The sequence below is a fragment of the Neisseria sp. 23W00296 genome (assembly GCF_044772855.1).
Classification (GTDB): domain Bacteria; phylum Pseudomonadota; class Gammaproteobacteria; order Burkholderiales; family Neisseriaceae; genus Neisseria.
Window position 1 is genome coordinate 1,456,402 of the sequence record NZ_CP173024.1, and the last position, 109,918, is coordinate 1,566,319.

General features: G+C 58.7%; 118 protein-coding genes and 4 tRNA genes (2 of these 122 running past the window's edge). 47 read left to right on the forward strand and 75 right to left on the reverse strand.

Features of this window, described 5'->3' with window-relative positions:
- The 3 genes from glyA to recR form a co-directional block, all read left to right on the forward strand.
- On the forward strand, positions 1-359 hold the 3' end of the coding sequence (glyA, locus tag ACG2K1_RS07210; protein ID WP_395428612.1) for a serine hydroxymethyltransferase. 892 nt of this gene lie to the left of the window's left edge; 359 of the gene's 1,251 nt are visible here — the last part of the coding sequence; the start codon falls outside the window, past its left edge; the stop codon is at positions 357-359.
- A 44-nt stretch (positions 360-403) separates the two neighbouring features.
- Positions 404-796, forward strand: coding sequence for a hypothetical protein (locus ACG2K1_RS07215; protein ID WP_395428613.1), 393 nt, complete (start codon positions 404-406; stop codon positions 794-796).
- 91 nt (positions 797-887) lie between these two features.
- Entirely contained in the window at positions 888-1,493 is a 606-nt protein-coding gene (gene recR, locus ACG2K1_RS07220; RefSeq protein ID WP_395428614.1) for a recombination mediator RecR, read from the forward strand.
- A gap of 99 nt (positions 1,494-1,592) precedes the next feature.
- Here recR and tpx read toward each other — a convergent pair whose 3' ends face one another.
- The 19 genes from tpx to gshB form a co-directional block, all read right to left on the reverse strand.
- On the reverse strand, positions 1,593-2,087 hold the full coding sequence (gene tpx / locus ACG2K1_RS07225) for a thiol peroxidase (RefSeq protein ID WP_395428615.1): 495 nt from the start codon (positions 2,085-2,087) through the stop codon (positions 1,593-1,595).
- 143 nt (positions 2,088-2,230) lie between these two features.
- On the reverse strand, positions 2,231-3,007 hold the full coding sequence (lpxA, locus tag ACG2K1_RS07230; RefSeq protein WP_009425627.1) for an acyl-ACP--UDP-N-acetylglucosamine O-acyltransferase: 777 nt from the start codon (positions 3,005-3,007) through the stop codon (positions 2,231-2,233).
- Between the two features lie 270 nt (positions 3,008-3,277).
- On the reverse strand, positions 3,278-3,742 hold the full coding sequence (fabZ, locus tag ACG2K1_RS07235; protein WP_009425629.1) for a 3-hydroxyacyl-ACP dehydratase FabZ: 465 nt from the start codon (positions 3,740-3,742) through the stop codon (positions 3,278-3,280).
- A gap of 92 nt (positions 3,743-3,834) precedes the next feature.
- Positions 3,835-4,878 carry a UDP-3-O-(3-hydroxymyristoyl)glucosamine N-acyltransferase gene (lpxD, locus tag ACG2K1_RS07240; RefSeq protein ID WP_009425630.1) on the reverse strand — a complete coding sequence of 348 codons (1,044 nt, stop codon included), beginning with the start codon at positions 4,876-4,878 and terminating at the stop codon, positions 3,835-3,837.
- A gap of 112 nt (positions 4,879-4,990) precedes the next feature.
- A complete protein-coding gene (locus ACG2K1_RS07245) occupies positions 4,991-5,113 on the reverse strand; it encodes a hypothetical protein (RefSeq protein WP_255351466.1) in 123 nt (40 codons plus the stop codon).
- Between the two features lie 159 nt (positions 5,114-5,272).
- Positions 5,273-5,398: a hypothetical protein gene (locus ACG2K1_RS07250; RefSeq protein ID WP_395428616.1), complete on the reverse strand. Its 126-nt coding sequence runs from the start codon at positions 5,396-5,398 to the stop codon at positions 5,273-5,275.
- 93 nt (positions 5,399-5,491) lie between these two features.
- Positions 5,492-5,977: an OmpH family outer membrane protein gene (locus ACG2K1_RS07255; protein ID WP_395428617.1), complete on the reverse strand. Its 486-nt coding sequence runs from the start codon at positions 5,975-5,977 to the stop codon at positions 5,492-5,494.
- A 19-nt stretch (positions 5,978-5,996) separates the two neighbouring features.
- On the reverse strand, positions 5,997-8,405 hold the full coding sequence (gene bamA, locus ACG2K1_RS07260; protein ID WP_395428618.1) for an outer membrane protein assembly factor BamA: 2,409 nt from the start codon (positions 8,403-8,405) through the stop codon (positions 5,997-5,999).
- Positions 8,406-8,408: 3 nt separating this feature from the next.
- A complete protein-coding gene (gene rseP, locus ACG2K1_RS07265; protein ID WP_094031049.1) occupies positions 8,409-9,746 on the reverse strand; it encodes an RIP metalloprotease RseP in 1,338 nt (445 codons plus the stop codon).
- Between the two features lie 47 nt (positions 9,747-9,793).
- On the reverse strand, positions 9,794-11,002 hold the full coding sequence (ispC, locus tag ACG2K1_RS07270; protein ID WP_395428619.1) for a 1-deoxy-D-xylulose-5-phosphate reductoisomerase: 1,209 nt from the start codon (positions 11,000-11,002) through the stop codon (positions 9,794-9,796).
- A 110-nt stretch (positions 11,003-11,112) separates the two neighbouring features.
- Positions 11,113-11,865, reverse strand: a complete 753-nt coding sequence (locus ACG2K1_RS07275; protein ID WP_395428620.1) for an SIMPL domain-containing protein — start codon at positions 11,863-11,865, stop codon at positions 11,113-11,115.
- A 36-nt stretch (positions 11,866-11,901) separates the two neighbouring features.
- A complete protein-coding gene (locus ACG2K1_RS07280) occupies positions 11,902-12,696 on the reverse strand; it encodes a phosphatidate cytidylyltransferase (protein WP_395428621.1) in 795 nt (264 codons plus the stop codon).
- 6 nt (positions 12,697-12,702) lie between these two features.
- On the reverse strand, positions 12,703-13,449 hold the full coding sequence (locus ACG2K1_RS07285; protein ID WP_094031048.1) for an isoprenyl transferase: 747 nt from the start codon (positions 13,447-13,449) through the stop codon (positions 12,703-12,705).
- A 45-nt stretch (positions 13,450-13,494) separates the two neighbouring features.
- Positions 13,495-14,052, reverse strand: a complete 558-nt coding sequence (gene frr / locus ACG2K1_RS07290) for a ribosome recycling factor (RefSeq protein ID WP_395428622.1) — start codon at positions 14,050-14,052, stop codon at positions 13,495-13,497.
- 154 nt (positions 14,053-14,206) lie between these two features.
- A complete protein-coding gene (locus ACG2K1_RS07295; RefSeq protein WP_009425640.1) occupies positions 14,207-14,707 on the reverse strand; it encodes a copper chaperone PCu(A)C in 501 nt (166 codons plus the stop codon).
- 121 nt (positions 14,708-14,828) lie between these two features.
- Entirely contained in the window at positions 14,829-15,239 is a 411-nt protein-coding gene (locus ACG2K1_RS07300; RefSeq protein WP_094031047.1) for a diacylglycerol kinase, read from the reverse strand.
- A gap of 95 nt (positions 15,240-15,334) precedes the next feature.
- Entirely contained in the window at positions 15,335-15,808 is a 474-nt protein-coding gene (locus ACG2K1_RS07305; protein ID WP_395428623.1) for an SMI1/KNR4 family protein, read from the reverse strand.
- 95 nt (positions 15,809-15,903) lie between these two features.
- Positions 15,904-16,251 (reverse strand): hypothetical protein, encoded by a 348-nt coding sequence (locus tag ACG2K1_RS07310; protein WP_395428624.1) that lies wholly within the window; start codon positions 16,249-16,251, stop codon positions 15,904-15,906.
- A 77-nt stretch (positions 16,252-16,328) separates the two neighbouring features.
- Positions 16,329-17,279, reverse strand: coding sequence for a glutathione synthase (gene gshB / locus ACG2K1_RS07315; protein ID WP_395428625.1), 951 nt, complete (start codon positions 17,277-17,279; stop codon positions 16,329-16,331).
- A gap of 105 nt (positions 17,280-17,384) precedes the next feature.
- On the opposite strand from gshB, the gene ACG2K1_RS07320 reads away from it, so the two are divergent.
- From ACG2K1_RS07320 to ACG2K1_RS07335, 4 genes are all read left to right on the forward strand, one after another.
- On the forward strand, positions 17,385-17,855 hold the full coding sequence (locus ACG2K1_RS07320; protein WP_395428626.1) for a YchJ family protein: 471 nt from the start codon (positions 17,385-17,387) through the stop codon (positions 17,853-17,855).
- A 70-nt stretch (positions 17,856-17,925) separates the two neighbouring features.
- Positions 17,926-18,600 (forward strand): DNA repair protein RadC, encoded by a 675-nt coding sequence (gene radC, locus ACG2K1_RS07325; RefSeq protein WP_395428627.1) that lies wholly within the window; start codon positions 17,926-17,928, stop codon positions 18,598-18,600.
- Positions 18,601-18,682: 82 nt separating this feature from the next.
- Positions 18,683-19,546 (forward strand): YgfZ/GcvT domain-containing protein, encoded by an 864-nt coding sequence (locus tag ACG2K1_RS07330; RefSeq protein ID WP_395428628.1) that lies wholly within the window; start codon positions 18,683-18,685, stop codon positions 19,544-19,546.
- Positions 19,547-19,788: 242 nt separating this feature from the next.
- Positions 19,789-21,204, forward strand: coding sequence for a sodium:proton antiporter (locus ACG2K1_RS07335; RefSeq protein ID WP_395428629.1), 1,416 nt, complete (start codon positions 19,789-19,791; stop codon positions 21,202-21,204).
- 121 nt (positions 21,205-21,325) lie between these two features.
- Here ACG2K1_RS07335 and serC read toward each other — a convergent pair whose 3' ends face one another.
- Entirely contained in the window at positions 21,326-22,426 is a 1,101-nt protein-coding gene (gene serC / locus ACG2K1_RS07340; protein ID WP_395428630.1) for a 3-phosphoserine/phosphohydroxythreonine transaminase, read from the reverse strand.
- A gap of 296 nt (positions 22,427-22,722) precedes the next feature.
- Here serC and rimP point away from each other — a divergent pair, with 296 nt between their 5' ends.
- The 3 genes from rimP to infB are packed head-to-tail and all read left to right on the forward strand — an operon-like array spanning position 22,723 to position 27,606.
- Positions 22,723-23,154, forward strand: coding sequence for a ribosome maturation factor RimP (gene rimP, locus ACG2K1_RS07345; protein WP_395428631.1), 432 nt, complete (start codon positions 22,723-22,725; stop codon positions 23,152-23,154).
- Between the two features lie 39 nt (positions 23,155-23,193).
- Positions 23,194-24,696, forward strand: a complete 1,503-nt coding sequence (gene nusA / locus ACG2K1_RS07350; RefSeq protein WP_395428632.1) for a transcription termination factor NusA — start codon at positions 23,194-23,196, stop codon at positions 24,694-24,696.
- A 12-nt stretch (positions 24,697-24,708) separates the two neighbouring features.
- Entirely contained in the window at positions 24,709-27,606 is a 2,898-nt protein-coding gene (infB, locus tag ACG2K1_RS07355; protein WP_395428633.1) for a translation initiation factor IF-2, read from the forward strand.
- A gap of 385 nt (positions 27,607-27,991) precedes the next feature.
- Here infB and ACG2K1_RS07360 read toward each other — a convergent pair whose 3' ends face one another.
- From ACG2K1_RS07360 to ACG2K1_RS07370, 3 genes are all read right to left on the reverse strand, one after another.
- The gene (locus ACG2K1_RS07360; protein ID WP_009425655.1) at positions 27,992-28,405 is read right to left on the reverse strand and encodes a DUF4124 domain-containing protein; all 414 of its coding nucleotides are present in this window, start codon (positions 28,403-28,405) and stop codon (positions 27,992-27,994) included.
- Between the two features lie 23 nt (positions 28,406-28,428).
- Positions 28,429-28,629, reverse strand: a complete 201-nt coding sequence (locus ACG2K1_RS07365; protein ID WP_009425656.1) for a hypothetical protein — start codon at positions 28,627-28,629, stop codon at positions 28,429-28,431.
- Between the two features lie 137 nt (positions 28,630-28,766).
- Positions 28,767-29,744, reverse strand: coding sequence for a malate dehydrogenase (locus ACG2K1_RS07370; RefSeq protein WP_009425657.1), 978 nt, complete (start codon positions 29,742-29,744; stop codon positions 28,767-28,769).
- Between the two features lie 575 nt (positions 29,745-30,319).
- Between ACG2K1_RS07370 and sdhC the strand changes: the two genes are divergently transcribed.
- The 9 genes from sdhC to lpdA all read left to right on the forward strand — a co-directional run bounded on the left by sdhC (position 30,320) and on the right by lpdA (position 40,941).
- The gene (gene sdhC / locus ACG2K1_RS07375) at positions 30,320-30,703 is read left to right on the forward strand and encodes a succinate dehydrogenase, cytochrome b556 subunit (protein ID WP_036495766.1); all 384 of its coding nucleotides are present in this window, start codon (positions 30,320-30,322) and stop codon (positions 30,701-30,703) included.
- Positions 30,697-31,041, forward strand: coding sequence for a succinate dehydrogenase, hydrophobic membrane anchor protein (gene sdhD, locus ACG2K1_RS07380; protein ID WP_395428634.1), 345 nt, complete (start codon positions 30,697-30,699; stop codon positions 31,039-31,041). The genes sdhC and sdhD overlap by 7 nt, the downstream gene beginning before the upstream one ends.
- A gap of 12 nt (positions 31,042-31,053) precedes the next feature.
- Positions 31,054-32,817 (forward strand): succinate dehydrogenase flavoprotein subunit, encoded by a 1,764-nt coding sequence (sdhA, locus tag ACG2K1_RS07385; protein ID WP_395428635.1) that lies wholly within the window; start codon positions 31,054-31,056, stop codon positions 32,815-32,817.
- Between the two features lie 13 nt (positions 32,818-32,830).
- Entirely contained in the window at positions 32,831-33,538 is a 708-nt protein-coding gene (locus ACG2K1_RS07390) for a succinate dehydrogenase iron-sulfur subunit (RefSeq protein ID WP_036495770.1), read from the forward strand.
- A 2-nt stretch (positions 33,539-33,540) separates the two neighbouring features.
- Positions 33,541-33,789 (forward strand): succinate dehydrogenase assembly factor 2, encoded by a 249-nt coding sequence (locus ACG2K1_RS07395; RefSeq protein WP_009425663.1) that lies wholly within the window; start codon positions 33,541-33,543, stop codon positions 33,787-33,789.
- A gap of 61 nt (positions 33,790-33,850) precedes the next feature.
- Positions 33,851-35,134 carry a citrate synthase gene (gene gltA / locus ACG2K1_RS07400; RefSeq protein ID WP_094031046.1) on the forward strand — a complete coding sequence of 428 codons (1,284 nt, stop codon included), beginning with the start codon at positions 33,851-33,853 and terminating at the stop codon, positions 35,132-35,134.
- Between the two features lie 182 nt (positions 35,135-35,316).
- Positions 35,317-38,145 (forward strand): 2-oxoglutarate dehydrogenase E1 component, encoded by a 2,829-nt coding sequence (locus tag ACG2K1_RS07405; RefSeq protein ID WP_395428636.1) that lies wholly within the window; start codon positions 35,317-35,319, stop codon positions 38,143-38,145.
- Between the two features lie 63 nt (positions 38,146-38,208).
- Positions 38,209-39,381, forward strand: coding sequence for a 2-oxoglutarate dehydrogenase complex dihydrolipoyllysine-residue succinyltransferase (gene odhB / locus ACG2K1_RS07410; protein ID WP_395428637.1), 1,173 nt, complete (start codon positions 38,209-38,211; stop codon positions 39,379-39,381).
- 120 nt (positions 39,382-39,501) lie between these two features.
- Entirely contained in the window at positions 39,502-40,941 is a 1,440-nt protein-coding gene (gene lpdA, locus ACG2K1_RS07415; protein ID WP_395428638.1) for a dihydrolipoyl dehydrogenase, read from the forward strand.
- 166 nt (positions 40,942-41,107) lie between these two features.
- Here lpdA and ACG2K1_RS07420 read toward each other — a convergent pair whose 3' ends face one another.
- A complete protein-coding gene (locus ACG2K1_RS07420; RefSeq protein ID WP_395428639.1) occupies positions 41,108-42,148 on the reverse strand; it encodes a sulfate ABC transporter substrate-binding protein in 1,041 nt (346 codons plus the stop codon).
- Positions 42,149-42,379: 231 nt separating this feature from the next.
- Here ACG2K1_RS07420 and ACG2K1_RS07425 point away from each other — a divergent pair, with 231 nt between their 5' ends.
- Positions 42,380-43,771 (forward strand): OmpP1/FadL family transporter, encoded by a 1,392-nt coding sequence (locus ACG2K1_RS07425; protein ID WP_395428640.1) that lies wholly within the window; start codon positions 42,380-42,382, stop codon positions 43,769-43,771.
- A 281-nt stretch (positions 43,772-44,052) separates the two neighbouring features.
- On the opposite strand, the gene ACG2K1_RS07430 is transcribed toward ACG2K1_RS07425, so the two are convergent.
- Positions 44,053-44,709 carry an RBBP9/YdeN family alpha/beta hydrolase gene (locus tag ACG2K1_RS07430; protein ID WP_395428641.1) on the reverse strand — a complete coding sequence of 219 codons (657 nt, stop codon included), beginning with the start codon at positions 44,707-44,709 and terminating at the stop codon, positions 44,053-44,055.
- Positions 44,710-44,798: 89 nt separating this feature from the next.
- On the opposite strand from ACG2K1_RS07430, the gene ACG2K1_RS07435 reads away from it, so the two are divergent.
- A complete protein-coding gene (locus tag ACG2K1_RS07435; RefSeq protein ID WP_395428642.1) occupies positions 44,799-45,164 on the forward strand; it encodes a MerR family DNA-binding transcriptional regulator in 366 nt (121 codons plus the stop codon).
- A gap of 126 nt (positions 45,165-45,290) precedes the next feature.
- Entirely contained in the window at positions 45,291-46,919 is a 1,629-nt protein-coding gene (pqiB, locus tag ACG2K1_RS07440; RefSeq protein ID WP_036495776.1) for an intermembrane transport protein PqiB, read from the forward strand.
- 284 nt (positions 46,920-47,203) lie between these two features.
- On the opposite strand, the gene metW is transcribed toward pqiB, so the two are convergent.
- Together metW and ACG2K1_RS07450 are read right to left on the reverse strand one after the other, a co-directional pair.
- Positions 47,204-47,788, reverse strand: coding sequence for a methionine biosynthesis protein MetW (gene metW, locus ACG2K1_RS07445; protein WP_009425677.1), 585 nt, complete (start codon positions 47,786-47,788; stop codon positions 47,204-47,206).
- Complete coding sequence (locus tag ACG2K1_RS07450) at positions 47,785-48,921, reverse strand: homoserine O-acetyltransferase (RefSeq protein ID WP_395428643.1); 1,137 nt, start codon at positions 48,919-48,921, stop codon at positions 47,785-47,787. Before ACG2K1_RS07450 ends, metW begins: the two co-directional genes overlap by 4 nt.
- 84 nt (positions 48,922-49,005) lie before the next feature.
- Here ACG2K1_RS07450 and ACG2K1_RS07455 point away from each other — a divergent pair, with 84 nt between their 5' ends.
- On the forward strand, positions 49,006-49,185 hold the full coding sequence (locus tag ACG2K1_RS07455) for a protein MIGRI (protein WP_036495780.1): 180 nt from the start codon (positions 49,006-49,008) through the stop codon (positions 49,183-49,185).
- Positions 49,186-49,274: 89 nt separating this feature from the next.
- Here ACG2K1_RS07455 and adk read toward each other — a convergent pair whose 3' ends face one another.
- Complete coding sequence (adk, locus tag ACG2K1_RS07460) at positions 49,275-49,922, reverse strand: adenylate kinase (RefSeq protein WP_009425679.1); 648 nt, start codon at positions 49,920-49,922, stop codon at positions 49,275-49,277.
- A 251-nt stretch (positions 49,923-50,173) separates the two neighbouring features.
- On the opposite strand from adk, the gene metF reads away from it, so the two are divergent.
- Positions 50,174-51,013 (forward strand): methylenetetrahydrofolate reductase [NAD(P)H], encoded by an 840-nt coding sequence (gene metF, locus ACG2K1_RS07465; RefSeq protein ID WP_009425681.1) that lies wholly within the window; start codon positions 50,174-50,176, stop codon positions 51,011-51,013.
- A 74-nt stretch (positions 51,014-51,087) separates the two neighbouring features.
- On the opposite strand, the gene ACG2K1_RS07470 is transcribed toward metF, so the two are convergent.
- From ACG2K1_RS07470 to ACG2K1_RS07495, 6 genes are all read right to left on the reverse strand, one after another.
- Positions 51,088-51,402, reverse strand: coding sequence for a type II toxin-antitoxin system RelE/ParE family toxin (locus tag ACG2K1_RS07470; protein WP_009425682.1), 315 nt, complete (start codon positions 51,400-51,402; stop codon positions 51,088-51,090).
- Positions 51,392-51,634, reverse strand: a complete 243-nt coding sequence (locus ACG2K1_RS07475; protein ID WP_009425683.1) for a type II toxin-antitoxin system Phd/YefM family antitoxin — start codon at positions 51,632-51,634, stop codon at positions 51,392-51,394. Before ACG2K1_RS07475 ends, ACG2K1_RS07470 begins: the two co-directional genes overlap by 11 nt.
- A gap of 161 nt (positions 51,635-51,795) precedes the next feature.
- Complete coding sequence (locus ACG2K1_RS07480) at positions 51,796-52,413, reverse strand: biliverdin-producing heme oxygenase (RefSeq protein ID WP_395428644.1); 618 nt, start codon at positions 52,411-52,413, stop codon at positions 51,796-51,798.
- 350 nt (positions 52,414-52,763) lie between these two features.
- Positions 52,764-55,079 carry a TonB-dependent hemoglobin/transferrin/lactoferrin family receptor gene (locus ACG2K1_RS07485; protein ID WP_395428645.1) on the reverse strand — a complete coding sequence of 772 codons (2,316 nt, stop codon included), beginning with the start codon at positions 55,077-55,079 and terminating at the stop codon, positions 52,764-52,766.
- A 355-nt stretch (positions 55,080-55,434) separates the two neighbouring features.
- Complete coding sequence (locus ACG2K1_RS07490) at positions 55,435-56,181, reverse strand: lysophospholipid acyltransferase family protein (protein ID WP_395428646.1); 747 nt, start codon at positions 56,179-56,181, stop codon at positions 55,435-55,437.
- Between the two features lie 78 nt (positions 56,182-56,259).
- Positions 56,260-57,009, reverse strand: a complete 750-nt coding sequence (locus ACG2K1_RS07495) for a GNAT family N-acetyltransferase (RefSeq protein ID WP_094031216.1) — start codon at positions 57,007-57,009, stop codon at positions 56,260-56,262.
- A 142-nt stretch (positions 57,010-57,151) separates the two neighbouring features.
- On the opposite strand from ACG2K1_RS07495, the gene pgeF reads away from it, so the two are divergent.
- The gene (pgeF, locus tag ACG2K1_RS07500; protein ID WP_395428647.1) at positions 57,152-57,943 is read left to right on the forward strand and encodes a peptidoglycan editing factor PgeF; all 792 of its coding nucleotides are present in this window, start codon (positions 57,152-57,154) and stop codon (positions 57,941-57,943) included.
- Positions 57,944-58,321: 378 nt separating this feature from the next.
- Here pgeF and ACG2K1_RS07505 read toward each other — a convergent pair whose 3' ends face one another.
- From ACG2K1_RS07505 to ACG2K1_RS07565, 13 genes are all read right to left on the reverse strand, one after another.
- The gene (locus ACG2K1_RS07505; RefSeq protein ID WP_395428648.1) at positions 58,322-59,533 is read right to left on the reverse strand and encodes a multidrug effflux MFS transporter; all 1,212 of its coding nucleotides are present in this window, start codon (positions 59,531-59,533) and stop codon (positions 58,322-58,324) included.
- A 517-nt stretch (positions 59,534-60,050) separates the two neighbouring features.
- Complete coding sequence (locus ACG2K1_RS07510; RefSeq protein WP_009425692.1) at positions 60,051-60,845, reverse strand: thymidylate synthase; 795 nt, start codon at positions 60,843-60,845, stop codon at positions 60,051-60,053.
- Between the two features lie 71 nt (positions 60,846-60,916).
- Positions 60,917-61,477 (reverse strand): nitroreductase family protein, encoded by a 561-nt coding sequence (locus ACG2K1_RS07515; protein WP_094031035.1) that lies wholly within the window; start codon positions 61,475-61,477, stop codon positions 60,917-60,919.
- 123 nt (positions 61,478-61,600) lie between these two features.
- Positions 61,601-62,635, reverse strand: a complete 1,035-nt coding sequence (dusA, locus tag ACG2K1_RS07520) for a tRNA dihydrouridine(20/20a) synthase DusA (protein ID WP_395428649.1) — start codon at positions 62,633-62,635, stop codon at positions 61,601-61,603.
- 81 nt (positions 62,636-62,716) lie between these two features.
- Positions 62,717-62,935 carry a (Na+)-NQR maturation NqrM gene (nqrM, locus tag ACG2K1_RS07525; protein ID WP_009425695.1) on the reverse strand — a complete coding sequence of 73 codons (219 nt, stop codon included), beginning with the start codon at positions 62,933-62,935 and terminating at the stop codon, positions 62,717-62,719.
- The gene (locus tag ACG2K1_RS07530; protein ID WP_395428650.1) at positions 62,932-63,993 is read right to left on the reverse strand and encodes an FAD:protein FMN transferase; all 1,062 of its coding nucleotides are present in this window, start codon (positions 63,991-63,993) and stop codon (positions 62,932-62,934) included. The genes nqrM and ACG2K1_RS07530 overlap by 4 nt, the downstream gene beginning before the upstream one ends.
- 73 nt (positions 63,994-64,066) lie before the next feature.
- A tRNA-Ser gene (locus ACG2K1_RS07535) sits at positions 64,067-64,159 on the reverse strand.
- A 179-nt stretch (positions 64,160-64,338) separates the two neighbouring features.
- Entirely contained in the window at positions 64,339-64,704 is a 366-nt protein-coding gene (locus ACG2K1_RS07540) for a hypothetical protein (RefSeq protein WP_036495789.1), read from the reverse strand.
- A gap of 98 nt (positions 64,705-64,802) precedes the next feature.
- On the reverse strand, positions 64,803-65,060 hold the full coding sequence (locus ACG2K1_RS07545; RefSeq protein WP_009425698.1) for a DUF1289 domain-containing protein: 258 nt from the start codon (positions 65,058-65,060) through the stop codon (positions 64,803-64,805).
- Positions 65,061-65,064: 4 nt separating this feature from the next.
- Positions 65,065-65,508, reverse strand: a complete 444-nt coding sequence (locus tag ACG2K1_RS07550) for a DNA polymerase III subunit chi (RefSeq protein WP_009425699.1) — start codon at positions 65,506-65,508, stop codon at positions 65,065-65,067.
- Between the two features lie 27 nt (positions 65,509-65,535).
- Complete coding sequence (locus tag ACG2K1_RS07555; RefSeq protein WP_395428651.1) at positions 65,536-65,934, reverse strand: immunity 22 family protein; 399 nt, start codon at positions 65,932-65,934, stop codon at positions 65,536-65,538.
- Positions 65,935-66,063: 129 nt separating this feature from the next.
- Positions 66,064-67,779: an exodeoxyribonuclease V subunit alpha gene (gene recD, locus ACG2K1_RS07560; RefSeq protein ID WP_395428652.1), complete on the reverse strand. Its 1,716-nt coding sequence runs from the start codon at positions 67,777-67,779 to the stop codon at positions 66,064-66,066.
- Between the two features lie 320 nt (positions 67,780-68,099).
- A complete protein-coding gene (locus ACG2K1_RS07565; protein WP_395428653.1) occupies positions 68,100-71,465 on the reverse strand; it encodes a DNA translocase FtsK in 3,366 nt (1,121 codons plus the stop codon).
- Positions 71,466-71,590: 125 nt separating this feature from the next.
- Here ACG2K1_RS07565 and ACG2K1_RS07570 point away from each other — a divergent pair, with 125 nt between their 5' ends.
- From ACG2K1_RS07570 to ACG2K1_RS07605, 8 genes are all read left to right on the forward strand, one after another.
- Positions 71,591-72,283 carry an energy-coupling factor ABC transporter permease gene (locus tag ACG2K1_RS07570; RefSeq protein WP_036495804.1) on the forward strand — a complete coding sequence of 231 codons (693 nt, stop codon included), beginning with the start codon at positions 71,591-71,593 and terminating at the stop codon, positions 72,281-72,283.
- Positions 72,280-72,672, forward strand: coding sequence for a fluoride efflux transporter CrcB (gene crcB, locus ACG2K1_RS07575; RefSeq protein ID WP_009425705.1), 393 nt, complete (start codon positions 72,280-72,282; stop codon positions 72,670-72,672). Before ACG2K1_RS07570 ends, crcB begins: the two co-directional genes overlap by 4 nt.
- A 292-nt stretch (positions 72,673-72,964) precedes the next feature.
- Positions 72,965-73,171, forward strand: coding sequence for a (2Fe-2S)-binding protein (locus ACG2K1_RS07580; protein WP_009425708.1), 207 nt, complete (start codon positions 72,965-72,967; stop codon positions 73,169-73,171).
- 114 nt (positions 73,172-73,285) lie between these two features.
- Positions 73,286-74,263, forward strand: a complete 978-nt coding sequence (gene holB, locus ACG2K1_RS07585) for a DNA polymerase III subunit delta' (RefSeq protein WP_395428654.1) — start codon at positions 73,286-73,288, stop codon at positions 74,261-74,263.
- A gap of 16 nt (positions 74,264-74,279) precedes the next feature.
- Positions 74,280-74,666 carry a PilZ domain-containing protein gene (locus ACG2K1_RS07590; protein WP_009425710.1) on the forward strand — a complete coding sequence of 129 codons (387 nt, stop codon included), beginning with the start codon at positions 74,280-74,282 and terminating at the stop codon, positions 74,664-74,666.
- A gap of 52 nt (positions 74,667-74,718) precedes the next feature.
- Positions 74,719-75,495, forward strand: a complete 777-nt coding sequence (locus ACG2K1_RS07595; protein ID WP_009425711.1) for a TatD family hydrolase — start codon at positions 74,719-74,721, stop codon at positions 75,493-75,495.
- A gap of 97 nt (positions 75,496-75,592) precedes the next feature.
- Positions 75,593-75,982, forward strand: coding sequence for a hypothetical protein (locus ACG2K1_RS07600; RefSeq protein ID WP_395428655.1), 390 nt, complete (start codon positions 75,593-75,595; stop codon positions 75,980-75,982).
- Positions 75,983-76,015: 33 nt separating this feature from the next.
- Entirely contained in the window at positions 76,016-76,345 is a 330-nt protein-coding gene (locus ACG2K1_RS07605) for a hypothetical protein (protein ID WP_395428656.1), read from the forward strand.
- Between the two features lie 452 nt (positions 76,346-76,797).
- Here ACG2K1_RS07605 and ACG2K1_RS07610 read toward each other — a convergent pair whose 3' ends face one another.
- From ACG2K1_RS07610 to miaA, 4 genes are all read right to left on the reverse strand, one after another.
- Complete coding sequence (locus ACG2K1_RS07610; RefSeq protein WP_094031032.1) at positions 76,798-77,250, reverse strand: DUF4149 domain-containing protein; 453 nt, start codon at positions 77,248-77,250, stop codon at positions 76,798-76,800.
- Between the two features lie 117 nt (positions 77,251-77,367).
- A complete protein-coding gene (locus ACG2K1_RS07615; protein ID WP_395428657.1) occupies positions 77,368-78,768 on the reverse strand; it encodes an MFS transporter in 1,401 nt (466 codons plus the stop codon).
- A gap of 80 nt (positions 78,769-78,848) precedes the next feature.
- Positions 78,849-79,367 carry an RDD family protein gene (locus ACG2K1_RS07620; RefSeq protein ID WP_036495517.1) on the reverse strand — a complete coding sequence of 173 codons (519 nt, stop codon included), beginning with the start codon at positions 79,365-79,367 and terminating at the stop codon, positions 78,849-78,851.
- A gap of 179 nt (positions 79,368-79,546) precedes the next feature.
- Positions 79,547-80,488 (reverse strand): tRNA (adenosine(37)-N6)-dimethylallyltransferase MiaA, encoded by a 942-nt coding sequence (gene miaA / locus ACG2K1_RS07625; RefSeq protein WP_395428658.1) that lies wholly within the window; start codon positions 80,486-80,488, stop codon positions 79,547-79,549.
- Positions 80,489-80,649: 161 nt separating this feature from the next.
- Here miaA and ACG2K1_RS07630 point away from each other — a divergent pair, with 161 nt between their 5' ends.
- Entirely contained in the window at positions 80,650-81,684 is a 1,035-nt protein-coding gene (locus tag ACG2K1_RS07630; RefSeq protein ID WP_395428659.1) for a nuclease-related domain-containing protein, read from the forward strand.
- A 75-nt stretch (positions 81,685-81,759) separates the two neighbouring features.
- Here the strand turns inward: ACG2K1_RS07630 and ACG2K1_RS07635 are convergent, their stop codons facing one another.
- Positions 81,760-82,077, reverse strand: coding sequence for a DUF2322 family protein (locus ACG2K1_RS07635; RefSeq protein WP_009425211.1), 318 nt, complete (start codon positions 82,075-82,077; stop codon positions 81,760-81,762).
- 40 nt (positions 82,078-82,117) lie between these two features.
- A complete protein-coding gene (gene upp, locus ACG2K1_RS07640) occupies positions 82,118-82,744 on the reverse strand; it encodes a uracil phosphoribosyltransferase (protein WP_009425011.1) in 627 nt (208 codons plus the stop codon).
- 101 nt (positions 82,745-82,845) lie between these two features.
- On the opposite strand from upp, the gene ACG2K1_RS07645 reads away from it, so the two are divergent.
- Together ACG2K1_RS07645 and mutL are read left to right on the forward strand one after the other, a co-directional pair.
- Positions 82,846-83,373 carry a GbsR/MarR family transcriptional regulator gene (locus tag ACG2K1_RS07645; RefSeq protein WP_036495442.1) on the forward strand — a complete coding sequence of 176 codons (528 nt, stop codon included), beginning with the start codon at positions 82,846-82,848 and terminating at the stop codon, positions 83,371-83,373.
- Positions 83,374-83,472: 99 nt separating this feature from the next.
- Positions 83,473-85,398, forward strand: coding sequence for a DNA mismatch repair endonuclease MutL (gene mutL / locus ACG2K1_RS07650; RefSeq protein WP_395428660.1), 1,926 nt, complete (start codon positions 83,473-83,475; stop codon positions 85,396-85,398).
- Between the two features lie 96 nt (positions 85,399-85,494).
- Here the strand turns inward: mutL and ACG2K1_RS07655 are convergent, their stop codons facing one another.
- Positions 85,495-85,725, reverse strand: coding sequence for a DUF2798 domain-containing protein (locus tag ACG2K1_RS07655; RefSeq protein WP_395428661.1), 231 nt, complete (start codon positions 85,723-85,725; stop codon positions 85,495-85,497).
- Between the two features lie 111 nt (positions 85,726-85,836).
- Here ACG2K1_RS07655 and ACG2K1_RS07660 point away from each other — a divergent pair, with 111 nt between their 5' ends.
- Positions 85,837-86,685 carry a LysR family transcriptional regulator gene (locus ACG2K1_RS07660; protein WP_395428662.1) on the forward strand — a complete coding sequence of 283 codons (849 nt, stop codon included), beginning with the start codon at positions 85,837-85,839 and terminating at the stop codon, positions 86,683-86,685.
- Positions 86,686-87,086: 401 nt separating this feature from the next.
- Here the strand turns inward: ACG2K1_RS07660 and ACG2K1_RS07665 are convergent, their stop codons facing one another.
- The 15 genes from ACG2K1_RS07665 to hda all read right to left on the reverse strand — a co-directional run bounded on the left by ACG2K1_RS07665 (position 87,087) and on the right by hda (position 96,649).
- Positions 87,087-87,503 carry a hypothetical protein gene (locus tag ACG2K1_RS07665; RefSeq protein WP_395428664.1) on the reverse strand — a complete coding sequence of 139 codons (417 nt, stop codon included), beginning with the start codon at positions 87,501-87,503 and terminating at the stop codon, positions 87,087-87,089.
- A gap of 73 nt (positions 87,504-87,576) precedes the next feature.
- Positions 87,577-88,473, reverse strand: coding sequence for an Hsp33 family molecular chaperone HslO (hslO, locus tag ACG2K1_RS07670; protein WP_395428665.1), 897 nt, complete (start codon positions 88,471-88,473; stop codon positions 87,577-87,579).
- 437 nt (positions 88,474-88,910) lie between these two features.
- Entirely contained in the window at positions 88,911-89,483 is a 573-nt protein-coding gene (locus ACG2K1_RS07675; protein WP_036496134.1) for a 50S ribosomal protein L25/general stress protein Ctc, read from the reverse strand.
- 70 nt (positions 89,484-89,553) lie between these two features.
- Positions 89,554-90,534, reverse strand: coding sequence for a ribose-phosphate pyrophosphokinase (locus tag ACG2K1_RS07680; RefSeq protein ID WP_094031220.1), 981 nt, complete (start codon positions 90,532-90,534; stop codon positions 89,554-89,556).
- A gap of 192 nt (positions 90,535-90,726) precedes the next feature.
- Positions 90,727-90,803 (reverse strand) — tRNA-Gln (locus ACG2K1_RS07685).
- A 22-nt stretch (positions 90,804-90,825) separates the two neighbouring features.
- Positions 90,826-90,902 (reverse strand) — tRNA-Gln (locus tag ACG2K1_RS07690).
- 17 nt (positions 90,903-90,919) lie between these two features.
- Positions 90,920-90,996 (reverse strand) — tRNA-Gln (locus ACG2K1_RS07695).
- 86 nt (positions 90,997-91,082) lie between these two features.
- Positions 91,083-91,934: a 4-(cytidine 5'-diphospho)-2-C-methyl-D-erythritol kinase gene (ispE, locus tag ACG2K1_RS07700; RefSeq protein WP_395428666.1), complete on the reverse strand. Its 852-nt coding sequence runs from the start codon at positions 91,932-91,934 to the stop codon at positions 91,083-91,085.
- Positions 91,934-92,521, reverse strand: coding sequence for an outer membrane lipoprotein LolB (locus tag ACG2K1_RS07705; protein ID WP_395428667.1), 588 nt, complete (start codon positions 92,519-92,521; stop codon positions 91,934-91,936). The genes ispE and ACG2K1_RS07705 overlap by 1 nt, the downstream gene beginning before the upstream one ends.
- Before the next feature lie 370 nt (positions 92,522-92,891).
- Entirely contained in the window at positions 92,892-93,404 is a 513-nt protein-coding gene (locus ACG2K1_RS07710) for a hypothetical protein (protein ID WP_009426165.1), read from the reverse strand.
- Positions 93,405-93,485: 81 nt separating this feature from the next.
- Complete coding sequence (gene trmB, locus ACG2K1_RS07715) at positions 93,486-94,181, reverse strand: tRNA (guanosine(46)-N7)-methyltransferase TrmB (protein ID WP_036496135.1); 696 nt, start codon at positions 94,179-94,181, stop codon at positions 93,486-93,488.
- 218 nt (positions 94,182-94,399) lie between these two features.
- Positions 94,400-94,783 carry an aspartate 1-decarboxylase gene (gene panD, locus ACG2K1_RS07720; RefSeq protein WP_009426167.1) on the reverse strand — a complete coding sequence of 128 codons (384 nt, stop codon included), beginning with the start codon at positions 94,781-94,783 and terminating at the stop codon, positions 94,400-94,402.
- A gap of 198 nt (positions 94,784-94,981) precedes the next feature.
- Positions 94,982-95,305, reverse strand: a complete 324-nt coding sequence (gene cutA / locus ACG2K1_RS07725) for a divalent-cation tolerance protein CutA (protein WP_395428668.1) — start codon at positions 95,303-95,305, stop codon at positions 94,982-94,984.
- Between the two features lies 1 nt (position 95,306).
- Positions 95,307-95,984: an HAD family phosphatase gene (locus ACG2K1_RS07730; RefSeq protein WP_094030982.1), complete on the reverse strand. Its 678-nt coding sequence runs from the start codon at positions 95,982-95,984 to the stop codon at positions 95,307-95,309.
- Positions 95,981-96,649 carry a DnaA regulatory inactivator Hda gene (hda, locus tag ACG2K1_RS07735; protein ID WP_009426170.1) on the reverse strand — a complete coding sequence of 223 codons (669 nt, stop codon included), beginning with the start codon at positions 96,647-96,649 and terminating at the stop codon, positions 95,981-95,983. The genes ACG2K1_RS07730 and hda overlap by 4 nt, the downstream gene beginning before the upstream one ends.
- A 172-nt stretch (positions 96,650-96,821) precedes the next feature.
- Here hda and ACG2K1_RS07740 point away from each other — a divergent pair, with 172 nt between their 5' ends.
- On the forward strand, positions 96,822-97,469 hold the full coding sequence (locus tag ACG2K1_RS07740) for a DedA family protein (protein WP_395428669.1): 648 nt from the start codon (positions 96,822-96,824) through the stop codon (positions 97,467-97,469).
- Positions 97,470-97,592: 123 nt separating this feature from the next.
- On the opposite strand, the gene ACG2K1_RS07745 is transcribed toward ACG2K1_RS07740, so the two are convergent.
- The 6 genes from ACG2K1_RS07745 to ACG2K1_RS07770 form a co-directional block, all read right to left on the reverse strand.
- Positions 97,593-97,736, reverse strand: a complete 144-nt coding sequence (locus ACG2K1_RS07745) for a hypothetical protein (protein ID WP_009426172.1) — start codon at positions 97,734-97,736, stop codon at positions 97,593-97,595.
- 147 nt (positions 97,737-97,883) lie between these two features.
- Entirely contained in the window at positions 97,884-99,830 is a 1,947-nt protein-coding gene (gene rpoD / locus ACG2K1_RS07750) for an RNA polymerase sigma factor RpoD (protein WP_009426173.1), read from the reverse strand.
- Positions 99,831-100,090: 260 nt separating this feature from the next.
- Positions 100,091-100,927, reverse strand: coding sequence for a phosphoserine phosphatase SerB (gene serB, locus ACG2K1_RS07755; RefSeq protein WP_009426175.1), 837 nt, complete (start codon positions 100,925-100,927; stop codon positions 100,091-100,093).
- A 137-nt stretch (positions 100,928-101,064) separates the two neighbouring features.
- Complete coding sequence (locus tag ACG2K1_RS07760) at positions 101,065-101,715, reverse strand: DUF4375 domain-containing protein (protein ID WP_395428670.1); 651 nt, start codon at positions 101,713-101,715, stop codon at positions 101,065-101,067.
- A 220-nt stretch (positions 101,716-101,935) separates the two neighbouring features.
- Positions 101,936-102,223 (reverse strand): ribosome assembly RNA-binding protein YhbY, encoded by a 288-nt coding sequence (gene yhbY / locus ACG2K1_RS07765; RefSeq protein WP_395428671.1) that lies wholly within the window; start codon positions 102,221-102,223, stop codon positions 101,936-101,938.
- A gap of 239 nt (positions 102,224-102,462) precedes the next feature.
- Positions 102,463-103,143, reverse strand: a complete 681-nt coding sequence (locus tag ACG2K1_RS07770; RefSeq protein WP_402838290.1) for an IS1595 family transposase — start codon at positions 103,141-103,143, stop codon at positions 102,463-102,465.
- Positions 103,144-103,164: 21 nt separating this feature from the next.
- On the opposite strand from ACG2K1_RS07770, the gene ACG2K1_RS07775 reads away from it, so the two are divergent.
- From ACG2K1_RS07775 to ACG2K1_RS07815, 9 genes are all read left to right on the forward strand, one after another.
- Complete coding sequence (locus tag ACG2K1_RS07775) at positions 103,165-103,911, forward strand: deaminase domain-containing protein (protein WP_395429427.1); 747 nt, start codon at positions 103,165-103,167, stop codon at positions 103,909-103,911.
- Positions 103,908-104,156 carry a hypothetical protein gene (locus tag ACG2K1_RS07780; protein ID WP_395429428.1) on the forward strand — a complete coding sequence of 83 codons (249 nt, stop codon included), beginning with the start codon at positions 103,908-103,910 and terminating at the stop codon, positions 104,154-104,156. Before ACG2K1_RS07775 ends, ACG2K1_RS07780 begins: the two co-directional genes overlap by 4 nt.
- A gap of 60 nt (positions 104,157-104,216) precedes the next feature.
- Positions 104,217-105,128 carry a hypothetical protein gene (locus tag ACG2K1_RS07785; RefSeq protein WP_395429429.1) on the forward strand — a complete coding sequence of 304 codons (912 nt, stop codon included), beginning with the start codon at positions 104,217-104,219 and terminating at the stop codon, positions 105,126-105,128.
- A gap of 20 nt (positions 105,129-105,148) precedes the next feature.
- On the forward strand, positions 105,149-105,412 hold the full coding sequence (locus tag ACG2K1_RS07790) for a hypothetical protein (RefSeq protein WP_395429430.1): 264 nt from the start codon (positions 105,149-105,151) through the stop codon (positions 105,410-105,412).
- Between the two features lie 6 nt (positions 105,413-105,418).
- On the forward strand, positions 105,419-106,375 hold the full coding sequence (locus ACG2K1_RS07795) for an Imm49 family immunity protein (protein WP_395429431.1): 957 nt from the start codon (positions 105,419-105,421) through the stop codon (positions 106,373-106,375).
- Between the two features lie 107 nt (positions 106,376-106,482).
- Positions 106,483-106,740: an ESPR domain-containing protein gene (locus ACG2K1_RS07800; protein ID WP_395429432.1), complete on the forward strand. Its 258-nt coding sequence runs from the start codon at positions 106,483-106,485 to the stop codon at positions 106,738-106,740.
- A 172-nt stretch (positions 106,741-106,912) separates the two neighbouring features.
- A complete protein-coding gene (locus ACG2K1_RS07805; RefSeq protein ID WP_009426027.1) occupies positions 106,913-107,533 on the forward strand; it encodes an RlmE family RNA methyltransferase in 621 nt (206 codons plus the stop codon).
- A gap of 139 nt (positions 107,534-107,672) precedes the next feature.
- On the forward strand, positions 107,673-109,577 hold the full coding sequence (gene ftsH / locus ACG2K1_RS07810; protein WP_395429452.1) for an ATP-dependent zinc metalloprotease FtsH: 1,905 nt from the start codon (positions 107,673-107,675) through the stop codon (positions 109,575-109,577).
- A 322-nt stretch (positions 109,578-109,899) separates the two neighbouring features.
- Positions 109,900-109,918, forward strand: partial view of a TerC family protein gene (locus tag ACG2K1_RS07815; RefSeq protein WP_395429433.1) — the 5' portion only. 1,544 nt of this gene lie beyond the right edge of the window; only the first 19 of its 1,563 coding nucleotides appear in the window; the start codon lies at positions 109,900-109,902; its stop codon lies off the right edge, out of view.

A 109,918-nucleotide genomic window follows, 5' to 3' on the forward strand; every position in this document is an offset into this window, starting at 1 on the left:
AAGAGCTGGTCAAACGCGGCCTGCGTATCGTTACCGGCCGCACCGAAAGCCATTTGTTCCTCGTTGATTTGCGCCCGAAAAACATCACCGGCAAAGCCGCCGAAGAAGCCTTGGGCAAAGCGCACATTACGATTAACAAAAACGCCATCCCCAACGACCCGGAAAAACCGTTTGTAACCAGCGGCATCCGCGTCGGCACATCAGCAATTACCACGCGCGGCTTCGATGAAGCCGATGCCCGCAAACTCGCCAATCTGGTGGCCGACGTGCTGGACAATCCCAACGACGAAGCCAATCTCGCGCACGTGGCCGAACAGGTCAAAGCGCTGTGCGATAAAAATCCGGTGTACGGCGCGTAAACCGCCGCGCATCTTCGGATTGTTATTCGGCTAAGGAAACAACAATGAGTTACGACTTGATGGTATTCGACCCCGCCGCCGCCCCGCGCGAACGCGAGGAGTTTATGCAATGGTATGACGCGCAAACAGAATGGGCGGAAGATCACGAGTACGACGATCCCGCCGTTACCACGCCCGCCTTGCGCGCCTGGTTTTTGGAAATGATCGAAACCTTCCCCGCCATGAACGGCCCTTATGGCGGCGACGAAGACGATGACGACTATTTCGACAATCCCCACGTCAGCGACTACTGTATCGGAAAATCGGTGATTTATACCGCCTTTGCCTGGTCGGTGGCCGACGAAGCCTATGAAACCGTGTGTACATTGGCCGCCAAACACGGCGTGGGCTTTTTCGATGTCAGCAGCGACGATGCAGAAATCCGTTTTCCCAACTAAACCTACCGCAGCGGATAAGCGCGAAAGGCCGTCTGAAACCCTTTTTCAGACGGCCTCAAACCTTGTCCCGCATCCCTATTGAAGAAAACCCATGGCCAAACAGCAAGACGCCTTTTCCCGCCTGATAAACGCCCTGAAAGTGCTGCCCAACGTCGGCCCAAAATCCGCCCAGCGCATCGCCTACCACCTCTTGCAACACGACCGCAAAGGCGCGGCGGAACTCGCCCGCACCCTCGACAACGCCCTGCTGCAAGTCCGCCACTGCGCCCGCTGCAACACCTTCTGCGAAGGCGAAACCTGCGACATCTGCGCCGACCCCGCGCGCGACGGGCGGCGGCTGATGATCGTCCACATGCCCGCCGACGTCTCCGGCATGGAAGCCGCCCGCTGCCACGACGGCCTCTATTTCGTGCTGATGGGACAGGTCAGCCCGGCGCAGGGCATGGATTTGAACCATATCGCCATCGACAAACTGGTGACGCGCCTGCAAGAAAGCGAGGTGGAGGAAATCATCATCGCCACCAACTTCACCGCCGAAGGCGACGCCACCGCCTACGTTCTGGCCGAGCTGCTGAAAAACCTGCCCTACAAAATCAGCCGCCTCTCGCGCGGCATGCCGCTGGGCGCGGAGCTGGAATACATCGACGCGGGCACGCTGGCGCAGGCCGTGTACGAGCGCAGGATGTTGAAAGAGTAAGCGCCCTGCCCTACCCGACACAAAGGCCGTCTGAAAACCCAAAACAGGTTTTCAGACGGCCTTTCGGTTTGAAAACTGCCAGCTGCCTAAACAAGCGCTTTACAGCACGGCCAGCGCAGCGTCGTAATCGGGTTCGTCGCCGATTTCGCCGACCAGTTGGACGTGCAGTACTTTGTCGGCTTCGTCAAGCACCACAACGGTGCGGGCAGTGAGGCCGCGCAGCGGGCTGTCGGCGAGGGCAACACCGTAGTCTTGCGCGAAGCTGCTGCGGAAGCTTGAGAGCGTAACAACTTTGTCCAAACCTTCCGCGCCGCAGAAGCGGGCTTGGGCAAAAGGCAAATCGGCGGAGATGCACAGCACGACGGCGTTATCCAGCGAGGAAGCGCGTTGGTTGAACTTGCGTACCGATTGGGCGCACACGCCGGTGTCGACGCTGGGAAAAATGTTCAGCACTTTGCGCTTGCCGGCAAAATCGGCGGGCGTTTTGTCGGACAAATCGGCGGCGGCCAATGAAAACGCGGGTGCGGTTTGGCCGACGGCGGGCAGCGTGCCGTTGACTTGTACGGGGTTGCCGTGGAAGGTGACTTGGGACATGGTAAATCCTTTCTTTCGGTTGCGTGGAAACGGGCGGCGGCTGCCGCCCGCGTGAAGGATAGGACGTTTGACCCGCCCTGCCAAGAGGCCGTCTGAAAAGCGCGCGGCGTTTTCAGACGGCCTCTTAAAACCTGTTCATAACATCAGCGGATGATGCCGCGTGTGGAGGCGGCGAAAAAGTCTTTGAATACGGCCAGTTCGGGCTGCGTTTCGGCGCGTTTGAGGATGTCGGCTTTGGCCTCTTCAAACGGGATGCCGCGGTGGTAGATGGTTTTGTACACGTCTTTGACGGTGGCAATCTGCTCGGCACTAAAGCCGTTGCGGCGCATTCCTTCGCTGTTGATGCCCGCCGGTTCGGCACGGTAGCCTGCGGCCATGAAGTAGGGCGGTACGTCTTTGTGCACGCCTGCGGCGAAGGCGGTCATGGCGTAGTCGCCGATGTGGCAGAACTGGAAAACCAGTGTGTAGCCGCCGAGGATGACGTAGTCGCCGATGGTAACGTGTCCGGCCAGGCTGGCGTTGTTGGCGAAGATGGTGTGGTTGCCGATGACGCAGTCGTGGGCGAGGTGGCAGTAGGCCATAATCCAGTTGTCGTCGCCGATGCGGGTTTCGCCGATGCCGGTGACGGTGCCGAGGTTGAAGGTAGTGAATTCGCGGATGGTGTTGCCGTTGCCGATAATCAGGCGGGTGGGCTCGCCGGCGTATTTTTTGTCCTGCGGGATTTCGCCGAGGCTGGCAAATTGGAAGATGCGGTTGTTTTCGCCGATGGTGGTGTGGCCGTTAATCACGGCGTGCGGGCCGATTTCGGTGTTGGCGCCGATTTGCACGTCGGGGCCGATAACGGTGTATGCACCGACTTTGACGCTGGAATCCAGTTCGGCTTTGGGGTCGATAACGGCGGTGGGGTGGATGAGGGTCATGGTTTTCCTTTCGTGCCCGTTTGTTCGCTGGCGGCCTGTCCGACGGTTTTCAGACGGCCTCCTAGGGCGTGTTGACAATCAACTTTTGAAGCGGATTTTGCGGCATAAAACGGCAGATGCAAGGCGAAAATGCGAGCCTATGCCGCCCATAGGCGAGTATTTTCAACGCGGCAGATGCCGCTTTAGGACGGAAAAGCCGCCAAAATGTTGATTGTCAACACGCCCTAGGGGCTGTTGGCAATCAGCCCCAGGCCGTCTGAAAACGCCGCATCAACCTTTTTCGACGACGCGCTGGGCGCACATGATGGTGGCCTCGCAGGCCAGTTCGCCGTTTACTTTGGCGGTGGCGTTGAATTTGCCGATGCCGCGGCGGTGGGCGAGCAGTTCGACTTCGAAGTCGAGGCGGTCGCCCGGGATGACCTGGCGTTTGAAGCGCACGTTGTCGAGTCCGGCAAACAGGGTGATTTCGTTTTCGCGGCGTTTGGTGCTGCCCTGGCTCAACACGGCCAGCACGCCGCAGGCCTGCGCCATGGCTTCGACGATCAGCACGCCCGGCATTACGGGCGATTCGGGGAAGTGGCCTTGGAAAAACTGCTCGTTGAAGGTGACGTTTTTAAACGCACTCAGGGTTTTGCCGGGCTCGGCGGCGGTAACGCGGTCGAGCAGCATGAAGGGGAAGCGGTGCGGTAGGATTTCCTGGATTTCGCGGGCTTCGATGGGGAATTTGATGTCCATTGCGTGATTGTCCTTGTGGTTGGGTCATGCCGTCTGAAAACGGTTTTTCACTTCCTTGAAACTTCGTTTTCAGACGGCCTTTTGTTATCTGCTTATCTGCCGTTTTTCAGTTCGGCCAGTTCTTTTTCAAGCTGTCTGATCCGTTTGTCCGTTTCGCTCAAACGGCGCACGTGCACGGCGTTGCGCGCCCATTCTTTATAAGAAGACATGGGGAAGATGCCCGCAACGTGGGTGCCGCTTTCGCTGATGCTGTGGGTAACCGACGTGCCGCCGCCGATGGTGGTTTTGTCGGCGATTTCGATGTGGCCGACCGTGCCGACACCGCCGCCGATGATGCAGAAATCGCCGACGGTTACACTGCCGGAAATACCGGTTTTGGCGGCGATAACGGTGTGGCTGCCGATGCGGCAGTTGTGGCCGATTTGCACTTGGTTGTCGATTTTGGAACCGCGTCCGACGGTAGTGTCGCTCATCGCGCCGCGGTCGATATTGGTGTTTGAGCCGATTTCGACATCGTCGCCGAGCGTAACCGCGCCGGTTTGCGGGATTTTGAACCACGAATCGCCTGCAAAGGCGAGGCCGAAGCCGTCTGCGCCAATGACTGCGCCGCTGTGGATTTCCACGCGCTTGCCTAACGTGCAGCCGTGGTAAACCACGGCGTTGGGGTGGATAACGGTTTCGTCGCCCAGCGTGCAACCTTGTTCGACTACCGCGCCGGCGAGAATGCGGCAGCCTTCGCCGAGTACGGTGTTTGCACCGATGTAGGCGTGCGCGCCGATTTCGCAGCTTGCGGGTACGGTGGCGGTCGGCTCAATCACGGCGGTGGGGTGCACGCCGCTCTGTGCTTTGACGATCGGCGAAAACAGCCGTGCCACTTTGGCGAAATAGAGATAGGGATCGGCGGCGACAATCAGGTTGCGGCCGGTAAATTCGTCGGCGGCTTTGGGCGAAACGATGACCGCGCCCGCGCCGCTGGCGTGTACGTCGGCCTTGTATTTGGGGTTGGCGAGAAAGCTGATGTGCGCCGCGCCTGCTTCGGCGAGCGGGCGCACGGCGGACACGGCGATGTCGCTGCCGCGCCATTCGCCGCCGAGTTCGGCGGCGATTTGGGAAAGGGTATAGGTTTTTTCTGTCATGGCCTTATCGGAACAGGTTGCACGGCAGGCCGTCTGAAACGGGAAACCGCAAACAATCGGATGCGTTTTCACTTCGTTGAAGTTTCGTTTTCAGACGGCCTTTTCATGGAATTTACCAAAACGGCGCGGGGCGTTTGGGTGTGCAGAAATGCACGTCTTGCGCGCGGAAACAGGTGTAGCGGGCGCGGCGGCCATCCTGCTTCAAGGGTTTGAAGGTGCGGCTGCGGTAATACACTTCGAGGCTGCCGCCTTCGTATGCGCTCTGCCAGCGCCCGTTTGCGGCATCATAATCGGCGGTGAAGGTGTATTGCCTGCCGCCAGTTTCGTAGCTGACGGAACGTGTGTCGGGCAGGTTCGGACGCGGCGCGGATGTGACCGCTTGTGCGCGGCAGGGCTACGCTTTGCCGATTTTGCCTGCGGCGCCGACGGGGAAGCAGCACGTGTCGGCCGTTTGTGGAATGTCGGCCTGCGCGGTAAAGGAAAAAAGGCAGGCCAATGCTGCCGATGCTTTTTTCATCATATTTGAATCCGGTTCGGGCACGGCGGGAAGACGTTTCAGACGGCCTCGATACGGCAGGCCGTCTGAAAAACCCGCAGCACGGGTTTGGCTGCTTTAACGGTTCATCTCGCGGATGACTTTGTCGGTGATGTCGAATTTGGCATCGATGAAGATAACGTCGTGCAGTATCAGGTCGTAACCTTCTTTTTTCGCCAAATCGATCATCACGCGGTCGGCATTGCGTTGCAGGGCGGCAAACTCTTCGTTGCGGCGCAGGTCGTAGTCTTCGGCCAGCTGCTGCTGCGCGGTACGCAGAGCGCGGCTGCGGCGCTCGTCTTCGGCGTTTTTGCCGGATGCGGCGTTTTTACGCAGCCATTCTGCAGTTTCCTGCTGCATTTTTTCCAACTGCTGCTGGCGCGGCGCAAATTCGGCTTCCAGTTTCTGCTGGATGTTTTGCGCCTGTTTCGACTCACGGTAGACGCGCTCGACGTCGATGAAACCAAGTTTCTGCACGCCACCTGCCGCAACTGGTGCGGCCAAAGCCGCTGCCGCGGCAAAGGCGGCCGCCCACATTCTGATCCGTGTTTTTCCGCTGGTCATGCTGTTTCCTGTACCGGCCTTAGAACGTGGTGCCCAGCTGGAATTGGAAGCGCTGGATTTCGTCGGTCGGTTTTTTCTTGATCGGGTAGGCATAGCTGAACTTCATCGGGCCGAGCGGCGAAATCCACGTTACTGCCGCACCGGCAGAGTAGCGCAGCTCTTCTTTGAAGCTGGATTTGTGGCTGCTGCCTATGCCGTAAACATTCTGCAGCTTTCTTCCGCCCAAAAGATCGCTGCTCGAATCGGTGTAGGTTTTGCCGTCCCACACGCTACCGGCGTCGGCAAACAGGCTCAGGCGGACGCTGCGGCTGTCTTTGATACCGGGGAAGGGGAACAGCAGCTCGGCCGTGCCCGAGAGCATTTTGTTGCCGCCGTAGCTGATTTTGTCGCCGTCTTCGTCGTAGACTTTCGGGCCGAGCGTGCCGCTTTCGTAGCCGCGCACCGAACCCAGGCCGCCGCCGTAGAAGTTTTGGAAGAACGGCAGTTCTTTGGTTTTGCCGTAGCCGTCGGCCGCACCCAGCGATCCGCCCAGCATCAGGGTGAAGTTTTTGCTTAGCGGGAAGAACCATTTTTGGTTGTGCGTTAAGCTGTAATACTGCAAATCGCCGCCCGGCAGGCCGCCTTCCAAATTGGCATCGATCATGTAGCCGCGTGTCGGCCACAGGGCGCTGTCGGTTTTGTTGCGTCCCCAACCGACGCTGCCTTTAACCGTCCAGCCTTTGTATTTGCCGATGCCGCCGGTTTGGCTTTTGGCGTATTTTTCGATGAATTCGCGGTAGCGTTTGGGTGCGCCTTCGAAGGTCTGAACCTGCATATGCTCGGCGCCGAGGCCGAAATTGACGCGGTCGTATTCTGTTACCGGCACGCCCATGCGGATGCCCGCACCGACGGTGGAGGTTTTGTAGCGGCTGTTGCTGGTGGTGCTGGAAGAGGATTTGCGCGGATCGTAGGTTTTGCCGTACAGGTCGTAGCCCAGACTCACGCCGTCGGGGGTGAAGTAGGGGTCGGTAAACGACAGGGAGGCGTTGTTGGTGGTTTTGCTGCGCGAAACGCGGGCGGAAACGGATTTGCCCGTGCCGAACAGGTTGTCCTGCGCCACGCCGAAGGCCATCACAAGACCGGTGTCCTGCACCCAGCCCGCGCTCAAATCGAGCGAGCCGGTGGCGCGTTCGTTGACGCTCATGTCCACATCCACCTGGTCGGGTGTGCCCTCCACGGGTTTGGCTTCGAATTTCACATCGTCGAAGTAGCCCAAAAGCTCGACGCGTTCTTTCGAGCGTTGCAGCTTGGAGACGTCATACGGAGCGGCTTCCATCTGGCGCAATTCGCGGCGCACCACTTCGTCGCGGGTTTTGTTGTTGCCCGAAATGTTGATTTTGTTCACATAGACTTTGCGGTTCGGCTCAACCTGCAACACAAAATCGACGACGCCTGTTTCGCGGTTCGGCTGCGGCACGACGTTGACTTCGCTGAACGCATAACCGGCCGTTCCCATTGACTGCTGGATTTTTTCCAGGCTTTCCAACATCTGCGAACGCTCGTACCAGCGGCCTTCCTTCATTTTCAGATGGCCGTACAGCTCTTCTTTCGGCACTTCGCGGGTGTCGCCTTCGATAGTCACTTTGCCCCAGCGGTAGCGCTGTCCTTCGGACACGGTGATTTTCATCGTTTGGTGTTTCTGGTCGGGCGACATCTGTACGTCGGTATCGACGATGCGGAAATCGAAATAGCCGTTGTTTTGATAGAAATCGGTAACGCGCTCCATGTCCTGCGAGAATTTGTCGGAATTGAAGCGGTTGCTTTTGGTCAGCCAGGTAAACAGACCGCCTTCGCTCAGGGACATCTGGCGGCGCAGGCGTCGGTCGGAATAGCGCTCGTTGCCTTCAAATTCAATGTCGCTGATGGTGGTGGTTTTGCCCTCGTCGATTTTCAGCTCCACCGCCACGCGGTTGCGTGCCAGGCGGGTAACCGTGGGGATGATTTCCACCGAATATTTGCCCTGTTTCTTATACTCATCTTTCAAACCGGCCACGGCTTCGTTCAGACGGCCTTGGTTAAACGGTTTGGACTGCCCCAAGCCGAAGGCGTCGAGGTTTTTCTTGATGGCGTCGTTTTGGATCAGCTTGCCGCCGCTGACTTCGAAGCTGCCGATAATCGGGCGCTCGACCACGGTCAGCAAAAGCTGGTTGCCCATGCTTTCCACGCGCACGTCGTCAAAGAGGCCGGTGGCATAGAGGCTGCTGATAATCTGCTCGCCCTGCCCGTCGCGGAAGGTGTCGCCCACTTTGACCGGCAGATAGGTGAACACGGTGGACGGCTCGGCGTGCTGCAGGCCCTCCACGCGGATGTCCTGAATGGTAAAGTCGGCCAGGGCAAACGGGGAAAGTCCCAGCATCATCAGGGTCAGGGTCAGTTTTTTCAGTTTCATACGTTATCCAAACAAACGGGTAATATCATTAAAAAAAGCCAAAATCATCAGCATCATCATCAGCGCCAGACCGACGCGCAGTCCGGCCGTCTGAATGCTTTCGGAAAGCGGTTTGCCGCGCAGCCATTCGATGCTGTAAAACACCAGATGCCCGCCGTCCAACACGGGAACGGGCAGCAGATTCATCACGCCGAGGCTGACGCTCACCAAGGCGAGAAATTCGACATAGGGCTGCCAGCCCATCGAGGCGGACTTGCCCGCCACATCGGCGATGGTCAGCGGGCCGGAAACGTGTTGCAGCGAAGCCTGCCCGCCCAAAAGGCGGCCGAAAAACTTCAAAGTCAGCGTAACGTAGCCCGTGGTTTTGCGCCAGGCCATGCCGAAGGCTTCGGCAACGGACGGATAATAGCGGAAGCGGACTGCTTTGTCCCATACTTTATCGGTGGCCGCACCCAATCCGACCCTGCCGGACAAGACGCCGCCCTGCATTTCCGAGTCGGGGCGGATGAAGGTTTGCAGCGTTTTTCCGTCGCGCAGATAGGTCAGTTGTAACTTCTGCCCCGCGCTGCGGCGCACCAGATCGACCCACTCCTGCCAGTCGCCCAGCGCCTTGCCGTCGGCCGCCAACAGCGTATCGCCCGCCTTCAAACCGGCCTTCTCCGCCGCACTACCCGGCACAACCACGCTGACGGTTTTCGTCAGTTTGTAAGGCATCAGACCGATATAGCCGCCGCGTTTGGCCACGTCGGCCGCTTCCTGCGTGCCTGCGGCATCGATGGTGCGCACGATGTTGCGCCCCTGCTCCGTCGTCACGGCCACATCGACTTTTCCCGCCTCCAAATCCAAAACAATGCCGGTTTGTGCGTCACCCCAGTTGGCAACGGGCACGCCGTTGACGGCGGTGATTTTATCGCCTGCGGCAAAACCCGCTTTGGCGGCGATGCTGTACGGTTCGACCGTGCCGACAAAAGGTTTCAGCTCGCTGATGCCGAAAGAAAAACTCAAACCGTAAAGCAGCACTGCCAAAGCCAGGTTGGTGAGCGGGCCGGCGGCCACGACGGCGATTTTCTTGGCGGGATGCTGTTTGTCGAAAGCATAGGGCAGATCGGCCTCGGCCACGTTGCCTTCGCGGGTGTCGACCATTTTCACATAGCCGCCCAGCGGTATCGGCGCGAAACACCATTCGATATTGCGCCAGCGTTTGGTAAAAAACGGTTTGCCGAAGCCGACGGAGAAACGCAGCACTTTGATGCCGCACCAGCGTGCCACCAGCAGATGGCCGAGTTCGTGCAGGCTGACCAATATCAGAATGGCAACGATGAATGAAACCAGGGTGAGCAATCTTTTTTCCTTTTAATATGTCCGTTGTACCGCCGTGTTTTTGTTTTTCAGTCGGCCATTGCGGTTTTGACGCCGCAGAGGCCGTCTGAAAAATCTTGGGCGCGGCGACGTGTTTCTCCGTCGAGCGCGAGCAGGTCTTCCACACTTGAAAGGCCGTCTGAAAAACCTTTGCCCAAACAATGCGCGACGGTGCGGGCGATGTCGGTGAAACGGATTTTGCCGTCTAAAAAGGCGGCGACGGCGGCTTCGTTGGCGGCGTTGAGTACGCACGGCGCACTGCCGCCCGCTTGCATGGCCTCGTAGGCGAGTTTCAGGCAGGGAAAGCGTTGGAAGTCAGGCCGTCTGAACGTGAGCGCGGACAGGCTGTCGAAATCGAGTGTGCCCACGCCCGATTCGATGCGTTCGGGCAGGCCGAGGCAGTAGGCAATCGGCGTCCGCATATCTGGATTGCCCAGCTGCGCCAGCACCGAGCCGTCGCGGTAGCGCACCATGCTGTGAATCACGGATTGCGGGTGGATGACGACTTCGAGTTTTTCGGGCGGGCAGGCAAACAGCCAGTGCGCCTCAATCAGCTCCAGGCCTTTGTTCATCATGGTGGCTGAATCGACGGAAATTTTGCGCCCCATGCTCCAATTGGGATGCTTCACGGCCTCTGCGGGCGTGATACGCTCGAGCGCGGCCAAATCAGTATCAAGAAAGGGGCCGCCCGAAGCGGTGAGCACGATGGAGGCGATGCCGTGTTCGTTCAGACGGCCTGTGTAGTCGCGCGGCAAAACTTGGAACACGGCGTTGTGTTCGCTGTCGACGGGCAGCACGGTTGCGCCGCCTGCTTTGGCGGTGTCCATAAACAATGCGCCGGCTACGACCAGCGTTTCTTTGTTGGCCAGATAAATGGTTTTACCCGCGCGGGCGGCGGCCAGCGCAGAAGGCAGGCCGGCCGCGCCGACGATGGCACACATCACGCCGTGTACTTGGTTGGCGGATGCAATGTCAATCAGGGCTTGCGTGCCGTGTAACACTTGGGTTTTGACACCGGCTTCGCGCAACAGGTTTGCCAGACGCGCAGCGTGTTCCGCATCGGCGGCAACGGCGTATTCGGGTTGGAAGCGGCGGCATTGCGCGGCCAGCTTTTCCACCTGCGTATGTCCGGCCAGCGCAAAAACGGAAAAACGATCGGGATGGCGCGCAACCACATCGAGCGTGCTCTCGCCGATGCTGCCGGTGCTGCCGAGAATGGTGAGATTTTGGATGGACATGGATTTGTGTGTTTCCAATTAGGCCGCGCGAAGCGGCATTGTCGTTTTATTGTTGCTGCGGAAATTTTCAGACGGCCTTTGCGGATAAAGGCCGTCTGAAAGGTTTGCCGTCAGTCGATTGCGTATTCGATGGTGACAACAAGGCGGACTTGTTTGCCGACGGTGGATTTGTCGTAAGTGCCGCCATAGTCGTCGTCGCTGCTGCTGCCGCTGTCGGAATAAATGTTGAACGAGCCCTGCGAAGCCGAGCGCATGGCACCGACTTTGCCGCCGCCGGTTTTGGCAAACTCTGCGGCACGTTTTTGCGCGTCTTCAGTGGCTTGGGTAATCAAGTCGCGTTTGATGGTTTCGAGGTTGCCGAGCAGGTATTGCGGGTTGTCGAATCCGATGAATTCGTTTTTCGCCCGCAGGTTGCGGATGGCGGTTTGCGCGGCTTGGATTTTGTCGAGTTTTTTGGTGTTGACGGTAATGGAGAGGCTGCCGTCGTAGCCGTTGGGTTTGCGCTCGACCACTTCACCGTCGCTGTTGCGGATTTCCTGATAGACGCGTTCGACCGAGGGCAGGCCGATTTGCATTTCGGATTCTTCAAAACCCTGTTCTCTCAAAAAATCTTCCAGCTTTTTGCGCTCCGATTCCAGTGCGTCCAACACGTCCTGATAGCTTTCGCCGTGCAGCGACGCGCCGCTGCGCCAGGTGGCGCTGTCGGATTGGAAGTTTTTTTCGGCCAGGCCTTTGACGGTAATCGTGCCGGGCTGGCGGAAGTTTTTAAACTGGATGCCGAGTATGAAGGCAGCGGCCATCAGGCCGGCGGCAAGCAGTGCGCCCAACAGGGGTAGCGAAGATTGGCGGTGGGTATCCGTCATAAAACACTCCTTTCAGACGGCCTTGTTCAGACGGCCTCAATACAGCGAAACAAAGGCGGCATATACGCTCAATACGGGAATCAGGCTGTCGGTGCGATCGAATACGCCGCCGTGGCCGGGCAGCAGATTGCTGCTGTCTTTAATGCCCGCCGCGCGTTTGAGCAGGCTTTCGAGCAGGTCGCCGCACACGCTGACGGCGGCCAGCACCGCACCTGCCGCCATGGTGGCAGGCCACGAGGCGTCAAAGCCGAGCCAGCCCGCCGCGCGGACGGCGCTCAGGTAAAGCAGCACCGCCAGCAGACCGCCAGCCACACCTTCCCAGCTTTTTCCAGGGCTGATGGCGGGCGCAAGCTTGCGTCTGCCGAAAGCCTTGCCGGAAAAATAAGCGCCGATGTCGGCCACCCACACCAAACCCATTACCGACAAAAGCGGCAGCACGTTTGCGCCGTCGGGGCGCAGGGTCACGAGTGCGAACCAAAACGGCATCATCAGCATCCAGCCTGCCGCATAGGCACGCCAGCCGCCCGCGAGTTTCCATTTGTGTTTCAGCCACAGCGGCATCACGGCCAGCCAGAACACCAGCACGGCAAACCAGCCCACGGCGGGCAGCGCCCAGCCGCCTGCAACCGCTAACAACATAAACACCGCGCTTGCCAGCAGATAGGGCGCGCGGTCTTTGCCGTTTATACCCGCCATGCGGGCGTATTCCCACAGGGCAAGCAGGGCGATCAGCGCGGAAAACGCCGCCCACAGGATATCCGAAGCCCAAAACAGCATGCCCAACATGATGGGCAGCAGAATCAGGGCGGTGATGATGCGTTGTTTCAACATATCGGGTTAATTTCTCTGCTGATCCTGCGGCAGCTGCTCGGACGTGCGTCCGAAGCGGCGCTCGCGGCTTTGGAAGGAGGCTATAGCCGTCTGAAAAGCCTGTTTGTCAAAATCGGGCCACAGCGTGTCGGTGAAATAAAGTTCGGCATAGGCCATCTGCCACAAAAGGAAATTGCTGATGCGCATTTCACCGCCGGTGCGGATGAACAGATCGGGCTCGGGCGCATCGCCCAGCATCAGCTCGGCATTGAGGTCGGCCTCCGCAATTTCCTGTTTGCCTGCGGCCAGCAGGCGGTTGGCGGCTTGGAGGATGTCCCAGCGGCCGCCGTAGTCGGCAGCGATGGTGAGCGTAAGGCCGGTATTGTCCTTTGTGAGGTTTTCGGCGGCCTCGATGCCGACGATGATTTCGGCATTAAAGCGGCTGCGGTCGCCGATCACTTTGAGGCGCATATTGTGTTCGTGCATACGCCGAACCTGCTTTTGCAGTGCCTGTAAAAACAGCCCCATCAGAAAGCCGACTTCCTCTTGCGGACGGCGCCAGTTTTCGGTGGAAAAGGCGAAAACGGTCAGGTATTCCACACCCGCCGTCGAGCATTCGGCACACAGATTTTCCAGGGCGTCCAAACCTTTTTTGTGCCCCATCACGCGGGGCAGGAAACGTTTCTTCGCCCAGCGGCCGTTGCCGTCCATAATCACGGCGATGTGGCGGGGAACGCTGCGGTGTTCCGGTATGGCCTGTGTGCTGCTTTTCACGGGAAATCCTTGTCGTACGCGGGATGGGCGGCTTTCAGACGGCCTTTACACGGCCATCAGGTCTTCTTCTTTGGCGGCAAGGATTTTGTCGGCCTCGGCGATGTATTTGTCGGTGAGCTTTTGCACCGCCTCTTCGCCGCGACGTGCTTCGTCTTCGGAGATTTCTTTGTCTTTCAGTAGCTTTTTGATGTGGTCGTTGGCATCGCGGCGCACGTTGCGGATGGAAACGCGGCCTTCTTCGGCTTCGCCGCGCACGACTTTAATCAAATCCTTGCGGCGCTCTTCGGTGAGCATGGGCATGGGCACGCGGATAAGGTCGCCCACAGAGGCGGGATTCAAGCCCAGATTGGAATCGCGGATGGCCTTTTCGATTTTGGCGGCCATATTGCTTTCAAAAGGCTTCACGCCGATGGTGCGCGCATCCAGAAGGGTGACGTTGCCGACCTGGCTCACGGGCACCATGCTGCCCCAGTATTCCACTTCCACTTGATCGAGCAGGCCGGTATGGGCGCGGCCGGTACGCACTTTGGCGAGGTTTTCCTTCAATACTTCCAGCGAGCGCTGCATTTTGCTTTCGGCTGTCTTCTGAATATCGCTAATCATCTTGTTCTCTTTAACTTTACGGCTGAAAAATGAAAGGCGGGATACTACCTTGCTTTTCCATGTCGGGCAAGTAAGGACAACCCGCTCCCGCCATCACAAAAGGCCGTCTGAAAACGGCGTTTCAGACGGCCTTTGCGGCTTTCAATGCGGATGTTTAGTGGGCATGGCCGTGGTCATGGTCGCCGTGCGCGCCGGGGCTGCCCGCGTTGGCGCGGACTTCAACCTGCACGGTCTGCTCTTTCGCGCCTTTGAATTTCAGCGTCAGCGGGAATTTGTCGCCCGGTTTCAACGGTTTTTTCAAACCCATCAGCATAACGTGGTAGCCGCCCGGTTTGAGCGAAGCGATTTCGCCTTTGGCGATTTTGATGCCGCCCTTCACTTCCTGCATACGCATACCCATGGCTTTCTGACCGGTTTTCGGGTCGGTGAGCATCGCGTGGATGTGCTCATGGATTTCCACGCTTTTCGCCACGGGGCTGCTGCCGCCGATCAGAGCGATTTCTTTGGGCGTGTCGTTTTCCATATCCATGAAAACGCCGCCGTTTTTCATGCCGCCCACGGTTTCGCGCGCCCAAGAGTTTTGGATAACCACGCCTTCTGCAAAGGCGGCCTGGCAGAACAGAGTTGCCGCTGCGGCTATAAGTAATTTTTTCATACTGCTTTCCTTTCAAAAAACGGTTGTCAAAAGAAGTCGCCGAAACCGAAAGCTCGTGCGGACGACAGGCAGACTATAAGTCTGTTATATGGTATCAATCAAGGGAAAAGTTTGACCCGCCTCAAAAAACATTGAAACCGTATTCGCGCCACAACGCAATAAACCACAGCAGCGCCAAAAGCAGCAGTGCGAGAAACTGCGCCGCCGAGCAGACGTCTTTCGCCCGCTTGGCCAGCGGGTGTTTTTCCAGCGAAGTATGGTCTACCGCCGCTTCCACACCCGTATTGAACAATTCGACAATCAGGCACAAAAAAGAAGCCGCCAGCAGCACCATCTGCGTCGTCGGCCCGAAGCGCAGTACGAAGGCCAGCACCACCAGCGGCACATTGAGCCACAAAAGCTGGCGGAAGCCCTGCTCTTCGCAGGCGGCTTTGAAACCGTCGAGCGAATAGCCCCAGGCGTTAATGATGCGGCGCAGGCCGGTTTTGCCTTTGATTTGTGCGGCGTAGCTGTCGTGGTTGTTTTTTTCCATAAATTCCCTTTTAAAACATGATGCAAAACGGGATTCAGGCCGTCTGAAAGCAAAGTTTCAACGGAGTTAAAACCGTTTTTTGCTTTTCAGGCGGCCTATTCGTCCTCTTCGTCGTCCCAATCTTCTTCCTCTTCCCCGATATATTCTCTAATCAGGTCGTCCAACGTGCCCGCTCCGCCGTATTCTTGCGCGAGGGGCAGGATTTCGCCGCTGTCGTGGGCAAAGAGGAACAATTCGTTGCTGTCCGCACCCAGCAGGATTTTGTCGCCACTGCCGTTGTCGGCGATGGCGATGAAGTGCTCATAACCGGTCAAACCCGCATCTTGCGCGGCTTGGCGGAACCATTGGGTTTGGGTGATGAGGCCGCCGTCCGGATTGCGGCGGTCGTAAAATTCCAAACCGAGATAGCACGAACCGAATTCGGAAATAATTTCTTGATACAGAGAGTTGAGACGCAGGTTCAGCGTCTGTTCGATTTCGGCGATGTCCTGCGGCGTGTTCGGCGTGCCTGCGGTTTCGCCCATATCGTTTTCGGCGAAAAAGCAGCGGATAAGTTCGATCAGCTCCATTTTGCTTCCTTAAATTAAATGAAAATAACAGGCCGTCTGAAAAACGGGAAACGGGATTCGGCTGTATCCAAGCCGTGCTTTCAGACGGCCTCCGTTTAACGGAAAAGCTGAAAATACAAAAATATGCCTATGATTACCGCACCGTGGGCGAAGTTGAGGTACAGCAGAAATACCGCCAGCCTGCACACCGCACGGTAATCGCCGTCGGAACAGGCAAGCTGCGGCGGCCTGGCGGGATGGCTCTTTAAAAAGAAAGCGTAGCGATAGCGCAACCGATAAATATCGAACACAAAATACATATCCGACAGCCTGCCCGCCGCTGCGTAAAGGGCGCCATCGGCGCACAAAGCATCCCAAACGGTTTGCGAGCGGCTGTTAACCCACAGGGAAAACACCGTCAGGACAATCAGATAAGCCGTTACCAGATAAGAAGCATCAGGCACGGCGTACCTCCGTTGGGCGGCGTCGGTTAATCATACGAAGGCCGTCTGAAAGGTTTCAGACGGCCTTAAAGCCTTTTTCAGACGGCCTCTTCCACCGCATCGACAAAGCGGGCGGGCACATCGTAGCCTTTTTGCTGCGTGATTTCCTGAAAGCCCGTCGGACTGGTGACGTTCACTTCGGTGAGGTTTTCGCCGATGATGTCCAAACCGGCCAGGAGGATGCCGCGCCGTTTGAGTTCGGGGGCGAGGGTTTCGGCGATTTCGCGGTCGCGTGCCGACAAGTCCTGCGCCACGCCGCGCCCGCCCGCCGCCAGATTGCCGCGTGTTTCGCCCTGCTGCGGGATGCGCGCCAGCGCGTAGGGGACGACTTCGCCGCCGATTACCAGCACGCGTTTGTCGCCCTTGACGATATCGGACAGGTAACGCTGCGCCATGATGGTGCGCGTTTCGAGCCGCATCAGGGTTTCCAGAATGCTGCCGATGTTGGGATCTTGTTTGGTGAGGCGGAAAATGCCCATACCGCCCATGCCGTCGAGCGGTTTGACGATGATGTCGCCATGTTCGGCGAGAAAGGCGCGCACGTCGGCGGCACGGGTGGTGACGATGGTGGTGGGGGCGAACTGCGGGAAGTTCAAAACCGCCAGTTTTTCGTTGAAATCGCGCATCGCCTGGCCGCTATTGAACACTTTCGCGCCCTGCCCTTCGGCCAGCGTCAGAAGCTGGGTGGCGTAGAGATACTGCATATCGAAGGGCGGGTCGGTGCGCATGATTACGGCGTCAAATTCGTTTAAGGCCGTCTGAACGGGGCTTGCGGCGCGGAACCAGGCATGGTCGCTGTTGTTTTTCGCGCCGAGAAATTCAAAGGGCGCGGCCTGCGCCAGCACGCGGCCGCCCTGCACGGAAAGTTCGCCCGCAAGCGTGTGAAACAGCGCATGGCCGCGCCGCGCCGCTTCGCGCATCATTGAATAAGTAGTGTCTTTATAGGTTTTGAAACCCGCCATCGGGTCGGCAATAAACAGGATTTTCATCGGCATTCCTCCGGTTGCAAACGGCCGCCATGATAGCAAGAAACGCCAGCATCCGTCAGCGCGGCTGCTATACTGCGGCCGTCTGAAACAAGGCCGTCTGAAAACATGGAAAACCAAGCCTGCCCCTGCTGCTCCGCCCTGCCCTACCGCGACTGCTGCCTGCCGCCGCACCTCGGCCGGCCCGCCGCCGACGCCCCCGCACTGATGCGCTCGCGCTACGCCGCCTATGTTTTGCAGCTGATCGATTACATCGTCGCCACCACCGTGCCCGCGCAGCAGCGGCTGCTCGATGCCGCCGCCATCGCCGCATGGAGCCGCGAATCACAGTGGCTCGGCCTCGAAGTTTTCGATTTCCAAACCCTGCCGGGCGGGAGGCACGCGCTGGTGGATTTCGCCGCCCGTTTCGCCGACGCCGGCGGAGAAGAGCAGACGCACCGCGAGCTGTCCTCCTTCGTACGCAGCGGCGGCCGCTGGTATTTCATCGACCCCACCGTTCCCCTGCCCGCACCGCAAACGCCGTGTTTCTGCGGCTCGGGCAGGAAATTCAAAAGCTGCTGCGGACGGTTTTTCCGCTGACAGAGGACGTCCCCGCGTAGGCGGGGACGGCCTCCAAATAATCCATACCTATCTATAAGGAGTAGCAGACATGAGCATCAAAGACTGGCCGGAAGGCGAGCGGCCGCGCGAGAAGCTGTCCGCCCTCGGCGCGGGTGCGCTGAGCGACGCGGAGCTGCTGGCCGTGCTGCTGCGCACCGGCATCAAAGGCATGAGCGCGGTGGATTTGGCGCGTTACCTGTTAAACGAGTTCGGCAGCCTCGGCCGCCTGATGAGCGCGCCCGAGCGCGAGCTGGTGCGGCACAAGGGCATGGGGCAGGCCAGCTTCACCCAGTTTGCCGTCGTGCGCGAAATCGGCCGCCGCGTGCTGGCCGAAGAGCTGCGCGAAGGCGACCTGATCGCCGACCCGCAGGCCGCCGCCGATTTCCTGCGCCTGCAACTGGGACACGAGCGCGTCGAAGTCAGCCTCGCCCTGCTGCTCAACAGCCGCAACCGCCTGATCGACTGCGTGGAACTCGCGCGCGGCACGCTGGCGGAAAACGCGGTATACGTGCGCGAAGTGGTCAAACTCGCCCTCGACCGCCACGCCGCCGCCGTCATCCTCGCCCACAACCACCCCGGCGGCTCGCCCGAACCCTCCGCCGCCGACATCGTCTTCACAGGCCGTCTGAAACAGGCTTTGGAACTGGTGGACGTGCGCCTGCTCGACCATTTCGTCATCACCGCACGCCAGGCCGTGTCCTTTGCCGGGCGCGGGCTGGTGTAGCCGTCCGCTTTCAGGCGGCCTGTCTTCCCTGCGGCGAAAGGGGTACAATGCCCGCCGTTTTGCCACCGCACAAGGAGTCATCATGCAAACCTCGCTTCTGCCCTTTTTCGGCGTTATCCGCGTCACAGGCGACGACCGCGCCGCCTTCCTCCACGGCCAGCTCTCCAACCACATCGAAGACCTCGCCGAAGGCCAAGCCTGCTACGCCACCTACAACACGCCCAAAGGCCGCGTCATCGCCAATATGATTGTTGCCAACCGCGGCGGCGACATCCTGCTGGTGTTGGCAAAAGACCTCGCTGAAGCCGTTGCCAAACGCCTGCGTATGTTTGTGCTGCGTGCCAAAGCCACGTTTGAAATTCTGGAAACCCACGGCGCGGCCTGCCGCCTCGCCGACGGCCTCGCGCCGCAACCTGCCGCCGAGCCGCATCTGGCCTTCGCTTTCACCGTTTCAGACGGCCTTATCGAGATTCCCCTGCCGCACGGCGGCGTGTTCCTCATCGGCGAAACCGCCGCTCTGCCCGCCTATGACGCAGCCGCCGAAAACGCCTGGAAGCTGCACGAAATCCGCAGCGGCTATCCGTGGATCAGCGCCGCCACCAAAGAAAGCTGCGTAGCGCAAATGCTCAACCAGCACACCATCGGCGGTGTGCATTTCCGCAAAGGCTGCTACCCCGGTCAGGAAATCATCGCCCGCGCCCAATACCGCGGCCAGGTCAAACGCGGCCTTGCCGTGCTCGCCTCGCCCGCGCCGCAGACCGAAGGCGCGGCCGTGTTGCAGGACGCAGCGGAAGCGGGCATCGTCATCAACAGCGCGGCCGGTGCCGAGGGCAGCCTCAGCCTCGCCGTTATCAAACACAGCGCGGCCGCCGCCCCGCTGGCCGATGCCGCAGGCAACCCCTTCGCGCAGCAGGCAATCTTCTTCGCCACCGAAACGGCGGAATAACGCCCAAAACGCCGACACGGCGCTTGCGAAGCCTTCCCCCGCCCCACGGCGTACAGCACAGCCCGCCTGTCTGTGCGCCGCTGCTTTTGTACCGCCCAGCGTTTCGCGCTTTTTGCTTTTTCCGTTACAATCAAACGGCGTTTTGCCGACGGACACCCTTTTCAGACGGCCTCAAAGGCCGTCTGAAAACGCCGGAACCGGCCGCAGAGCCTCCCACATCAGAATAAAACACAAGGAACACCATGCCGACCAAAATCCTGCTTCCCGCCCTCCTCTTCGCCCCCGCCGCCACCCTTGCCGCCACACCCGACGGCGCGCAACTGAGCCTCGCCTGGGGCATCCCCTTCGCCCTTATCCTCCTCTCCATCGCTACCGGCCCGCTCTTCTTTTCCCACACCTGGCACCATCATTTCGGCAAAATCACCGCCCTGTGGACGTTGCTCTTTCTCGTTCCCTTCGCCTTTGTTTACGGCATCGGCGCGGGCGTCGGCACGGTCGTCCACGCCTTGGTCGAAGAATACATCCCCTTCATCCTGCTGCTGCTCGCCCTCTACACCGTCTCCGGCGGCATACTCGTTTGGGGCAACCTGCACGGCTCGCCGAAAACCAACACCGCCATCCTCGCCATCGGCACGCTGCTGGCTTCCGTGATGGGCACAACGGGCGCGGCCATGCTCTTGATCCGCCCGCTGCTTAAAGCCAACAACAACCGCAAACACCGCGTCCACAGCGTCGTTTTCTTCATCTTCCTCGTCGCCAACATCGGCGGCGGCCTCACCCCGCTGGGCGACCCGCCCCTCTTCCTCGGCTTTTTAAAAGGCGTCGACTTTATGTGGACGGTCAAACACATGCTGCCGCCCGTCCTTATCAGCAGCGCGCTTCTGCTCACCCTTTATTACTTCCTCGACCGCCATTACTACGCCCGCGAAGACGAAATCGTCCCCTGCAACCACGGCTTCGACGACAAACTGAAAATCCACGGCAAACGCAACTTCTTCCTGCTTTTCGGCATCGTCGGCGCGGTGCTCCTCTCCGGCATCTGGAAACCCGGCGTGTCCCTCGACATCCTCGGCAGCTCTTACGAGCTGCAAAACCTTGTCCGCGACGGCCTGCTGCTCGCCTTTACCGTCATTTCCCTCATCATCACCCCCAAACCCGTACGCGCCGGTAACGAATTCAACTGGGAGCCCATCGCCGAAGTCGGCAAACTCTTCCTCGGCATCTTCATCACCATCGCCCCCGTCCTCGCCATCCTCAAAGCGGGTGAACACGGCGCGCTCGCGGGCGTCGTCGCCCTTGTCCACGACAGTGCGGGCAACCCCATCAACACCATGTATTTCTGGATGTCCGGCCTTTTGTCCGCCTTCCTCGACAACGCCCCCACCTACCTCGTCTTCTTCAACCTGGCAGGCGGCGACCCGCACACCCTGATGAACGGCCACCTCTTCCACACCCTGCTCGCCGTTTCCATGGGCTCGGTCTTCATGGGCGCGCTCAGTTACATCGGCAACGCCCCCAACTTCATGGTCAAATCCATCGCCGAACAGCGCAAAGTCCCCATGCCCGCCTTCTTCGGCTACATGGCCTGGTCGTTCGGCATCCTCGTCCCCCTCTTTATCCTGCACACCCTTATCTTCTTCGTGTGGCAGATTTTTTAGGACGGGAAAGCCGCCAAAATATTGATTGCCAACACACCCTAATACGAAAGGCCGTCTGAAAGGCAAAAGGCCGTCTGAAAAATACTTTTCAGACGGCCTTTTGCCAACCGAACGGCGGTGTTCAACCGTTTTTCCGCACAAACTCCGCCATAAACTCCGCCAGCGCCGCCACGCCCGCCAACGGCATGGCGTTGTAAATACTGGCGCGCATACCGCCCACCGTTTTATAGCCTTTGAGCTGGCGCAGGCCGCACAGCGCGGCTTCGCGCACGAAGCGATCGTCCAAACAGGCATCGCCGGTGGTAAAAACCACATTCATTTTCGAGCGTGCTTCGGGAGCGACATGGTTGCGGTAGAAACCGCCGCTGCCGTCGACGGCGCGGTAAAGCAGTTCGGCCTTGACGCGGTTGGCCTCCTCGATTGCGCCGACACCGCCCTGCGTTTGCAGCCAGCGCAGCACCAGCCCTGCGATATAGATGGGATAGGTGGCGGGCGTGTTGTACATCCCCTGCCTGTCCGCGTGCGCCTTGTAATTCCACACGGCGGGAATGCTGCCGGGACAGCGTGCCAGCAAATCCTCGCGGACAATGACGATGGTCACGCCCGCCGGCCCCAGGTTTTTCTGCGCTCCCGCGTAAATCAGGCCGAAATCGGCCACATTGATGCGCCGCGACAGGATTTCGCTCGACATATCGCACACCAGGGGCGGCAGGCCGTCTGAAAGACGCGGCATTTCGCCGTATTGCAGGCCGTCTACCGTTTCGTTGGCGGCAAAATGGACGAAAGCCGACTCGGTACAAATGTCCCAATCGCCAACGGACGGCAGCGTTTTCAGGCCGTCGCGCTCCCCGCCCTGCGCGGCAAGGCGGATTTGCGCCGCAGTGAGTTTGCCCATCTGCTCGTGCGCAATCCGCGACCAGTTGCCCGTCACCACCGAATCGATGCTGGCAAAACCGTGTGCCAGATTCATCGCCACCTGGCTGAACTGCGCGCTCGCGCCGCCTTGCAGAAACAAAACGGCATAGTTCGACGGCACGCCGAGCAGCTGGCGCAGATCCTGTTCGGCATGATGAAGGATGCTTTGAAATTCGGGCGAACGGTGGCTCATCGCCATCACGGAAACGCCCGTGCCGTTGTAGTCGAGCATCTCGTGTTGCGCGGTACGCAGCACGGCTTCGGGCAGCACGGCAGGGCCGGCTGAAAAATTGTAAACGGTGCTCATGGTTCGGTTCTCCTGTTCTTTATATATATATATTGTTGCGCGGCGGACGCGGCAAATGCTTTTCAGACGGCCTTTTTGCGGTTTTCAGACGGCCTCACGGAGCGTGTCCGCACGCGGGAGGCGCATTCTATGCCGCCGAAAACGTTTCATCAACGCCGCCCGGATTAGCAGGCCGTCTGAAACCGCTGAAAGCTATGGTTTTCTTTTGTGCGCAAACCCGCTATAATGCGCAAAATTTTTCAAGTCACACTGAGAAATGGCCGCCCGGCCATTTTTTTATTTTCAACGGAAGCAAAATGGACATTCAAAACCTGTTGGACAAAACCCTGCCCGGGCTGGGCTACGAACCGGTCGATTTCGAAATGACGCCGCAGGGCACGCTGCGCGTCTTCATCGACAAAGAAGGCGGCATCACCGTGGAAGACTGCGTCACCGTCAGCAACCACCTCAGCCGCCTGTTTATCGTCGAAGACGTGGACTACAAAAACCTCGAAATTTCCAGCCCCGGCCTCGACCGTCCGCTGAAAAAAGCCGCCGACTTCGCCCGCTTCGCCGGACAAGAGGCCAAAATCAAAACCCGCCTGCCTGTCGAAGGACAAAAAAACTTCATCGGCCGCATCGAAAGCTGCGACGGCGAAACCGTCACCTTGTCGTCCGACGGCAAAACCGCCGCCATCGCGCTCGACAACATCGACAAAGCCCGTCTGAAACCCGAATTCAAATTTTAACCATCCGCCATTCCCCAATTCATATTTAGGAGACCGATTATGAGCCGCGAAATGCTCCAGCTGGCCGAAGCCCTCGCCAGCGAGAAAAACGTAGACACAGAAGTTGTTTTCGACGCCCTCGAATTCGCCCTGTCCACCGCCGCCAAGAAAAAGGCCGGCCGCGAACACATGGACGTGCGCGTCGAAATCGACCGCGACACCGGCGAATACCGCACCTTCCGCCGCTGGCTGATTGTCGCCGACGAAGACTACACCTACCCCGACACGGAAAAAACCATCGAGGAAATCCAAGAGGAAATCCCCGGCACCACCATCCAAATCGGCGAATACTACGAAGAACAGATTGAAAACGAAGGCTTCGGCCGCCAGGCGGCCATGACCGCCAAGCAGATCATCCTGCAACGCATCCGCGACGCCGAACGCGAAAAAGTCCTGGGCGACTTTCTCGCCAACCGCGAAGACATCGTTATCGGCTCGGTCAAACGCGTCGAACGCCACGGCATCATCGTCGAACTCATCCCCGGCAAACTTGACGCCCTGATTCCGCGCGACCAGTGCATCCCGCGCGAAAACTTCCGCAGCGGCGACCGCATCCGCGCCCTCTTCGTGCGCGTCGAAGAAATCGGCCAGTCCGGCCGCAAACAGGTCATCCTCAGCCGCTCCTCGCGCGAATTCCTCGCCAAACTCTTCGAGCAGGAAGTGCCCGAAATCGCCGACGGCCTGCTGGAAATCCGCGAAGCCGCCCGCGATCCCGGCCACCGTGCCAAAATCGCCGTCAAAGCCAACGACCAGCGCATCGACCCGCAGGGCACCTGCATCGGCGTGCGCGGCAGCCGCGTCAACGCCGTTACCAACGAAATCGGCGGCGAGCGCATTGACGTGGTGCTGTGGTCGCCCGACACCGCCCAATTCGTCATCAACGCCCTCTCGCCCGCCGAAGTGAGCCGCATCGTGATTGACGAAGACAACCACGCCGTCGACGTCATCGTTACCGAAGACCAGCTTGCGCCGGCCATCGGCCGCGGCGGCCAAAACGTGCGCCTGGCCGCCGACCTCACCGGCTGGCAGCTCAACATTATGACCGTGGAAGAAGCCGAAGAACGCCACGCCGCCGAAGACGCCGCCATCCGCAGCCTGTTCACCGAACACCTCAACGTCGACGAAGAAACCGCCGACGTGCTGGTGCAGGAAGGCTTCGCCACGCTGGAAGAAATTGCCTATGTGCCGTCTGAAGAGCTGGTGGAAATCGGCTTCGACGACGCTACCGTCGACACCCTGCGCGGCCGCGCCCGCGACGCCATCCTGTCGCTGGCCATGGCACAGGAAGAAAAACTGGAAGAAATCGACGAAGACCTGCGCACCCTCGAGGGCATGGACGAAGACATGCTGCGCGATCTGGCGCAGGCAGGCGTCACCACCCGCGACGATCTGGCCGAACTGGCCGTCGACGAACTGATAGAAATCACCGGTGTGGAAACCGGCGAAGCCGAGAAAATCATTCTCGCCGCCCGCGCCCACTGGTTTGAAACCAACGAACAATAAGGAGGCACCCGTATGAGCACCAGCACAGTAGAACAATTTGCCGCCGAATCGAAAATGTCCGTCGAGCGCATGCTCGAACACCTGAAAAAACACGGCATCGCCAAAAGCAGCGGCAGCGACACCCTGACCGAAGCCGACAAAGCGCACCTGCGCGCCCAAACCGTGGGCAGCACCATCAGCATCAACCGCACCAAAGTGGAAAAAAGCACTGTGGCGGGCGTGGCCGTGGAGCGCCGCCGCAGCCGCAAAGTCGTGATTCCGTCGGCAGCCGAAGCGGCCGCCGTTCAGACGGCCTCCGAGCCCGCAGCCGCAGAACCCGCACCGCAGCCTGCCATTCAGACGGCCTCCGAACCTGACAACGCACCCGCCGCCGCACAAGACGACACCCGCGCCGCCGCACGCGCCGCGGCCGAGGCGGAAGCGGCCAAAGTGCGTGCCGCCGCCCAGCAGAAAGCGCAGAGCGCCAAAGCCGAACCGGTCAAACAGGCAGCAGCAGAAGCCGCAGCTGAAACGTCCGCCGTTCAGACGGCCTCCGAGCCTGCGGCCGCAGAACCCGCAGCAAAAGAAACCGCCAAAACCGAAGCTGCCGCCAAAGACGGCAAACCGGCGAAAAAAGCCCGCGAGAAAAAAGCGAAAGAACCCAAGCCGCTGCCGACACCTGTGGAAGTCGTCAACGCCCAAGAGGCAGAACGCCGCGCCGAAGAAGAGCGCCGCGCCCAAGCCTTCCGCGAGCATCAGGAAAAACTGCTGCGTGAAAAACAAGAACGCGCAGAGCGGCAGGAGCGCCGCGAAGCCGCGAAAAAACAGGCGCAGGAAGAAGCCCGCGCCGCCAAAGCGGGCGGCCAGCGCAGCGCCAAACCCAGTGAGCAGAAACCCCTGTCAGCCGCATCCGCCCAACCAGCCAAATCCGCCGCCGCACCTGCCGACAACGGCACAGGCAGCGGCCGTAAAAAAGACGAGCGTCGCAACAGCCGCGACGACGAAGGCCAAGGTCGCAACGCCAAAGGCAAAGGCGGCAAGGGCGGCCGAGGCGGCAAGGGCGGCCGAGACCGCAACGCCGGACGCGACGACGAGCGCGTGCGCGGCGGCAAAAAAGGCAAGAAACTCAAACTCGAGCCCAACCAGCACAGCTTCCAGGCACCCACCGAACCCGTCGTGCACGAAGTTCTTGTGCCTGAAACCATCACCGTAGCCGATTTGGCGCACAAAATGGCGGTGAAAGGCGTGGAAGTGGTCAAGGCCCTGATGAAGATGGGCATGATGGTCACCATCAACCAATCGCTCGACCAGGACACCGCGCTGATTGTGGTGGAAGAACTCGGCCACATCGGCAAACCCGCCGCCGCCGACGACCCCGAAGCCTTCTTGGAAGACGGCGCCGCGCAGAGCGATGCCGAAGCCCTGCCGCGTCCGCCCGTCGTTACCGTGATGGGTCACGTCGACCACGGCAAAACCTCGCTGCTCGACTACATCCGCCGCGCCAAAGTGGTGCAGGGCGAAGCGGGCGGCATCACCCAGCACATCGGCGCCTACCACGTGAACACCCCGCGCGGCGTCGTAACCTTCCTTGATACGCCGGGACACGAAGCCTTTACCGCCATGCGCGCGCGCGGCGCGAAAGCCACCGACATCGTGATTCTGGTGGTGGCCGCCGACGACGGCGTGATGCCGCAGACCATCGAAGCCATCGCCCACGCCAAAGCGGCGGGCGTGCCGATCGTCGTGGCCGTCAACAAAATCGATAAGGAAGCCGCCAATCCCGAGCGCATCCGCCAAGAGCTGACCGCGCACGAAGTGATCGACCAGGTTTGGGGCGGCGACGTGCAGTTTGTCGACGTGTCCGCCAAAAAAGGCACCAATATCGACGCCCTGCTCGAAGCCGTGCTGCTCGAAGCCGAAGTGCTGGAACTGAAAGCCCCCGTCGCCGCGCCCGCCAAAGGCATCATCGTCGAAGCCCGTCTGGACAAAGGACGCGGTGCCGTCGCCACCCTGCTGGTGCAGAGCGGCACGCTGAAAAAAGGCGACATGCTCTTGGCCGGTACCGCTTTCGGCAAAATCCGCGCCATGACCGACGAAAACGGCAAAGCCATCAGCGAAGCCGGCCCGTCGATTCCCGTTGAAATCCTCGGTTTGTCCGACGTACCCAACGCCGGAGAAGACGCCATGGTATTGGCCGACGAGAAAAAAGCGCGTGAAATCGCCCTGTTCCGCCAAGGCAAATACCGCGACGTGCGTCTGGCCAAACAGCAGGCCGCCAAGCTGGAAAACATGTTCAGCAATATGGGCGAGAACCAGGCGCAGTCGCTGTCGGTTATCATCAAGGCCGACGTTCAGGGCTCTTACGAAGCGCTTTCAGGCAGCCTGAAAAAACTGTCCACCGACGAAGTGAGAGTCAACGTACTGCACAGCGGCGTCGGCGGCATCACCGAATCCGACGTCAATCTGGCGATTGCCTCCGGCGCCTTCATCATTGGCTTTAACGTACGCGCCGACGCCTCCGCCCGCAAGCTGGCCGAAAACGAAGACGTGGAAATCCGCTACTACAACATCATCTACGACGCCATCGACGACGTAAAAGCCGCCATGAGCGGCATGCTGGCGCCGGAAGAGAAAGAGCAGATTACCGGCACGGTGGAAATCCGACAGGTCATCAGCGTGTCGAAAGTCGGCAACATCGCCGGCTGTATGGTGACGGACGGCCTCGTCAAACGCGATTCGCACATCCGCCTCATCCGCAACAACGTGGTCATCCACACCGGCGAACTCTCCTCGCTCAAACGCTTCAAAGACGACGTGAAAGAAGTGCGCATGGGCTTCGAGTGCGGCCTGATGATTAAGGGCTACAACGAAATCATGGAAGGCGACCAGCTCGAATGCTTCGACATCGTCGAAGTGGCGCGTTCGCTGTAACAGCCGTCCTACCGCATCAAGGCCGTCTGAAAACCCGAAAAGGGGTTTTCAGACGGCCTTTTTTTTCAGACGGCCTCCGAACAAAACACGGGCAAGAAACCGCAGACCATGCAGGCGATACGGTGCAACCTTACCCGAGCCAACCGTTTCCACCAAACCGCAACAAAGCAAGTCGGCAGATTTTCGTATCGGCAGGAATATTCCGAACACGGTTCAGGCCGTCTTAAAACCGTTTCAGACGGCCTGACAAAGCCAAAAAGCAAGAAATGCCGCCGTCCAAACAGATAAAACCGCCATCCGCAAAAAGGCCGTCTGAAAACAAAGCTGCGTACGGTAAAACGCAGCCCGGGTTTTCAGACGGCCTCTTTAAAGATCAGTTGCCGGATTACTGTTTTTGCAGCGCCGCTTCGGCCTGTTTGACATCGGATTCCAGTTTGGCGATGCGTTCGAGATATTTGGCATAGTTGCGCTCGTTGCCGTAACGGACTTTTTTACCCTCTTCCAATGCTTTTTTTGCCGCCGCGACACGCTGGCGGGCTTCTGCCTGCCCGTTGTCTGCAGGCCGGCTGTCGGTGGCGGGAGCATTGTTTTGTGTTGCAGCCGCAGAAGATACGGAAACGGCGGGCGCAGGCAGCGCCGAGTAGACGGAGGGAGTGCCGAGATCGCTCTTATGGCAGTTGCTGCCGCGCGGATCCTGCGTATAAACGGTGTGACCGGAGGCGTCTTTGCAGGTATAGACGGCGGAATGGGCGGATACGGACGCCGCCAGCAACACGGAGGCCAACAAGATGTTTTTCATAAAAATTCCTTTTTTGATGCTGATTAAAACCAGAGATACCAAGCCGCCAAAAGAACGGCACACAAGACGGTATTCACGGCCAGCACCCAATACCACTGCCGCCTGGTCGGAGGACGGACGGTCAGCGCGGTACGGCTGCGGCGGACATAGAAAAAGGGCGAAAGCAGAATCGAAACGGCAGAGAGCAGGATCACTGCTGCGTAGTAGATTTTTTCTGTCGGCATTTCCCGCCTCCGTCTGTTCGCCATGACGGGATTATATAGCGGCAGCGGCGTATTTCCCACCCGCCGGCGGCATCGGCAGACAAGACGGCAAAGACAATGAAAAACTGCCGGACAATGCCGGCAGTTTTGTTTGGCGCTTACAGCAGGTGGGCAACACCGGCTTTCTCGTCTTCCAATTCTTTCAATGTGATATTGATGCGCTCGCGGCTGAAATCGTCGATAGCCAAATCGCGCACCAGTTTGTATTCGCCGTTTTCGCAGGTAACGGGAAAACCGAAAACCGTGCCTTCGGGGATGCCGTAGGAGCCGTCGGACGGGATGCCCATAGTCACCCATTTGCCGTTGGTACCCAGCACCCAGTCGCGGATATGGTCGATGGCGGCATTGGCGGCGGATGCGGCGGAAGACAGGCCGCGCGCTTCGATGATGGCTGCACCACGTTTGCCGACGGTAGGCAGGAAGACGTCGGCGTTCCAAGCCTGATCGTTAATCATGTCTTTCACGCTTTCGCCGTTGATGGTGGCGAAACGGTAGTCGGCATACATGGTGGGCGAATGGTTGCCCCATACGCACAGTTTTTCGATGTCGGCCACGGCTTTGCCGGTTTTCTCGGCAATCTGGCTCAGTGCGCGGTTGTGGTCGAGACGCAGCATAGCGGTGAAGTTTTTCGCGGGCAGATCGGGGGCGGACTTCATGGCGATATAGGCGTTGGTGTTGGCGGGATTGCCGACAACCAGCACTTTCACGTTGCGGTCGGCCACTTTGTTCAACGCCGCGCCCTGAACGGTGAAGATTTCGGCATTGGCCTGCAAAAGGTCGGCGCGCTCCATGCCTTTGCTGCGCGGACGCGAGCCGACAAGAATGGCGATTTGCGCGTCTTTGAACGCCACTTCGGGATCGTCGGTAGTAAACATGCCTGCCAAGAGCGGGAAGGCGCAGTCCTGCAATTCCATCATCACACCTTTAACGGCGTTTTGCGCCTGCGGCAGATCCAAAAGCTGCAAAATAACGGGTTGGTCTTTGCCCAACATTTCGCCGCTGGCAATGCGGAACAGCAAAGCGTAACCGATTTGACCGGCAGCACCGGTTACTGCGACACGGACAGGTGATTTCATACTCGAAGACTCCTATTGCATAAAATAAATTAACGGTTCGATACGGAAAGCCGCGTCGGCACATTGTTTTGCAGTCTGCCCCGACCAAGCTTTCATTGAGTTTACTTGATGGGACAATATTTAATCAAGATGTGTAAAGAAGAAAAACTCCGTTTGTAATCCGATGTAGCGGCAACACCCAAACAGGATAAAAACAGAAAACGGGAAACATTTGTATAGAGCAGAAGAAAATAAAAACAACTCTCTGAAATATTGAAATAACAAGATTATTTCCAAATGCGGTTTCAAGCCGCCGTAAGAATCCCAAGCATATTGCAACGGAACAAAACGGATACACAGCAACAAGGTAACACTTTGCTTTTAATGAATAATCCATTAAATTAACTGAAAGTTGTTTTTATTTGTAATAAAATTGTAAAAACAGATTAAAAAAAATACACGGAAGACTATTCAATCCACAACAAACAGGGTAAATTACGGGCTGAAGTAGCCCAATGTAGCCGATATTACGACCATTATTGGGCAGCTTGGATTTTTAGTTCGAGAAAAATTACTGTTTGAAAGAGGAATCAAAGATGCAGACGAAAAAGCGGCCTGTATTTTTGGAGATGCCGGTTTTAATCCGTGCCCTGCCCGTTCCCGGGATAGTCTCCATTCTCCATCGCGCCAGCGGCGTGATTTTGTTCATCATGCTCCCCGTGTTGCTGATGCTGCTCGAAGGCTCGCTCAGCAGCGGGGAGACTTTTGAATCGTATAAAGCGGTTGTAGGCAATCCGCTGGTCAAACTGATTCTAATCGGCGTTCTTTGGGCGCTGCTGCACCATTTGTGCGCAGGCATCCGTTTCCTGTTCTTGGACGCCCATAAAGGTCTGGAACTGCAAACCTGCCGCAAAACAGCCAAATTGGTTTTAGCCGTTTCACTGACTCTGACATTGGTATTGGGAGTGGCATTATGGTAGACCGCAAACTGGCCGGCGCCCATTACGGCCTGCGAGACTGGGCGGCACAGCGTGTTACCGCTGTTTTTATGATTATCTATCTGACTGTATTTTTTCTGTTTCTGCTCGGAATGTCCGGGGCAAAAGACTATTCACAGTGGCAGGCGTTTTTCGATAAGACTTGGGTCAAGGTATTTACCCAAACAACCTTTATCGCTTTGCTTCTTCACGCATGGGTCGGCATCCGCGATCTTTGGATGGACTATATCAAGCCCTTCGGTTTGAGACTGACCCTGCACTGCGCCACCATCGTCTGGCTGGTTATGTGCGCGGTGTATTCGTTTAAAGTAATCTGGTAAAGGAACGAACAAATGAGTTTTCCCATTCGCAAATTTGATGCCGTTATCGTCGGCGGCGGCGGCGCTGGTCTGCGTGCCGCATTGCAGCTTTCCAAAGCAGGATTGAACACTGCCGTATTATCCAAAGTTTTCCCCACTCGTTCGCATACCGTTGCCGCGCAAGGCGGTATTTCCGCCTCACTGGGCAACGTTCAGGAAGACCGGTGGGACTGGCATATGTACGACACCGTAAAAGGATCGGACTGGCTGGGCGACCAAGACGCCATCGAATTTATGTGCCGCGCCGCTCCTGAAGCCGTCATCGAGCTCGAACACATGGGCATGCCTTTCGACCGTGTCGAAAGCGGCAAAATCTACCAGCGCCCGTTCGGCGGACATACCGCCGAGCGCGGAAAACGTGCGGTGGAACGTGCATGCGCCGTTGCCGACCGTACCGGCCATGCCATGCTGCATACCCTGTATCAGCAAAATGTCCGCGCCAACACCCAATTTTTCGTCGAATGGACGGCATTGGATTTGATTCGTGACGAAAACGGCGACGTTGTCGGCGTTACCGTTATGGAGATGGAAACAGGCGATGTTTATATCTTCCATGCGAAAGCCATTCTGTTTGCCACCGGCGGAGCAGGCCGTATTTATGCTTCCTCGACCAATGCGTTTATGAATACCGGTGACGGCTTGGGCATCTGTGCGCGTTCAGGCATTCCGTTGGAAGATATGGAGTTTTGGCAGTTCCATCCGACCGGCGTAGCAGGCGCGGGCGTACTGATTACCGAAGGCGTACGCGGCGAAGGCGGCATTCTGCTCAACGCCGACGGTGAGCGTTTCATGGAACGCTATGCACCGACTGTGAAAGACTTGGCTTCGCGCGACGTCGTTTCCCGCGCCATGGCGATGGAAATTTACGAAGGACGCGGCTGCGGCAAAAACAAAGACCACGTCTTGCTGAAAATCGACCATATCGGTGCAGAAAAAATTATGGAAAAACTGCCCGGTATCCGCGAGATCTCCATCCAATTTGCAGGCATCGACCCGATTAAGGATCCGATCCCCGTTGTTCCGACCACACACTATATGATGGGCGGCATCCCTACCAACTATTTGGGCGAAGTCGTTATTCCTCAGGGAGACAATCCGGAAGTACCCGTAAAAGGGCTGTATGCCGCAGGCGAATGCGCCTGTGCCTCCGTACACGGTGCCAACCGCTTGGGAACCAACTCCCTCTTAGACTTGGTCGTATTCGGCAAATCCGCCGGCGACAGCATGATTGCCTATGTTAAAGAGCAAGCCGATTGGAAACCGCTGCCCGCCAATGCCGGAGAACTGACAAAACAGCGTTTAGACCGATTGAACAATCAAACCGGCGGCGAAAAAGTTGACGCTCTGCGCAACGAGTTGCAACGCACCGTTCAGTTGCACGCAGGCGTATTCCGTACCGATGCCATCCTGAAAGACGGTGTAGAAAAAGTTCTGAAACTTTACGAACGTGCCAAAAATACCGAAATCGGCGACAAGAGCATGGTTTGGAATACCGCACGCATCGAAGCTTTGGAACTGGATAATTTGATGGAAGTAGCCAAGGCAACCTTGGTTGCTGCCGAAGCACGCAAAGAATCGCGCGGCGCACACGCCTCGGACGACCACCCTGACCGTGACGACGAAAACTGGATGAAACACTCGCTGTTCTACTCTGCCGACAACCGCTTGGCCTACAAACCGGTTCACACCAAACCGCTGACCGTCGACTATATCGAACCAGCCAAACGTGTTTACTGAGGAATACACCACCATGGAAAAAATTCAATTAAAAGTGTACCGCTATAATCCCGATGTGGATGCCAAGCCGTACATGAAAGACTACGAACTGGAAATCGAACCGACAGACGTCAAACTGCTTGACGCAATCATGAAGCTCAAGGCGCAGGACGACACATTATCGTTCCGCCGTTCCTGCCGCGAAGGCATCTGCGGATCGGACGGCATGAATATCAACGGCAAAAACGGTCTTGCCTGCCTGACCGACATCCGCAGCCTGAAACAACCTATCGTATTGCGCCCCCTACCCGGCTTGCCTGTGGTACGCGATCTGATCGTCGACATGACCCAGTTCTTCAAACAATACCACTCCATCAAACCCTACGTTGTCAACGACACCCCGGTCGATCCCGACAAAGAACGCCTGCAAACCCAAGAAGAGCGCAAAGAACTCGACGGCCTCTACGAATGCATTCTCTGCGCATGCTGCTCGACCTCATGTCCTTCTTTCTGGTGGAATCCGGACAAATTCGTCGGCCCTTCCGGCCTGCTCAACGCCTACCGCTTTATTGCAGACAGCCGCGACACTATCACCAACGAACGGTTGGACAACCTGAACGATCCTTACCGTCTGTTCCGCTGCCACACCATCATGAACTGCGTAGATGCTTGTCCGAAACACCTGAACCCGACTCGTGCCATCGGGAAAATTAAAGAAATCATGTTGAAACGAGCCGTTTAAATATGATAACTTTCGACGAAGCAGCGAAGCGGCGAATCCGTTTCCTGACACGCCGTGGACTGCTTGAGCTCGATATTGTGCTCAAGCGGTTTATGGAAAAAGAATTCCCGCATTTGAGCGATGAAGAATTGGCGGTATTTGTAGAAATTCTGGATCTGCCCGACCAAGAATTTTTGGCTTTGGTAAACCGGAAAGAAACAACCGAAAATCCCGAATTCGCAAATTTGCTGGATAAAATCAGGCAGAGCTGAGAGGTTGGAGGCCGTCTGAAAACACCCCTTGGTAAATCTTAGAAGAATAAAGGAGTAAGAGATGTCTCAGTCAATTAAAGTGGAAATCGCAGGCAAAGAGCCCATGGAGCTGCCGGTATTGAAAGGCACACTGGGCAACGACGTTGTCGACATCCGCACCTTCACCAAAGGCAGCGGTATGTTCACATTCGATCCCGGCTTTGTTTCAACCGCCAGCTGCGAGTCGAAGATTACCTTCATCGACGGCGACAAAGGCTATCTGTACTACCGCGGCTACCCGATCGAGCAGCTTGCCGAGCACGGCGACTACTTGGAAACCTGTTACCTGCTGATCTATGGCGAACTGCCCAACGCCGAACAGAAAAAACAGTTCGTCGATACCGTGATGCACCACACCATGGTTCACGAACAGCTGACATGGTTCTTCCGCGGCTTCCGTCGCGACGCGCACCCAATGGCCATGATGGTCGGCGTGGTCGGTGCACTATCCGCCTTTTATCAGGACAGCTTGGAAATCGCCGATCCCGAGCATCGCAAAGTTGCCATTTACCGTTTGGTTTCCAAAATCCCGACGATTGCCGCGATGTGCTACCGCTATTCAAACGGCCTCCCGTTCAACTATCCGAAGAACAACCTCTCTTACGCCGAAAACTTCATGCACATGATGTTTGCCACACCGTGCGAAGAGTATAAACCAAACCCTGTTTTGGCGCGCGCACTTGACCGCATCTTCATCCTGCACGCGGATCACGAGCAAAACGCCTCTACTTCCACCGTACGCCTGGCAGGCTCTTCCGGCGCAAACCCCTTCGCCTGTATCGCAGCGGGCATTGCCAGCCTGTGGGGTCCCTCGCACGGCGGCGCCAACGAAGCCGTGCTGAACATGCTGGACGAAATCGGTGATGTATCCAATGTTGCCGCATTCATGGAAGGCGTTAAAGCGAAGAAATACCGCCTGATGGGCTTCGGCCACCGCGTATACAAAAACATGGATCCCCGTGCCGCCATTATGAAGCGCACCTGCGACGAAGTCTTGCGCGAACTGGGTTTGGAAAACGACCCCAAATTCAAGCTGGCGATGGAATTGGAAAAAATCGCACTGAGCGATCCGTATTTCATCGAGAAAAAACTGTACCCGAACGTAGACTTCTATTCCGGTATCGTTTTATCCGCTTTGGGTATTCCCGTTTCCATGTTCACCGTCATCTTCGCCTTGGCACGTACCGTAGGCTGGATTTCCCACTGGCACGAAATGATCTCCGACCCGGGGCAAAAAATCGGCCGCCCGCGCCAACTGTATACCGGTGCTCCACGTCGCGACTACACTCCGCTGGACAAACGCTGACATGAAAATGCCGGTGTAATCCGGAATCGAAAAAGAAAGCAGGATTTTCCTGCTTTCTTTTTTGCCGCACGGTAGTAATGAAAAATTATAAAGAGTAAAATAAGGCTCAATATTTGAGCGGGCAGCTGCCCGGCAGTCTGCCGGCTCGTTTGTGTTTGTTCCCAAGTAAAGAGGCTAATGCCATGATGGATGAAAAACAGAACTTTTCCTACCTCTTCGGCTCCAATGCTCCCTATATCGAGGAGCTGTACGAAGAGTTTTTAAACGACCCGAATTCCGTAGAGGAATATTGGCGGAAATATTTTTCCGAACTGACCGTCCAACCCGGCGCAGCCGAACGCGACGTAGCACACCGCCCCATTCAGGAATCTTTTGTCAAGCTGGCAAAATCCCGTCCCGTTGCTGCTGGAACGGTTGACGAGACCCTGTTGAAAAAACAGGTTGGTGTACTGCGCCTGATTTCGGCTTACCGCATCCAAGGTGTCGGCGCCGCACAACTTGATCCCCTGAAACGCAAACCGCCCATCCACATCGAAGGCTTGGATCCCAAATTCCACGGCCTTTCCGATTCGGATATGGCGGTTAAATTCAATGTCGGCAGCGGCGACTTCGGCGGCGGACATGAAAAACTGACCCTATCCGAAATTCTTAGCAAACTGAAACAAACCTACTGCGGCACTATCGGCATCGAGTACATGCACATCACCAACCGTGCAGAACGCCGCTGGATACGCGAGTATTTTGAAAAAACATCCTCCACGCCCAAATTCAATGCCGATGAAAAACTGTATATCCTGAAACAGCTTACAGCGGCAGAAACACTGGAACGCTACCTGCAGAACAAATACGTCGGCCAAAAACGCTTCGGTGTAGAAGGCGGCGAAAGTTCCATCCTGGCTCTGAACTATCTGGTTCAGAATGCGGGTAAAGACGGCGTAGAAGAAGTTATTGTCGGCATGGCGCACCGAGGCCGTCTGAACGTACTGGTCAACACCTTGGGCAAACAGCCGAGCGATCTGTTCGCGGAATTTGAGGGCCGCGCTGAAATCAAACTGCCCAGCGGCGACGTGAAGTACCACACCGGTTTCAGCTCCGACATCGCCACGCCCACCGGCCCCATGCACGTCACGCTGGCCTTCAACCCCTCCCATTTGGAAATCGTCAATCCCGTAGTCGAAGGCTCGAGCCGCGCCAAACAAGACAGACGCGGTTCAGACGGCCAAAAACAGGTTCTGCCCGTCCTTATCCACGGCGATTCCGCCTTCATCGGCTTGGGCGTCAATCAGGCCGTATTCAATATGTCGCTGACCCGTGGCTACACTACCGGTGGTTCCATCCATATCGTCGTCAACAACCAAATCGGTTTCACCACATCCGACACCCGCGACACCCGTTCCACCGTCTACTGCACCGACATCGCCAAAATGGTCGACGCGCCGATTTTCCACGTCAACGGCGACGATCCCGAAGCCGTGTGTCTGGTGATGCAGGCAGCAATGGACTACCGCAAAACCTTCCACAAAGATGTCGTTATTGATGTGGTCTGCTACCGCAAAAACGGCCACAATGAAAGCGACGATCCGACACTGACCCAGCCAATGATGTATAAAGCCGTTGCCAAACATCCGGGCACACGAGCCATTTACGCCGACAAGCTCGCGCAGGAAGGCATCGTCAGCAAAGAGCAGGCCGATTCCTACGTTCAGGCCTACCGCGACGCCTTGGATCGGGGCGAACACGTCGAGCAAACCCGCCTAACCAACTACACCAGCAAACACAGCGTCGATTGGACGAAATACCAAGGCCAAGACTGGCGCGAAGCCGTGGAAAGCGGCCTGTCTGCCGAAGACATCAAACGTCTGGCCGACAAATTCACCGCCGTTCCCGAAGGATTCGGCTTGCACAACACCTCCAAACGCCTGATTGCCAACCGCAAAGCCATGGCAGCCGGCGAGCAGAACGTCGACTGGGGTATGGCCGAGACCATCGCCTACGCCAGCCTGGTCAGCCACGGCACGGGCGTTCGCATTTCCGGCGAAGACTCCGGACGCGGCACTTTCTCACACCGCCAAGCAGTTTTGCACGACCAAAACCGCGAAAAATGGGATTCGGGAACCTACATTTCCCTGCAACACATCAGCGACAGCCAAGCACCGTTCACCGTTATAGACTCCATCCTGAACGAAGAAGCCGTGATGGCTTACGAATACGGCTATGCCTGCTCCGCGCCCGATATGCTGACCATTTGGGAAGCGCAGTTCGGCGACTTTGCCAACGGCGCACAGGTTGCCATCGACCAGTTCATCTCTTCCGGCGAAACCAAATGGGGACGCCTGTGCGGCCTGACCGTCATCCTGCCGCACGGCTACGACGGCCAAGGCCCGGAACACTCCTCAGGCCGTTTGGAGCGTTGGCTGCAACTGTGTGCCGAACACAATATGCAGATTGTTATGCCGTCTGAAGCCTCGCAGATGTTCCACATCCTGCGCCGTCAGGCTCTGCGCTCCGTGCGCAAACCGCTGGTCATCTTTATGTCCAAACGCCTGCTGCGCTTCAAAGACGCCACCAGCCCGCTGGAAAACTTCCTCGAAGGCACGACTTTCCGCCCCGTTATCGGCGATACCGCAGAACGCGCCGACAACGGCAAAGTCAAACGCGTCATCCTGTGCTCCGGCCAAGTGTATTACGACGTCGCCGCAGGCCGTGCCGAGCGCGGCTTGGAAGAAGAAGTCGCCATCATCCGCGTCGAGCAGCTCTATCCCTTCCCCTACGCCGAGGCCGAGGCCGAGCTGGCGAAATACCCCAACGCTGCCGAAATCATGTGGGTGCAGGAAGAGCCGAAAAACCAAGGCGCCTGGTATCAGACCCGCCACCGCTTGGAATATCTGGCGCAAAACGGCCAAAAAGTCGTGTACGCAGGCCGCCCCGCCAGCGCCTCTCCGGCCGTCGGCTATGCCAGCAAACACACCGCCCAGCTCAAACAGCTGGTGGAAGACGCTTTCGCCTTTTAACCCGTCAACAGACGCGGCCCGCCGCAAAGCGGGCCGCATAAAAACCACACCTAGGAGCAAAAAATGATCGTAGAAGTAAACGTTCCCGTATTCGCCGAAAGCATCACCGAAGGCACCCTACTGACCTGGCACAAAAAAGCCGGCGAAGCAGTCGCCCGCGACGAAGTTTTGGTCGAAATCGAAACCGACAAAGTCGTACTCGAAGTGCCCGCGCCGCAGGCCGGCGTTTTGGTGGAAATCATCGTCAACGAAGGCGACACCGTCGAATCGCAACAGGTTTTGGCGAAAATCGACACCGAAGCCACCGCAGCTGCCGCAGCCCCTGCCGCACAGGCACCCGCTACCGAAGCCGCTCCCGCCGCGCCCGCTTCCAACGCCCAAGCCGGCGTCGCCATGCCCGCCGCCGCCAAACTGGCCGCCGAAAAAGGCGTGGACGTGGCATCGGTACAAGGTTCCGGCCGCGACGGTCGCGTGCTGAAAGAAGACGTGCAAAACGCCCCGGCCGCCGCTCCCGCCGCTCCGATTCCCGCCGGCGTCCGCCCCGAAGAGCGCGTACCGATGAGCCGCCTGCGCGCCCGCGTTGCCGAACGCCTGCTCTCTTCGCAACAGGAAAACGCCATCCTCACCACCTTCAACGAAGTCAATATGAAGCCGGTGATGGATCTGCGCGCCAAATACAAAGAAAAATTCGAAAAAGAACACGGTGTCAAACTCGGCTTCATGTCCTTCTTCGTCAAAGCCGCCGTTGCCGCGCTGAAAAAATTCCCCGTTGTGAACGCTTCAGTTGACGGCAAAGACATCGTGTACCACGGCTACTTCGACATCGGCATCGCCATCGGCAGCCCGCGCGGCCTGGTCGTGCCGATTCTGCGCGATGCCGACCAGATGAGCATCGCCGAAATCGAAAAAGCCATCGTCGATTACGCCGTGAAAGCCAAAGACGGCAAAATCGCCATCGAAGATTTGACCGGCGGCACATTCAGCATCACCAACGGCGGCACCTTCGGCTCGATGATGTCCACCCCCATCATCAACCCGCCGCAATCGGCCATTCTCGGCATGCACGCCACCAAAGAGCGCGCCGTAGTGGAAAACGGCCAGGTTGTCGTGCGCCCGATGATGTATCTGGCACTCTCTTACGACCACCGCATCATCGACGGCCGCGAAGCCGTGCTGACACTGGTCACCATCAAAGACCTGCTGGAAGACCCGGCACGCCTGCTGCTGGATCTGTAAGCCCCTTTCAGACGGCCTGTTCGCACAACAGGCCGTCTGAAAATCATATTCCCGTCCATATTTTCAGACGGCCCCATCCAAAGCACAGGCCGTCTGAAACCGATATAAAAGGATAGAAAAATGTCCCAACAACCATACGACGTTGCCGTTATCGGCGCCGGCCCCGGCGGCTATGTTGCCGCCATCCGCGCCGCCCAACTCGGATTCAACACCGTCTGCATCGACGCAGGCGTCAACAAAGCAGGCGATGCCCCCGCACTGGGCGGCACCTGCCTCAACGTAGGCTGCATCCCCTCCAAAGCCCTGCTGCAATCGAGCGAACACTTCCACGCCGCGCAGCACGATTTCGCCGAACACGGCATCACCGTCGGCGACGTGAAATTCAATGCCGCCAAAATGATCGAACGCAAAGACGCCATCGTCACCAAGCTCACCGGCGGCATCGCCTTCCTGTTCCAGAAAAACAAAGTCGCCAGCCTGCACGGCAAAGGCTCGTTCAAAGGCAAAAACGGCGACGCCTACCAAATCGAAGTCGACAACAAAGGCGAGAAAACCCTGATTGAAGCCAAACACGTCATCATCGCCACCGGCTCCGTACCGCGTCCGCTGCCGCAAATCGCCATCGACAACGCAAACGTCCTCGACAACGAAGGCGCACTGAACCTGACCGCCGTGCCGCAGAAACTCGGCATCATCGGCTCGGGCGTCATCGGCCTCGAAATGGGCTCGGTTTGGAACCGCGTCGGCTCGCAGGTCACCATCCTCGAAGCCATGCCCACCTTCCTCGCCGCCGCCGACCAGCAAATCGCCAAAGAAGCCTTCAAATACTTCACCAAAGAACAAGGCCTGAACATTGAACTGGGTGTCAAAATCGGCGACATCAAAAACACTGGTGCGGGCGTTTCCGTTGTCTATGAAACCGCCGCAGGCGAAAGCAAAACCGAAGAATTCGACAAACTCATCGTCTCCATCGGCCGCATCCCCAACACCGACGGCCTGAACGGTGAAGCCGTCGGCCTGGAAAAAGACGAACGCGGCTTTATCAAAGTAGACGGCGAATGCCGCACCAACCTGCCCAACATCTGGGCGATCGGCGACGTGGTGCGCGGCCCCATGCTGGCGCACAAAGCCAGCGACGAAGGCGTGGCCGTGGCCGAGCGCATCGCCGGCCAGAAACCGCACATCGACTTCAACAGCGTGCCCTTCGTCATCTACACCGATCCCGAAATCGCCTGGGTCGGCAAAACCGAAGAGCAGCTCAAAGCCGAAGGCGTCAAATACAAAAAAGGCACGTCCGGCTTTGGTGCCAACGGCCGCGCACTGGGCTTGGGCAAAGCCAAAGGCACCGTCAAAGTGCTGTCCGACGCCGAAACCGACCGCATCCTCGGCGTACACATGGTCGGCCCGATGGTGAGCGAACTCATCGCCGAAGGCGTTGTCGGCCTCGAATTCTCCGCCAGCAGCGAAGACCTCGCCCGCATCATCCACGCCCATCCCACCCTGTCGGAAGTGGTGCACGAAGCCTGCCTGGCCGCCGACAAACGCGCCCTGCACGGCTGAGGCCGTCTGAAAAACAAAAACGCCGCCGCGCCCTGCCGCTGCGGCGTTTTTGTTTTCGCAACACCCGTACCCATCCCTGCTCCGCGCATCGGCGGCACGGATGGAAGCCCTGCCAAAACATCAGGCCGTCTGAAACGTTCAGACGGCCTTTTTGATTCCTTCCTGCCTATTTGCGCGTGCCGAGCTGGTCGAACACGCCGCCGTCGGCAAAGTATTTCGGCATGATTTCGTCCCACGAACCGAACACCTCGTTGGGATTGAAGGTTTCCAGCGGCGGCAGCTCGGCGGCATGGGCGGCGAGCACCTGCGGGTCGGCGGGGCGCAGATAGAGTTTCGCACCCAACTCCTGCGCCGGTTTGCTCCACAGATAATTCAGATATTCCGTTGCCGCGGCGCGCGTGCCGCGTTTGTCGGCCACGCTGTCCACCACGGCCACCGGGCTGTCCATGCGTATCGAGTATTTCGGATAGACGATTTCCACTTCGCCCCTGCCAAACTGCTTGGCCGACAGATTGGCCTCGTTTTCAAACGTCACCAACACGTCGCCGATATTGCGCTGCATAAACGTGGTGGTGGCCGCGCGGCCGCCGTTTTCAAACACCTCCACATTGGCGAGCATTTTTTTCACATAACCGCGCGCCTTCGCATCGTCGCCGCCGTTGGCTTTCAGGCCGTAGCCGTATGCGCCGAGAAAGGTGTAGCGGCCGTTGCCCGTTACCTTCGGATTGGCGATCACCAGTTTCACGCCCTCCCCTGCCAAGTCGCCCCAATCCTTAATCTGCTTGGGGTTGCCTTTGCGTACGAGAAACACGGTGGTGCTGGTGAAGGGCACGGCGTTATTGGGAAACGCATTCTGCCAGTCGGCCTTCACCAAACCTTTTTTCACCAGCAGATCGATGTCGGAAGCCTGGTTCATCGTCACCACGTCGGCCTGCAAACCGTTGGCAACGGCCAGCGCCTGCTTACTCGAGCCGCCGTGCGACTGCTGCACGGCAAGCGCCGCACCGTCGTGCTGTTTTTTGTATTCTTCGACAAACAGCGGATTGAAATCCTTGTAAAAATCGCGGGCAACGTCGTAAGAAACGTTCAACAGCTTCGTCTCCTGCGCCGCGCCGCCTGCGGAAGCGGCGTTTTGCGCCGCATTGTCGGGCGCACAGGCGGAGAGCGCGGCGGCGGCAATCAAGGCGGCAAATGATTTTTTCGGCATGGGGTTTCCTTTGATGTTTTTTTCAGAAGGCGGATTTATGCCAGAGGCCGTCTGAAAAAGGAAAGAACCGTTTGCCGCAGCATTATGGCCTTTGGTTATAAACCCTTTCAGACGGCCTCCCGTCAGGCCGTCTGAAATCCGCATTAAATCGCAAAACACAGAAAAAAGTTTACACCACACGTTATTTTGTTAAAATTCGAGCCTTTACTTTAAACTGCGTTAAAACAACACATGAACCAAACCGCCAACCGCCTCCGCATTACCGCCCTCCTCACCGCCGCCGCCCTCTCCGCCCAAGCCCAAGCCTCCGGCTACCACTTCGGCACCCAGTCCGTCACCGCCCAAAGCACGGCCAACGCCGCCGCAGCCGAAGCCGCCGACGCCGCCACCATCTTCTACAACCCCGCCGGCCTCGCCAAACTCGACGGCAGCGAGGTCACCACCGCCCTCAACATCGTCGCCCCGCACATCGCCTACGGCGACGCCGAAGCCGAATATTTCCGCGGCGGCAGCGTGCGCGGCGAAACCTCCGGCAAAATTACCAAAGACATCGTGCCCGCGCCCCACCTCTACGGCGCATACCGGGCAAACGACAACCTGACACTCGGCCTCGGCATCTACATCCCCTTCGCCTCCTCCACCGAATATCAGAAAAACTCCGTCCTGCGCCACAACCTCAACCAACTCGGCCTTACCACCGTTGCCATCGAACCCGTCGCCGCCTACAAAATCAACGACCGCCACGCCGCCGCCGTCGGCCTGATCGCCCAATATTCCACCGCCGAGCTGCGCAAATACGCCGACTGGAACGCCTCCGGCCGCCTCGGCGCACACACCGGCCTTTCAGACGGCCACGCCGAAGTCAAAGGCAAAGACTGGGGCTTCGGCTACCAGCTCGGCTGGCTGTGGGACATCGACGACCGCACCCGCGTCGGCCTCAACTACCGCTCCAAAATCAGCCACGACATCAAAGGCACGGCCGACTGGACACCCGACGGCGCCGCCGTCACCACCCCCAGCCCCCTGCTCGGCGGCAAAAACGCCTACGACGCCCTCATCAGCACCGTTTCCGGCTACAAACCGCACGAAAAAGCGCACGTCAAAATCGTCACCCCCGAATCCCTGTCCGTGCACGGCATGTACCAAGCCACAGCGAAAACCAAACTCTTCGCCGACCTGACCTGGACGCGCCACAGCCGCTTCAACCGCGCCGAACTTATCTTTGAAAACAGCAAAGCCGTCGTCAGCGGCCGCTCCGACCGCACCGTCATCACCCCCAACTGGCGCAACACCTACAAACTCGCCCTCGGCGGCGCCTACCAATACAGCGAACCCCTACAACTGCGTGCCGGCCTCGCCTTCGACCAAAGCCCCGTGCGCGACGCACAAAGCCGCCTCAACACCCTGCCCGACGGCAACCGCATCTGGTACTCCGCCGGCGTCAAATACACCCACAAAAAGCGCCACGTCTTTGACATCGCCTACAGCCACATCCACATCAACGACACCCGCTTCCAAGCGGCGGCCGCATCCGGCCGCGACGTCGACAGCAAAGGCCGCGCCTCCGCCTCCTTCAAAAACCACGCCGACATTCTGGGCTTGCAGTACACCTACAAATTCTAGGGCGTGTTGACAATCAACATTTTGGCGTCTTTTCCGTCCTAAAACGGCATCTGCCGCGTTGAAAATACTCGCCTATGGACGGCATAGGCTCGCATTTTCGCCTTGCATCCGCCATTTTATGCCGAAAAATCCGCTTCAAAAGTTGAATGTCAACACGCCCTAGGGACTGTTCAGACGGCCTCAAAGCACACAAAGGCCGTCTGAAAGCGCAGCTTCAACGAAGTGAAAAAAGGCCGTCTGAAACGCCAAAAGGCTTTTCAGACGGCCTTTTGCCGCACGCCTTATCCCGCCCGGGACGCCATCCGCCGCACGGCCTGCAACACCGGCGGCAATTCGGTGAAGCCGTCGGATGCGAGGAAATGCCCGCCGTGCGGCACAACGGTCATACGCGCGTCAAGCTGCTGCGCCAAAAGCCGCGTGTTCTCGGGCGGCACAATGGTATCGTCGGCAGCGGCAAAAAGTTCGATATTGCCCGTCATCGCCCGCAGTGCGGGAAAGTCCAAGGTGCAGCGGCGCACATAGGCATCGACATCGAAACCTCCGATGCGCGGCAGCGTCGGAATCGGCGCACCGAAAGCGGACACCAGCACCAGCCCGCCGATGCGCTTCGGCCGCAACGCGCTCAAATAATGCAGCACGGAAACCGTGCCCAAGCTGTGGGCGACGAAAATATCGTTTTCAGACGGCCTGCCGACAGCATCGGCCAAAGCCTGCTGCCAGCGGTCGAAATCGGGCATGCCGCTGTCGAGCAACGCCACTCTGCGGGCAGAAATACCCGCGTGGACGAGCGCCGCTTCCAGCCAGGCAAACCAATGGTCGCTAACCGTCGCGCCGTAGCCGTGAATAATAAAGACCCGTGCAGAAGACGGGGCGCTCAGACGCGCGCAGGCGGCAAACAGCCCGATGCCTGCGGCGGCGCAGAATGTGCGGCGGTTCATATAAAATACTCCCTTCGGCAATATTGAAACGGCAGAGCTTACAGGCTGCCACCGTGTCAGGGTCAAGCAGACAAACAGAAAGGAAACGGATGAAAATCGGAGCATTCTCCCGCACCAGCGGCGTCAGCATACGGATGCTGCGTTTTTACGAAACAGCAGGCATCATCACCCCCGCGCGCACGGCAGGCGGCTACCGCGAATACACCGAGCGTGACATCTCCTTCGTGCGCAAAGCGGCCATGCTCAACCGCGCCGGACTGGCCTTGAAAGACATCGCCCTGCTGCGCGACTGCCTGCACGACGAGCCGCAGGATTTCTGCACCGAACTGCGCGGCAGACTGCACGCCGCCCGCGCGGCCGTGCTGGACGAAATCGAACGCCTGCGCCAATCCGAACGGCTGATTGCCGCCCTGCTTGGCGACGGAGAAAACGGCAAAGGCACAGAGGCCGTCTGAAAGCACAGCTTCAACAAAGTTAAAAAGGCCGCCTGAAACGCCAAAGCGCTTTCAGACGGCCTTTTCCGTTGCCATGCCCACAGCGAAACGGCATAATTGCCGCCTTTTTACACACACAGCAGCCCCATGTCCCAAGACCGCCCCACCCCCGTCCCCTCGCGCGTGCGCAAAACCAACGCCGCCGCCTCCCTGATCTGGATTGTGCCGCTAGCCGCATTTCTCGTGGGCGGCTGGCTGCTGTTCGACCACATCCGCAACACCGGCCCGAAAATCACCCTCTACCTCGACAGCGCCGAAGGCATCGAAGTCAACAACACCGTCGTGCGCGTGCTCAGCGTCAACGTCGGCAAAATCACCAACATCCGCCTGCGCGAAGGCGGCAAAGGTGTGGAGCTGACCGCGCAGCTTAACGCCGACGTAAAAGACATGATGAAAAGCGACACCCAGTTTTGGGTGGTCAAACCGCGCATCGACAGCAGCGGCATCTCCGGCCTCAACACCCTCGTCTCCGGCGCCTATATCGCCTTCATCCCCGGCAAAGCGCAGGAAAACCGCGACACTTTCGACGTATCCGACATCCCGCCCGTTGCCGCCCTCGGCCAGGACGGCCTGCGCCTGAAACTCTCCGGCAGCAACAGCAAAATGCTCGACATCGGCGCGCCCGTCGTCTACGGCAGCCTGCCCATCGGCCAAGTGGAAAGCGTGCGCTTCGACCCGCAGCGCCGCCGCAGCGACTACACCGTCTTCATCGGCCACCCCAACGACAGCCTCATCAACAGCAGCAGCCGCTTCTGGCTCGACAGCGGCATCCGCATCCAATCCGAAGGCGGCGGCTTCCAGCTCGACAGCGCCCCGCTGGGTGCCCTCATTTCCGGCGCCATCACCTTCGACACCCCCGACAAAACCGCCCGCCCAGCAGAAGGCGGCACACCTTTCGAACTCTACGACAACCGCGCCGCCGTCGACAGCCTGCCGGGCGAACGCGCCCTCTACTACACCGCCTTTTTCAAACAGTCCGTGCGCGGGCTGGGCAAAGGATCGCCCGTCGAATACAAAGGCCTGCGCGTCGGCAGCGTCGCCGACGTGCCCTACTTCGCCGCCGGCGACAGCCTCAAACTGTTCGCCAACGGCTGGATACCCGTGCGCCTGCGCATCGAACCGCACCTTATCGAACAAAATGCCGACCACGAAAGCCGCAGCTACTGGCAGAACACCTTTCAGACGGCCTTAAACAAAGGCCTGAGCGCCGCCCTCGCCTCCGACAACCTGATACTCGGCAGCAAAATGGTCGAACTCTCCGACACCCCCGCCACCGGCGGCACACTCAAACCCTTCGCCGAATACGGCGGCGCGCCCGTTATCGCCAGCCGCAGCGGCGGCGGACTGGACGATTTGCAGGCACAGCTCTCCGCCCTGCTCGACAAATTCAACAAACTGCCGCTGGACAAAACCGTAGACGGACTCAACGGCAGCCTGGCCGAACTCAAAGCCACCCTCAAATCCGCCAACAGCCTGCTGGCCAAACCGCAGACACAGGCCATACCTGCCGAACTGAACAAAACCCTGGCCGAATTGCGTCAAACCCTTAACGGCGTGTCCCCCGAATCGCCCGTCTACCGCGACGTCCAAGACACCCTGCACAACATCGACAACACCCTGCGCGACGTGCGCCCGCTGCTCAACACGCTGAAAGAGAAACCCAATTCTCTGATTTTCAAACAAAACGCCAAAGACCCCGTGCCGCAGGGCAGGTAAACGCAGCAACACAGACATTCAGACGGCCTGTTTCTCCAAACAGGCCGTCTGAAACCTGCCGTCCCCTCCCCCGCGCTTTGGCGCAGGAGAGGGAGTTAGGCGCGCGGTGGGAATGACGTTTTCAGACGGCCTTTCGGTTTCGCAGGCCGGTTTTCCAAATCCGACGGTTGTTTGCAAAACGGCACAAGGCCGTCTGAAAAACATTTTTCAGACGGCCTTTCTGCTTTTCATTTCGTTGACGCTGCGCTTTCGGAAACGTCATTCCCGCGAAGGCGGGAACGGCCTCAGCCGACGCGGTAAAAAGCCAGGCTGCCGAGGAGGTTGGGCAGGATGTCCACGCGCCTGCCGCCGGTCATGACGGCGCGTTCGAGGATGCGGATGTTGTTTTGGGCGCAGAGTTTGTCGAAGTCGTGCAGGGTGCACCAGTGGATGTTGGGGGTGTTGTACCACTGGTAGGGCATGCGTTCGGAGACAGGCATGTGGCCGCCGAGGGTGATTTGCAGGCGGTTGCGCCAGTAGCCGAAGTTGGGGAAGGAGACGACGGCCTCTCGGGCGACGCGGGTGAGGTCGCGCAGAATGGTTTCGGTGTTTTGCATGGCTTGGATGGTTTGGCTCAACACGATGACGTCGAAGCTGTTGTCGTCGAAGTCCTGCAGTCCCTGTTCCAGGTCGGCCTGGATGACGTTGATGCCGGCGGCGATGGAGGCGAGTACGCCTTCGGTGTCGATTTCCACGCCGTAGCCGCTGCATTGTTTGTCGCGCACGAGGGCGGAGAGCAGTTCGCCCCGTCCGCAGCCCAAGTCGAGCACGCGGCTGCCCGCGGGTATCCAGTCGTAAATCAGGCGCAAATCGTCGCGCAGGGTGGTCATGGCTGCAATTCCTTGTAAACGTTGTCCATATAGGAGGAAACGGCGGCGAGGTAGGGGGCGTCGTCCATCAGGAAGGCGTCGTGTCCGTGGTTGGATTCGACTTCGATGTATTGGACGGGGCGTCCGGCGCGGACGAGATGTTTGACGAGGGCGCGCGAGCGTTGCGGGGCGAAGCGCCAGTCGGTGGTGAAGCTGGCGACGAAGAATCCGGCCTGCGTTTGGCGCAGGGCGGCGGTGAGGTCGTTGCCGAAGGCGGCGGCGGGGCTGAAATAGTCGAGGGCTTTGGTCATGCGCAGGTAGGTGTTGGCGTCGAAGCGGGCGGCGAATTTGTCGCCCTGGTAGCGCAGGTAGGATTCGACTTCGAATTCGACGCCGTAGCCGTACTGTATGCCGTCGTGCAGGCTGCGGCCGAATTTTCTGCCCAACCCTTCTTCGGCGAGGTAGGTGATGTGTCCCATCATGCGGGCGATGCGCAGGCCGCGGCGGGGGACGGTGTTGTGGCGGCGGTAGTGGCCGTCGTGGAAGTCGGGGTCGGTGATAATGGCCTGGCGGGCGACGTCGTTGAAGGCGATGTTTTGCGCCGACAGGCGGGTGGCGGAGGCGATGACGAGGGCGTGGCGCACGCGCTCGGGGTAGTCGATCGTCCATTGCAGTGCCTGCATGCCGCCGAGGCTGCCGCCGACAACGGCCGCCCAGCGGGCGATGCCGAAATGGTCGGCCAGCAGGGCCTGGCTGTTTACCCAGTCTTTGACGGTTACGACGGGGAAGTCCGCGCCGTATTCTTGGCCGTTTTCGGGGTTGGTGCTCAAAGGGCCGGTGCTGCCGGCGCAGCCGCCGAGGTTGTTGAGGCCGATAACGAAGAAGCGGCGGGTGTCGACGGGTTTGCCCGGTCCGACCATGGTGTCCCACCAGCCGGGGTGTTTGTCGTCGGGATGGTGGCGTCCGGCGACATGGTGGTCGCCCGATAAGGCGTGGCAGACGAGGACGGCGTTGGATTTGTCGGCGTTCAGTGTGCCGTAGGTTTCCACCATCAGGTCGAAGCGCGGCAGGGTTTGGCCGTTTTGCAGGGCAAACTCTTGCTCGAAGGGGATTTTTTCGGGCGTTACCAGCCCGATGCTGTCGGAGGCGGTCATGAAAGAGGCGCGGCGGGAAGGAAAAGGCCGTATTATAGCGTTCCGTCCCTGTTTCTGCATGGCCGTTTCAGACGGCCTTTTACTATGTCTTCCGCCGTTTTTGCCGTCAAAATCCTGCTGTTTGCCGCCGCCGCGCTGCTGCTGGCCGCCCGTTTTCTGCCTGTTCGCCACAAGCGGGCGGCTCGGCGCATTTTTGTGTTCGCCGCTTGGTGGTGCGCGGGCGTATCGCTGCTGGCTTTGCTGCGCTATTGGCTGGCGGTGTGAAAGGCCGTCTGAACGCGGCGGAAAACAAAATAGGCCGTCTGAAAACCTTTTTTCGGGTTTTCAGACGGCCTCTTTGCTTTCAGACGGCCTTATTTGCCCAGCGCGGCCAACACTTCGGCTTTTACGGCTTCCACCGCCTGCGTGCCGTCGACCTTGATGTATTTGGGCGCGTTCTCACCCTTGAGTTTGCTGTAATAGCCTACCAGCACTTCGGTTTGCTCATGGTACACGGCCAGGCGTTTTTTGACGGTTTCTTCTTTGTCGTCGTCGCGCTGGATTAAGTCTTCGCCGGTGAGGTCGTCTTTGCCTTCGGCTTTGGGCGGATTGTAAACCACATGGTAGGTGCGGCCGGAAGCCAAGTGCACGCGGCGGCCGCTCATGCGCTCGACAATCGCGCTGTCGGGTACGTCGATTTCCACCACGGCATCAAGCAGTACACCCGCCTCCTGCATGGCTTCGGCCTGCGCCAGCGTGCGCGGAAAGCCGTCAAACAGAAAACCGTTGGCGCAATCGGGCTGTGTGATGCGCTCTTTCACCATGCCGATGATGATGTCGTCGCGCACCAGGCCGCCTTCGTCCATGATTTTTTTCGCTTCCAAGCCCAAAGGCGTGCCCGCTTTGATGGCGGCGCGCAGCATATCGCCGGTGGAGATTTGCGGAATGCCGAAGGCGGCGGTGATAAATTGCGCCTGCGTGCCTTTGCCTGCGCCGGGTGCGCCGAGTAACAATACTTTCATGGTGGTTCCTTCTGTTAAGAAAATGTAATGGGGCGCATCTTAATACTTTGCAGGCCGTCTGAAAAGCGCGGGCGGTTTCAGACGGCCTCGTTGCGCGTCGGCAAAAATCCCCAGACAAATCAAAAGTCAAAAATCCCGTTCATGCCGCAACGCAGTATTTTTCACGCCAAAGCGCATTTTTTATCTTGTTATCAACCAGTTGAAGCCATACACTCGGCCGTCTGAAAAACACTTCCACAGGAAACCGCGCCATGAGTGCCGCCGAAAAAACCCTCAGCTTCGAATTTTTCCCCACCCGCACCCCCGAAGGACGCGAAAAACAAATCGTCACCCGCAAGCAGCTGCGCCAGTTCGCCCCCGAATTTTTCTCCTGCACCTCCGGTGCGGGCGGCACCACCCGCGAGGGCACGCTGCAAACCATTGCCGACATCCTCGCCGAAGGCACGCCCGCCGCGCCGCACCTGCCCTGTATCGGCATGACCGTCGAAGAAGTGAAAAGCCTGCTCGACACCTATCAAGACATGGGCGTGCGCCACATCGTCGCCCTGCGCGGCGACATCCCTTCGGGTATGGGCGCGGGCGGCAGCGGCCTGCGCTATGCCAACGAGCTGGTCGAACTCATCAAAAACGAATACGGCAGCCACTTCCACATCGAAATCGCCGCCTATCCCGAATACCACCCGCAGGCGCGCAGCGCCGACGAAGACATCGAAAACTTCGTGCGCAAGGCCAAAGCGGGCGCAGACTCGGCCATCACCCAGTATTTCTACAACGCCGACGCTTATTTCCGCTTCGTCGACGAAGTGCAGGGACGCGGCGTTACCATCCCCATCATCCCCGGCATCATGCCCATCGCCAGCTTCTCCAAACTCGTGCGCTTTTCCGACACCTGCGGCGCGGAAATCCCCCGCTGGTTGCGCCTGAAACTGCAATCCTATGCCGACGACACCGCCGCCATCAAAGCCCTCGCCCTCGACGTCGTCACCGAAATGTGCAGCCGCCTGCTCGAACAGGGCGCGCCCGGCCTGCATTTTTACACCATGAACCAGGCGGGCTTGGTGTCCACCATCTGCCAGCGCTTGGGCTACTGAGCCGCGCGGACAGGAAAAGGCCGTCTGAAAACAAAGTTTCAGACGGCCTTTTTGTATTGAAGATTTCCGACGGTTCAACTGTCCGGCCGGTTTTCCGCTTTCTTGCGGGCTGCGTCCCTATCCTGCCTGCCGACGATACCGACCAAGACAACTGTGAGTGTTTCGCCGTGCATCTGATAAATAAGGCGGCATCCCGCGTGGCGGAGTTTGATTTTGTAGAAGCCCGACAGATTACGCAGGGCTTCCGAAGGCGCATGCAGGTTTTCCAAACGCTTTTTGAGTTTCTTGCCCAACTGCTGCCTGACGTCGTCATCCAGTTTGTTCCATTCGTCTTTCGCCTCAATGCAAAATGCCAGTTTATATTCCGGCTTATAAACTTTATAAATCATCGATAGATACCTCTATGATCGGGGAATCCTGGCGCTCCAACACGATTTTGGCGTCTTCGAAATCTTCCATATAAGAAATCAGCTTTTCGTAAAAACGGGCAGGGACAAGATAGGCTTCCGGACGGTTGTGGTTGAGTACGATCACGACACCTTCGGCCTCCTGCACGATCGCGCTGAAATTACGTTTGAGCTCGGTAACGCTGACGGCATGTTCGGCAAATATAGTGTGCATGGTTTACTCCTCGTTGTGTGATTAAGGCTGCCGACATTCTATCCGTTTTTCAATGCTTTAAGAGCATTTTTAAATGCCTTTATGATTTCCATCCGCAAAAAGGCCGTCTGAAACGTTTTCAGACGGCCTTTTGCCTTGTTTGCCGAAAGATGCGGAGCCGCTTAGTGGCGGTGCGCCTGCATGCCTTCGGGCGCTTCCGCGCCTTCGGGCAGGCCGAAGGTTTCGCGCAGCACCACTTTATAAAACGCAAACGCCTCGCGCGCGCCTTCGATGGCTTCAGCCTGCGCCGCCTCGTCCAGCGGCAGCGCGTTCAGCAGCTCGACAAAAGCGCGCCAGTGTTTGCCGCGGCCTGCGGGATGCGGCGCAAGGTGGCGCGCGCCTTTTTCGCCGTCGAATGCCAACTGTTTGGCGTGTTTGAACAAAAATGCCGCGCCCAAGTTCGAGCCTTCGGCGCAGTAGAGCCAGCCGATGGCTTTGTTACCCGTTTCGTGCGGCAGCGGCTTGCCGTATTCGTAGGGCTTTTCACCCAAATCGGCCAAATCTTTCACTACCGCGTCGTAACGCGCCATATATTCGAGTTCGGGAATCTGTTTGTTCAGCTCGGGATCTTTGTAGATATGGTCGACCGCTTTATGGAACACGGATTGCAGTTTCAGGAATTTGATGTATTTTTCGTTGCTGACAAAAGGCTCTACCGACATCACCAGATTATCGACGCTGTCGTGGGTGGCGGTGGTCTGCTCTTTCAGCTTTTTGGCAAAAGTCATTTCGTTGCTCATGGCGTTTCCTTGTGATGGTGTTTTCAGACGGCCTGTGCGGACAGAGGCCGTCTGAAACGATTTGAAAAAGATGTATTGCGGCAAAAATCGTAGCTAATAGGAATATTTCACTACGAATATGGCAGGATTATCCCCGACTGCGGCGCGCCCTGCAAATTTTTCTTTACATCAACTTACTCAGATTTCACGTTTTTTTATTATCAGAACGACGTGGCGCGAGCCGTACCATGCAGATTCGCGCAGCCGGACGCCACCGATAGAAAAGGGACGGCGGATTGCCGTCCCTTTCTGCCGTTTCAGACGGCCTCTTTCTTTAAAGATACAAGGCCGTCTGAAAGGCTTGGTTTCGGTTAGAACTTCCATTCCAGGGATACGGCGTAGTTGCGGCCGGGGGCGTAGAAGCGTTCGAGACCTTTTCCGGCACGGTCAACTGTATTGGTAGTGCTGTTGGCATTGATGCCGCGCAAAGCATCCCATGTGTGGTATTTGCGGTTGAACAGGTTGTACACGCCTGCACGCAGGGTCAGGTTTTTGACGGGTTTGTAAAAACCGTAAACGTCAAAGGTATAGGCTTTTTTGTTCAGGTATTTGTAAGTGGCGACCTCTTTATACTGCTCCTCTTGCGCACAGGTTTGCTGGCCAGTCCACCAGTCAAAATCCCATCTGACGCAACGGCTTTTGACTTCTTCCACTTTGGCATCGCGCGCTTTTTTCGCGCCCAGATAGGTCAGGCGGGAGAACACGCCCCATTTGCCGTCGGGCTGCTCATAATCCAAGCCGACAATGGCTTTCAGTGGCTGGATGGACAGCAGGCTTTTCACGTCGGAGAGCTTGCCGTGGCTGTAACCCAGCGCACCGAAGAGTTTCCAGCCTGTGCCAAGATTCAAGCGGCCTTTGAATTCCAAACCTGAAATACGGGCGTTATCCACATTAACCGTTTGCGTCATCGGAGTCTGCCAAGTACGGCCGTATTGTGTCTGCTCAATCAAACTGGTTTGTTCGAGCAGGAAGTTTTTGTAGCGGCTATGGTACACGCTTAAATCCATCGTGCCCCGGCTGCTGTTGGCCTGCAAGGACAGGGTGTGGTTGACGCTGCGTTCCGGTTTCAAATTACGATTGGATTTCCAAGTGCCGTAGGAATTGGTAAAGGTGAAATACATTTCCGATGCGGTCGGCACGCGGTAGCCGGTTGCCAAATTGTAACCGGCTTTCCAAGTCGGGTTCAGTTGGGCATAAACACCGGCAAAACCGTTCCAGTTGGAGAAGCTTGCCTCCCCCGGCTTGCCTTCGGCAGTACAAGCTTTGCTACAAGGAGCATTCAATTCCAAGGGTTTGAGTTTTTCATAATCGTAACGGACACCGGCCTGCCCCGAGAATACGCGACTCCATACGATGTCGTCTTTCAGAGAAAAGCCGTATTGCGTGGTCTGCACGGGATATTGGATGGTTTCGACGATTAAGTCGGGCGGCATGCCATATCGCGCATTTGAAGTTATGTTGATTTGGTCTTCGTTCAGCGTCTCAAATTTCCGTCGCGAAGCAAAAGTTTTGAAGCTGAGCTTATGTCGACCGGCCGCTTGGAAAGGTTGTCCGTCCACCCTCAAGGTAAACCTTTGAAAACGGGTAGTCATGCTGCGGTCTTTGATTTCGTCAAGCGGTCTCCCTGCTCCAGACCCTGCATAGTTTACTGCACGCAAATCTGTGTATTGATAGTCGTAGTCGGCTTTTAGCAGTGAAAGCCAAGATGATTCGGGAGAATATTCATAGTATGTGTTGAAATTGACCCGTTTGTGTTTGTCATCCGCCTCACGCCATGCAGATGGATAGGAGGTATAGGAACGCTCATCGGTGTAGTTACTGCCGTTTTGTCCGGTAACGGCTGCGCCAATACGGTGTTCGGGCGCGAATTGCCAGTTGATTTTGGCCAGATAGCTGTGGTTGCGGTGCTTGGCCGGATCGGGATGCTGGCTTTTGCTTTGGTAAAGCTCATCTCCTTCGCCACGGCTTTTCATCTCATGCCCGCGCCGCTGGGAATAGAGCAAGGCGGCATCAAGCTGATCGCCTTGGAAACCAAAACCCACGGTATTTGTCCACTCACGGTTTTTGGTGGCATAGCCGCTTCTTAACAGCGTACCGAATTTTGCACCCGGCTCAACAATCGCAGAGGCATCCAGCGTGCGGTAATTGACATTTCCACCCAACGCACCGCTGCCGGATTGAAACGAATCCGCACCTTTCACAATATCGATGTTGCTGACTAGCTCAGGGTCAATGGAAAGCCTCGAAGGGTTAAAGTTGCCGTAGCGGCCGTAAAGCGTATTTTCTTCTGAATCAGGCAGGGTGACTCCGTCAACACTGATACCGACGCGGTTGCCTTCCACACCGCGCATGGCAAAACCTTTTAAGTGGCGGCCGTTGTCGGCAATGCCGACATCGGGCGAGTAGCGCACCAAATCGCGCGTATCGCGGATCATTTGTTCCTGAATGGTTTCGGCATTTACTTTTTCGACCGAAGCCGGACGATTACGCCGCGCTTTGACTTTAACCTGTTCGAGCGTGCCGCTCTGTTCGGCGGCTGCCTGTGCTTCGGCCTCGGCGGCTTGGGCGGCGTTGCAGAACATCAGGCCGACCAGCAGGGCTATCGGGGTGATTTTGCTGTGTTTCATGGGGTTTCCTTCAAACGGATAAAACAATAAAAACCTGCGAAGTCTAGCCACGGAGTGGAAAATTTTCGCAGTTATTTGATAAATATGGATTTGTTTTGCTTCAAGTAATCAGAACTTTTCTTGTTCTTATTTGAAGGCGCGGATTATGTGTTAATGTTTTGTAAAGTGCAACTTTTCTTTACATTGCGGGCACGAGTGTGGTTTTCCGGTTAAGTTTTGTGTCGCTTTGTGCGTCACGCAGAAATGGGGGGGTTGGAACGCGCAGCAGGACAAAGGCCGTCTGAAACGGGTTTCAGACGGCCTTTGTGCGGCGGGGCGGGTTCGGGTATCTGCCGGATGCGTTTTTCAGACGGCCTTATCCCAATTCCTGTTGCTTGGCAATCAGCTGTTCGCGGATCAGGGCGGCGGTTTGCTGGCGATCGCCTGCGGCAACGGGGGTGAGGAAGTGGAGTTCGGCGGTGCTGCGCGGCTGGCGGATCACCATGCAGATGGACTGCCAGAGGCTGATGTCGCCGTAGTAGGCGGTGTGGGGGTTGGGGCTGCTGCCGTCGGGATTGGGGTAGCGGCAGAGGACGGGAACGATGGGGACTTGCGCTTCGGCGGCGGCGGGGAAGAAGCCGGTTTTGAAGGGGAGGATGGTGCGGCCTTCGCTGCTGGTGCCTTCGGGAAAGAGGGTGACGGTGTCGCCGTCTTTGAGGGCTTGGGTGACGTTGCGCAGTTTTTCGCTGTTGCCGCCGCCGGCGCCTTTGTTGCGGGCGACGTAGACGGTGCGCGCCTGTGTGGCAAGGTAGCCGACAACGGGCCATTTTGCGACGTCGTCTTTGGCGACGAAGCGGCCGGGGTGGGCGGCGTTGACGGCCATGATGTCGAGCCAGGAGATGTGGTTGCAGACGAGCATTTGGCCGCGGTTTTCGGCGGGGAGCGTGCCGTAGGTGTGCAGCGTCATGCCGCAGGAGGCGAGGACGCGGTGCGACCAGATTTGGATGGCGCGCAGTTTGCGGCGGGGGGTGTAGAAGGGGAAGAGGAAGAACATTTCGGCGGCGCCGTAGATAAGGCACAGGCCGATGCAGGAAAGGCGGAAGGCAAAGCGGAGGGCGGTCATGGCTGTGTTGTGTTTTTTTGTTCGGGCAGACGTGTTGAGGCCGTCTGAAAGCGGTATTCAGACGGCCTTTTATCTTTATTAAGGTTTGGGGGCGAATTTTTGCAGGTAGCGGTCGCTCAGTTGCGAGATGTCCATCATGATGAGGACGTCGGCGCAGTTGAAGGCTTCGTCGACGCAGGGTTCGCCGCAGAACCAGGCACCCGCTTTGAGGTAGCCTTTAATCAGGGCAGGGGTGTCGGGGTGGGCGGACGGAGTGATTTTGTCCCATTTGAGCGGGTTGAGCGGGCGCACGCGCCACGGTTCGGGAGCGAGGTATTTTTCTTTGAGGATGTGGTAGAGCCCTGCCGCGTCGCTGCCGCCGTCGCGCATTTCGATGCTGCCGCAGCCGATCATAAAGCGCAGGTTTTCGTCTTTCATGAATTTGACGAGTCCCGTCCACAACAGCATGACGAGGCCGCCGTTGCGGTAGTCGGGGTGGGTGCAGGCGCGGCCGAGTTCGACGGTTTGCGGCAGAATGTCTTTGAGCGGGCTCAAATCAAATTCGTGTTCGCTGTACCAGCCGCCGACTTTTTTGGCAGTGTCTTCGGTGATGAGGCGGTAGCAGCCGATAACTTCGCCGGTGGCGTCGTCGAAGGCGAGCAGGTGGTGGCAGTATTCGTCGTAGGGGTCGGTGTCGCGGCCGTCGACACCTTTGATGTCGGCGCCCAATTCTTCGGCGAAAACCCGATAGCGCAGGCGCTGCGCGGCTTCGATTTCTTCGCGGGTTTCGGCCAGTCGGACGCTGAGGCCGATTTTCGGGCCGGTTTGGTTGAAACGGCTGTTCTGCATAAAATGTTCCGAATCAGGGTAAAAGGCGCGCATTATAGCCCAAAGGCCGTCTGAAAGCGCGGCGCGGCTGCCTGCTGCAGCTTGCCGCGTGCGAAACGGCATGATAAAAGCGCTCCCTTTGTTACTTTTTCCGCCACACGCCATGCCGTATCCCGCACCGAAAAACCTCTCCGCCGCCATCGGCCTGCCCGTTTCAGACGGCCTCTTCCTCCATGCCGACTGGCCTGCCCCCGCCAATGTGAAAACGCTGGTTTCCACACGCCAAGGCGGCGTCAGCATCGCGCCCTATGCCTCGCTCAACATCGGCGCACACGTCGGCGACAACCCGGAACGCGTCGCACACAACCGCGCCATTGTCCAAGCCGCCGTGCCCGTTCCCCTCGCCTACCTCAACCAGACGCACGGCACCCATGTCGTTGCCGCCGCCGATGCTGTGGCCGTCTTAAAAGATGCCGACGCCTCTGTCGACCGCAGCGGCAAGGCGGCCTGCGCGGTAATGACTGCCGACTGTCTGCCCGTCCTCTTCTGCACCGCCGACGGCCGCTGCGTCGCCGCCGCCCACGCGGGCTGGCGCGGGCTGGCAGGCGGCATCCTGCAAAACACCGTCGCCGCCATGCAGGCCGACCCCACCGACATCCTCGCCTACCTCGCCCCCGCCATCGGCCCGGATGCCTTTGAAGTCGGGCAGGACGTTTTCGACACGTTCTGCCTGCGCGATCCCGCCGCCGAAGCGGCTTTCACCGACATCGGCGGCGGAAAATACCTCGCCGACATCTACGCCCTCGCCACCCTCGCCCTGCACCGCGAAGGCGTGACGCAAATCTACGGCGGCACGCACTGCACCGTTCTCGAACGCGACACTTTCTTCTCCTACCGCCGCGACGGACAGACGGGACGCATGGTCAGCGCCGTGTGGCTGGAAGAGGCCGTCTGAAATCGAAAATCCCACCGCACACCTGACTCCCTCCTCTGCGCCAAGCGTGGGGAGGGCTGGGGCGGGGGTGGCAGTTTGCAGAACTGCATTTTGCGGGTGTCCTGCAAAAGTCGCCGTAGCGGCACGAGCCCCCACCCTAGCCCCCCGCGAGCGGGAGAGGGAACTTTGTTGCTCCGACAGGTTTCAGACGGCATCAAAGGCTGCCCGAAACCCGAAAGGCCGTCTGAAAGAACTGCCGCAGCGCAGGCCGTATTGTTCAGACGGCCTTTCCGCATCTGTAACCGGACTCGGAAGCGGTGCGGGCGGTACAAAAAGGCCGTCTGAAAAACGTTTGTTCCGTTTTTCAGACGGCCTCAAAGCTGCCAAGCGCTCGGACGCTCAACCTTTTTGCCAGGCGTTGCGCGAAAAGGCGTAGAGCAGCACGCAGCCTGCCAAAGTGGCGCACAGCATCAGCGCGGACATCACATAGGCCGTGCCGTTGTGCAGCTCGGTTGCCAGCCAGCCCATGCCCGCGCCGATCATCGAGGTGGACGCCATCAGCAGGGCGTTGGCGCTGCCGCCGATTTCACGGAAGCGGCTCATAAAACAGGCCTGCGTGTTGGCCGTTACCAAGCCCTGCGTGCCAACCGACAACATGGCGCAGGCCGCCGCCAGCGCGAAAGGCGGCATGCCGCCGAAGGACGCCACCGCGCCCAGCAGCGCCGCATTGGCCGCCAGCTGGATGCCCAAGCCCCACAGCAGGATGTCTTCGGCGTTGCTGCCGTTTTTCAGCCGCCAGGCGGTGATGCGGTTGAACGTGCCCATCGTGATGATGTTGCAGCCGAACGCCCAGGCGTAGGCGTGCGGCGTCAGGCCGTAGAGCTTCATATAGACAAAGGGCGATTCGGTAAGGAATACAAACATCGAGCCGAAGCTGAACGCCTGGAAAAAGAGAAAACCCAGCGCGCTTTTGGTTTTCAGCACTTGGATGTAGCGGCGGATCATGCCGCCGAAAAACGCCCTGTCTATCCGCCCTTTGGCCGCCGTTTTCGGCAGAAAACGCGCCACCAGCAGAAACACGGTTATCGAATAGGCGGCGAGAAAGGCGAAAATCAGCCGCCAGCCGCCGAGCTGCTGCAAGGCCGAGCCGAGCATGGGCGCCACCAGCGGCGCGGACATCATCACGATGCCGATCAGCGCGAACATCTGCGCCGCCTCGCGTCCTTCGTAGAAATCGCGCACCACCGCCCCCGCCATCACCGCCGCCATGCCGCCGCCGAAAGCCTGTATCAGGCGCAACCCGATCAGTTGGTCGATGCTTTGCAGCAGCGTCAGCGCGACCGAGGCAGCGGCATACAGCGCCAAACCGGCCAGAGCCACGGTTTTGCGTCCTTTCACGTCGGACACCGCGCCGCCGAGCAGCTGGCCGAAAGCCACGCCGAACATAAAGCTGCTCATGCTTTTTTCGATCAGATGCACATTGACGTGCAAATCGTCGGCCAGCGACAGCACCGCCGGCAGATAGGCGTCGACCGAAAACGGCATAATCGCCGTCAGCGTCGCCAGCAGAAAGGCCGTCTGCCGGTTGCCCAAAGGTATTTTCTTTTCCATATCCCTATCCGTGTGCCATACAAAACGGCCGCCCGCCGGCGGCCAAACAAAAAACGGCGCGATTATATAGTGAAACAAAATAGGAAAGATACAAGACAGCAAGCCGCAGACAGTACAAATAGTACGGCAAGGCGCAGCAACGCCGTAGATTTTCTATTTTGTTTCACTATAACACCGCCGCGCACGGTGCTGCGGGGCAGAGGCCGTCTGAAAAAGGGCGGCGGTGCACAAACGGTGCTTTATGCTACCCGAACCCGCCGTGTTTTCAGACGGCCTTGCGGATGCAAAAGGCCGTCTGAAACCTTGGCAAAGCCAAAATCCGCCCTACTCTGCCTTTGTCTGCGTCTGCCGAAGGATCGGGCGGCAATCGGCGCAAAACCCGAACGCAGCCCTGAGGGGCACAAACGCGGCTACGGCAGCCTGCTTGTCTTTCAGACGGCCTGATGTAGTTTGCAAAGCTTTCCGCCCGAATGCAAAAGGCCGTCTGAAACAGGGTTTCAGACGGCCTTCCCTTTTTTCATACGGCCACCGCCGCTTTAATGTGCGGGTGCGGGTCGTAGCCGCTTAATTCAAAATCTTCGTATTTGAAGTCAAACAGATTGTCCACCGCAGGATTCAGGGTCATGGTCGGCAGCGGACGCGGTTCGCGGGTCAGTTGCAGCTTGGCCTGCTCGAAGTGGTTGCTGTAAAGGTGGGCGTCGCCGAGGGTGTGGACGAACTCGCCCGCTTGCAGGCCGCAGACTTGGGCGATCATCATGGTGAGCAGGGCGTAGCTGGCGATGTTGAAGGGCACGCCGAGGAAGATGTCGGCGCTGCGCTGGTAGAGCTGGCAGGAGAGTTTGCCGTCGGCCACGTAAAACTGGAACATGGCGTGGCAGGGCGGCAGCGCCATTTCGTCGACCAGCGCGGGATTCCAGGCGGAAACGATCAGGCGGCGGCTGTCGGGGTTGCGTTTGATTTGGTCAACCAAATTGGCGATTTGGTCGATGCTGCCGCCGTTGGGCGTCGGCCAGCTGCGCCACTGGTAGCCGTAAACGGGGCCGAGTTCGCCGTTTTCGTCGGCCCATTCGTCCCATATGGTGACGTTGTTGTCGTGCAGGTATTTGATGTTGGTGTCGCCGCGCAAAAACCACAACAGCTCGTGGATGATGGAGCGCAGGTGCAGTTTTTTGGTGGTTAAGAGCGGGAAGCCCTGTTGCAGGTTGAAGCGCATCTGGTAGCCGAAAACGGAGCGGGTGCCGGTGCCGGTGCGGTCGGATTTGTCGCTGCCGTGTTTGAGAACATGGCGCATCAGGTCGAGATATTGGCGCATGGTTTTCCTGTTTCCTGTTTGTGTTGCGTATTGAGGCCGTCTGAAAGGTTTCAGACGGCCTTTTGCGGGGTTTACCAATAGGTAACGAATTGTTCCAAATCGGTGTTTTTCTCTTCTTTCGGGAAGTCGTGCTGTGCGGTGCCGACCATGATGAAGCCGATGATTTTGTCTTTTTCGCCGCAGCCCATTGCTTCGCGCAACACGGGGCTGCCGCACCACAGGCCGGTAATCCAGACGTTGTCGTAGCCCAGGGCGTTGGTAGCGAGCTGCACGGCGTAGGCGGCTGCGCCCGCGCTGAGAAACTGCTCCCATTCGGGCTTGGGTTTTTCCGCGCCGACGGCGGGTTTGGAGATCACGGCGATAATCATCGGCGCGAAGTTGGCGACTTTTTCCGCTTTTTTCATGGTGTCGTCGCCGAGCTTCATTTGCACGACGGTTTCTTCCAGCGCGCGGCGGAAGCGGGCTTTGGCTTTGTCGCCCTGTATCACGACGAAACGCCACGGGGTGAGGCCGCCGTGGTCGGGCACCTGCGTGGCGGCCTGGAAGACGGTTTCCAGTTCGAGTTCGTCGGGGGCGGGGGCGGTGAGTTCGCGCACGGAGCGGCGGGTGGTGAGAAGGTCGAGTGCGTCCATCGGGTTTCCTTTCGGGCATCAATGCGGGGATGGTATTTGAACGGTTTTCAGACGGCCTGTCGGCAGGCGGATTGTGCCACAAGCGGGCGGAATTTGCCGTTTCAGACGGCCTGCGGGACTTTGCTACCGGACATTGGCTTTTTCCACTTCCGCCCATGCCCGCAGAATCAAACCGGGGTCGTTGTCTTTGAGCAGGGCGGCATCGGAGAGCATGCGCCGCCACTGGCGCGCGCCGTTGAGGCCGTGCATCAGGCCGAGGTAGTGGCGCGCCATGTGGCGCAGGATGCTGCCGCGTCCGGCGGCAAGCTGGGCGGCGGCGTAGTCTTTCAGACGGCCTGCCAGTTCGGCGTAGCCTACTGCTTGGCGTTTGTCGCCGTAAAACAGCCTGTCCCAGTCGCGCATAATCATCGGGTTGTGGTAGCACTCGCGCCCGACCATCACGCCGTCGACGTGTTGCAGGTGGGCGGCGATTTCCCCGTTGGTTTTGATACCGCCGTTGATGATGATTTCCAGCTCGGGAAATTCGCGTTTGAGGCGGTAGACATATTCGTATTTCAAGGGCGGCACTTCGCGGTTTTCCTTGGGCGAGAGGCCGTTAAGCCAGGCGTTGCGGGCGTGGACGACAAAGGTTTTGCAGGCGGTTTTTTCCGCCAGCGTGCCGACGAAATCGGCGACGGTTTGGTATTCGGTCTGCCGGTCGACACCGATGCGGTGTTTGACGGTAACGGCGCAGTCGGGTGCGGCATCCTGCATGGCGTTGAGGCAGTCGGCCACCAGCGCAACCTCGTTCATCAGGCACGCGCCGAACGCGCCTTTCTGCACGCGCGGGCTGGGGCAGCCGCAGTTGAGGTTGATTTCGTCGTAGCCGTATGCCGCCGCCTTTGCCGCTGCCTGCGCCAAAGCGGCGGGCTCGCTGCCGCCCAGTTGCAGGGCGACGGGGTTTTCGCAGTCGTCTTTCAGCAAAAAGCGTTCGGGATCGCCGTACACCACCGCGCCGGCGTTGATCATTTCGGTGTAAAGCCAGGTGTGGCGGCTGATCTGCCGCGCCATGTAGCGGTAGTGGCGGTCGGTCCAGTCGAGCATGGGCGCGACGGACAGGCGGCGCGTGCCTTGGTATGAGGAATCGGGGGCGGACTGTGTGTGTTCTGCTGTGTGCATGCGGGCGGTTTTCTGTGCGGCCGTTTGTAAAAATATCATCCCCGCCAAAGCGGGGACGGGCTGTTTCGGGCGGGCTGCCGCTCAGGAATCGACGCGGATCCCGCCGCCCTGCGTCTGCGCTTCGTCCAGTTTTTTCTGCAATGTGTCGCACGGGGTGTCGCAGTCGCACATTTTTTTCATGCCCAGCGCGCTGATGCCGCCGCAGCTGCCTTTGATGCTGCGTTTGGAAAAAATATAGCCGACGGACATGGCGAGGATAACGATTAAAAACAGGCCGAAGGTGAGGAGGATGGTGTTCATGGTTGTTCCTGCGCGAGCATTTTTTTGAGGGCGGAGCTGGTCCGTGTGCGGTAGCCGCCGCCTTCGCGGACGATGAAGAATACTGCCAAACCCTGTTTTTCGGCAAGCGCGAAGCCGCGCTCTTCGCCGAGGACGAACAGGGCGGTGGAGAGGCCGTCGGCGGTGGCGGCCGTGTCGGCAATCACGCTGACGGAGGCGAGATTGTGGCTGATGGGCTCGTGCCGCTGCGGGTCGATGATGTGCGACAGGCGGCGTCCGTGCGCATCGGTGTGGAAGTTGCGGTAGTCGCCCGAGGTGGCGATGGCGCGGTTGTCGAGCGGGACGATAATCTGCGTGCCGCCGCCCTGAACAATCTGCGGCTGCTCGATGCCGATGCGCCAGCTTTCGCCCTGCGCGTTTTTGCCTTTGCCGCGCAGCTCGCCGCCGATTTCCACCAGATAGTTGCCGATGCCGAGGCTTTCGAGATGCAGGGCGAGTTTGTCGACACCGTAGCCTTTGGCGATGGACGACAGATCCAAATAGACTTCGGGCTGCGCTTTGGCCAGCGTGGGGGCATCACTCGTGCCGCCGACGGCAATTTTGTCTATGCCGGTGACGCGCGAGGCGGCGGCAATCTGTTCGGGCGACGGCTCGCGGGTGACGCTTTTGTCGGGCCCGAAGCCCCACAGGTTGACCAGCGGGCCGACGGTGACGTCCAGCGCGCCGCCGGTCAGCCCGTTGAGGCGCACGGCTTCGGCGGTGACAAAACCGAAATCGGCGGACACGGGCATGGGGCGGCCGGTGTCGCGCATACGGTTGAAGCGGCTGATTTCGGAATCTTCGCGGTAGGTGGACATCTGCCGGTTCACTTCTTCCAGCAGGCCGTCGAGCTGTTTTTGCACTTCCTGCGGCGCGGGGGTTTGCTTGAGGCCGTCTGAAACGTATTTGACGGTGTAGGTCGTGCCCATGGTTTCGCCGCGCAGGGTCACGGTGGGCGGCGCGGGGGTTTCGCTGCGGTTGCAGGCGGCCAAAAGCAGGCAGGCGGCGAGAAGGGAAAAGAGGATGCGGACGGATGACATGGTGTTCTTTTATTCGTTTGCACAAACGGTAAAAGCGAAGCCCCTGAAAGAATCAGGGGCTTCGCGGATTGCTTGGCGGAGTAAGAGGGATTCGAACCCTCGATGCAGGTTGACCCCACATGCTTCCTTAGCAGGGAAGTGCCTTCAGCCTCTCAGCCATTACTCCGTGCAGAAAGTGGGCACTATACGCAGGCGGCGGCGCGATGTCAACGCGGCTCAGACAGTTTTGCCGTATGCAAACGATAAGACAATGACGTGAAAAGGCAAAATTCCGCGTCTTTTTCAAACGGCCGCCGCACTTTCAGAAACGTCATTCCCGTGTAGGCGGGAACGGCCTCGGGCTCGTCAGCGCAGGTGGCGGATGTAGCCGCCGACGGAATAGCCGCTGCCTTGGTAGCTTTGGCTGATGCTGCCGCCCTGCCCTTGGATGCGGTAGACGTCGCGCTCGGGCGGCAGGTTGCGCGGGTAGCAGCGGCGGCGGTTGTAACGGTCGTAGTAGCAGTCTTGGCCGTAGTAGGCCGAAGCGGGCGTGGTGTCGCCGTAGATAACGGTGGTGCCCGGCGGGGCGTTGACGGTGACGGTTTTGTTGATAACGGTGCGGTTTTCGACGGGCAGGTCGATGGCGGCGTAGCGGCCGTAGGGGGTTTCGCTGTACACGCAGGCGCAGGCCAAGAGCGGCAGCAGCAGAATCGCGGTACGGACGGTTTTCATGTTTTGCTCCTTTCACGGTTTTGGTTTCGTTTTCGTTGAAGCTGCGTTTTCAGAAACATCATTCCCGCGTAGGCGGGAGCGGCCTTTTTCAGACGGCCTCAATCGAAATCGAAATCCAGGTCTTCCTGTTCGGGTGCCGCGCCGAAATCGCGGCTTTTTTCCCATTTGGCCTGTTCGACTTTTTTGCGGCGCAGGGCGAGCAGGCGCATGGTTTGGTGGCGTTCGCCGTCGGTCATTTTCAGCCAGTTGTGACGCTCTTCGCGGCTGCGCAGGCAGCCGACGCAGTAGCCTTTGTTGTTGGCGCGGCAGACGCCGATGCAGGGGCTGGGGATGCCGAAGAAGTCGGGCTGGTCCATGTTTTCAGACGGCCTTTCCCTGCATATTGTGGTGTTCGAGCGTAAAGCCCGCCTGTTTGTAGGCGCGGAAACGGTCGCGGGCGGCGGCCAGCTCTTCCAGGCTGCCGCCGACGATTTCCAACACGCGCAGGGGCGGCGCGGCGGCCTGCGTCCAAAAGTCTTGGCTGAGATTGAGGACGACGGTGCCCGCAGGCAGCGGCGGCAGTTGCGCGCCGCAGGCAAGGACAACGGGAACGCCCTGCGGAAAGGCCGCGTCGGTCTGCCAGATTTCGTGCGGCAGAAAACCCTCGGGCGGGTCGCGCCACAGGGCTTGGTTCAGGCTTTCGAGTTCGCCGAGCTCCTGCGTCCACACCAGCAGCGGCTCGGGGTTTTGCGCGGCGCGGCGGGCAAGGCGGCAGGCGAAGGCGGCGGGGTCGGAAACATGGGTGTAGAAGGTGGCGGTGGGCATGGTGTCGCAGATTGGAGAAAAGGGAGGTCAGTCGCCGGGAAATTCGCCGATGTAGTGCAGGCCGTTGTAGCTTTTGCCGGCGTCGATATTCAGCTCGGGGTCAGAATACCACAAGACGGCGTTGCCTTCGCACAGGCCGAGTGCGCGGCATTTCTGCCGCACGGCGTCCAGGGCGTCTGCGTCTACGGCGGCTTCGGACAGCAGCTCGTCAAGCGGGACGGTGCAGGCAAACAGGGGAATGATGCCTATGTAGTCTTCGTCATATTCGGCATTCAGGCCGATGTCGCGGCAGAAAGGGCAGATTTCGCCTTCGTTCAGGTCGTCCTGCCCGAAATAGCGTTCGTACTCTTCCTGTGTGCCGACAAACATGCCCAACCAAAGGTGGACGGTGTTGAAACGGTCGGCGTATCTGTATTCTTCGTTCATGGAATTTTCCTAGTTTGGGGTGGACGGAGGCCGTTCCTGCCTACACGGGAATGACGTTTCTGAAAGCGCAGCTTCAACGGCAAAAGACTTTTCAGACGGCCTTTAATACAGAAAAACAGTCAACAGACCCTACCCTGCCGCCAAAAATTCGCGCAGGGCGGTGCGGCGGGTTTCGGCATTGGCGCAGGCGGCAGCGAAGGATTCGCGGCTGCCTGCGTATACAAAGCGTTCGCGCGCGCGGGTGACGGCGGTGTACAGCAGGGAGCGGTTGAAACCCTCTCCGCCGCCTTCGGGCGCGAGCAGCCACACTTCGCCGTATTCCGAGCCCTGGCTTTTGTGCACGGTCACGGCAAACGCGCTGCTGTGCGCGGGCAGGCGGCTGAGCGGCACGCTGCGGAAACCGCCGCCTGCGGGAAACCGCACCGACAGGCCGTCCGAGCCGTGCGGATCGCGCATCACAATGCCGATGTCGCCGTTAAACAGCCCCATCGCGTAATCGTTGCGCTCCACCATCAGGATTTGTCCGGCAAACCACGCCCTGTCTTCGCGCGCGCGCCCTTCGCGCAGCAGAATGCGGCGGCAGGCTTCGTTAAAACGTTCGGCGTCGCCGCGCCGCGCGGCCAGCACGGTGAGGCGGCTCTGGCAGGCAAAAGCGGCGGCAGGATCGGCGGCATCGGCCGCCTGCCAAAACGCCGCCTGCGTGCGGCAGAAACGCTCCGCCAAACGTTCGGCGCCGCCATCGGCAAACGACAATTCTTCGGGGAAACGGGCGAAGGCGTCTTCCGCTCCCGCCGCATCGCCCGCGCACACCGCCCGCGCCAGCGCGCCCAAACCGCTGTGTTCGCCGAAGCGGTGGCTGACGGTGAGGCGGGCGGTATTGGCCGACAGGGGCGGCGCGTTTGAGGCCGTCTGAAAACGCTCTGCGGCATCGGGCAGCAGGGTTTTCAGACGGCCTGCGGTGTCGGCATCGAGCACGGTCGGCCGCGCCAGCGCCGCCAGCACCGCACCCGCGCCGACGGAAGGAAGCTGGTTTTCGTCGCCCAACAGAATCACGCGGCAACCGTCGGGCACGGCGCGCAGCAGATCGAGCATCAGCGCCAGATCGAGCATCGAGGCTTCGTCCACCACCAAAATATCCAGCGGCAGCGGGCGGGCGGCGTCAAACTGCGGCCGCATCTGCGGCGGACGCAGTTTCAGCAGGCGGTGGACGGTTTGCCCTTCGAGGGCAGACAACCGCTCTTTGAGGCCGTCTGAAAGCGGGAAACGGCCGAGCGCCGCGTGCAGCGCGTTGCCCATATGCGCCGCCGCCTTGCCCGTCGGCGCGGCCAGCGCGATGCGCGGCAGAGGGTCGGCGCCCGAACACAAAAGGGCGAGCAGCTTGGCGACGGTGGTGGTTTTGCCCGTGCCCGGCCCGCCGGTAATCAGCATAAAGTTTTGCAGCAGCGCCAGCGCGGCGGCGGCCTGCTGCCCTTCGCTGCCCGCACCGTCAAACCACAGGCCGAGGTTTTCCGCCGCCGCCCGCATATCGGCAGGCGCGGCGGGCGCGGCGGCGAGGCGGCGGATTTCGCCCGCCAAATCGTTTTCCAACTGCCACAGGCGTCCGAGAAACAGCCGCCGCCCGCGCAACACCAGCGGCGCCCTGCCCGTGCCGTCGGCCAGCGGCGCGGCGCTATCAAGCGATTCGGCCTCCGCGTCGTTCAGCCAAATAAAACTGTGGCCGTCGTCGAGCGCGGAAAACAGGCGCGGCAGAAAAGGTGCGCACACGGCGGCGGCTTCGGGAAACAGGCGTTGCAGCACTTCGAGCGCGACATCGGCGGCGGCGTTGCGGAATTCGTTGTCGGACATGGCAGTCGGGAAGGATTGGACGAAAGCGGCGATTATATAGCGGCGGGCGGGGAAAAGGCCGTCTGAAACGGTATGCCCGCGGCGAATCAGCTTGGAAAACCGTCAAACGGCAAAACCCGACGGTATACTGACGACAGCAAAAACGGGCAGGCGCGGCCTGTATGCAATAGGTTTTTTCCGCCCCGCGACGCACGCGGTTTCCCAACTTTAAAGGCCGTCTGAAACTCTGTTTCAGACGGCCTTTTGCCTTCGTTGAAGCTGCGTTTTCAAAAACCTTGTTACCGCATTTACACCCCGAAGCGGTGCCAGCGGGAGCTGGTTTATCCGTCCAAATGGCTGCTGTCGCGGGCGAGGACGGTGCGTTTGCCCGAGGCATCGGCGGCAGAGATGATGCCGTCGGCTTCCATCTGCTCGATCAGGTTGGCGGCGCGGTTGTAGCCAATTTTCAAATAGCGCTGCACGGAGGAGATGGTGGCTTTGCCGGTTTTGATCACGCAGGCGACGGCTTCGTCGTAGAGCGGGTCGCTGCCGCCTTCGTTGCTGCGGCCCTCGTTGGCGTTGCTGAACATGTCGTCGCTGCCGACGCCGCCGGTGAGCAGGTCTTCGACGTAATCGGGTTCGCCGAACTGTTTGAGGTATTCCACTACGCCGTGTACTTCTTCGTCGGAAGCGAATGCGCCGTGTACGCGCTGCGGATAGCCCGTGCCCGGCGGCAGGAACAGCATGTCGCCCTGGCCGAGCAGGTTTTCCGCGCCCATTTGGTCGAGAATGGTGCGGCTGTCGATTTTGCTCGACACTTGGAAGGCGATGCGGGTGGGGATGTTGGCCTTAATCAGGCCGGTAATCACGTCGACGCTGGGGCGCTGGGTGGCGAGTATCAGGTGGATGCCCGCCGCGCGCGCTTTTTGCGTGATGCGGGCGATGAGTTCTTCGATTTTTTTGCCTGCGGTCATCATCAGGTCGGCAAACTCGTCAACGATTACAACGATAAACGGCAGTTTTTCCAGCGGCTCGGGGTCGTCGGGCGTGAGGCTGAAGGGGTTGCCGATTTTGCGGCCGCGTTCGGCTTCTTCGCGGATTTTCTGGTTGTAGCCCGCGAGGTTGCGTACGCCCAAATGGCTCATCAGGCGGTAGCGTTTTTCCATTTCGTTCACACACCAGGTCAGCGCGTTGGCGGCCAGGCGCATGTCGGTTACCACCGGCGCGAGCAGGTGCGGGATGCCTTCGTAAATGCTCAGCTCCAGCATTTTCGGGTCGATCATAATCATGCGCACGTCGTCGGGTGTGGCCTTGAACAGCATCGACAGAATCATGGCGTTCACGCCCACGGATTTGCCCGAACCGGTCGTACCGGCCACCAGGAGGTGCGGCGCGCGGGCAAGGTCGGTGACGACGGGCTGGCCGGTGATGTCCTGCCCCAGCGCGAGCGTGAGCTTGGAGGGCGATTCGGCGAACGCGGGCGAATCGAAAATTTCGCTCAGGCGTATCATCTGGCGTTTCGGATTGGGCAGTTCCAAGCCCATGCAGGTTTTGCCGGGGATGGTTTCGACCACGCGGATGGAGGCCACGCCCAGCGAGCGGGCGAGGTCTTTTTCCAGATTCATCACCGCGTTGCCGCGCACGCCCACGTCGGGCTCGATTTCGTAACGGGTAATCACCGGCCCGGCGTAGGCGTCGAGCACTTTCACTTTTACTTTGAACTCGGCCAGCTTTTCTTCGATGGTAATGCTGTTTTCCAGCAGCACCTCTTCGCTTTGCGCGGCGGCGGGGTTGTAGCTGGGCGCGTGCAGCAGGTTCAGGCCGGGCAGCGGGTAGGCGCCGCCCTCATCGGGAAAAAAAGGCGTTTCGTCCCCGTGCGGCGCGGGTTCGTGCGTGTAGGCGTCCTGTTCGTGCGTTTCACCGTTTCCGTAGGCGTCTTGCGCGTTTTCAGACGGCCTCTGCGGCGCTTCGTCCCATTGCGGCTCGTCCCAATCCACTTCGTCTACCCAAGCGCCTTCCTGCGCGTCCTGCGGCTCGGCAAAGGCGTCGGCAAACGCGGCATACGGGTTTTCAGACGGCCTTTCCTCTTCGCGTTCGCGCTGCGGCAGCATTTCGGCGGAAAAGGCCACCGACGCGGGCGGCGGTACGTCGATGCCGAAGGGCGGCGTGTCGGGTACGGCGGGCGGCTCGACCACGGTGGCGTCGGGCGGCGGCACTTCGGCGCGCTTGCGCGGCGGATAAGGCGCGAAACGGTTGTCCAAGGCGCTGCCCGCTTTCGGCCGCGAGGCCTGCAGTTTCACCACTTCGCCGCCGTAGGCCGACACACGGGCGGCAACGGGTAGGATGCTGGCGTTTTCTATCGTGCTGACGCGGCGCAGGCGGCGCGGGCTGCCTTCGCGGCGCGACAGGTTGGCCAGCACTTCGTCGTCGGCGATGGTGTGCGGGCGCATGGTTTGCAGCATATCGGCCGTGGGGCGGCGGCGTGCCGACTGCCCGCGCAGCAGGTTACTGCGGATGTCGCCCTCGTCTATGGTCTGCACTTCGCGCCCCGTGCGGCGGGCGGCTTCGTATTCCGTGTTTTCAGACGGGCTGTGCAGGGGCGGCGTGGCGATGCCCTGCGCGAACACTTGGTTGTCGCGCTCGATGCGGCGCAGCAGGGCGCGCTCCTGCGTGCCGCGCAGCGAGGCTTCGTCGTGCCGCACGGCGGCGGACTGCATCGCTTGGCTGCGGCGGCGGTTTTGCGCGGCGGACTGAATGCGGCGGATGTCGTCGAGGGTAATGACTTCGGCGTCGGGTGGCGGCCGCCGCACGGTTTCGGCTTCGGGTTCGGGGCTGATTTTTTCGATGATGGCTTCGGCGGGCTCGCGTTTGAAGCGTTCCACTTCGGCCTCGGTGATGACGGGCGCGTCGGGTGCGGGCGCGTGCGGCGGCGGGTCTTCGTCTTCGGGCGGGGCAATCAGGCCGTCTGCGGCCGCGCCGTCTTCGTCTTCGGGCAGGCCGCCGCTGTGGGTGTGGGCGAAGGTTTCGTCAATGATTTCCTGCACGGTTTTGCGTTTGAAACGGCCGATTTCGGCGTCGGTAATCACTTCCGCGTCAGGCGCGGGCGCGTGCGGGGGCGGGTCTTCATCTTCGGGCGGGGAAACGAGGCGCTCGCGCTCTGCGGATTCGGCCTGAGCGTCTGCCGCAGCCTGTTCCGCCTGCTCCGCTGCGTCCGTATCCGACGAGGCAACAGGGTTTTCAGACGGCCGCTGTGCTGCCGTTCTCCCCGTCGGTTCGCTTTGCCGAGGGGGCTGCTCCTCGGACACGGAGGCCGTCTGAAAAACAGTGTCGTCCGACTCTTCGCGGGCGGCGGAGAAAATCGGCAAATCGTCAAAACGGCGCCCGCCTTCTTCTTCGGACTGCGCGGCGGCGTTGAGGCGGCGGTAGCGTTTGGGCGAAACTTCGCGCAGCTTCTCCACCGTGCGCTCGTACACGGCGCGGCTTTCGTCGGCGGCGCGGCTGCGGCTGCGGCTGTTGTTCAGATTGGGGGCGGCGCCGTAAAGCGCTTTGGCCGTGCGGCCGCCGCTGCCGTTTTCAGACGGCCTCTCCCCTTCGTGGCGGTTGTAGTAGCGCAGTTCGCGCTGCCATTCGCGGTCGAGGTAGAAGCGCCAGCCGAGCAGGGCGGCGAGGGCGGCGAGCAGAAACAGGCTGGCGGCAATCCAAAACATAGGCTGGCGGCTTTCCGTAAAGATTGGGTAAACGGCGGCATTTTAACGCGTTTCGCCGCAGACAGAAACTTTGCGGCGTTTGGGCTATAATGCGCGCCCTTTTTGCCGCAACTGCCGAAACCGTCATGGATTTTCACGCCGAATGGTTCGCCGCCGCCCCCGCGGCCGCCGCCTGTTTCATCCTCTTTTGCTGCCTGTGCGCCGCCGCCCGCCCCGCGTTGCGCGTGCTGCGCGGCCGGCCGCAGGCTTTCGGCGTGCTTTTGTGTTTTTTCGCCGTGTTCTGGTCGCTGGACGCGGGCACGGGCAGCGGCCTGCACTACCATCTGCTCGGCGTGACGCTCGGCTGCCTGATGATCGGGGCGCCGGCGGTGTTGTGGCTGGTTTCGCTGTTTTTGCTGCCGCATATGCTGCTGAACGCGGGCGCGGCCGATCTGGCGGTGCTGCCGCTGAACGCGCTGGCGCTGACGCTGCCTGCGGCGGCGGTGTCGGCCGGTTTGCGTTTCGCCGAACGCCGCTTCCTGCCGCCCAACCTCTTCCTTTATATCTTCGTCAACGGCTTTTTCGCCGCCGCGCTGGGCATGCTGGCAACGGGTGCCGCCGTGCTCGCCCTCGTGTCGCAGTCGCCCGCCTTTGCCGATGCCGACCTGCGCACGCAGTCTTTCCCCGTCTTCTTCCTGCTCGGCTGGGGCGAAGCCTTCCTCACCGGCCTCTTCGCCGCCGTGTTCGTCGCCTTCAAACCGCATCTTCTGGCTACCTTCGACGATAACCGCTACCTGCGCCGCAGCAACAGCATCTGGCCGTCTGAAAACCAACCGTGAACGCATCTTTCCTGCCCCAACTTCTGGCTGTCTGCTGCGGCGCGGCACTCGGCGCGTCGGCACGCTGGCTGCTCGGCCTGTGGCTCGCCGCCCTGCCCCAACCCCTCTCCTATGCCACTCTCGCTGCCAACTGGATCGGTGCACTGCTGATCGGTATCGCGGCGGGCGTGTCCGAACTCGTCCCCGCCCTGCCGCCCTACTGGAAGCTGTGGTTTGTCACCGGCCTGCTCGGCAGCCTCACCACCTTCTCGGGCTTCTCCCTCGAAATCGTCGCCATGCTGCAACAGCAGCGCTACCTCCCCGCCCTCGCCACCGCCCTCCTCCACCTCGCAGGCTCGCTCCTGCTCACAGCGGCGGGCTTGTGGCTGGTCAAACTCGCCGCCCGTTAAATGACGTTTCCGAAAACGAAACGCCAAAAAAGCCAAAAACGCAGGCCGCCTGTCTTTTCAGACGGCCTCAGCCGCGCAAAAGGCCGTCAGAAACCTGCCGTTTCAGACGGCCTTCAAACCGCATATGCCGCAGCGGCTGCCGTTGAGTAAAAACCGTTTCCCGCCAAACACTCCGCCTCAAGCCGCATGCCTTTACATTCCGACAGCTTGCAACACAAAGCGTTTCCATTTATATTCGCGAACACAATTTAATCCTATTTAACAACGACACGCTTACCACAGGAAAACCATCATGTTCGTCTGCATCTGCAATGCGGTTACCGACCACCAAATCAAAGAAACCGTCGCCGCCGGCGCCAGCACCCTCGGCGATTTGCAAGCCCAGCTGGGCGTCGCCACCTGCTGCGGCTGCTGCACCGACCTGGCATCGTCCTTCCTCACCGCCAACAACACCCAGCAAAGCGGCACGGTAAACGCCGCCATCAACGTTTCCAACTGAATTTTCTTATTTTGAGGCCGTCTGAAACCGTTCAGGCGGCCTTTCCCATGCGCCCGACACAAGGCAGGCAAACCCGTTATAATGCGCCTCCTTTTTCCGCCCGCCCGAGCGCACATGATTTATCCCTGGCACGAATCCGACTGGCGCAGCCTCGCAGAACACCGGCAGCAGCTGCCGCACGCCCTGCTCTTCTCCGGCAAGGAAAACACCGGCAAAACAGCCTTCGCCCGCCACCTCGCCCAAAGCCTGCTGTGCGAAAACAGCGGCGCGGCATACGAAGCCTGCGGGCAATGCCCCTCCTGCCACCTGTTCGCGCAAAACAGCCATCCCGACTTCTACGAACTCACCCCCGAAATCCCCGAAGGCGAAGCCGTCGGGCGCAAACTGCTGCAAATCAAAATCGACGCCGTGCGCGATGTAATCGAACACGTCCGCCTCACCTCCGTACGCGGCGGGCGGCGCGTGGTACTGGTTCATCCCGCCGAAAGCATGAACGCGCAATCGGCCAACGCCCTGCTGAAAATTCTCGAAGAGCCGCCCGAGGGCGTCGTTTTCCTGCTGGTTTCCCACGAGCGCGACCGCCTGCTGCCCACCGTCAAAAGCCGCTGCCGCCAAATCATCCTGAACTCGCCCGAGCGTGCCGCCGCGCTGGCCTATGTGCGCGAACGCCATCCGCAGCACGCCGAAGAACTGCTCGCCTTCCACAGCGGCGCCCCCCTGTTCGACGACGGCGCAGAACAAACCGCCCTGCGCGGCGAACTGCTGCAACTCTTGTCCGCCCCGCGCCTGATCGCCGCCCTCGACTACGCCGCCGCCTTCGACAAACACAAGCTGCCGCTGGCCGTGTTCCTCGACTGGCTGCAAAAATGGCTGCTCGACGTCGGACTGGCGCAGCAGAACATGCCGCCGCTCTACTACCCCGCCTTCGCCGCCCAATCCGCCGCCATTGCCGCACGCACCGCGCCGCACGCCCTCTTCGCCCTCACAGGCCGTCTGAACAGCCTCGTCCCTTACGGCCGCCACACATTAAGTGTTAAAATGCAGCTCGAATTTTTACTCACCGAATACCTGCATTTCTGGCAGAACAAATAACCGATAGGAAAACATCATGGCAGCCAACCCCAATTTCGATTTCAGCAAGCCCACCGACATCCCTATTCCGGGCAAAATGATCAACCTGCACATCCCCGACCGCCAGTCGCTCTACAACTGCTACATCCCCTTCTTGGAGCACGGCGGCCTGTTCGTCACCACCGAAGACAAATTCTCCCTCGGCGACGAAGTGCTGCTCGCCCTGTCGCTGGGCAACAGCCAGGAAAAAAAATTCCTGCGCACCAACGTCGCCTGGATCAACTTCGCCCGCTCCACCCCCGTTCGCCCGCGCGGCATCGGTGTTGCCTTCGGCAAAGACGAAATCTCCATCGCCACCAAAAACCTGATTGAAAAACAGCTCGGCACCGCCCTCAAAAGCGACCGCGTCACCTTCACCCTGTAACACACAGGCCGTCTGAAACCCTTTCAGACGGCCTTTTCACGCCCACATTCCCATGCAGCTTATCGACTCCCACTGCCACCTCAATTTCGACGGCCTCGCCAACCGCCTGCCCGAAGTGCTTGCCAACATGGCCGAAAACCAAGTCGCCCTCGCCCTGGCCGTCAGCGTCAGCCGCCAAAGCTTTGAAGAAGTGCACGCCATCGCACAAGAGCACGCCAACATCTACGCCAGCGTCGGCATCCACCCCGACGACCCCGCAGCCGAAGAATTCACATTTGAAGAACTCGTCGAGCGCGCCGCCCTGCCCAAAGTCGCCGCCATCGGCGAAACCGGCCTCGACTACCACTGGTGCAAAGGCGATTTGCAATGGCAGCACCGCCGCTTCATTACCCACATCGAAGCCGCCAACCAAAGCCGCCTACCCCTCATCATCCACACCCGCGACGCCGCCGACGACACCATGCGCCTGCTGCGCGAACACCAGGCACACGCCGGCGTTATCCACTGTTTTACCGAAGACGTGCGCGTCGCCCGCCTCGCTCTCGATTTGGGCTTCTACATCTCCTTCTCCGGCATCGTCACCTTCAAAAACGCCGCCGCCATCCAAGAAGCCGCCCGCTACGTCCCCCTCGACAGAATGCTGGTGGAAACCGACTCCCCCTTCCTCGCCCCCGTGCCCAAACGCGGCAAACCCAACGAACCGGCCTATGTGCGCCACACCGCCGGATTCGTCGCCGAACTGCGCGGCGACACCCTCGAAAACATCGCCCGAGCCACCACAGAAAACTTCTTCCGCCTGTTTGCCAAAATCCCGCGTGAGGCCGTCTGAAAACGCAGCTTCAACGAAGTGAAAACACAAAAACGGCACAAACGGAAAACCACGAGGCTGCGCCACCGATTCATCCCACTCGTTACAAAGGAAAACCATGAAACACACCCTCCTCGCCATCGTCCTGCTCCCCGCCTTCGCCGCCGCTGCTCCCGACACAGACGGCGAAACTGTCCGCAAGCTTATCGAGCGGCACTACAACCGCCCCCTGCCCGCGCAAAAGTGCCAACTCACCGCCCCGCCCAAAGGCAGCTACGAGCAGCCCGAAAACTTCGCCTACTGCATGAAGCCCGCCGCCGCGCATACCGTCAACCGCAACGGCAAAACCACCCGCTACGTGCTCTACACAGGCTCCGCCTACGACACCCGCAAAAAACGTAAAGACGACAGCCACGCCGCACCGGGGCTTGCCGAACTCTTTGTATTGGAAAAAACAGGCGGCACATGGGCGCTCAAACAACACGGCAGAAACGAAATCGGCGCATAGGGCAAACCCCCGCAGGAATGGCGGTTTGTACAGGTGGGCAGGCAAAACTGGGGCTACCAAGCCCAAAGCGGCTACACCAACCAAGGCGTCACCGACACCGTACGGTTCTTTATCTTTACCGACAACAACGGCGTTGCCCACAGCGATATTCATGAGGGCAGCGACAACGGCGGCATGTATGGCGACTGCAACGAATACACAGGAGCGGAAAAGCGCCACTGCCAAAACAGCCACACCAGTCTGGAAGCCAAAATCACCTTCAACCGCGCTGCCGAACAAAACGGCGTGTGGGAAATCCAAGCCGTGTTAAGCGGCCGCGCAGGCAAAAAACGCTACACCAATCAAAAATACGCCATGCCCTAGGGTGTGTTGACATTCAACTTTTGAAGCGGATTTTGCGGCATAAAATGGCAGATGCAAGGCGAAAACGCGAGCCAATGCCGTCCATTGGCGAGTGTTTTTAACGCAGCAGATGCCGTTTTAGGACGCAAAAGCTGCCAAAATGTTGAATGTCAACACACCCTAGGGCGTGTTGACAATCAGCCTTGCGGCGGTGTTTCTGGTAAAAATCCGCGCCTGCCGCGTCAAAAATGCTCGCAAGATGTCCAATCTTGCTGTGCTTTTTTCCTTGCATCCGCGAATTTTTCCTCAAAAAACCGCTTCGCAAGCTGAATGTCAACAACCCCTAGGCCATAAACAAAGAGGCCGTCTGAAAAGCCGAAAACCGGTTTTTCAGACGGCCTCAAACATACAAAAGCCGTTCCCGCCCGTACCCCTTTGGGCATCAATGCGGGAACGTCCTTTCGACAAGAGCCTTAATGTTTGGCAAAGCTCAGATAGCGCAGCAGCAGCCCTGCGCCGATCAGGGTGCAGACCAGATAGATGATGCTGGAAACGCCGTGCCACATACCGAACGAGCCGCCCGCCAGCGACAGCAGCCAATGCGATGCACCGGTTTTATGGGCGGCGATAACGGGGGCGAACAGGAACTGGTTGGCCGCCAGCAGCACCAGCAGCAGGATGATGAATTTCGGCGCGATGCTGCGGCCGCCGTGGCCGAAGCCGCGTTCGCGCCGGCCGCCTGCGGCAAACCAGGCCAAGAGCCATGCGGCCATGCCGAACCAGTTGTTCACGGCAAACAGCGTGCCTGCAATATTGCCGGCGGTTTGGCGTTCGATCTGCTCGAACAGTATCGGGCCGGCAACATAGCCGGCCATAATCTGCATACCCAGCCAAATGCCGGTCAAGAGTGCGGTGAGACGGTTCATCCGTTTATCCTTTCTGTGTGAAACGGGGCGCATACTAGCACAAGAACCCGTCCGCCATCTGCGACACGGCGCGATTGCCCGCATTTCGCGCCCCGATCGGCTTCTCAAACCCCGCTTTCAGACGGCCTTTTCCGCGCCGTGCACCAGATTGCCGCCGTCGTTCGGGTGCAGGAAGGCGAACACCCAGCCCGCGCAGAAGGTCACCGCGCCGATGGACACGAAAGTGAGGCGGAAGGCGCGGTGCATATCGCCCCGCAGTTCGCCGCCGTAAAAATTGAGCAGCAGCGCGCCCAGGGCGATGCCGAAGCCGATGGCAAGCTGCTGGTTCACGGCCATCAGGCTGTTGCCGCTGCCTTCCATCTGCGGGCGCAAATCGGCCAGCGTCAGCGTGTTCATTGCCGAATATTGCAGCGAATTGCACATGCCCAGACAAAACAGCGCGGGCACGAGCAGCCACAACGGCGTGGAGGCGGTCACCAGCGCCATCGCCATAATCAGCAGGCCGATGATGCGCGTATTCCACACCAGCACGGTGCGGTAGCCGAAACGCCCCACCACGGGCTTGACCAGCGGCTTGGTCAGCAGCGCGGCCAGGGCGACGGGGGCAAGCGTCCAGCCTGCGGTGCTGGCACTGCGGGCAAACACCACCTGCAACAAAAGCGGCATCAGAAACGGCATCGCGCCCATGCCCAGCCTGCTCACCAGATTGCCCAAAATGCCCAAGCGGAAAGTGCGTACCAGGCGCAGGCGCGGCGGATAGAGGGCAGCGTCGCCGTCGTGCCGCGCGTGCCGCCAATAAAGCGCGCCCGCCGCCAGGCCGCCCGAGGCGCACACGGCGGAAAACAGCCGCGCGCCCGGGTGCGTCAGCATTTCCACCGCCAGGCTCAAGCCTACCGCCGCCGCGCCGAAAAGCAGAAAACCGATCAAATCGAAATGCGGTTTGCCGCCGTCGGCCGCGTAAAAATCGGGCATGATTTTCGCGGCCAGCGCAATGCCCGCCAAACCGATGGGCACGTTAATCAGAAACACCCAATGCCAGCTGGCATATTCCACCAGATAGCCGCCCACCAGCGGCCCGACTATCGGCCCCAACAGCGCGGGCATCACGATAAAGTTCAGCCGCTCCAACAACTCGGCCTTGTCATACGCCCGCAGCACAATCAGACGCGGCACGGGCACCATCATCGCCCCGCCCAAACCCTGCACCACCCGCGCGAACACCAAAAGCGGCAGATTCGGCGCGGCGGCGCACAGCAGCGAACCGAACACAAACAGCGCCATCGACACGGAAAACACTTTTTTCGTGCCGTAGCGGTCGGTCAGATAACCGCTCAGCGGCATAAACAGCGCCAGCGTCAGCGCGTAGGAAATCACCGCCGACTGCATATTCAGCGCGCTCTGGTGCAAATCGGCCGCCATCTGCGGCAGCGCCGTGTTCAGCACCGTGGCATCGAGCATCTGCATGAAAATGCACACCGCCAGCAAAATTGGCAGCCAACGCGATTGCGGTTGCACCATGACGTTTCCTTTCCAAATCTGCGTTTGAGGCCGTCTGAAACATTCAGACGGCCTGTTTTAACTTCGTTGAAGCCGCGCTTTCAGACGGCCTTCACATCCGTCAGCCGCGTGCCCGCCAGATAATCGTAGAGAAAGCGGCGCTCGGCGTTAAACAGGGCAAAACCCCACGGCAGTATCCACCAACAGAGCGCCGCGCCCAACGCTGCCTTCGGCGGCACGCCCATGCCCTGACGCAGCGCGGCATAAGCCAGCAGCGGCACGAAAACCAGAAACACGCACGCCCAGATAAAGCGCAGGCGCAGCAGGGCGAGCGGCGGCGGATTGCCCGCGCCGTCGGCCAAACCGATGCGCCACACGCGCATCGCCAGCGTCTGTCCTTTTTTGTGCCAGTTGGTTTTGAAATACAGCCACCACGCATAAACCAGCACCAGCGACACGGCAAGCGCGGAGAGCGGCGGCGAGACGCGGTTGAGAAACAGGGCGATGATGCCTGCGGGCACAAAGGCGGCGCAGGTCACCGCGCCGATAAGCAGGCTTTCATACACCAGCGCGGCAAAACGGCGTTTGAGCGGCGCGGCGGGCAGAGGGGTTGGGGACATGGTTTTTTCTCCGTCAAATAAAGCGGGAGGCCGTTCCCGCCTACGCGGGAATGACGTTTCTGAAAATCGTTTTGAGGCTTTCAGACGGCCTCGGGGGTTTGTTTGCACGGCGGGTTTTCAGAAACGCCATTCCCGCGTTGATGCCCCGAAGGGGTACAGGCGGGAACGGCCTCAAATGCTCAACAGCCAAAATGCCGCGCCGCCGCCTCATAGGCCGTCTGAAAAACATCGGCCGCGCCGTAGGGGTCGGCGGCGGTGTCGGCGGGGATTTTGCGCAGCCAGGTGAGCTGGCGTTTGGCAAGCTGGCGCGTCGCCGCCGTGCCGCGTTCGGCAAATTCCGCGTAGCCGCACGCGCCCGCCAGATAGTCCCAGGCCTGACGGTAGCCGACGCAGCGCATGGAATTGTGTTCCGCCGTCAGCGCGGGATATCCGCTTTGCAGGCGGCGCACTTCGTCAACCAAACCCGCGTCCAGCATCGCTTGGAAACGCGCAGCAATGGCCTCGTGCAGACGGGCGCGCTCGTGCGGAACCAGGGCGAAGGTGTGCAAATCCAGCGGCAGGCGGTAGGCCGTCTGAACGGCCAGATGTTCGCCCAGCGGCCTGCCCGTCAGCATCAGCACTTCCAACGCGCGCTCGATGCGTTGGCTGTCGGACGGCTGCAAACGGGCGGCGGTGGCGGGGTCGGCCGCCTGCAAACGGCGGTAGAGCGCGGCCAGACCGTGCGCCGCCTTCTCCGCCTGCAACTGCGCGCGCACGGCGGGATCGGCAGCGGGCAGATCGTTCAGCCCGCCCGTCAGCGCGTGGAAATACATCATCGTGCCGCCGACAATCAGCGGCAGCCGCCCGCGCGCGGCAATCTCGCGGCACAGGCGCAGGCAGTCCGCCGCAAACTCCGCCGCGCTGTACGTTTGCAGCGGCGTGACAATGTCGATCAGATGGTGCGGCACGGCGGCCAGCTCGGCGGCAGACGGCTTGGCCGTGCCGATGTCCATTCCTTTGTATACCAGCGCGGAATCGAGGCTGACGATTTCAACGGGAAAACGCTCTGCCAGCCGCAGCGCAAGGCCGGTTTTGCCGGAAGCGGTAGGCCCGAGCAGGGCGAAGGCTTTGGGAAAATCCATGTTGTTTCAGACGGCCTAAAAAGGCCGCGATTATAGCAGCCCGCCTGCCTGCGCTTAACGCACGGCAACCCGTCTTTACGCAAAACGGTATAATCGCGGCTTTTTCAGGCCGTCTGAAAAGGCGGCCGCAGCCGTCAACCTTTGTTTGCAAGCAAAAAACCATGATCATCAAACACGCGGAAAACCGAAACCAAGATATAGAAGAACTCACCGCCCTGCTGGCACTGCCCTACGTCGATGAGCCGACCAAGCGGAAAATCAAAACGGAAATCCGTAAAATCCACGCGGGCATGGCGGGGGAGAAAGAGGCCGCTTACCATATCGACTTTCATTTTGGCAATCCTTCCAAAAACTGGGCGGTTATCCACGATTTCCGCGTGGAATACGAAGGCAGAGTGGCACAGATAGACCATCTGCTGCTCAACCGCATGATGGAAATCTACATCTGCGAAAGCAAAAATTTCAACGAAGGCGTCGCCATCAACGAAAACGGCGAATTTTCCTATCTGTATGAAGGCAAAACATACGGAATGCCTTCGCCTATCGAGCAAAACGAGCGCCACCGCCTGCTGTTGAAAAAGATGTTCGACGACGGCGAAATTGCCGTACCGACCCGTTTGGGCTTGCGTATGAAGCCCGCCTTTTACCACTTAATCCTGATCGGCAACTCGGCGCAAATCCACCGTCCGCAAAACGGCAAAAACGTGAAGTATTTAGACAGAATCATCAAAAGCGAACAAGTCCGCAAAAGAGTCGAGAAGGACATCGATGAGGTGAGCATTGCGGGCAGTCTTGCTGTTATGAAAACCATTTCCCGCGAAACGCTATACGAATTTGCCGAATACCTCGCCTCTTTCCACCGCCCGTCCAAATACAACTGGAAAGCCCGTTTCGGCATCAGCGAACCCGCCGCGCTTCATGTCCCGCCCGTGCAGGCCGCGCCACAGCCACAGCCGCAAAATTCCGCTCCGCAGGCCGCGCCGCCAAGCCCGCCCGCACAGACTGAGCCGCCTGTGCAAACCGTACCGGCACAGGCCGCGCCGGACACGCAGCAAGCCGCTGCCGCGCAGAAACGCTACTTTTGCGCCGACTGCCGCAAAAGCGTCAGCGAAAACGCCGCCCGCTACTGTTGGAGTCGCAAAGCCCTTTTCCAAAACCGCATCTACTGCTTCGACTGCCAGAAAAAATACCGCTAAAACACACGGCAAAAGGCCGTCTGAAAACCCAAACCCGGGGCTTTCAGACGGCCTTTCCGCTTCGGCAAACCGCGTTTACTGCGCCAGCGGTTCGAAGCGCAAATCCAAGTTTTCCGCGCGTACTTTAAACAGCAGGTCGATATTCGGGTGCTTGCCGGGGTTGGCTCGGGCGTCGGCGGTGTGTTCGGCAAACAGCTCCAGTCCGCGTGCGGCGGCTGCGGCGTTCAGACGGCCGGAAAATTCCTGTGCCAGCGCGTTGTAGAGTTTGAGCGAACCGAGCTTGCCGGGGGCGGCGGGGATGTGGTGGACGGTATTGCCTGCCGCGTCGAGGACGTTCAAGCCCGAAAGATGGGCGATGTCGGGCATGGCGGCGAGATGGTCTTGAAAACTCATGGGAGTTCCTTTTTTGCGTCGGGTTGGGAAAACGGAATGTTTATTTCGTGCCGAAAATCTTGTCGCCCGCGTCGCCCAGGCCGGGGATGATGTAGCCGTTTTCGTTGAGGTGGCTGTCGAGGGCGGCGGTGTAGATGGTAACGTCGGGATGCGCGTCGTTTACCAGTTTCACGCCTTCGGGCGCGGCAACGAGTACCAGCGCTTTGATGTTGGTGCAGCCTTTGGCCTTCAAAAGGTCGATGGTGGCCACCATCGAGCCGCCGGTGGCCAGCATGGGGTCGATAATCAGCGCGGGGCGCTCGTTCATTTTGCTGACGAATTTTTCAAAATAGGACACGGGTTTGAGCGTTTCTTCGTCGCGTTGCAGGCCGACGACGCTGATTTTGGCGGTGGGAATCAGATCGAGCACGCCGTCGAGCATGCCCAGCCCCGCGCGCAGGATGGGCACGACGGTAATCGTTTTGCCCTTGATGCGCTCGCCTTCGATTTCGCCGCACCAGCCTTGCAGGGTGTAGGTTTCGGTAGCGAAATCGCGGCTGGCCTCGTAGGCCATCAGCCGCGCCAGCTCGCCGGTGAGGGTGCGGAATTTGTAGGTGCTGCAGTCGGCCTCGCGCATCAGCGCGAGTTTGTGGCGGACGAGGGGGTGGTCGATGATGCGGATGTTCACGGTTGGGACTCCAAAAACGGGTTGGCAAAACGGCGCGGATTATAGCGGCGCACTCCGTTTCTGTCTTGACGGAAATTTGCAAAAATCCAATAATGCGCGCCATGAAACTGAATCCGACCACGCAGAAATTCGTGCTCCACTGGGGCGAAATGGGCTCCAAATGGGGCGTCAACCGCACCGTGGCGCAAATCCACGCCCTGCTCTACATCATCGGCCGACCGATGAACGCCGAAGAAATCAGCGAAACCCTCTCCGTCGCCCGCTCCAACGTCAGCAACAGCATCAAAGAGCTGCAAAGCCTGAAACTGGTGCAGACCGTGCACCAGCTCGGCGACCGCCGCGACTATTTCACCACCTCCGACGACGTGTGGGTGCTGGTGAAAACCATCGTCGAGCAGCGCCAGCAGCGCGAAATCGAGCCCACCCTGCACTTTCTCAACGAGCTGATGGCCACGCCCGAGTTCGCGCAGGAAAACGAGCAGGTGCAAAAACGCATCCGCGACACGCAGGAATTTATGGACATAGCCACCGGCTGGACGCGCGAAATGATCAAACTCCCCGCCGGCACACTGGCGCAGGTGCTCAAACTCGGCGCGAAAATCCAGCGTTTTCTCGGCCGCAAAGACTGACGCAAAACCGAAAGAACAGGCCGTTCCCGCCTACGCGGGAACGGCCTCATCGCCCTTTGCCTTATAATGCCGCCTTTTCCCACCGAACGAGCCCCCGCCATGTCCCGCATAGCCGCCCTGCCCGACCACCTCGTCAACCAAATTGCCGCCGGCGAAGTGGTCGAGCGTCCAGCCGCCGCACTCAAAGAAATCATCGAAAACAGCCTCGACGCGGGCGCGACGGCGATCGAAGCGGAGGCCGGTGCGGGCGGCGTCAAACTGCTGCGCGTCACCGACAACGGCACGGGCATCCACCCCGACGACCTGCCCCTTGCCCTGTCGCGCCACGCCACCAGCAAAATCGCCAGCCTCGGCGATCTGCAACACGTCGCCAGCATGGGTTTTCGCGGCGAAGGGCTGGCCAGCATCGCCTCCGTCAGCCGCCTCACCCTCACCAGCCGCCAAAGCGGCCAAGCGCACGCCAACCAAATCCGCGCCGAAGACGGCGCCCTCTCCGCCGTGTCCGCCGCCGCCCATCCCGAAGGCACGACGGTGGAAGCGGCCGACCTCTTCTTCAACACCCCCGCCCGCCGCAAATTCCTCAAATCCGACGCTACCGAAAACGCCCACTGCGCCGCCGTTGTCGAACGCCTCGCCCTCGCCAATCCCGCCGTGGCCTTCACCTTCAAACGCGACGGCAAAACCCTGTTTGCCTACCCGCCGCAAAGCCTCGAAGAGCGCGTGGCCGCCGTGCTCGGCGCCGATTTTCAGACGGCCTCCCTGCCCGTCTCCGCCGCCGCAGGCGGCATGGGCCTGCGCGGCCTGATTGCCAAACCCACCTTCGCCAAAGGCAAAAGCGCGCAGCAATACTGCTTCGTCAACCGCCGCTTCGTGCGCGACAAAGTCATGCTGCACGCCGTCAAACAGGCCTACCGCGACGTGCTGCACCACGCCCTCACCCCCGCCTTCGTCCTCTTTCTCGAACTGCCGCCCGAGGCTGTAGACGTCAACGTCCACCCCGCCAAAACCGAAATCCGCTTCCGCGACAGCGCCGCCGTCCACCAATTTATCTTCCACAGCCTCGACAAAGTGCTGGCCGACACCCGCGCCGACCGCACCGAAAGCGTCGGCAACGCCGGCGCCGTGCTGCACCAAATCATGGGCGTGGCCGAGAGGCCGTCTGAAAGCCCGTCCTCCGCCCTTTCAGACGGTCTCAACGCCGCCCCGCCCGCGTCCTCCGGCAAAAGCGTGCCCGCCGCCTACACCCCCGCCGCCCGCGTGCCGCAGCAGCGCAGCCTCAGCCTCAACGAAAGCCGCCGCGCCCTCGACACCTACGCCGAACTCTACCGCAAGAGCCCGCACGACGACCGCGAACTGGCCGAATTGGAACAGCAGCGCTTCGGCAGGCCGTCTGAAAACCAGCCCGCGCCTGCCGACAGCGTTTCAGACGGCCTCCCCGAACACCCGCTCGGCTTCGCCATCGCCCAGCTGCTCGACATCTACATCCTCGCCCAAGCCGCCGACAGCCTGCTGCTGATCGACATGCACGCCGCCGCCGAACGCGTGAATTACGAAAAAATGAAACGCCAGCGCGACGCGCAAGGCCGTCTGAACAGCCAGCCGCTGCTCATCCCCGTTTCCTTTGCCGCCACCCGCGAAGAAACCGCCGCCCTCGCCGACCACGGCGACGAATTGCGCGCCTTCGGCCTCGACCTCTCCGCCATCGGCGAAAACCGCATCGCCGTGCGCACCGTGCCGCAAATGCTCGGCAAAGCCGACATCGAAAGCCTCGCCCGCGACATGCTGCGCGAATTCGCCCAAGTCGGCGCCTCGCAGGCCGTCGAAGCTTACGAAAACCGCCTGCTCGCCACCATGTCCTGCCACGGCTCGGTACGCGCCGGCCGCCGCCTCACCCTGCCGGAAATGAACGCCCTGCTGCGCGACATGGAAAACACCCCGCGCAGCAACCAGTGCAACCACGGCCGCCCCACCTGGGTGAAACTGACCCTGAAAGACCTAGACGCCCTGTTTTTACGCGGACAATAAGGCCGTTCCCGCCTTCGCGGGAATGACGTTTCCGAAAGCCGTTAAAAGGCCGTCTGAAACCGTAAAACGGGTTTTCAGACGGCCTTTCACACCGCCCTACTCCGCCACACTCGCCGCCACCAGCTTCACCACCAGCGGCCGTACCGCCAGCAGGCTGGCAAAGGCGACCGGCCAGGTAATCAGATAGGCTTTGGCGAGGCGCAGCGCATAGCCCGCGTCCACGCCGGTGTTTAGTGCGACCAGCACGCCGCTGACAATCATCACCATAATCGCCGAGGCGTAGAAAGAAAACAGCACGCCCGCGTATTTTTTCGGCAGTTTTTTCATGATTGGTTCCTGTGTATCGGGGAACGGTAGTTTAGTTTGTGCGCAGGGCGCTTAAAATACGAAAAATCGCCGACCGCCGACGATTCACGCACAAACAACGAAAGTATCGCCATGACCGACTGGGACGACCTGCACCATTTCGCCGTTCTCGTAGAGAAACAAACCCTGACCGCCGCCGCCGAAGCGCTTGGCGTGCAGCACAGCACCGTCTCGCGCCGCATCGCGCGGCTGGAAGCGACGCTCGGCCTGCGCCTGTTTGACCGCATCGGCCGCCGTTACCTGTTAAGCGAGGACGGCGCGCGCATTTACGCGCAGGCGCAGGACATCGCCGTCGGCATGAATACCCTGCTGCGCACCGCGCGCGAGCAGCGCGAGGAAATGGCGGAAGTCGTCATTTCCGCGCCGCCGCTGGTCGCCAAAGGGCTGCTGATGCCGCATTTTGCCGCCTTCGCCCGCCGCCACGCCAACATCCGCCTCGTCCTGCAAAGCGACGCGCAAATCAGCGATCTGCACGCGCGCCAGGCGGACATTGCGCTGCGCATCGTCCGTCCGACGCAAAACGACCTCGTCGTCCGCCGTCTGCGCCCCATCCGTTACCGCTTCTACGCCCGCACCAATTACCTGAAGAACCGCCCGCGCGCCGAGCAAGCCTTTCTTTGCCTGAACATCGCCGGCGCGCACGGTCTGTGGCAGGCAGAACAACTCGCCGGGCGCAAAGTCATCCTCGCCTGCAACGATTTCGACCTTATAAAAGCAGGCATCGCCGCCGAAACCGGCATCGGTCTCTTGCCCGATTTCTACGTCCGCCCCGAAGACGGCTTTGTGCAGGTCGGGCTGCATGACGCGGCGGTAAAGGAAGAGTTCGCCGCCGATATCTATCTGGTGATGCACGAAGACCTGCGCCGCTCGGCAAAAATCCGCGCGGTGGCGGATTTTCTGGGCGGGGTGTTGGCGGAATAAGGCCGTCTGAAACCTGTTCCTTCCCACCCGCAGGAAGTCTGGAGGCTTGCGGTTTGAACGGCACTTATACGGCGGCGGACAAGCGGTTCTGAGAACCGCCACCCCCTCCCCAACCCTCCCCCGCGCTTGGGCGCAGGAGAGGGAGCAGAACGGCCGTCTGAATTTGGCCGTCTGAATTTGGCCGTCTGAATTTGGCCGTCTGAATTTGGCCGTCTGAATTTGGCCGTCTGAATTTGGCCGTCTGAATTTGGCCGTCTGAATTTGGCCGTCTGAATTTGGCCGTCTGAATTTGGCCGTCTGAATTTGGCCGTCTGAATTTGGCCGTCTGAATTTGGCCGTCTGAATTTGGCCGTCTGAAAAACCTGCTTCGCAGGTTTTTCAGACGGCCTTTTGCCTTTGCATCAACCGTCGATTGCGCCGTGTTCGCGCGCCGTTTGGCAGGCGTTGTCGAGCAGTTTTTGCAGGCCGAGCGGCAGGGTGGCGCAGCGGCCGGCGTATTCGACCTGCCCGTAGACGTCGAAGAAACAGCCGCTGCCGTGTATCAGGTTTTGCAGGATGATAAGGTGGCACAGGGTGAAGACAGCCGGGTGTTCGGCAGAGTAGGACGTCAGCTCGAACACTTCGGCGGGGTGCCAGTGTTGGCCGTCGGCGAGGTAGCCGTTTTGGTTGTCGAGGACTTGTTTGAGGGCGGTGAAATGCTGTTCGGCATCCATGCCGTAGTCGGCGCGGCTGATGTGGCGCAGGGTGGCGTCGTCGGCCAGGGTGTGTAGGGGAAAGAGCGGCGGCGGGAAGGCGGCGGGGCGGTGTTTTTTCGCCATGAAGGAATCCTGTTTCGGATAAGAATGAGGCCGTCTGAACGCGGTTTTTCCGCTTTCAGACGGCCTTTGCGGTTTATTGCAGGCGGTGCTGTTCTCCGGTAACGGCTTTGACGATGTCGGCGCCGAACAGGGCGTTGACGTCGGTTTCGTCGAAAACGTATTTTTCGTTGCAGAAGTCGCAGTCGATTTCGATGCTGCCCTGCTCGGCCACTACCGAGCCGACTTCTTCGCCGCCGAGCATCAGCAGCATGTCGCTGACTTTGCCGCGCGAACAGGTGCAGGTGAATTCGAGGGTGTCGGGTTCGAAGACGCGCGGCGGGGTTTCGTGGAACAGGCGGTAGAGCAGGTGTTGCGCGTCCAAATCCAGCATCTCGCGGCTGCCGACGGTGTCGGCAAGCGCGGTGACGTGCGCCCATGCTTCTTGGTCGAGTTCTTCTTCGGGCAGGCGTTGCAGGAGCAGACCGGCGGTGGTGTGGTTATCGGCCGCGAGGGTAATGTGGGTTTCGAGCTGTTCGGAGCGCAGCATGTAACCCGTGAGCATTTCGGCGATGCTGCCGCCTTCGAGGGGGACGACGCCCTGCCAGGGTTCGCCTTCCTGCGGTTGCAGGGTGATGACGAATACGCCGTTTTCGCCGAGCAGCTCGCGCAGGTTTTCGTTATCGCCGATGGCGGCGGTTTCGTCCCAGCGGGCGGTGGCGCGGCAGGTTTGTTCGGAGGTGGCTTCGACTACCAGCATTTTCAGACGGCCTTGTCCCTGCACTTGGACGGTGAGCGTGCCTTCGATTTTCAGGTTGCTCGACAGGAGGGCGCCTGCGGCAAGGAGTTCGCCGAGGGCGCGGCGCACGGCGGCGGGATAGTGTTTTCGGCCGACGATGTGCTGCCAGACGTTTTCCAGCCGCACATGCAGGCCGCGCACGGGCATATCGTCGAAAATAAAGCGGGTTCTCAAATCTTGGGATGGTGTTTTCATGTTTGTCTTTCTTCGGATGGTGAGGCGGCGGTTTCAGACAGCCTGATGCGGTCGGCACACGGACAGGCTGCTGTCCGCAAAAACGGGGATTCCGACATCGGGCAAAGCCTTGCCGCCGCGAACCCGCGCCATATGGCTGTGGGGCGGAGAAAAATCAAGGGGCGGGCGGAGATTGTTTTCGTCGGGGAAATGGGCGGAGGCCGATCGGGTTCTAGAGTGTGTTGACATTCAGTTTGCGAAGCGGTTTTTTGAGGAAAAATTCGCGCCTGCAAGGAAAAAAGCGCAGTAAGATTGGACATCTTGCGAGCATTTTTGACGCGGCAGGCGTGGATTTTTACCAAAAATACCGCCGCAAGACTGATTGTCAACACACCCTAGGGCATGAAAAATCCCGCCTGCGGCGGGCGCGGGCGGGACGGGCGTATCCGATGGCGGAATCAGCCTTTTTTACCGGTAACGGTGGCAACGGCCAGATTGGAGTCGCGTTTCAGGGCAACGCTGGTGACGCCTTCGGGATATTTGATGTCGGACAGGTGCAGGATGTCGCCGGCAACCACTTCGCCGCAGTCCAGTTCCAAATAGGAAGGAATGTTTTTCGGATCGACGATAACTTCCACGCTGCTGGCCAGCAGGGAAACGCGGCCGCTTTGCAGTTTGACGGCTTTGGATTTTTCCGCGTTGATAACGGTGATCGGCAGGCGCATTTTCAGCGGTTTGTTGACATCGACCGCTTGGAAATCGATGTGCAGCACTTGGCGTCGGAAGGGATGGATTTGGAAATCGCGCACGATAACGTCTTGGGTTTTGCCGTCTACGGCCAGCTTGATCAGGCTGGTATGGAAGGATTCTTTTTCCAGCGCGTAGAACATGGTTTTGTGGTCTACGGCGATGGCAACGGCTTCCTGGTTGTCGCCGTAGAGCACGGCGGGAACTTGGCCTTCGCGACGCAGGCGGCGGCTCGCACCTGTGCCATGTGCTTCGCGAACGGTAGCTTGTACTTCGTATGACATGATAAAAGTCCTTTTTGGATTAAAGAAATAAAGCCGTCTTCCACCGCGACCAGTTTCAGACGGCATGGGTTTACGGCAGCAGCATGCCGCCGTTGGTCAGCACATCTTCGTTGAAAAGATATGAGACGGATTCTTCGTTGCTGATGCGGCGCACAGTTTCGGCCAAGAGTCCGGCAATCGAAACCTGGCGGACGCGGCCACAGCGCAGTGCGGCATCAGACAGGGGAATAGTGTCGGTCACGACAATTTGGTCGATGTCGGACGAAGCGATGCGCTCGGCCGCCTCGCCGGAAAAAACCGGATGGGTGGCATAGGCCAGCACGCGCGACGCGCCGCGCTCTTTCAGGGCGGAAGCGGCTTTGCACAAGGTGTTGGCGGTGTCGATCATGTCGTCGACAATCAGGCAGGTGCGGTCTTGGATTTCGCCGATGATGTTCATCACTTCGGCCACATTGGCCTTCGGACGGCGTTTATCGATGATGGCCAAATCGGCATTCAGGGCTTTGGCCATGGCACGGGCGCGTACCACACCGCCGACATCGGGGCTGACAACGGTCAGGTTTTCGATGTTTTGGCGCTGCACGTCGTTCAAGAGTATCGGGGTGGCGTAAATATTGTCTACGGGAATATCGAAAAAGCCCTGAATCTGGTCGGCATGAAGATCGACGGTCAGAATGCGGTCGATGCCTGCGCTGTGCAGCATATTGGCCACCAGCTTGGCGGAAATCGGCACGCGCGCGGAGCGGGGGCGGCGATCTTGGCGGGCATAGCCGAAATAGGGAATGGCGGCGGTAATCCTGCCGGCGGACGCGCGTTTGAGGGCGTCGGCCATGGTGAGGATTTCCATCAGGTTGTCGTTGGTCGGTGCACAGGTCGGCTGGAGTATAAACACATCGCGGCCGCGCACGTTTTCCAAAAGTTCGACGGCCACTTCGCCGTCTGAAAATTTGCTTACCGATGCGTTACCGATGGAAATATCGAGATGTTTTACCACGTCGGCAGCCAATTTCGGATTGGCGTTGCCGGTAAAGACCATCAAACTGTCAGCCATATCTTCCTCGCTTGGAATGGGGTGGGTCATGTGCAATTTAGGAAACATCGCGGGCTTCCTTTATGTTTGGTTGCGGGCGCGGCGGCATTATACGCACCAAAAACAACGCAGCCAAACAAAAAATTACACAAAATATCTTTACCGACAACCTGCAAAAACAAAAGCGTGGGACGAATCACACGCTTTTGTGTCTGGCTGGGGATGTAGGACTCGAACCTACGCATGCCGGATTCAGAATCCGGTGCCTTAACCAACTTGGCGAATCCCCAAAACTTGTCGGAGTTTGGAAACTGGCTGGGGATGTAGGATTCGAACCTACGAATGCCGGAATCAAAATCCGGTGCCTTAACCAACTTGGCGAATCCCCAAAATCTGCGGAATGTTGTGGCTGGGGATGTAGGATTCGAACCTACGAATGCCGGAATCAAAATCCGGTGCCTTAACCAACTTGGCGAATCCCCAATTTTCCGCCTACAAAAGCAGGCGCATCGAAAGGGGCGGATTATGTTTGCTTTCGGCGGGTCTGTCAAGACCGATTTGTCGTTTTTTCAGACAGCCTGACAACGCAACGGGTGCTCGGCCAGGCCTGCCGTGCACCAACTTTCAAGCTGTTCGGGCAGACGGCTGCATACCGCCTGCGCCTGCGCTTCGCTGTCAAACGCCAGGAACAGGCAGGCGCCCGAGCCGGTCATGCGCGGAGTGCCGTAATCCTGCAGCAGCCTGAATGCGGCGGCCACGGGCGGATATTGCGCCAGCACCACCGTCTGCATATCGTTGCGAAAGGGTTGCAGCGCGGCAAAAGACGGCGCGGCGCAGGGGGCGCTGTTGCGCGGCAGGTCGGGATGGGCGAACACGGCGGGCGTGGCGACGTGCACGTTCGGACGCACCAGCACATACCACTGCGGCGGAAGCGCCAGCGGCGTAAGGATTTCGCCGATGCCGCGCGCAAAAGCGCTTTGGCCGAACAGGAAAAACGGCACGTCCGCGCCCAGCGTCAGGCCGATTTTTTGCAGCGCGTCTGACGGCAGGTTCAAATCCCACAGGCGGTTGAGCGCCATCAATACGGTGGCTGCGTCGGAGCTGCCGCCGCCCAAACCGCCGCCCGTCGGGATGCGTTTTTCGACGCGGATGTCCGCACCCTTCAAACAGCCGGAAAAGTTTTGCAGCGCCCGTGCCGCGCGCACGCACAAATCCTGTTCGGGCGGCACGTCCGGGAGCGGCGTGTGCAGCACGATACGGCCGTCACCACGCGGCTCGATATACAGGGTGTCCTGCAAGTCAATCAGGGTGAAGATGCTTTCGAGCTCGTGATAACCGTCGGCGCGGCGGCCGGTGATGCGCAGGTCGAGATTGAGTTTGGCGGGGGCGGGAAAGGCCGGTTCTTGTGCACTCCTCTCCATTACACGCCTCCTCTGGCGGAGCACTGTTTCGGCGCACCGCCGCCGTTTTCAGACGGCCTCATGCTGTCGAACACCAGCCGCAACGACATTTTGCCGTCGGTCAGCGCCAAAACGCGCACTGTTCCGTCTTCGCGTGCCTGACGGCTGATATTCCAACCTGCCTGCATCAGGCTGCCGTCGGCGGCGGTTTGGTGCGAGATGTCCTCCGCCCACTGCCCGTTTGCCCATGTATCGAGATATTGCAGCGGCAGGGCGAAGCCGAGCAGGCGGCTGCTCAATTCCTGCACGCTTGCAGCCTCGAAGCGCTCGCCTTTGCTGTTGACGGCCAGCACGCCCTGCGCGTCGCGGCACAGTTGGCCGAGGGTGTTGCCCAGCGGGGTGTTGATGTCGATGGTCTGCACGCCGTTTTGCCGCGTCCAGTCGAAATTGGCATACGAGCCTTTGCCCTCTACCTGCACGGCCAGGCGGCCTTCGGCGGAAAAATCGGGGATGTCGCGCGGCGGCTGCCATCGGGTTTGCACGTTCTGCAAACCGGCGCAGGCAGACAGCAGCAGGACGGCACATAGGGCGGGAAGGATTTTATTCATCAGGTTTCCTGTCGGTTTACGGCCGTCTGAAAAAGAGCGGGAAGGCTTTTCAGACGGCCTGCCGGGGGTTATCCGACTGCGTTTGAGGCCGTCTGAAAAGGCAAGCGTTCTTTCAGACGGCCTTTGCTTATTCTTCAAGCAGCGGATGCTTGCCGCCGAAATGCCGTTGCCGCTTTGCACTTGGGTTTTTCCGTCAGACGCAGCGGTTCGGCTGTCGGGGTTTGGCTGCATAGCCGCGGCGCATCGCAGGCGGAGGGTACAAAAACGGCAGCGTGGTTCACGGCCGGTTTGGTTTGAAAGGGACAAGTCAAAAGGCCGTCTGAAAACCCGTTTTCCTTGCATAACGGGTTTTCAGACGGCCTTTCGGGTTTTATTTGCCGTTCAGTTTCTTGGTGGCGGCTTTGTCTACTTTGCAGTTTTGGAACAGGATGGTCTGGTTGCCTTTGGGCAGTCCGCCGTCCACCGCGTCGGCCTGCATCAGGATTTTGCCGTTGGCGGAAGTGAGGCTGTTCGGGTCGGTTTTGTCGGTAATCCAGGTGAGGCCTTCGCCGTAGTAGCTGTTTTGTTTTTTGCCGTTGGTGTCGTTCATCACGCGGCGCAGGTTGGGGGTGAGCTCTGTGCCGACTTTGATTTGGGTGACGACGGTTTCGCCGTTTTTGACGCCGTACATGGCGTTGAGGTTGCGTTTGCCCTGCTGGCTGTCGCAAACGTAGGCGACTTCTACTTTTTTGTCGAGGCTGTTGACTTCGGCGAGCATCAGTACGGGGGCGTTGTCGGGCAGGTCGGCCAGTTTTTTCACCGGTTTTTTGCCTGCGGCCTGTGCGCCTGCGGCGGCCAGTGCCAGGGCGGCGAAAGCGGCGGCGATCAGTTTTTTGTTCTGCATGAATGTCTCCTGTGGGTGGTTGGAAAACGAAAGGGCGTATTGTAAAGAAGATTGTGTCAGCGAAATACCGCTTTGTGTAAATCAGCGTTTTTTGAAAACGATATCCCACACGCCGTGTCCCAGCCGTTTGCCGCGCGCTTCGAATTTGGTTTCGGGGCGGTAGGCGGGCGTGGGGGCGTAGGCTGCGGCGGTGTTTTGCAGCCCGGCAAAACCATTTAACACTTCAAGCATTTGTACGGCGTATTCTTCCCAGTCGGTCGCCAGATGGAGGTAGCCGCCGCTTTTGAGTTTGGGCAGCAGTTTGGCGACGAAGGGGGCTTGGATGAGGCGGCGTTTGTTGTGGCGTTTTTTGTGCCAGGGGTCGGGGAAGAAGATGTGGATGCCGTCGAGGCTGCCGTCGGCAAGCATGTTTTCGACGACTTCGACGGCGTCGTGACGCATGACGCGGATGTTGCCGATAGTCTGCTCTTCGATGAGCTTCAATAGGTTGCCGACGCCCGGCCCGTGCACGTCGATGGCGAGGAAGTCTTTTTCCGGCAGGCGGCGGGCGATTTCGGCGGTGGCGGCACCCATGCCGAAGCCGATTTCGAGGATTTTCGGCACGGCGCGGCCGAAGGCTTGGTTTAAATCGGCGGGGGTGTTTTGGTAATCGAGGCCGTATCGCGGCCACAGGGTGTCGATGGCGCGCTGCTGGGCGGCGGTCATGTGGCCTTGGCGCAGGACGAAGCTGCGGATGGCGCGGGGGTGTTCTGCTTGGATGGTTTCTTGTTCGCTCATGATGGTCTGGATAGGCTTGAGGCCGTCTGAAAGTTTTTCAGACGGCCTTTGGGTGTGTTGACATTCAGCTTGCGGGACGGTTTTTTGAGTAAAAATACCCGAATGCAAGGAAAAAACCGCAGCAAGGTTGGACACCTTGCGAGGATTTTTGACGCGGCAGGTGGGTATTTTTGCCAAAAACACCGCCGCAAGGCTGATTGTCAACACACCCTGGAGGTTTATAACACGGTGTGCGGCGGTTCGTAGTCGAGGATGTCGCGGATTTTGTTGGCTTCGTCGACGAGGACGACTTTGGGCCGGTGGGCGGAAATTTCGGGTTCGGACAGCATGACGTAGGACATGATGATGACGATGTCGCCCTTTTGCACCAGCCGCGCCGCCGCGCCGTTGAGGCAGACGACGCCGCTGCCGCGCTTGCCGGCGATGGTGTAGGTTTCGAGGCGTGCGCCGTTGTTGTTGTTGACGATTTGCACTTTTTCGTTGACGAGTATGCCTGCGGCGTCGAGCAGGTCGGGGTCTACCGTGATGCTGCCGACGTAGTTCAAATCGGCTTCGGTAACGGCGGCGCGGTGGATTTTGCCGCCGAGCATGGTGCGGAACATGGGTTTCCTTAATTTGGTGGTTCGACAATGTTTTCAGACGGCCTTTGTCTGCTTGGAACGGGTTCTAAGGCCGTCTGAAAACAAAAGGGCAGCATTATATAGTGAGTCAAAATGAAAAAGATACAAGGCGGCAAGCCGCAGACAATACAAGTAGTACGACAAGGCGCAGCAACGCCGTAGGTTTTTCATTTGGGCCCGCTATAACGCCAACTGCGCCTTTAACCAGCGCAGATAGTCTTTGCTGCCGCCTGCCACGGGCAGCATCAGGATTTGCGGACAGTCGTAGCTGCTGCGGACGCGGACGGTTTTGGCCACTTTCTTGAACAGGCTGCGCGCGCTTTTGACGGTGATGCGGATTTCGTCGTCGCGGCAGGTTTCGCCCATCCAGACATATTGGCTGACGATGTTTTCATACTGCACGCAGGCGGCGAGGCGTTTTTTCAGCAGGGCGCGGCCGATGTTTTCCGCTTCGGTGCGGTTAGGCGCGGTAATCAGGACGACGACGGGTTTGAAGCGGGGCATTTCAGACGGCCTCTTTGAAATTCAACACCGGCCAGCCTTTTTCCTGCGCCTCGCGCAGCAGTTCGGCGTCGGGGTTGACGGCGACGGGTTCGTCGACCAGCCGCAGCAGCGGCAGATCGTTTTTCGAGTCGCTGTAAAAATAGCTTTTGCCGTAGTCGGCGAGGCTTTCGCCGCGTGCGGAGAGCCATTGGTGCAGGCGGGTGATTTTGCCTTCTTTCAGGCTGGGGATGCCGACATAACGGCCGGTGTAGCGGCCGTCTGCGTCGGTTTCGAGCTGCGTGCCGATAACGTTGTCTATGCCGAACAGGCGGCAGATGGGGCGGATGATGAATTCGTTGGTGGACGAGATAACCAGCAGCTCGTCGCCCGCGTCACGGTGGCTCTGCACCAGCATTTTCGCCATCGGCGCAATGTGCGGCTCGATAAATTCGGCACTGAATTCGCGGTGCATTTCGTCCAGCTCGGCGCGGGAGAAATTTTTCAGCGGCGCAAGGTGGAAGGCGAGGAATTCGTCGATGTCGAGGCAGCCGTTTTGGTAGTCGCGGTAAAACTTGTCGTTCTGCGCGCGGGTGTATTCGACGTCGACCAGACCTTTTTTCATCAGATACTGCGGCCAGGCGTGGTCGGAATCGGTGTTGATCAGGGTGTTGTCCAAATCGAAGATGGCGAGGTTTTTCATACGGCGTCCTGTTGGGTGAGCAGCCGCCGCAAGAGCGGCAGGGTGAGGCGGCGGCGGGTGGTGGCAGTGTAGAGGCAGAGGGTGTCGAGCATCTGCACCAGGCTGTCCATGTCGCGCTGCCAGTAGTTGAGCAGATAACGGAAAATTTCGTCGTCGACATCGAGCTGCCGCGCCCGCGCCATGCCGGCAAGGGCGGCGATTTTTTCGTCGTCGGACAGGGGTTTGATGTCGTAAACGAGGCAGTAGCCCATGCGGGTGCGCAAATCTTCGCGCACGGCAAGCTGCGCGGGCGGCACGTCGGCGGCAAGCAGCAGGCGGCCGCGGCCGCTGTTGCGGAAGCGGTTGAAGATTTCAAACAACAATGCCTGTTCGCCGTCGTTGAGCCTGTCGGCCTGATCGACGGCGAGATAGTCGGCTTCGAGGGCGGAATCGTCCAGCGGCATGGTTTGCGCGTCGATATAGCGCGCGTCTGCGCCCTGCTCCGCCGCCTGCCCCGCCCATGCCCGCAGCAGGTGGCTTTTGCCCGTGCCCGCCGCGCCCCAAACGTAAACAAACTGATCGCGCGCCTGTTGCAGCACAAACACCAGCTCACGGTTGGCACTGCCGAGGAATTTGTCAAACCCCGGATAGTCGCGGCGGGCAAAGTCGAAAATCAGTTGGTTCACGGGCGGCCTGCTCGGATGGAAAAAACCGCGCGATTGTAGCCCCTTTCACGCGGCTCTCAAAATCAGGCCGTCTGAAAAACAGATTCGGGCAAGGCAAAACCTCTTTTCAGACGGCCTGCCGCCGCGCTTACGGGTTACAATCCGCGCTTTTCGCCGCAAGCGGGAGTTTTTCATGATTCAAACCCTTCTCGATTTTGTCCTGCATATCGACGTCCATCTGGCCGAACTGGCCGCACAGTACGGCGCATGGATTTACGGCCTGCTGTTTCTGATTGTGTTCTGCGAAACGGGGCTGGTGGTTACGCCCTTTCTGCCGGGCGACTCGCTGCTGTTTGCCGCCGGCGGCATTGCGGCGGTGGGCGGCATGAACGTCCATGTGATGGTACTGCTGCTGTTTGCCGCCGCCGTGTTGGGCGACGCGGCGAACTTTGCCGTCGGCAAATACTTCGGCGCGAAGCTGTTTGCCAACCCCGATTCCAAAATCTTCCGCCAAAGCCATCTGGCGAAAACCCATACCTTTTACGAAAAATACGGCGGCAAAACCATCATCATCGCCCGCTTCGTACCCATCGTGCGCACCTTCGCCCCCTTTGTCGCGGGCATGGCCGATATGCACTACGGCCGCTTTATCCGCTACAACATCATCGGCGCGGCTTTGTGGGTGGTGCTGTTTTCCTACGCGGGCTATTTTTTCGCCAATATTCCGCTGGTAAAACAGAACCTGAGCCTGGTGCTGGCGGCGATTATCGTCGTTTCCCTGCTTCCGGCGGCGATTGAAATCGTCAGGGCGAAACGGGCGGGTAGGCAAAGCGGCAGTTGAGGCCGTCTGAAAACGGAATCCCAACGAAATGAAAACGTGAAACCAAAAAAACGACACGCAAAACGTGTCGTTTTTTTGGTTTCGGAAACGCCGTTCCCGCAAAGGCGGGAGTGGCTCGGAACCTCAGCCGCCGCAGACGCCGCAGCAGCCGCTTTCGGTTTTCTCGCCTTTGTCGTTATCGACGACGGGCAGCTCCACTTCTTCTTTCTGCTGCGGCTGTTCGTTGTCGTAGGTGTCTACTTTGATTTTGTTTTCTTCCTGGCTCATTGCTGAATCCTTTCTGTGTTTTGGGGTTGGAAACGGGTGTATTGTAAGGCAAAAACAAGGGCGCACCCACTATGGCCGCCGCTTTCGGGATAGCGCTTTTTAAAGGCCGTCTGAAAGGCGAAGATGCTTTTTCAGACGGCCTCTGGGCTATTTTCCTTCTTCGCTGTCGAGGAAGCTTTTCAGGCGGTCGCTGCGGGTGGGGTGGCGCAGCTTGCGCAGAGCTTTGGCCTCAATTTGACGGATGCGCTCGCGGGTGACGTCGAACTGTTTGCCCACTTCTTCCAGCGTGTGGTCGGTGTTCATGTCAATGCCGAAACGCATACGCAGCACTTTGGCTTCGCGCGGAGTCAGGCTTTCGAGCACGTCGGCGGTCACTTCGCGCAGGCTGGAATACATCGCCGCTTCGGCGGGCGCGACATTGTTTACGTCTTCGATGAAGTCGCCCAAGTGCGAATCGTCGTCGTCGCCGATGGGGGTTTCCATCGAAATCGGCTCTTTGGCGATTTTCATGATCTTGCGGATTTTTTCTTCCGGCATTTCCATCAGCTCGGCCAGTTTGGCGGAATCGGGATCTTCGCCGTGTTCCTGCAAATATTGACGCGAAATGCGGTTCATTTTGTTGATGGTTTCGATCATGTGCACGGGAATGCGGATGGTGCGCGCCTGATCGGCAATCGAGCGGGTGATGGCCTGGCGTATCCACCATGTGGCATAGGTGGAGAATTTGTAGCCGCGGCGGTATTCGAATTTGTCCACCGCCTTCATCAGGCCGATGTTGCCTTCCTGAATCAGATCGAGAAACTGCAAACCGCGGTTGGTGTATTTTTTGGCGATGGAAATCACCAGACGCAGGTTGGCCTGAATCATTTCCTCTTTCGCACGCGCGGTTTCGCGTTCGCTGCTCTGCATGTTTTTGCTGATTTCCTTCAATTCTTCGATGGAAATCTGCGCGGTTTTTTCCATTTCGGCCACTTCGGTCTGTTTCTCCAAAATGGCGTGGCGGAAACGTTCGAGGGCGTTGCTCCACACGCGTTTTCTGCCGATTTCGCCTTCCAGCCAGTCCAAATCGGTGATGTTGGGCAGAAACTGGCTGATGAAGTAGTCCCTGTCCATCTGCACGCGGTCGAGGCAGATATCTCGGATTTCGCGCTCGAGCTTGCGGATGTTATCGACTTTCTGGCGCAGGTTGTTGCTCAGGCTTTCGATTTGGCGGGTGGCAAAGCGCACTTCCAAAAGCTTGTGGGCGATGGCGTCGCGGTGTTTCAGATAATCGGGATGGCGGCTGTTGTGCTCGTTGAGCGCCGCAATCATCAGGCCGTAGCTTTCGCCGATACCGGAGAAATGCGCCAGCACTTCCTGTTTCAGCTCTTCGAGGTTGATGCTTTCGAGGTTTTCTTCGGAAGATTCGTCTTCGTCGCCCTCTTCTCCGTCGCCCTCTTCTTCGGCCGCGGCGGCACGATCGGACGGCTTGCTGCCCGGCGGGATGATTTCCAAATCGCTCACGCCCAGTTCGTGCATCAGCACTTCGTTGGGATCGAGGATGGCTTCGACGACGTCGTCGACTTTGATTTCGTCGGCGCGGATTTTTTCAATCAGATCGAGGATTTCGGCGATGGAACCCGGGCAGGCGGAAATCGCCTGTATCATGTTTTTCAACGCGTTTTCGATCTTTTTGGCGATGATGATTTCGTCTTCGCGCGTCAGCAGATCTACCTGACCCATTTCGCGCATATACATGCGCACGGGGTCGGTGGTGCGGCCAAACTCGGAGTCGGCGCTCGACAATGCCGCCTCGGCCTCTTCGACGGCGTCGTCGTCGGTCATGCCGGTGCCGCTGTCGTTCATCAGCAGGGTATCGGCATCGGGCGCTTCCTCGGTAACCTGTATGCCCAAGCCCTGAATCATGTTGACAATATTGTCGATCTGCTCTGCATCGGACATATCGTCGGGCAGGGCGTCGTTGATTTCGGCGTAGGTGATGTAACCGCGCTCCTTGCCCTGCAAAATCAGCTGGCGCAGACGCAGACGCTGCTCTTCGGGCGTCAGCGGGCGGTTTTCGTCTTCCTGGTCTTCGTAGTCTTGCGGATTGCTCATAATTCGTCTCGGTATTTGGCTGTTCCGGCGGAGCGGGCGGCTTCGGTAGGATTCTGCTTCTGTGCAGCAAATGGCACCGCCGCGACGGAGGGTGACGGCCTGCGATAGCTCTGCGGCTTTCAGACCCGGTTCAAACTGTTGCCGTTAAATAGTGCCGCACGCGGGAAAAACAAGGGTGCGGCGGAAAAAGCGCGGATTATACGGCAAAGGGAGGCCGTCTGAAACGTTCCGCCTGCCTCCTCATTCCGTGTTTCTCGGTATCAAAGAAACCAGCCGCGCAGGGCTTCCAGTCCGCCGTAATTGATGCACAAATCCGCCGCCTGCTGCGTTTTCGGTTTGGCATGGTAGGCAATGCCGCAACCGGCCTCGCGCAGCATGGGGATGTCGTTCGCACCATCACCGACGGCAATCACCTGTTCCGCACGCAGGCCGAGTTTTTCGCGGTATTCGCGCAGGAGCCGCGCTTTGGCTTCGGCGTCAATGATGCGTCCGTTCAGACGGCCTGTCAGCCTGCCGTCTGCCGTTTCCAGCATGTTGGCAAAGGCGTAGTCCAAACCCAGCCTCGTTTGCAGGCGGTCGGTGAAAAAGGTGAAGCCGCCCGACACCAGCATGAATTTCACGCCGTGTTTCTTGCATTCGGCCAGCAGGTATTCCGCGCCGGGCGAAAGTTGCAGCACATGGTCGTACACTTCCTGCAACACGCTCTCGGACAATCCCGCCAGCAGGCCGACGCGCTCGCGCAGCGACTGCTCGAAATCGATTTCGCCGCGCATGGAGCGTTCGGTAATTTCCGCCACCCGCTCTTTCAAACCTGCGCCGGCAGCGATTTCGTCGACGCATTCGATGGTAATCAGCGTCGAATCCATATCGCTGACAATCAGCCCGAAATCGGCAAAGGGCACGGCGGGCAACACGGCATAATCAATCCGTTGTGCGTCAAGGGCGGCCGCGGCTTCGTGCGGCAGCACGTAACCGGGTTCGACAACAAAACGCCGCACGCGCTCGGGAAACGGGTTTTCAGACGGCCTCAGCCCGTTTAAAAACGGCAAATCGCAGCGGGCGATATCGGGATGCTGCAAAACAAGGTGGTGCGTCATGGCCTTCCTTTTCTATCTCCTTAATATATGGAAAGAGGCCGTCTGAAAGGGCTTTCAGACGGCCTTTGTTTAGGGTGTATTGACAATCAACGTTGCAGCGGTGTTTTTGCCTGCCGCGTGTCAACACACCCTAGGTCTCAGCCGACAAACGCCTGCGGGTTGGCGCGGATAAAGCGCATCAGCAGCTGGTCGAGCGCCTGGCAGTTTTCCAACAGATAAAACTCGTCGTCGAATTTTTCCAGCGGGTTGTCGCGGTAGGAGTCGCAAAAGGCTTCCAGCGAACCGTCCTGCCGCTCGGCGAGGCGTTCGTTTTCGTAGCAGGCGTTGGCGCGACGCACGAGGTCGGCGTATTTCGGCGCGCCGACGAGTTCGCAGGCTTCGGGCAGATAGGCCGCCGCTTCGGCTTCGGTGTTGTAGTAATACTGGTTGAAGCCGCCGTTGTCCACTTCGCCCGCCAATATATAGAGGGCATACACGGCGCGGCGCTCGGGGCTGAGGGTTTTCAGGTATTCCTCTTCCGGAAGTCCGACGGGCGCCTGCGCGGCGAGAGTGTCGAACACGGTGAGCACCAGCTCCTCGTCGGGCGTTTGCGCGAGGATGTCGGCGGTGAGTTTTTCGTGGATAACGCGCTTATCGAAGGCTTCGAACATTTCGGCCACTTCGGCAAAAAGCTGCTGCGACTCGCGCTTGAACTCGGCGCGCTCTTCTTCGCTCATCTGCGCGAGCATCTGCTGGAAATCTTCGTCGTCAAAGCCGTTAAACAGGCTGCTCAAATCATTGTTTTTCATGGTGTAGTTCCTGCTTGGAGGCTGTCTGAAACGTTTTCAGACGGCCTTTTGTTTTGCATAGGACGTGTTGTCATTCAACTCTTGCAGCGGATTTTTCAGCATAAAACGGCAGATGCAAGGCGAAAATGCGAACCTATGTGCCCATAGACGGGTATTTTCAACGCGGCAGATGCCGTTTTAGGACGGGAAAGCCGCCAAAATGTTGATTGGCCAATACGTCCTACTGTTCTTCGTCCTGTTTCTCACGCCACAGCACCAGCAACTTACCGATATGCTGCACCAAAAACGCACCCGTCGCCCCGCACAGGGCTTCGGCCACGGCCACGCGCTCGGCTCTGTCGTCGCCCGCCACACGCACTTTAATCAGTTCGTGTGCCGCCAGCGCGGCATCGGTTTCTTTAATCACGGCCTCGGTCAGACCGTGCTGACCAATCATCACCACGGGATGGAGATGATGGGCGCGGGCTTTGAGTGCCAGAATCTGTTTGGTGTCGGGTGCGTCGCTCATAAGTGTGCTGCCTGTCGGAAAAAAAGTGGCATTTTACTCGAAAGCTCAAGCAGCGTCATGCCGGGCAAGCCGTTAAGATATGGGAAACCCCAGAGTGTGTTGACAATCAACACGCCCTAGGGGTGTTGACATTCAAGCCAGCCTTAAAACCGTAGCAGCCAGATAAATGTTGGCAGCAAAAGATTCATCCGTCTTTTCACAACGCATCGCAATCTTTTTAGGGGCTTAGGAAGCAAAAATCATTTCAAAGGATCTTTTCGCAGCATTTTCAGCAGCACTTTGTACAAATCATCATGCCTGTGATTAAAGCGGAATTCGGTTTCTTTCAAGTGCAGGTAAAACGTATGTCGTGCTACGCCGTGAAATTGTATCAGACGGTGTTTTGCATAACTCCAAAACGACTCGATACCGTTGATATGCTGCGCTCCTCGGGCAAATTCATTCTGCCCGTGACGCACCCTGAAATGCTTTGCAAAACCCATATCAACCAAGCCGTGATAACCACGCCGGCCATCAGTATTGATAACACTCTCAACAGAAATGTGCCCGCGTATTACCTTTTGCAGTGTGGCTTTGGACGCATCAGGAACGATTTCCGTATAGACCTTGTTGCCCCGTTTGAGTACGCCGAAAACGACGGTTTTGCCACCGGCACCGCGCCCGCGTTTACCACGGATGCGCTTTGCGCCAAAGTAAGATTCGTCAAGTTCCACAACGCCGTCAAAAGGGGTTTGCTGCTCGCTTTCGACAGCCAAACGCCGGCGCAATTTCAGAAAGGGCGTGTTGATGCTTCGGACGCTGATACCGGTTAGCCCGGCAGTATCGGAGGCGGTCAAATCCAAAGCAAACAGCCGCAGGATTTGACGAAATTGCGGTTCGGAAATTTTGCTGAACTTTTGATACTTGTTTTTTAATTTTATTTCAGAAACTTATCACTGTTTTTGGCGATTTTGCTTCCTAAGCCCCTTAGAGTTTATTTAGAAAACAAACAAGGAAAAGAACTAAGTGATGCAGAGACGGAATTTTTTGCCATACTTTATGCAACAAATGAAACTTTATTTCCAACTAATGCAATAGAATTTATTCCTGCGTCAAAGCCAATTGTAAAATACTTAGTAAAAATTAAGCAGGCTGCAAAAAAACTTAATCGTGTTGACCTAATAAAACAATTAAATAGAGAACTCTCAAAGTCTGTTGATAAATATGTTCCTCCAACAGCTTTAAAACCAATTCCATCATTAATAAGTAAAATAGGTGGCCCTTCGACTGAAGAAATAGCAAAAGCAGCAGCTAAACTTGCAGAGTATCGCACAAAATTTAAGATAAGAGGAGGAAATTTAAGTTATTTAGAAGGAATAATAAATGGTAGGTCAGTAAATGCAAATAAAATATGGAGGAGTTCGTCTTTAGATAGAGTTACAAATGAACCTAAAATATTTACCGCGACAGAAGTTAAAGGAAAAAATGGTAATGCTTGGCTACGCCATACAGATAGTGAATACAGAATGTTAAATGATCTTGCTTATAAATTAGGTGGAAAACCGGGCCATGTTTATCACCAAGTATACGGACATTTAACTATTGTTTCTGAATATCCTTATTGCACATCATGCACTCATGTAATACAGCAATTCCAAACAATGTTCCCAAATCTAAGATTAACATTAATTAATGGAGTTAAGAAATGATTAATAAAAAATTAGAGTTTAAAGTTTTAGTTATGGATTTAGATATACTAGAAAAAGCAGTAGAAATGTATAACTTGGATCCTACATCCAATGTGAAATTTCAAATAATTAATGAAATTGAAGATTCACTAAACTCCGCAACAATTCAATCTGATAAATACAATATTGAAGAAGTATTTAGATTGGGATATAGATTGGCAGATCTTGAAAATTACTTACAGAATAAAGGAGAATTTTATTGGTAAATTTTTCTTTACTGACAGCATTAATATTTTAGAACCGTCTCGATTCTCCACGCGAGACCCTTGCAAACCATCGCCTACTTTATGCTCGGCGCCGCCTTAGCCTACGCCAACGGCGCCGACCCGCTTGCCGGCGGCAGCGCTGCTGTTGCTGCCGAACGCGCAGCCGGCTACCTAGCCAAGCAATACGACGACGGCCATACCGCGATTGACCCGACAACGGGGAAATTCAATCCCAACCTGTTACCCGAGCACATCAAAGAAGAGATCAAAGCGCAGACCGGGGCGATTGCTTCGGTGGTGGGTGCGGCGGGCGGCAGTCTGAACGGCACAAACGGCGGCAACGGAGCGTTGTTTGATGCGCAGGTTGCCGGAACGGTCGGGCAGAATGCGGTAGAGAATAATGCTGCAGGGAATAATACTTCTGCTGTTACGCGGATGCAGAGTAGAGCCGCAACATTAGAAAACTCAGTCTATGCAATGGATTTTTTTGGTCTCCTTTGGGGAAATGTCCCAGCTATTGCTGCCGAAGCCCAAAAAGTATCCAGAGCAAGGATGGATCATTGGAATGAAGAAGCCCGCAAATACCTGCTTAAAGAACATGGTATCAATGTTCCATTGATAGAAGTAATGGAAAATGTCAATGGAGTGGGGATCATACGTCAAGATACCGAACGAAATTATAAAAATCTTCGGGCAGAACTAGATAAAGTTAACAGACTCAAAAATATCCCACCCCCAACTACTGCAACCCCTACTAATCGAGGCCGTATAGGCAGCAAACTCATTGGAAACGGGATTTCATTAGATGCACCCAAATCACAGCAAAAAAATGTGGATAAGATCAAGCAAGGTTTGGATAAAGACGGAAAGCTGACCGAGCAAGTGGTTAACGCTTGGGCAAAAGAAATGGGCTGGCGGGTCGTTCCCGGCGGCAAATACGGCAGCAACAACGGCTTTGCCATGTTTTTGTGACACCTAACGGACAGGTTGTTTTGGCAGACAGCAAACAGATCGTGAAAAATGCCATGCATCTGATCCCCAGTGCGGCAGGCGGGCATATGCAAATGAGCAATAATTGGGTAAGAACCGTTATTGGTAAATTGCCAAAAAATGACCCGACTATTCCTGTCTTAGAAAAAGCAATGGGTAATCAGACATTGCATAGAACCGTGATGGGCATTGACAGAAACACAGAAAAAATTACTATTACTCCCCTATACTTTCCTCCCGCTCAAGTAAACAAACCGAAGAGGTAAACCAGCATGAGTTTTATGTGCAGTAAAAAATGGTACAACCATATCAGCAGCATCGTCATCGAATATGCCGAAGATTTTAACCAATACCTTTCGGGTAAAGGCGATCCTGATATTGCATATCATCTGTCGTATATTGACGAGCGCAAAGGCTCCCCCTTTGCAGCCATGTCGAATTTGCAACGGAGGGTGTATGCGGCCTGCGCCCACGCATTGTGGGCGGAGCGCGACCTGCCCAAATTCAAGCGCTATGCCTACCAGCTGGGCAAGCTCGAAATCTTAAGCAGTATGGGCTGGAGTTATCCCGAGCCGTTTTTCCTGTGTGCCGAAACCCCCAATGTGGCCAACCCGCTGTTTGTGATGCTGATGAGCGACAGCCCCAAAATCCGCTCCTTCCTGCTGCGCAATATCGATTTAATCAGCAACGATACCGAAGAGTTTGCCGACCGCTACGATTTGAACCGCCAGTTGAAGTACAACACCCTGCTGATGCTGGAAGGCACGCAGTTGGAACGCTTGGAACGGCGCAGCCTGAATGTGCTCGAAAACCAACAGCAAAGCAAATGGCTGCAACTGCGGTGCGAAGACTTCCTCTTCTTCCTGGCCTTCGCCCGCCAAGATCCTGCTGCTATGCGGCAGGCGCTCGATCCTTTGTTTGAAAAAAAACGCGCCCGTCAGGCAGCCAAAGAAACCCTCAGCTATTTCGATTTCTTCTTGCAGCCGCAAATCGTGATGTACGCCAAAATTGCCGCAATTCACGGCTTTGATCTGGGTATTGACCATGAAATCGCCCCCAAAGAAGCCATTGCCTATGCGCCGCTGCCTGAAGGCGAATACCAAGATCCCTTCGACTTTATGCGTACCTACGATTTGGACTTCCCCTACGAATACTTGCAAAACTGGGTGGATTACTACACCGGCCAAACAGATACTTTGGGTTTGCCGCCGCTTGCGAATGACGAATAGAGTTTAGGATTAAGTTGTTGTGTGTTTACATCGCAGGCAGCCTGCCCCCTTTCCCCGTTTTCAGACTGCCTTTCCCCACCCCCGCACACACTACGGATACCCCCGCCATGAACAAACACCGCCATAAAACCGTCTTCAACCGCACCCGCGGCATCCTGATGGCCGTAGCCGAGACTGCCATCGGGCAGGGAAAAAGTTCCGGCGAGCGCTCAAGCGGAGAAGCCGGTGGCGGTAACGGCAGCCTAACAACCCGTTCAGGCTGCCGGCTGCATTTCTCCGTCCTCGCCTTCAGCCTGCTGGCCGGTTTCGGTTCCGCCTTCCGCCTGCCCGCCGCCTACATCCAAGCCGACAAATCCGCTTTGTAAATTTCCAATACCATCAAACCCCAAAGCAACCTGAAAGAAATACGTCCTTTGAAATACTAAGGGCATCGTTTCCCAACCTATAGTTTAGTGTAAACAATGCCGTTGGTTTCCACAGTTAAGGCCGTCTGAAAATCGTGTAGAATGGCGACCTTTTGCATTTTCGGGGTTGGCGATGGCCGCGCGTTCCAAATCTTCCAAAGCATGGCTCAACGAGCATATAAACGACCACTACGTCCATCTCGCGCAAAAAGACGGCTACCGCGCCCGTGCTGCCTACAAACTTTTGGAAATCAACGAAAAAGACAAACTCATCAAGCCTGGAACGGTGTTAGCCGACTTGGGCAGCGCGCCGGGGAGCTGGTCGCAGGCTGCGGCGAAACTGGCGGGCGCGTCGGGCAAGGTGTTCGCGCTCGACATCCTGCCTATGGCAGCGGTCGAAGGCGTGTCCTTCATTCAGGGCGACTTCCGCGAAAACGACGTGCTCGCGCAATTTGAAGCCCTGCTCGGCGGCCGCGCGCTAGATCTTGTAATCTGCGATATGGCGCCCAATATGAGCGGCCACGCGGTTACCGACGCGGCAAAAAGCCTTTATCTGAACGAACTGGCCTTGGATTTCGCCCGAAACCATCTGAAAACGGGCGGAAATTTTTTGGTTAAGGTGTTTCAGGGTGCCGGTTATCAGGAATATCTGGCCGAAATGCGGCGCAGCTTCGCTTCGGTTCAGACGCGCAAGCCTGACGCTTCGCGCAACCGTTCCAGCGAAATCTACCTGTTGGGCAAGAACAAAACCTGACATTCCGCCGGAAGACGGCTCGGCCGCCTTTCTGTTTTTTACCACCGTATTTTCAATCTTTTATTTATTCTGGGAGCCCGTTTTTGTGAGGAGCATTGTAAAAAACCTGCTGATTTGGTCGGCCTTGATTATCGGACTGATGGCGGCCTTCAACGCCGTCAAAAACCAGAGGGACGAGGCGCGACAGATCGAATATTCCCAATTTGTCCGACAGGTCGACAAAGGCGAAATCGCCTCGGTAACCATCGAAGGCTCGGCACTGGCGGGCTACACGCTCAAAGGCGAGCGCACCGACAAAAGCAAATTCGTAACCAACGCGCCGATGGACTACAAACTGTCCGAACGCCTGCTGGCGAAAAACGTCCGCGTGCAGGTTACGCCCGAAGAACGCCAGAGCATGCTCGGCAGCCTGTTTTTCAGCCTGCTGCCCGTGCTGCTGCTAATCGGCGCGTGGTTTTATTTTATGCGCATGCAGACCGGCGGCGGCGGCAAAGGCGGCGCGTTCTCCTTCGGCAAAAGCCGCGCCCGCCTGCTCGACAGCGACAACAACAAAGTTACCTTCGCCGACGTGGCCGGCTGCGACGAAGCCAAGGAAGAAGTCAGCGAAATCGTCGACTACCTCAAGGCTCCCAACCGCTACCAGAGCCTCGGCGGCCGCATGCCGCGCGGCATCCTCCTGGCCGGCAGCCCCGGCACCGGCAAAACCCTGCTGGCCAAAGCCATCGCCGGCGAAGCGGGTGTGCCGTTTTTCAGCATTTCCGGTTCGGATTTCGTGGAAATGTTTGTCGGCGTGGGCGCGAGCCGCGTGCGCGACATGTTCGAGCAGGCCAAGAAAAACGCCCCCTGCATCATCTTTATCGACGAAATCGACGCCGTCGGCCGCCAGCGCGGTGCGGGCTTGGGCGGCGGCAACGACGAACGCGAGCAGACGCTCAACCAGCTTTTGGTGGAAATGGACGGCTTCGAGAGCAATCAGACTGTGATTGTGATTGCCGCCACCAACCGCCCCGACGTACTCGACCCCGCGCTGCAACGCCCCGGCCGCTTCGACCGCCAAGTGGTCGTCCCCCTGCCCGACATACGCGGCCGCGAGCAGATTCTGAACGTGCACGCCAAAAAAGTGCCGCTCGACGAATCCGTCGATTTGGTCTCGCTGGCGCGCGGCACACCCGGCTTCTCCGGCGCGGATTTGGCCAACCTGGTGAACGAAGCCGCCCTGTTTGCCGGCCGGCGCAACAAAGTCAAAGTCGACCAGAGCGATTTTGAAGACGCCAAAGACAAAATCTACATGGGCCCCGAACGCCGCAGCATGGTGATGCACGAAGACGAAAAACGCGCCACCGCCTACCACGAATCCGGCCACGCCATCGTTGCCGAAAGCCTGGAAGGCACCGACCCCGTGCACAAAGTAACCATCATGCCGCGCGGCCGCGCGCTGGGCTTAACCTGGCAGCTTCCCGAGCGCGACCGCATCAGCATGTACAAAGACCAGATGCTCAACCAAATTTCCATTCTGTTTGGCGGACGTATTGCCGAAGATTTGTTTGTCGGCCGTATTTCCACCGGCGCGTCCAACGACTTTGAGCGCGCCACGCAAATCGCCCGCGAAATGGTTACCCGCTACGGCATGAGCGACAAAATGGGCGTGATGGTGTATGCCGAAAACGAAGGCGAAGTCTTCCTCGGCCGCAGCGTTACCCGTTCGCAGCACATTTCCGAGAAAACGCAGCAGGAAGTCGATGCCGAAATCCGCCGTATTTTGGACGAGCAATACGCCATCGCCTACAAAATCCTCGACGAAAACCGCGACAAAATGGAAACCATGACCCAAGCCTTGATGGAATGGGAAACCATTGACCGCGACCAAGTGCTTGAAATCATGGAAGGCAAGCAGCCCAGCCCGCCAAAGGATTACAGCCACAATCTTCGTCAAGAAGACGAAGAAGAAACAGGCAAAGCGGGCGATTCCGAAGTGCAAAACGGCGGACAAGACAGCGCCGAAGCCGACGCTCCGCCTGCCGCCCCAAGCACGCCGGACGCCTGATAAGCGATACCGTCTCCAAACAGCCCGTACCTGCGGGCTGTTTTTCTGTTTTTATGCGGCACGCAAACGGAAGAGGCCGTCTGAAAGCAGAACCGCCGCTCCGTCGCAGCCCCGCTTTCAGACGGCCTGCCTGTTCCGCAGACCGCCCAAACCCGCGCCTCAGCTTGCATTCCGCGCCCAAGCTGCTTACACTGCGCGCTTTATTTTTCCCGCGCCGCCGGCAAACGCCGCCTGCATTCGCCCCGTCGGCGCCGCGCCTGCCCTTTTCAGACGGCCTGAACCATTCGGGCCGTCTGTTGCCTTTGCAAGGAATCGGACAACAATGGATTTAAGCTGGTTAG

Bases quoted from the DNA above. Each gene is read 5' to 3' on its own strand.
- ACG2K1_RS07680 (WP_094031220.1), bottom strand. From the start codon at position 90,534: ATGGCTGACAGTTTGATGGTCTTTACCGGCAACGCCAATCCGAAATTG.
- hslO (WP_395428665.1), bottom strand. From the start codon at position 88,473: ATGAAAACACCATCCCAAGATTTGAGAACCCGCTTTATTTTCGACGAT.
- ACG2K1_RS07255 (WP_395428617.1), bottom strand. From the start codon at position 5,977: ATGACCAGCGGAAAAACACGGATCAGAATGTGGGCGGCCGCCTTTGCC.
- ACG2K1_RS07515 (WP_094031035.1), bottom strand. From the start codon at position 61,477: ATGGACGCACTCGACCTTCTCACCACCCGCCGCTCCGTGCGCGAACTC.
- odhB (WP_395428637.1), top strand. From the start codon at position 38,209: ATGATCGTAGAAGTAAACGTTCCCGTATTCGCCGAAAGCATCACCGAA.
- ACG2K1_RS07600 (WP_395428655.1), top strand. From the start codon at position 75,593: ATGAAACACACCCTCCTCGCCATCGTCCTGCTCCCCGCCTTCGCCGCC.
- ACG2K1_RS07490 (WP_395428646.1), bottom strand. From the start codon at position 56,181: ATGACCGCCCTCCGCTTTGCCTTCCGCCTTTCCTGCATCGGCCTGTGC.
- sdhC (WP_036495766.1), top strand. From the start codon at position 30,320: ATGCAGACGAAAAAGCGGCCTGTATTTTTGGAGATGCCGGTTTTAATC.
- ACG2K1_RS07470 (WP_009425682.1), bottom strand. From the start codon at position 51,402: ATGATTTATAAAGTTTATAAGCCGGAATATAAACTGGCATTTTGCATT.
- ACG2K1_RS07615 (WP_395428657.1), bottom strand. From the start codon at position 78,768: ATGGTGCAACCGCAATCGCGTTGGCTGCCAATTTTGCTGGCGGTGTGC.
- ACG2K1_RS07430 (WP_395428641.1), bottom strand. From the start codon at position 44,709: ATGAACCGCCGCACATTCTGCGCCGCCGCAGGCATCGGGCTGTTTGCC.
- ACG2K1_RS07390 (WP_036495770.1), top strand. From the start codon at position 32,831: ATGGAAAAAATTCAATTAAAAGTGTACCGCTATAATCCCGATGTGGAT.
- ACG2K1_RS07330 (WP_395428628.1), top strand. From the start codon at position 18,683: ATGCAAACCTCGCTTCTGCCCTTTTTCGGCGTTATCCGCGTCACAGGC.
- fabZ (WP_009425629.1), bottom strand. From the start codon at position 3,742: ATGGACATCAAATTCCCCATCGAAGCCCGCGAAATCCAGGAAATCCTA.
- ACG2K1_RS07780 (WP_395429428.1), top strand. From the start codon at position 103,908: ATGATTAATAAAAAATTAGAGTTTAAAGTTTTAGTTATGGATTTAGAT.
- ACG2K1_RS07405 (WP_395428636.1), top strand. From the start codon at position 35,317: ATGATGGATGAAAAACAGAACTTTTCCTACCTCTTCGGCTCCAATGCT.
- lpdA (WP_395428638.1), top strand. From the start codon at position 39,502: ATGTCCCAACAACCATACGACGTTGCCGTTATCGGCGCCGGCCCCGGC.
- ACG2K1_RS07655 (WP_395428661.1), bottom strand. From the start codon at position 85,725: ATGAAAAAACTGCCGAAAAAATACGCGGGCGTGCTGTTTTCTTTCTAC.
- recR (WP_395428614.1), top strand. From the start codon at position 888: ATGGCCAAACAGCAAGACGCCTTTTCCCGCCTGATAAACGCCCTGAAA.
- ACG2K1_RS07370 (WP_009425657.1), bottom strand. From the start codon at position 29,744: ATGAAATCACCTGTCCGTGTCGCAGTAACCGGTGCTGCCGGTCAAATC.
- ACG2K1_RS07795 (WP_395429431.1), top strand. From the start codon at position 105,419: ATGAGTTTTATGTGCAGTAAAAAATGGTACAACCATATCAGCAGCATC.
- ACG2K1_RS07480 (WP_395428644.1), bottom strand. From the start codon at position 52,413: ATGAGCAACGAAATGACTTTTGCCAAAAAGCTGAAAGAGCAGACCACC.
- ACG2K1_RS07475 (WP_009425683.1), bottom strand. From the start codon at position 51,634: ATGCACACTATATTTGCCGAACATGCCGTCAGCGTTACCGAGCTCAAA.
- ACG2K1_RS07365 (WP_009425656.1), bottom strand. From the start codon at position 28,629: ATGCCGACAGAAAAAATCTACTACGCAGCAGTGATCCTGCTCTCTGCC.
- ACG2K1_RS07630 (WP_395428659.1), top strand. From the start codon at position 80,650: ATGATCATCAAACACGCGGAAAACCGAAACCAAGATATAGAAGAACTC.
- serC (WP_395428630.1), bottom strand. From the start codon at position 22,426: ATGAGCACCGTTTACAATTTTTCAGCCGGCCCTGCCGTGCTGCCCGAA.
- ACG2K1_RS07590 (WP_009425710.1), top strand. From the start codon at position 74,280: ATGGCAGCCAACCCCAATTTCGATTTCAGCAAGCCCACCGACATCCCT.
- ACG2K1_RS07745 (WP_009426172.1), bottom strand. From the start codon at position 97,736: ATGAGCCAGGAAGAAAACAAAATCAAAGTAGACACCTACGACAACGAA.
- ACG2K1_RS07595 (WP_009425711.1), top strand. From the start codon at position 74,719: ATGCAGCTTATCGACTCCCACTGCCACCTCAATTTCGACGGCCTCGCC.
- ACG2K1_RS07335 (WP_395428629.1), top strand. From the start codon at position 19,789: ATGCCGACCAAAATCCTGCTTCCCGCCCTCCTCTTCGCCCCCGCCGCC.
- lpxD (WP_009425630.1), bottom strand. From the start codon at position 4,878: ATGACAGAAAAAACCTATACCCTTTCCCAAATCGCCGCCGAACTCGGC.
- ACG2K1_RS07805 (WP_009426027.1), top strand. From the start codon at position 106,913: ATGGCCGCGCGTTCCAAATCTTCCAAAGCATGGCTCAACGAGCATATA.
- ACG2K1_RS07295 (WP_009425640.1), bottom strand. From the start codon at position 14,707: ATGAAAAAATTACTTATAGCCGCAGCGGCAACTCTGTTCTGCCAGGCC.
- sdhA (WP_395428635.1), top strand. From the start codon at position 31,054: ATGAGTTTTCCCATTCGCAAATTTGATGCCGTTATCGTCGGCGGCGGC.
- infB (WP_395428633.1), top strand. From the start codon at position 24,709: ATGAGCACCAGCACAGTAGAACAATTTGCCGCCGAATCGAAAATGTCC.
- ACG2K1_RS07740 (WP_395428669.1), top strand. From the start codon at position 96,822: ATGATTCAAACCCTTCTCGATTTTGTCCTGCATATCGACGTCCATCTG.
- ACG2K1_RS07580 (WP_009425708.1), top strand. From the start codon at position 72,965: ATGTTCGTCTGCATCTGCAATGCGGTTACCGACCACCAAATCAAAGAA.
- ACG2K1_RS07540 (WP_036495789.1), bottom strand. From the start codon at position 64,704: ATGAAAACCGTCCGTACCGCGATTCTGCTGCTGCCGCTCTTGGCCTGC.
- ACG2K1_RS07705 (WP_395428667.1), bottom strand. From the start codon at position 92,521: ATGAATAAAATCCTTCCCGCCCTATGTGCCGTCCTGCTGCTGTCTGCC.
- sdhD (WP_395428634.1), top strand. From the start codon at position 30,697: ATGGTAGACCGCAAACTGGCCGGCGCCCATTACGGCCTGCGAGACTGG.
- tpx (WP_395428615.1), bottom strand. From the start codon at position 2,087: ATGTCCCAAGTCACCTTCCACGGCAACCCCGTACAAGTCAACGGCACG.
- ACG2K1_RS07420 (WP_395428639.1), bottom strand. From the start codon at position 42,148: ATGCCGAAAAAATCATTTGCCGCCTTGATTGCCGCCGCCGCGCTCTCC.
- recD (WP_395428652.1), bottom strand. From the start codon at position 67,779: ATGTCCGACAACGAATTCCGCAACGCCGCCGCCGATGTCGCGCTCGAA.
- frr (WP_395428622.1), bottom strand. From the start codon at position 14,052: ATGATTAGCGATATTCAGAAGACAGCCGAAAGCAAAATGCAGCGCTCG.
- pgeF (WP_395428647.1), top strand. From the start codon at position 57,152: ATGCCGTATCCCGCACCGAAAAACCTCTCCGCCGCCATCGGCCTGCCC.
- ftsH (WP_395429452.1), top strand. From the start codon at position 107,673: ATGGCGGCCTTCAACGCCGTCAAAAACCAGAGGGACGAGGCGCGACAG.
- ispE (WP_395428666.1), bottom strand. From the start codon at position 91,934: ATGGAGAGGAGTGCACAAGAACCGGCCTTTCCCGCCCCCGCCAAACTC.
- metF (WP_009425681.1), top strand. From the start codon at position 50,174: ATGAGTGCCGCCGAAAAAACCCTCAGCTTCGAATTTTTCCCCACCCGC.
- ACG2K1_RS07665 (WP_395428664.1), bottom strand. From the start codon at position 87,503: ATGGCGAAAAAACACCGCCCCGCCGCCTTCCCGCCGCCGCTCTTTCCC.
- ACG2K1_RS07485 (WP_395428645.1), bottom strand. From the start codon at position 55,079: ATGAAACACAGCAAAATCACCCCGATAGCCCTGCTGGTCGGCCTGATG.
- metW (WP_009425677.1), bottom strand. From the start codon at position 47,788: ATGACCACCCTGCGCGACGATTTGCGCCTGATTTACGACTGGATACCC.
- bamA (WP_395428618.1), bottom strand. From the start codon at position 8,405: ATGAAACTGAAAAAACTGACCCTGACCCTGATGATGCTGGGACTTTCC.
- ACG2K1_RS07645 (WP_036495442.1), top strand. From the start codon at position 82,846: ATGAAACTGAATCCGACCACGCAGAAATTCGTGCTCCACTGGGGCGAA.
- ACG2K1_RS07505 (WP_395428648.1), bottom strand. From the start codon at position 59,533: ATGGAAAAGAAAATACCTTTGGGCAACCGGCAGACGGCCTTTCTGCTG.
- ACG2K1_RS07545 (WP_009425698.1), bottom strand. From the start codon at position 65,060: ATGGACCAGCCCGACTTCTTCGGCATCCCCAGCCCCTGCATCGGCGTC.
- ispC (WP_395428619.1), bottom strand. From the start codon at position 11,002: ATGTCCATCCAAAATCTCACCATTCTCGGCAGCACCGGCAGCATCGGC.
- miaA (WP_395428658.1), bottom strand. From the start codon at position 80,488: ATGGATTTTCCCAAAGCCTTCGCCCTGCTCGGGCCTACCGCTTCCGGC.
- ACG2K1_RS07635 (WP_009425211.1), bottom strand. From the start codon at position 82,077: ATGAGTTTTCAAGACCATCTCGCCGCCATGCCCGACATCGCCCATCTT.
- ACG2K1_RS07320 (WP_395428626.1), top strand. From the start codon at position 17,385: ATGGAAAACCAAGCCTGCCCCTGCTGCTCCGCCCTGCCCTACCGCGAC.
- adk (WP_009425679.1), bottom strand. From the start codon at position 49,922: ATGAAAGTATTGTTACTCGGCGCACCCGGCGCAGGCAAAGGCACGCAG.
- rpoD (WP_009426173.1), bottom strand. From the start codon at position 99,830: ATGAGCAATCCGCAAGACTACGAAGACCAGGAAGACGAAAACCGCCCG.
- ACG2K1_RS07620 (WP_036495517.1), bottom strand. From the start codon at position 79,367: ATGTCCCCAACCCCTCTGCCCGCCGCGCCGCTCAAACGCCGTTTTGCC.
- pqiB (WP_036495776.1), top strand. From the start codon at position 45,291: ATGTCCCAAGACCGCCCCACCCCCGTCCCCTCGCGCGTGCGCAAAACC.
- ACG2K1_RS07565 (WP_395428653.1), bottom strand. From the start codon at position 71,465: ATGTTTTGGATTGCCGCCAGCCTGTTTCTGCTCGCCGCCCTCGCCGCC.
- nqrM (WP_009425695.1), bottom strand. From the start codon at position 62,935: ATGAACACCATCCTCCTCACCTTCGGCCTGTTTTTAATCGTTATCCTC.
- ACG2K1_RS07760 (WP_395428670.1), bottom strand. From the start codon at position 101,715: ATGAAAAACAATGATTTGAGCAGCCTGTTTAACGGCTTTGACGACGAA.
- gltA (WP_094031046.1), top strand. From the start codon at position 33,851: ATGTCTCAGTCAATTAAAGTGGAAATCGCAGGCAAAGAGCCCATGGAG.
- gshB (WP_395428625.1), bottom strand. From the start codon at position 17,279: ATGAAAATCCTGTTTATTGCCGACCCGATGGCGGGTTTCAAAACCTAT.
- holB (WP_395428654.1), top strand. From the start codon at position 73,286: ATGATTTATCCCTGGCACGAATCCGACTGGCGCAGCCTCGCAGAACAC.
- ACG2K1_RS07800 (WP_395429432.1), top strand. From the start codon at position 106,483: ATGAACAAACACCGCCATAAAACCGTCTTCAACCGCACCCGCGGCATC.
- ACG2K1_RS07530 (WP_395428650.1), bottom strand. From the start codon at position 63,993: ATGTCATCCGTCCGCATCCTCTTTTCCCTTCTCGCCGCCTGCCTGCTT.
- ACG2K1_RS07495 (WP_094031216.1), bottom strand. From the start codon at position 57,009: ATGCAGAACAGCCGTTTCAACCAAACCGGCCCGAAAATCGGCCTCAGC.
- ACG2K1_RS07395 (WP_009425663.1), top strand. From the start codon at position 33,541: ATGATAACTTTCGACGAAGCAGCGAAGCGGCGAATCCGTTTCCTGACA.
- ACG2K1_RS07555 (WP_395428651.1), bottom strand. From the start codon at position 65,934: ATGAACGAAGAATACAGATACGCCGACCGTTTCAACACCGTCCACCTT.
- cutA (WP_395428668.1), bottom strand. From the start codon at position 95,305: ATGCCCCGCTTCAAACCCGTCGTCGTCCTGATTACCGCGCCTAACCGC.
- ACG2K1_RS07455 (WP_036495780.1), top strand. From the start codon at position 49,006: ATGTCTTCCGCCGTTTTTGCCGTCAAAATCCTGCTGTTTGCCGCCGCC.
- ACG2K1_RS07360 (WP_009425655.1), bottom strand. From the start codon at position 28,405: ATGAAAAACATCTTGTTGGCCTCCGTGTTGCTGGCGGCGTCCGTATCC.
- trmB (WP_036496135.1), bottom strand. From the start codon at position 94,181: ATGAGCGAACAAGAAACCATCCAAGCAGAACACCCCCGCGCCATCCGC.
- ACG2K1_RS07450 (WP_395428643.1), bottom strand. From the start codon at position 48,921: ATGACCGCCTCCGACAGCATCGGGCTGGTAACGCCCGAAAAAATCCCC.
- panD (WP_009426167.1), bottom strand. From the start codon at position 94,783: ATGTTCCGCACCATGCTCGGCGGCAAAATCCACCGCGCCGCCGTTACC.
- ACG2K1_RS07510 (WP_009425692.1), bottom strand. From the start codon at position 60,845: ATGCGCCAATATCTCGACCTGATGCGCCATGTTCTCAAACACGGCAGC.
- ACG2K1_RS07610 (WP_094031032.1), bottom strand. From the start codon at position 77,250: ATGAACCGTCTCACCGCACTCTTGACCGGCATTTGGCTGGGTATGCAG.
- ACG2K1_RS07435 (WP_395428642.1), top strand. From the start codon at position 44,799: ATGAAAATCGGAGCATTCTCCCGCACCAGCGGCGTCAGCATACGGATG.
- ACG2K1_RS07305 (WP_395428623.1), bottom strand. From the start codon at position 15,808: ATGGAGCTGATCGAACTTATCCGCTGCTTTTTCGCCGAAAACGATATG.
- radC (WP_395428627.1), top strand. From the start codon at position 17,926: ATGAGCATCAAAGACTGGCCGGAAGGCGAGCGGCCGCGCGAGAAGCTG.
- ACG2K1_RS07215 (WP_395428613.1), top strand. From the start codon at position 404: ATGAGTTACGACTTGATGGTATTCGACCCCGCCGCCGCCCCGCGCGAA.
- ACG2K1_RS07570 (WP_036495804.1), top strand. From the start codon at position 71,591: ATGGATTTTCACGCCGAATGGTTCGCCGCCGCCCCCGCGGCCGCCGCC.
- ACG2K1_RS07300 (WP_094031047.1), bottom strand. From the start codon at position 15,239: ATGGAAAAAAACAACCACGACAGCTACGCCGCACAAATCAAAGGCAAA.
- serB (WP_009426175.1), bottom strand. From the start codon at position 100,927: ATGACGCACCACCTTGTTTTGCAGCATCCCGATATCGCCCGCTGCGAT.
- yhbY (WP_395428671.1), bottom strand. From the start codon at position 102,223: ATGAGCGACGCACCCGACACCAAACAGATTCTGGCACTCAAAGCCCGC.
- mutL (WP_395428660.1), top strand. From the start codon at position 83,473: ATGTCCCGCATAGCCGCCCTGCCCGACCACCTCGTCAACCAAATTGCC.
- nusA (WP_395428632.1), top strand. From the start codon at position 23,194: ATGAGCCGCGAAATGCTCCAGCTGGCCGAAGCCCTCGCCAGCGAGAAA.
- ACG2K1_RS07275 (WP_395428620.1), bottom strand. From the start codon at position 11,865: ATGACGGATACCCACCGCCAATCTTCGCTACCCCTGTTGGGCGCACTG.
- ACG2K1_RS07250 (WP_395428616.1), bottom strand. From the start codon at position 5,398: ATGATGAAAAAAGCATCGGCAGCATTGGCCTGCCTTTTTTCCTTTACC.
- lpxA (WP_009425627.1), bottom strand. From the start codon at position 3,007: ATGACCCTCATCCACCCCACCGCCGTTATCGACCCCAAAGCCGAACTG.
- ACG2K1_RS07550 (WP_009425699.1), bottom strand. From the start codon at position 65,508: ATGCCCACCGCCACCTTCTACACCCATGTTTCCGACCCCGCCGCCTTC.
- ACG2K1_RS07280 (WP_395428621.1), bottom strand. From the start codon at position 12,696: ATGTTGAAACAACGCATCATCACCGCCCTGATTCTGCTGCCCATCATG.
- ACG2K1_RS07675 (WP_036496134.1), bottom strand. From the start codon at position 89,483: ATGTCATACGAAGTACAAGCTACCGTTCGCGAAGCACATGGCACAGGT.
- rimP (WP_395428631.1), top strand. From the start codon at position 22,723: ATGGACATTCAAAACCTGTTGGACAAAACCCTGCCCGGGCTGGGCTAC.
- dusA (WP_395428649.1), bottom strand. From the start codon at position 62,635: ATGCACACAGCAGAACACACACAGTCCGCCCCCGATTCCTCATACCAA.
- ACG2K1_RS07660 (WP_395428662.1), top strand. From the start codon at position 85,837: ATGACCGACTGGGACGACCTGCACCATTTCGCCGTTCTCGTAGAGAAA.
- ACG2K1_RS07730 (WP_094030982.1), bottom strand. From the start codon at position 95,984: ATGAAAAACCTCGCCATCTTCGATTTGGACAACACCCTGATCAACACC.
- ACG2K1_RS07710 (WP_009426165.1), bottom strand. From the start codon at position 93,404: ATGCAGAACAAAAAACTGATCGCCGCCGCTTTCGCCGCCCTGGCACTG.
- ACG2K1_RS07425 (WP_395428640.1), top strand. From the start codon at position 42,380: ATGAACCAAACCGCCAACCGCCTCCGCATTACCGCCCTCCTCACCGCC.